The sequence below is a fragment of the Metabacillus schmidteae genome, assembly GCF_903166545.1.
Classification (GTDB): domain Bacteria; phylum Bacillota; class Bacilli; order Bacillales; family Bacillaceae; genus Metabacillus; species Metabacillus schmidteae.
The window spans coordinates 3,770,120-3,885,462 of the sequence record NZ_CAESCH010000001.1 but is presented as its reverse complement, the minus strand read 5'-3'; the positions used below and the strand labels follow the sequence as shown (position 1 = coordinate 3,885,462).

Genomic DNA, 115,343 nt, shown 5'->3' with positions numbered 1-115,343 from the left:
GCACTTTCAACATTAGTTGAGAACTCGGGATTTGATCGTGTCCTTGCATTTCACACGCAGGGGGAGGAAATTTACTGGGGATATTTACGTAAGGAACCTGATGAAGCTGAACATATAGTCAAAGAGTTTGAAAAGCTAAGTGGATATAAAGCTGTAAGAGATATTGATAGTCATGCTGGATTTAGAGACTGGTATGTGAATAAATGGAGAAAGCCTGGTTTTACTATTGAACTAGGGAATGGAGTGAACCCTCTTCCATTTGAACAGTTTGATGAAATTTACAAAAAAAGTAAAGGGATTTTTTATTCTGCTCTATATATGTAAATAATTAACTTGGTGGGTGACCTGAAGAATAGTTGAGGCACTCACTTTTTTCTAATAGATTATAGGTATAGGTTATTAAAAATTAATTATAAATTAAGATTAAAATTACGATAATTGTCATAGCTTTATAATTAAGAAGTATGTTACTTTATGTATGCATCAACTATTATTAAAGAAAAAATGGAGAAATTTGAAACATATTTTATGCTAATACGTATATTTTATTACAGAGACAAACTATAAAGGTCTCATTATGATTTTTAGGAGAGCAAGGTGAAAAGGACGTTGATGAGATTAACAAAATTTTTAACCATCATGTTGTTAATCGCGCTTCTTTTGTCAGGATGTTTTCCATCTCATCAACAAGAGAATAGTCAAGAGCTCCAAACAGGCCGAGAGAGAGTGACTCAAGAAGAAAAAGATGTGGAAGACCAACAAACTGAAAAGAAGATGAAGCTGCAATTAGACATAAAAGAAGAATTATTTCATTCGGTTGCGGATTGGTTAGATGATGAAACAGTCTTTTATATTGTAAATAATTCTACAGGCTCTGAAGTTCATACATACAACTTATATACTGGGGAATCTGCATTATTTTACAAATCTGAAGCTCCAATTGTTCAGATGAAGGCTAATGAAGACAATAGTTTGTTCTATGTCCAGACTAGTCCATCAAGTTATGAGGCTAAATTACTTGTTCTAAATGAAAAGGGTGACATTCAGTTTCAAACCAAGCTCCAATCATATGAACTGTCATTAACATGGAATCAAGTCAATCCTGAGCAACTTTTTGTGACAAGCTTTAATGATGATTGGTCGTATTCTACACAATTGATTGATATTCAAAAGAAAAAGATAATTGAAAATCCTGTAGACATACCTTTTATCCAATGGATAGATAATCAACAAATCTCTTACATTAAATGGAATCAGGATGAACCTTCATTGACAGCACCATTATATATGTATAATCTGGCTGATCACACCGAGACCTTAATTTCTGAACAGGTTGTTGCTAATACAAATTATAGAAATCTTTTAACTACAATTGAATTGGTTGATGAAAATGGAACAGCCTTTGTTCGGTTTTATGATCGTGAAAATCAGGAACAACTGGCTGAAATGCCTACAAGATTGGTTGCCCTTTATTCTGATTGGTCAATTCCGTATCATGATTTGGACAAGATAGAAAATTTGTATTATATATTTGAGGTAAATGAAGAAAAGAATGATTTTTCCCTTGTGTCTTTTTCACCAAAAACGAATGTGAAGAAGGTCATTTTTGAAGCAATAGAAAATTTCCCACTGAAAATTTCACCTAGTGGAGAATTTGCCCTTTATGGCCCACGATTTGAAAAAATAATAGATCTAAGAAATCATTCATTAGAAGAACTTATTTCTTTGAACTGAGACTGAAAGGATGAAACTTGATGGCAATAGTAGACGTAACTGTAATTCCAATAGGAACAACAACTCCAAGTGTTAGTGAATATGTTGCTGATATTCAACACATATTAAAGAAGTTTGAAGATGAAGGGAAAATTAATTATAAATTAACCCCAATGAATACAATTATTGAAGGCGAACTTCCTACTCTTTTTGAAGTGATAACTGCCATTCATGAGTCCCCATTTCAAAAAGGTATACAAAGAGTTGCGACAAATATTCGAATTGATGATAGAAGAGATAAAAAAACAACGATGGAAGGCAAACTCAATAGTGTCCAAAAACATTTGTAAAAGTAAAGTAAAGACCCCTTAGCCACAGCTAAGGGGTTTACTTTTCATATTAATGTGCTGTCGGAAAGCCGTGATGGATAAATGTCATGACAGCAAACCATCCGAATACAGCTAATGTACCAAATGCAAAAAATGCACCAAGAAGGTTCTTGTCCTTTAGTGAACGAATAAATCCGAAGATCGCAAGAATGGTTACAAGTGCGAAAATAATAACTAAGCCCATTAAAAAGCCCCCTTACTTATGTAGATCATTTTCGTAAAATTGTTTGTTCTATTATACAAAATAACAAGTCCTTCTAATATTTTAATCGGTTTCATAGCGTTTGTCGAGTTTATTTTCCATATCTGTAAGATTGAATCCATTGTATGATATTAGGATAACCAGTCTTAGCTAATCTTAAGCACTTGTGAGATTAGCAACATTTGATAGAATAGTGTAAGGTGAAATACTTGAGAAAATAGGAGGAATAAATGATGAAATGGAGACAACTTCCGTTAGGGCCTTTACAAACGAATTGTTATCTTTACTCAAATGAACAAAAGGAATGTTTGGTCATTGATCCAGGAGGAGATGGAAATAAACTAAAAAGTATTATTCAACAACAGCAATTAAAACCAATTGCAATCCTTCTTACACATGCTCATTTTGATCATATAGGTGCCGTAGATGATCTTCGTAAGCAATGGGGTATTCCAGTATACGTACATAAAAATGAAAAAGACTGGCTTTCTGATCCTTCAAAAAACGGATCACAATTATTTATGGCTGGAGCTGTGTCAGTGTCAGATCCTGATGAACTAATAAAAGGTGAAGGAAGGTTAGAAATAGGAAGTTTTGTCCTTGAAGTATATGAAACACCAGGGCATTCACCAGGAAGTGTTTCTTATTATGACAAAGAAACCAACATTGTGTTTTCAGGAGATGCTTTATTTGCAGGAAGTATCGGGCGAACTGATTTACCAGGTGGAAATCATGAACAATTAATAAATAGTATTCATAAAAAACTACTTACTTTACCCGAAGTGACAATTGTATTATCAGGACACGGACCTGATACAACTATTGAACAGGAAATGGAGACAAATCCGTTTTTAAATGGATTCTAACATCAAAAAACAGGCAGCTACATAAAATCGCTGCCTGTTTTTTGATGAAATTAATGTCCCATATTTTGTCCTGGAATCATCATAAATGTTGTCCAGTACGTAAATCCGACAAAGAAGATCGTGAGGTAAGCACCAAAAATGTAAATGTACATACGCTCGGATAATTTTAAGTAAGATAAAAAGACAAAAAATCCGGTTTGTCCGAAAAAGAGTAAGGAAGTAGTCTTCATGTCACCAAGATAAAACATAACAGCGAAGATTCCTGTCCAGAAACCTAATACCCGGAACATACGATCCATATGTATCCCTCCTTTGTTGACTTTGCCAAGGCTAGAAAATGAGTCATAACAAAAATCTGATCCTAAAAGTGCATAAAAAATCATCTTCATAATGTTAGCTTTTGACAAATAATAGTATGACCTACAAGTCCACCACTCTAATTATTATAATGTACCCTTCATACAATTGTAAATAGCGTTTACAAGCTAGTATTCACAAACTAAAAAGAAATTATATATGTGTAAAAAAGTACAAATTATGAAGAAATAGATAACTATACAAATATTATACGAATATTATACAATTAGGGTATGTGATTATTTGCACTTAATGATACATTTATACCCGAGGAGGAAGCAGAGTGAAACATCTAACATTTTTCAGCTATCCGAGTTGTACATCATGCAGAAAAACTAAAAATTGGCTCAAAGCCCGAAATGTTGATTTTAAAGAAAGACATCTTTTCCGTGATACCCCTACGATTGATGAACTCAAGTTGATACTAAAACTAACAACAGAGGGAATCGATGAAATTCTGGCAACAAGAAGCCGAACATATAAGGATCTTAATAAGGATATTAATGACTTCTCCCTATCAGAACTTCTTACCCTTATACATAAAGAACCAAAGTTACTTCGCCGTCCAATCATTACTGACGGGAATCAATTAGTCGTTGGATATAACCCCCAGGAACTCAGTAAGCTTGCTAGAAAGCAGGGGGCATAACAACTTTAGTGACATAAGAAAAAGACGTTTGCTTGGTGAAGTGAACGTCTTTTTCACAAGCTGGGCTAGCTGGATTCGAACCAACGCATGACGGAGTCAAAGTCCGTTGCCTTACCGCTTGGCTATAGCCCAATGATTTTCTTAGAAATAAATTCTATCTCTCCAAAGAGTATTATATGTAAATTTCCATTTTCTATGCGAAAAGAGAAGAGAAAAATGGAATTTTGTTATGGAAAATACAAAGTTTCAATTCTTTGTACTAGTAAATCGGCATTTTCCATATGTGCACGACACTCTATTGTTTTGTACAATGGTTTTATCATAAGGAAAGGAGAAAATAAGTTGCCATCCATTGAACAAATTAGTGAGCGAATAATAGAGGAAGCCTGTGCGTTACGTGCATCAGATATACACATAATACCAAGGGAACACGAAACACTTATTCAGTTTCGCGTTGACGATGATTTAATTGAAAAGCATTCTATGAAAAAGGAAATTTGCGGGCGCATGATATCACATTTAAAATTCCTTGCGTCGATGGATATTGGGGAAAGAAGAAGGCCGCAAAATGGGTCTTTATCTCTTGCAACAACCAATATTAATGTTCACTTAAGACTCTCAACATTACCAACTATACACGAAGAAAGCCTTGTTATCCGAATTTTACCTCAAGAAAAAATACCACCGATTACTCACTTATCACTGTTTCCTGCTACAACTAAAAAACTGTTGTCCATATTAAATCATTCCCATGGATTGATGATTTTCACAGGTCCAACTGGATCAGGTAAAACGACAACATTATATTCACTCATCCACTACGCCAAGCGCCATTTTAATCGAAATATTATCACACTCGAAGATCCCGTTGAAACCAAAAGTGAGGAAGTGTTGCAAGTCCAAGTTAACGAAAAAGCCGGAATCACTTATGCTGCAGGATTAAAAGCAATATTAAGGCATGACCCCGATATCATTATGGTTGGAGAAATAAGAGACAGAGAAACAGCTCAGATTGCAATAAGGGCGAGCTTAACGGGACATTTGGTACTCTCGACCATGCACACGAGAGATGCAAAAGGAGCCATATACCGGTTATTAGAATTTGATGTTAGTCTATCTGAGATAGAACAAACATTAATAGCGGTCTCAGCTCAAAGACTTGTTCAATTAACATGTCCATTTTGTGAAGGAAATTGTTCACCATTTTGTAAAAAGCTTAGACAAAAAAGACGATTAAGTATTTATGAGTTACTTTATGGAAGAAATCTTTCAGCTGTTATAAAGGAGGCACAGGGAGAAGTAAGCCAATACCAGTATCAAACACTTAAAGATGTGATTAAGAAGGGAATTGCACTAGGGTACTTATATCCAAATTCGTATGATCGCTGGGTATTTCATCATGAAGATTAAAAAATGGACATTATATGATCAAACGATGATATTAAAAAGATTAAGTAGTCTATTAGACAAAGGTTATACATTAAATGAAGCGCTGAACTTTATCTATTTAAATGAACATGGATCTAAAAGAATGGATCTACTTCAATGTCTAAACCAACTTTCATCTGGTAATTCTCTTCGAAAGGCCCTTAGTCAGCTCCACTTTCACCGCGATGTGATCAGCTATCTTTATTTTGCCGAGCAACATGGTGATTTAGAATTTTCTTTACGGGAATGTAGCGAGATATTACAAAAAAAAATCACCCAGTTCGATAAGCTGACAAAGCTATTACGCTATCCACTTTTCCTCTTGATTTCTGTCGGTATTATCTTGACGATCGTTCACTTTATCATAAGCCCTCAGTTTGAACAGCTTTATCAATCAATGAATATTGAAACAAGCTTCTTCTCCGTCTTTCTTATTGTTGTTTTTTCTGCCCTTAAATGGTTAAGCCTTTTGGCAGTAGCATTTTCGATAGGTTTGGTCAGCTATTACTTTTTCGTTTTTCGGAAAAAGTCGGTAGAAGAGCGCATGATGTTACTGGTGAAGATCCCTCTCATTAGAAGGCTCTTTATGATTCTTCATAGTTATTTTTTTTCTTTACAGCTAAGTAATTTATTAAAAGGGGGTATGTCAACTTTAGAAAGCTTAAAAGTATTTCAGAATCAGGATTTGTTACCTTTTTTTAAAGTAGAGGGAAATCACTTAATAAGCAGATTAAGTGAGGGAGAACAATTGCACACAATTATTGAGGAACGTGGTTTTTATGAAAAAGAACTTTCATTAGTTATTTTACACGGACAAGCAAATGGACAACTTTCAAGAGAGCTCTATACATATAGCCAACTCATTATAGAAAAGCTGGAGCAATCGATCATTAAAATAATGACCATGATACAACCAGTTATTTATGCTTTTGTTGGTATTATTGTCTTGTTCGTCTATTTATCGATGCTGATGCCAATGTATAAAATGATGGAAAATTTCTAGGAGGATCTTATGAATAAGGAAAAAGGATTTACGTTAATTGAAATGCTAATCGTTTTGCTTGTTATCTCAGTACTACTGCTAATTACAATTCCAAATGTTACACAACATAATCAAGGCATCCAAAAGAAGGGATGTGAAGGTTTAGTCAATATGGTTCAAGCACAAGCAACCTCATATCATATAGACAATAAGGAAATACCAACAATGCAAAATTTAAAAGACGGCGGGTATATCCGTGAGCTTCCTGTTTGTCCTAATGGAAACAATGTAATCATTTCAACCGATGGTGAGGTTTCTGAGGTTGAATCTGGAGACTGAAAAAAATGGTTTTACATTAATTGAATCGATTTTAGTTCTATTCATTGTGAGTATTATGAGTTTAGTCTTAATCATTAACCTTGTACCGATATATCATCAAAAGGTGATTGATACGTTTCTACATCAATTTGAAAAAGATATAATGTTTGCCCAACAATATGCGCTAGTTAATAAGGAGGCAACCTCTATTATCTTTGTTCCAACAGAGTATAAATACACGATCGGTGAGAATAAGATTTCTTTGCCACTGATTCAAAGAGATTATAATGATGAAATAAATATACAGGCTAATAACTTACAACTTATCACCTTTAATAGTAACGGATCGATCCGAAAAAGCGGGACAATTCATTTATATTATAAAAATCAAACATATAAGGTGGTTTTTTATCTTGGTAAGGGGCGATTCAATATTCAAAAATTGTAAAGGCTTCTCTCTAGCAGAAACCATGGCAGCTTTTAGTATTTGGCTAGTTATCGTCACTGTTTTAGTTCCACAACTCGTTTTACTTACACAAGAAAGGGCTAACACGAAGCAATCTTTAACGGCAATAAAATTATTACATGAAAAAGTACAAAACGTATATTTTCATCATGTTGAAAAAGTAAATGAATCGATAATGAAGGACGGTGTAGTTTATAAACTCACTTGGAAGGAGGAGCTGTCGGATAAAAAAGCCTGCCTGGAATGGACAAATTATTATCAAAAAACAAAATCAGTTTGTCTTCTTACATCATAATGAACGGGGGTATACAATACTGAATTTGCTAGTAACCTTACTCATTTACATCTTTATTATTTCCACTGTTACAATCATCTTTCATTTTTTAGTTACCAATTCTCAACATCCCAAAGATTTGAAACCATTTGAATGGGAGTTATTCGTTATTCAACTCCACCGAGAAATCAAAGAATCAAGTAATGTTACTGTGAATGAAGAGAGCATTAGCTATCATAATAAACACGGACAAAATATTAGCGTAAATAAATACAATAATGTCATTAGAAGACAGGTAGAAGGATTAGGACATGAAATTATGTTATTAAAAGTTAAGGATGTAACGATTCAACAGAAAGAAACGGGTTTTGAACTTTCGGTTGTTAGTGAAGCTGGAAAACATTATTCGCATATCTTCCATTCCTATAAGGAATTTGTAGAAATATGAGAAACCAAAAAGGTTTTATCCTTCCTAGTATAATGGTAATCGCTTTATTATGTATATTAATCGTTGCACATATTTCATCACTTTTAATTACAGAAAAAACATTTTATAGCGAAACTGAGCAATATTACTTGCTGGAGAATTTAATGAGTATTGCAGTAAAAAAATCATTACAAGAATTAAAAAATGGGGAAATCGTTGAAAATCAAAACAATATCTTTTATACAAGTAATGGCTATTTCACTTATACTGTGTCAACAAACGATTATATGATATATGAGGTCCAATTAGCATGTAACACTAATGAGAACAAAAAATATACAGCATCTTACCAATATGATACAGCAAAAAATGAAATGATATTCTGGTCTGAATATTAAGAAATATGGTATTGTAGAAAGAAAACATGGAGGACCAAGTTTTGAAAGCAATTTATTTAACGGGGTTTATGGGAGCGGGGAAGACAACAGTAGGCGAGCAGTTAGCAGCTGAAATGAATCTTCCAGTCCTGGATACAGACCAAGAAATAATCAAGAAATTAAATAAAACAATAAAAGAAATGTTTGAACAACAAGGTGAGAGCTTTTTTCGACTTGAAGAAACCAAAATATTAAAAGAACTGCCAACTGAAAATATTATTATAACAACTGGTGGAGGCATCGTTATAAAAGAAGAAAACAGAGCCTGGATGAAAGAACATGGTCATATCGTCATGCTGCACGCTGAAATTGATACAATTTATGAAAGAGTCCACTCTGATCAAACTCGTCCGCTAGCAAGCAAAAAATCAAAAGACGAGCTAAATGAACTGTATCAATCACGTGAAAACTATTACAAAGACTGTACACTATTAATCGAGACAGATCAAAAAAATATTGAAGATATTGTAAAGGAAATCATAACACGACTAAAAGAAATCGAAATTGGAAATAGATAGAGGTAGAAACCAATAATTAATTGAGGTGTTTTGCCTTGTCTACAAATGATTATGTAAGATATGTAACACAACAGCTCGTTAAATACATGGATACTCCAAAGGAAACACGAAGACAACAAAAAGAAGACCGCAAAAATCAAGATTTAACAACTTCATACTACAGCAACCGCTGGTTCGGAGTATTACCATTCGCCCTAAAGCTTATGATGAAAAAAAGAAAACATCACTAAGGTAAGAGGTTATCAAAAAAAGCTGACAACATTTTGTCAGCTTTTTTACGCCTCAGGGATAACTTGAATTTTCTTAATTTCACCAGTCTCTGAATCAAACGTAATGGTCGTGTATACAGCAAAGTCCTGCATTCCCTCGCGCAATGTAAATCTGTATTGTTTAACCGTAATATCTTCTTTCTTTTTGTCCCAAATTTTCTGAGAAAACAAACCCTGTGACATCGGATACCTTTTTTTTGTCTCTTTTGCCGCCACATCTTCCCACGTTTTTTGAGACACAGCATGAACCTCCGGAGAAAATGAAACCTGACCCGCTGTTAATCCGAATAAAACAGTAAGCAAAAACATCCATTTCTTCACCTATGAACACCATCCTTATGAGATATTTTTACCAATGGAAAAAAATTCATACATTGATGGAAATATAGAGTAGACACCATACTAGCTGAGTTAAACATCTATACAAGGAATTGATGACAATCTTAATTATGTTTATCATGGTAATAGGGGGGATTTATTAATGACAGGATTAATTTTATTGATCATCTTTATTACATGCTTAGTTATTGTTGGTGCATCGGTTATAAGTAGAAAAGCAAAAGATCATACAAAGGAGCGGAAGGAAAACTCTACTTTCATTCCACCGCAGGCTATTGGAGATTCTCATGGTAAAAGGGATCATGATGATTCTTCAGATGGGGTTGGAGATTTTGGCGGAGGAGATGGTGGAGGAGGAGAGTGAAGAACTTAATGATTAAGTTCGCTTTCGTTAATAGCCAATTCGATTCTGTTCTTGGAACTAAGTAAAGGTCGTCATAAATACGACCTTTTTAACATTTATTCATAAAGGATAAAAGAACTTTAGATAAGTTGATTTACCTAATAAAGAGAAAAAAGGTTATTGACATGTTCTTTATATAGAATTATTATATTTAATATAAAGAACAAAAAGGGTTATTAGATGGAACATACAAAATAAATAAATAGCATTTAAAATGAGGAGGTAATTTGATTTTGAGCAAGATTAAGAAAGCAATTATACCTGCTGCAGGTTTAGGAACTAGATTTCTTCCTGCTACAAAAGCAATGCCTAAGGAAATGCTTCCAATTGTTGATAAACCAACAATTCAATACATTGTTGAGGAAGCTATTGAATCGGGAATAGAAGATATTATTATTGTAACTGGAAAAGGAAAGAGAGCAATTGAAGATCATTTTGATCATGCTTTTGAATTAGAACAGAATTTAGTGGAGAAGGGTAAATTTGATTTATTAGAAAAAGTACAATATTCTTCAAGCCTAGCGAATATCCATTATATTAGGCAAAAAGAGCCAAGGGGCTTGGGGCATGCAGTCTGGTGTGCTAGAAAGTTTATTGGAGATGAACCATTTGCAGTTTTACTTGGAGATGACATTGTAGTAGCGGAGAAACCTAGTTTGAAACAGTTAATGGAGCAATATGAAAAGACAAATTGCTCAGTTATCGGTGTGCAAACTGTACCAATAGAAGAAACAACCCGTTATGGTATTATTGAACCAGTTCAGCAAAACGGCAGATGCTATAAGGTAAATACGTTTGTAGAAAAGCCGAAAGAAAACCCGCCTTCCGATTTAGCTATTATGGGAAGATATATATTGACACCAGAAATTTTTGAATTCCTTGATTTCCATCAAATAGGAGCTGGAGGAGAAATTCAATTAACTGATGCGATTCAAAACCTAAATCAAGTTCAAGATGTTTACGCATATAACTTTGAAGGTATTCGTTATGATGTAGGAGAAAAGCTGGGATATATTTTAACAACAATAGATTTTGCATTAAAAAACGAAGAATTGAGAGAGGATGTTCTATGTGCAATAGAAAAACATCTTCATACTATTATAAAATAATTGGTCTAATAAAAAAGTTTACAAATGTCGAAGTATTGAATATTATTATAATGTGTTGTTCTCTAATAAGAACAATTTGTTCTTATTAGAGAGTGGAATTGAGCGAATTTCAATCAAATAGTATGCCGGGAGGGGAGACATATGGAAGACGAGTTGAACTATGTAGAAAGAAGAAAGGCATTACCTCGACAAAATTTGTTAGAATATAGTAGTTTGCTTGCAGAAAATATTGTTAGTTCTACAGGTGTTAAACACACATATATGAGACCGAGAATTGTTGCATTCATTCCTGCGCATAACGAAGAAAAATCAATAAGGGATTGTTTAGGTGGTTTGGGGGATCAAGTACTACCAAGGGATGTAGAATTAGATGTTTTTGTAATTGCGGATAATTGTTCTGATAGAACAGAAGAAAGAGCATTGGATGCTGCAAAGGAATTTAATCTAAATTTAACAGTAATTACAACAAAAAATAACAAGCAAAGAAAAGTAGGTGCGCTAAATTCTGCATGGAAAAGCATCTATGGTGATAATTTAGATTTATACAACAAAAAACTTACTCAATATCAGGAATTTTATCGGGATTCCATTAAGGGTATATTAGGGATGGATGCAGATAGTCGCCTTGCTCCCAATGCTATTCTTCATATGTGGGAGGGATTAATGAGTTCCAGAAACATTGGTGGAGTTATGGCAAAGTATACTATGAGAATGCCAAAGAAAAAGAGCTTAATTTCTAAGTCAGACCCATATTATGAAGAAAAAATTGCTAGTGGTGAATATGGAGGACCAATAGCTAGATGGTGGACACATCAGCAAAAACAAGATATGGCCAGTTGGTTATTGGATTTACAATATCATGGAGGAAGTACTTATGTTCTTGGTGGTCAGGCTACATTATTTAGACCGGAGGCCCTTCAAAATATTGTTGATGATAACAAATTAGATGGTCCATGGCAGGATGAAAGTGATGTTGAGGATATGCTATTAACCTGGCAACTACAGAAATCTAATTGGAAAACACTTATTAGTCCAAGTGCACGCTGCTATGTTGATGCTATGCGATCGTACCATACTTTTCGTCAACAACGTGTAAAATGGCAATCAGGAACAGTAGGCCTATTAACAAGCGGAGAAATTGGAGTTAAAACTAGGCATAAGGGAAAACTATGGCGTTCTCAAGCTAAAACTCTCATGGATCTAACTGTAAGAATACTTTTTATATTACTTTTAGTGGTTAGTTTAGCGACAGATCAATTTTATTGGTCATGGATATGGTTAACTCCTATCGCCATCGCTTCAATTTTAAACATAATTTTAGCTATAAAAACACCTATGAACCGTCCAATAGATATTATAATGGCAGGACTTCTTATAAGTCCAGAACTTTATCTATGGGCTAACTTGATTACATTTGTACAAGTGTGGATTGAAAGGTTATCAGCAAGTAAAAAGGATGGTTGGGCTAATCAATATAATGCAGAAAATGGAAAGACCAGTAGTAAATTAGTTCAATCTATTTTATTAGGTATTATAGTTATTATGATTGCAGCATATATCTGTGTTCACTATAGAGAGTTTTTAACAAGTAATATGGTTCAAGATGCAATTCAGCCTTATTTAATGGCAGGCTGGGTTACATTAACTTACTTAACAATCTTTGCTTCTTTAGCGATGATTTATCAGATTTGGACATTAAGAGGTAAAGTATCTGCTTAAAATCTTATGCTAATCTGGAGAGATAGACCTTTGCTTAGAATTAGAAAGAAAAATTATCTTCAACTTTCAGAGAAAATAAATTGGCTAGTATTCATTTATAATATGAATACTAGCCTTATTTAATTATTACAAAGAAAATGATAGGTTGTTAAATAAATGAGATCTATATTTGTTACAATTAAATATTGGTTATAGAATTCTTTAACGTATTTTACCTTACTAGTTTATATATCGGTACAATTCATATTAAGATTCCATGTAAATACAAAATGGGAAAGGTTATAAATTCCCTTTCCCCATTTTGTCAAATGCCAAATATTACTTTCTAATTTCTTTTTGATGCTTTCTCATTGTGAAGGAATTTTTTTATTGCATCATAGGATAGACCGAGTTTTCTTGCTTCACTTATTAATTCAACCCATTCCTTTTCCATATCTTTTAAACCTATTTGTTCCTTCACTTTAGTCATCTGAAAAATCCTCCTGTGTAGTAGTGGGGTTTCTTTGCTTAGAATTTATCCATTTCTTAAACCTTAAGTAGTCCCGAAACTCTTTAAAATCATTTTTACTCATACCCTCCTTTATTGCTTTATTCAACAAGATATTCCATTCTTTATCAATGAAGTTTGTGTTTAAAGGGTCGTAGGAGGTTGTTGCTCCTAATAAATCTTCGACTTCTGTATCAAGTGGAATTGCAATCTTTTTTAAAAATTGAATGGAAGGGTTCTTTTGCACATCTCTTTCAATATAACTTAAATAAGATTTAGATACCCCAGCTAATTCAGCTAATTCACTAATTGTATATCCCTTTTCCTGCCTCAGCTCCCTTACTCTTTCTCCAACCATATTTTGGGTCTCCTTATCAATAATAGTTTAAATAGGTACACTATTCATTATACAGCACAATTTGTTCTTTATAAAGTATAAAGATTACTAGGAAAGGGATGAGATTGGATGGAAAACATAGCTTTTGTTCTTTATTAAGAAAATATATATAGTTTTAGTGGGACGATAGTATTGACTTGTTCTTTATAGTGGATTAATCTATTCTTATCAACAATAACAGAAAATGACTGGAACTAGAAACTTTTGTTCTCTATAAAGAATGAGAATTATATGAGGTGATAAAATGAGATTCTTATGTTATTACATAGCACTATTAAACATAGTAGATGCCTTAGCAACATACATAGGGGTTTCAGGTAGACATATTCAGGAAGCTAATCCATTAATGAACGTACTATTAGATCTAGGGCCAATGCCTTTTTTATTCACAAAAATATTACTATCATTCATTTTATTTTCTCTTCTATATTTCGATAAAATTCCCAACTGGAACATCTTAAAAAGGATATTAGGGGTTGGTTCAATATTGTATACCATTATTATTGGTTTTCACGGTTTTTGGATAGTAGAGGTCTTTTATAGTTAAAGTAAAGGATGGGAGTGTATGTATAGAAAAACGTGTACTAGGTGTAATAATACATCCTATAGCAGTTCAAAAATAAAAAAATGGATATGTCCTTATTGTGCAAATGAAATTATCGATGGAAAAATATGTAGTGTCAACCACCAAACTAACCTTCAGCATTCTTGCCGCATTTATGAACAATATAGAGGCAGAAAAATTTATAATAATTGATAAGCTTATAAATAAAAGAGCATCCGAAAGCCTTAGCTCCCTGGGATGCTCTTACTTATTGTCATTGCTTATTTTCCACTTAGTAAATTCCAAAAACTCCTTAAACTGCTCCTTTGAAACACCAGACTTCATTGCATCCTGTACGAGTTTTGTCCATTCTATGTCAAGCTCTTCTGGGTCGGATTCGTTATGTTCATTAAGAAGAGTATTAACTGATACACCAAGAACTGATGAGACTTTTTCTAAAAATTGAACAGAAGGGTTTGACTGGAGATTACGCTCAATCGAACTTAGGTAGGATTTTGCTACTCCCGCTCGTTCTGCTAGTTCGGACAGTGATAGATTTTTTTGTGTGCGATATTTTTTGATTCTTGGACCAATCACGTCAAGTCACCTTCCTTATTGAAGCCATTATAACATATAAAGAAGGGTTTGTTTTATATGCAGAACACAAATCAAAAAAAATTTACATTGAGTTAATACTATTTATGACGATTTTAAAACGGCATTTGACTTTTTGGATAAGAAATCTTTTATTTCCTCTACACTGATTCCTAGTTCTAAAGCTTCTAGTATGAGCTCGACCCACTCTTGATCGAGCTGTTCATCATGTGTGATTTTTTCAACTATCTCCATTTTTCTTTTCCTCCTAAAATACCAATCTGTATTTCAGGCAGCCCAGCCGTCTTAGTTGTTAACCTGAAGACCCGTGACTTTGCGTCCCTATTTTTCAATAGGTTTGCCTTTGTACTGATTATTTTGTCATCAAGTGTTAATAATTATATTTCTATAGTCCTTTATTTATGTATAACTTTTTAACTATTAACAAGTTCTATTATAAAAGAGAATTATTATCAATGTATGCTGAACTTTGTCGATGAAATAAATTTTTTTCATTTATCTGTAATTTTTACAATGAATTTACAAAAGTAGGTGAGAAGAAAGGTTTTTTAGATGTTATTCTGGCTTTATTTTTACAATAAATTAATAAGAAACGGAGATTTTAAAATTAATTTTTGTCGAACGAAAATTAATTTTTATCAATTTGTACTTCTCCTAAGTAATTAGTATCATTACTTAGGAGTTGAAAATACCTTCCGGGGTCAAATAAAAAATCCCGCCGCTTTGAATTGAAATGTGAATCTGAGGTTCATAAAGCTCTTTCAATGCTTGTTTTTCGACTTCATAGCATTCAGGTTTTTCCTCTAGGTCTTCGTAAAAATGGTTTAAAAGTTCTAGGTCTTCGTTCCATCTATCTCTTGCCTTGTCTGCCCATGTATGATCTTGGGCTTGTATATCTTGCAAAATGAATTGTTCAATTCGTTTTAAACCACTTTCCGGCCTAATAAGGGGAGACATCGTAAAGCAAAGATCTGGAATTTTTGGTGTTAAGTCTAAATTTTCAAGTTTGTCTTGAAAGTTTTCGACTATAGTACCGCTTATTAAATGTAGGCCGATCGAGTATAGGTGGTCCTTTTTCATATCGCATTGGTAGGAAACGATGATATTGACTCCGACCCAAGGATGGAGAGGTTTATTTCCTCCGTCTGTTTTGACATGTTCAAAAAGTCTGATATAGCTTCCCAGTGTTTTGGTTGATTGAAAAATTTGGTGAAGACGGGGAGCACCGAAATGCATGACCTCTCCTTTCAGGTCTTTTGGCGCACGATTTTGATCAGTGATTAGGGTAAGTTTCATTGGGTTTGGTACCCCGTTTGTTTTTTCAAGGTAGTGCCAGTAAAATGGTCTATTCATTAAAAGCTTATCCATTTCAATAGTAAGTTGTACTGTTATATATCCTTCTTTGTTTTCAAGAATGTCACAGGAATTGGATTTGAAAAAGCTTTCTAAAAAGTGATGAATTTGTTCTTGCTGCATACTGTCGCCACCTTTCTACTTATCTCCGCTTGCTGCTTTTCGTTGTTCTTGTGAAGCTTGAGCATAATCGAGAATTGATGTTAAATTCTCCATTTTTATTTTCATTTCTCTGTCGCTTTTTGAGTGGTACATGATGTCTTGTATATGTTCCTCGAAGTTTTTAATTTCTAATCGAGTGAGAATCTCATCAAGGTCACCAATGACTTTTTCAAATAAATTAATTTTGTCATACAGAAGAGTTAAAATATGTTCTTCAACTGTGTTTTTGGTTGCCATATTGTATATGTTAACGTCTTGTTCCTGACCTAAACGGTGTATACGACCAATACGCTGTTCTAAACGCATTGGATTCCATGGTAAATCATAATTGATAATATTATGACAAAATTGAAGGTTGATTCCTTCACCGCCAGCTTCTGTCGCTATGAGTACTTGTACGCGATTTTTAAAGAGTTCTTTCATCCAATCTTTTTTTCCTCTTTTAAAGCCACCACGAAATGGAACGGACGTAATGCCATGCTGCTGAAGAAACCATTGTAAATAAAATTGAGTTGCTCGATATTCAGTGAAAATAATGACTTTATCATCAAGTTCTTTGATTAACTCTACTACTTTTAATGCTTTTGAGTTTTGCGTAACACCGTCAATGGCCATCATAATTTCTTTGATGACATCATTTGGCAAAACAGCTTCCTCTTCTTCAGGCAAGTCAAGCATCTTTTTAAGAGTCATATAGACAGCTTCACGACTACTGCAAGCTTCCCGTTGTAAGGTCATAATAGAGAAGGTGTTTGCAGCATATTGTGATGATGACTTAAGAGCAGAAATGGTGTCATAAAGATGTTGTTCTGTTTCTGAAAATTCGATTGGCACTGTTTCAACAATACGCTTTGGCCATTCAATACCTGTGTCACCGCGCCGATTTCTAATCATAACTTTATTAATGAGCTCACGTAATTGCTCATGGTCCTCAATTGAACGTTCCTTCGCTGAAAACACATCTGAAAAATAGGCTTCGTTTCCAAGATGGCCTGGTTTTAATAATGATACTAAGTTGAAAATTTCTTCTACTCTGTTTTGAACTGGTGTTGCTGTTAATAGTAAACAATATTTCTTTTTTAAATTTTGAACAAATTCATAGTTTTTTGTTTTATTATTTTTAAGCTTGTGAGCTTCATCAATTATGACGAGATCATAGTTCTGGTTATAGACAATGTCACGATGTGGGCTTCTTTTCGCTGTATCAATAGAGGACACAACAACATCACATGCTTCCCATACATAACTTTTCTTTTGTTCTACAGCAGGAATAAAGAATTTTTCAATTAATTCACGGGCCCATTGTGATACAAGTGATGCCGGGACGAGAATAAGTACTTTTTTGACCAGTCCCCGAATCATATATTCTTTTAAAATGAGACCAGCCTCAATTGTTTTTCCCAAACCAACCTCATCAGCAAGGATCGCTTTACCGTTCATTTTTTCGACGACTCTTTGCGCTACTTCTAGTTGATGAGGTAGAGGTGTAAAGTGTGGCAAGTGTTTTGGGGCTTGTAAGCCTTCAAAAGAAGGAACTTGTGTATTCTTTTGAACTTCATATGCAAGCTTGTAAAGCTCCCAATTTGACCACGGTCCATCATTGTTTAGTTTTTCTAGAAATCCCTCCTGCCAGGAGAAAAAGAAGTTCGTCTTGATGTTCATTGTAAAGACATTCCTTTCATGAAAATGACTTTTATGATTGTTCATGATTTTTCGTAGAATAAGTGAAAATAACATATAAAAAAGACTGATAACGACAAAAACCGAACATTCAATATAGAAATATTTTTTAATGTTAAGATAAAAAAGGATTGTCGAAAACATACACACATGGTAGGATGTTAATAAGAAAGTTCATCATTTTCATATCTTTCAGTCAGCTTAACGCTTTCATTCGTTTGAAAATGCAAATGTTTAAAATGTCAAATGTCATAATTCAGGTTTTAGTAGTATAGCCAACAAGAAAACAAAATATGTGCGGATGAGAATAAGGGGAGAGACTATAGGTTAGTATAGCGCCGAAGGAGCAAACAATTGTGAATCTCTCAGGCAAAAAGACTCTTATTTGACGCGACTCTGGAGAGTGTTTGCGTGTGTTCACGTAAACTACCAAAGGGGAAAGCTTTATGAGGTGATAGTATGTCTTATTACAAGGCCACTAGTATCACGCACTCATAAGGTAAACTTTCAGGTTAAAAGGACAGAGACTTCCACAAGTAGATGGGAGTGTTATGTCCTTTTTTTGATGCATTTTTTAATATCGGAAGGAGTAGTCCACATGACAGAACTACATCGAACACCTTTATACGATCTTTATAAAGAGTATGGTGCCAAGACAATTGATTTTGGAGGTTGGGATTTACCTGTTCAATTTACTTCTATTAAGGAAGAACATGAAGCCGTTCGAACAAAAGCGGGGTTATTTGATGTATCACATATGGGTGAGGTCGAGGTTCGAGGTGAAGATAGTTTAGCTTTTTTACAAAAGGTTGTAACGAATGATGTGTCTCTTCTTAAGTCAGGTGGCGCCCAGTATACGGCTATGTGCTATGAAAATGGCGGAACAGTGGACGATTTACTCATTTATAAAAAAGAGGAAAATGATTATTTGCTGGTTATTAACGCTTCGAACATCGAAAAAGATCTTGAGTGGCTAAAAGCAAATAAAAGTGGAAATGTGACAATTGAAAATAAATCAGATGAATATGCTCTTCTTGCTCTTCAAGGGCCAATTGCAGAAGAAGTTCTTCAAACACTAACGGACACAAACCTATCTGAAATCAAGCTTTTTAAGTTTAAAAACGATGAAATAGTTGCTGGTGTTCATGTGTTAGTGTCTAGAACTGGCTATACAGGTGAGGATGGGTTTGAGCTATATTGCCATTCGAATGATGCTGCAACTTTATGGAGAAACATTCTTGAAGCAGGTAAAAGTAAAGGTGTTATTCCATGTGGACTAGGTGCGCGAGATACATTACGTTTTGAAGCAACATTGCCTTTATATGGTCAAGAGCTCTCGAAAGATATTACCCCAATTGAAGCGGGCATTGGGTTTGCAGTGAAAACAAACAAAGAAGCTGAGTTCAATGGAAAAGCGGTTTTATTGCAGCAAAAGGAAAAAGGAACTGCTCGTAAGTTAGTGGGAATTGAGTTATTGGAAAAAGGTATTCCGCGTCATGGTTATGAGGTTTTTTCTGGTGAAGAAGTCATAGGTGTTGTGACAACTGGAACACAGTCACCAACCTTAAAGAAAAATATTGGTTTAGCTCTACTAAAATCTGAATTTACACAGCCGGGTACAGAGGTTGAAGTTCAAATTAGAAAAAAACGTTTAAAGGCTTCCGTGGTTGCTACACCATTTTATAAAAAATCAAAATAATCGTTTAACTAAATGTGTAACTGAGAGGAGATTTCACGACATGAATCATCGTTATTTACCAATGACAGACCAAGACAAGCAGGAAATGCTTCAAGCAATTGGTGTTCAATCAATAGATGAATTGTTTCAGGATATTCCTGAGAACGTTCGTTTTAAGGGAGATTACAAGATTAAGCGGGCAAAATCAGAAACAGAGCTCTTAAAAGAATTATCGCAGCTTGCAGCCAAAAATAAAGATTTACGCAAGAACGCGTCATTCCTTGGTGCAGGGGTTTATGATCATTACATGCCAATTATTGTTGATCATGTCATTTCTCGATCAGAATTCTACACAGCATATACTCCATATCAACCTGAGATTTCACAAGGTGAACTACAAGCGATTTTTGAATTTCAAACGATGATTTGTGAGCTAACCGGAATGGATGTGGCAAACTCATCGATGTATGATGGTGGAACAGCATTAGCGGAAGCCGCAATGCTTGCAGCTGGACAAACAAAAAAGAAAAAAATTCTCGTTTCAAAGGCCGTAAATCCTGAAACACGAGATGTAGTAAAAACATATGCAGCGGGTCAATATATCGAAGTGATTGAGATTCCTGTACAAAATGGTGTAACAGATTTAGAGGCATTAAAGCAGGAAATGAATGAAGATGTGGCAGCAGTTTTAGTTCAGTATCCAAACTTCTTTGGTTCTATTGAGCCATTAAAAGAGATTGAGCCGATTGCGCATACTGGAAAAAGTATGTTTATCGTTTCATCCAACCCTCTTGCTTTAGGTGCATTAACGCCTCCGGGAGCATTTGGTGCCGATATTGTTGCAGGAGATGCACAGCCATTTGGAATTCCTACAGCTTTTGGTGGACCACATTGCGGCTATTTTGCTGTAACAAACAAATTACTCCGTAAAGTTCCAGGTCGACTTGTTGGGCAAACAACAGATGAAAATGAAAAACGCGGATTTGTTTTAACTCTTCAAGCACGTGAACAGCATATACGACGTGATAAAGCAACATCTAATATTTGCTCAAATCAAGCATTAAACGCCCTTGCAGCTTCAGTTGCTATGACAGCTTTAGGCAAGCAGGGTGTTAAGGAAATGGCCATTCAAAATATCCAAAAAGCTAACTATGCAAAAAGAGCTTGTTTGAATGCAGGAATAGAAGTTCCATTTGACCAGCCTATATTCAATGAATTTGTGATTAAGCTTTCAAAACCTGTTTCCGAGGTCAATAAGCGCCTTTTAGAGAAAGGGATTATCGGTGGATTTGATTTAGGGAAAGTTGATGCTGAATTTAAACATCATATGTTGATTGCCGTGACAGAGCTACGTACAAAAGAAGAAATCGACACACTTGTGATGGAATTGGGGGATGACAATGAGTAATCAAGATCAAGCATTAATTTTTGAATTAAGCAGAGAAGGACGTATTGGGTATAGCTTACCAGAGCTTGAAGTCGATGAGTTGTCATTAGATGAACTAATTCCTACTGATTATATTCGTACAGAGGATGCTCTGCTTCCTGAGGTTTCAGAGCTCGATATAATGAGACACTACACAGCTTTATCCAAGCGTAACCATGGAGTTGATTCTGGGTTTTATCCATTAGGTTCTTGTACGATGAAGTATAACCCGAAAATTAATGAAAATGTAGCGCGTATTGCAGGTCTTGCCCATATTCACCCGTTGCAGGAAGAATCAACAGTCCAAGGGGCTATGGAGCTTTTATTTGACCTTCAAGAACATTTAAAAGAAATTACAGGAATGGATGAAGTGACACTTCAACCAGCCGCAGGAGCTCATGGTGAGTGGACAGGATTAATGATGATTCGTGCCTATCATGAAGCAAACAATGACACGAAAAGAACTAAGGTCATTGTTCCTGACTCAGCACATGGAACAAACCCGGCTTCTGCAACTGTAGCTGGTTTTGAAACAATTACAGTTAAATCAGATGAAAATGGTTTAGTTGATTTAGAAGATTTGCGCCGTGTTGTGGATGAACATACAGCGGCATTAATGTTAACGAATCCAAATACGCTTGGACTTTTTGAGGCGCATATTTTAGAGATGGCGCAAATTGTCCATGACGCAGGTGGCAAGCTGTATTATGATGGAGCTAATTTAAATGCTGTTTTAAGTAAAGCTAGACCGGGCGATATGGGGTTTGATGTTGTTCACCTTAATCTTCATAAAACATTTACCGGCCCTCATGGTGGAGGTGGTCCCGGTTCAGGTCCTGTAGGTGTTAAAGCAGATTTAATCCCTTATCTACCAAAGCCTGTGTTAGTAAAGAATGAAGATGGCTATCATTTTGATTACAACCGTCCACACTCAATCGGTCGAGTGAAGCCATTCTATGGAAATTTCGGGATCAATGTAAGAGCTTATACGTATATTCGTACGATGGGTCCTGACGGATTAAAAGCTGTTACAGAATACGCAGTGTTAAATGCAAACTATATGATGCGCCGTTTAGCACCATATTATGACCTTCCATTTAATCAACATTGTAAACATGAATTTGTTTTATCAGGTAAGCGACAGAAGAAATTAGGAGTTCGGACACTTGATATTGCGAAGCGATTACTCGATTTTGGGTATCATCCACCAACGATTTATTTCCCATTAAACGTTGAGGAATGCATCATGATCGAACCTACAGAAACAGAATCCAAGGAAACACTTGATTCATTTATCGATGCCATGATTCAGATCGCAAAAGAAGCAGAAGAAACACCTGAACTTGTTCAGGAAGCCCCTCACACAACTGTTGTAAAAAGATTAGATGAGACAACTGCAGCACGAAAACCAATACTAAAGTTTCAGCGCTAAATGTGAAAATGACCTACACGCCTGTAGGTCATTTTTTGTGCTTTATATCTTTTGCCAACTGGACACTACTATTATTTATGAGCATATTCATTTTGATAGTAACTATCCTCTTAATCAAAATGTACATGTATCTATGTTTCATATATTCCAACCTGCAACTAAGTCGCTCATTGTCCTAAAAATACATTTCATGCCGAAAAAGTAATGATTCTCATACAATATGACTACTTTTTAGAACCTTTGTCGAGAGGGAGGAAATAGGTACTTAGTTCGTAGAACTAGTAGTATTAAGAAAAATAGACAAAGGTTGGTGTTTAGATTGGCAGCTAAATATGTAACGATTTCAAAAGCAGCGTCATTGATAGGAGAAAAAGCATTTGTATTGAAACAGTGGGAGGAAGATTTTTGTGATCTTATTACGCTAAAAAGAGATGAAAGAAATGTACGGTTATTTACCGGAGAAAACATTGAATTATTTCAAAAGATTAAAGCTTATAAAGAAAGAAATTTAGATAACGAGACAATTAAACAACTTCTTCAGCAGCAACCTGTAGGTTCATCCCCTCAAACAGGCTTAATTGATGCAGATATTGCTGAGTTGAAAGAAACTCTTTCAAAAATAACGTCATTTATTGAATCGAGACAAGTCCAATCTATGATACAAATGGATGAACGACTTGATCTGCTTGAAAGAAGTGTCATATCATCCGTGTCAGAGAAAATCAGTGAGACAGCAAAATTGCAAACAGAGGTGGCTCGTATTGAGTTTTCAGATCTTCAAGACATGATTACAAGCCTGGAAGTGACTGCTGAGGCGGAAAGGGAAACGTTTAAAGAAGAAGTTCAACAAGAAAGAGAAATTGCACAACGAAAAACAGATGAGCGTGAAGAGCGATTTTTAGCATTTGTAAGAGAGCATCAATATAAACAAGAGAGAATAAAACAAGATAAATCAGGATTTTTAAAACAAATATTAAGTTTCGCAAGATAAATGTAAAAGGTCGCGTTTAAGAGCGACCTTTTTTCTATGTACTTTCAGTATGTTCAACACTTTTATCAATTCTAATTTTCTTTAGCTTATTATCTTCTACATTAAAAATGCTGAAATGAAGGTTTTGGTAGTCGTATGTTTCGCCTTCCTCAGGGAATCGACCTAATTCTTTCAGAAGAAATCCTGTCAAAATATCTTCTTGTTCAGGTATATTCGTTTTGAACACTTCATTTAGTCTTCTTAACGCAAGCTTTCCATTACATATTATAAAGTCTTCTGATATTTCTTCAATTAATATTTCTTCATCCTGATCTGTTTCATCTTTTATTTCTTGGCCAATCATTGCTTCAATGATGTCTTCATGGCTTATGATCCCTTTTGTACCACCATATTCATCGAGAACAATCGCTAAATGTCTTTGTTTTTTTAACATTAACTTAAATACCGTTTCAATCGAATGAAATTCAAAAACAAAGAGTGGGTCATCATCTATAAAATCTTCCAGATTTTTATGAGGCTCTAAAGACCAGGATAACAATGATTTTGAATGTAGAACACCGATGATTTGATCCATGCTTTCCTCGTAAACAGGGTAACGTGTATGACGGCCTCCTAAAACAATGTCTCTAGTTTCTTCATAAGTAGATCCTGAAGCAATCCCCTGAATTTCAGTTCTTGGTACTTTTAATGCATCGCGAACATCTAGATCATAAAAGTCGATAGCCCCTTTTATACGCTTGGTTTCATCTGTTTGCAGGATCCCTTCAGAGGTAGCGATGTTAACCATTGTAATAAGTTCTTCTCTTGAGATAGAAGCGGTTTTTTCTTCTCCTTTTGACAGTATATTAATAACCAATCTGGTAAACCTTGATAGGAGAAAAATCAATGGTTTTAAGATGAAAATAAGGATGCGTATAACTGGGAAAACCATATAGGCGACCTTATCTGCAAAAGTAGCGGCGATGGACTTCGGTAACACTTCTGCAAAAATAATTAGTACAACAGTTAATACCCCTGTAGCAACACCAACGCTAATTCCATATTCAATAGCAATGACCGTCACAAGTGTAGGTAACATAATGTTAGCGATATTGTTTCCAATTAAGATACCGGTAATGATTTCATCAGGCTTTGAAACAAAGTTTAGTAATTTTTGTGATTTTTTATCATTGTTTTCTGCTCTTGATTTTAATTTCATTTTGTTTACAGCAGTAAGAGCTGTCTCGCTGCCTGATAAGAAAAATGACATGAATAGAAAAAACACTATAGCGATAAACAAGACTCGATTCCTCCAACAAATATACATTTATAGTTCTAGTTATTATCTTACCTTATTTTTTGATTTGAAGTCGAAAAAAGTGATAGATGGATGAAAGAAGCGAATGATTTACTATAAGAAAAAGCAACTTCCAATTTCATCTACATGAAAGATGATGACTGATAGTTGCTTCTTGTAGGGATTATTTATTATTTTTTCTTTACTTTCCCTGTCCAGCCTTTAAAGCCGCCCTTTAAGCAATGCAGGTTATTATAGCCTTTTCGCTTTAACATTTGTGCTGCGCGGCCACTTCGCATTGTATTTTGACAATAGAAGTAAACTGGTTGATCAGGACGAATTTCTTTGTAGCGTTGGCGCATTTGAGAGAGCGGAATATTTCTAGCTCCAAGAATATGGCCACCCTCATACTCGTTCGGTTCACGAACATCTATTAATTGTGCTTTACGATAACCTGAACGAAATTCTTCTTCTGTAAGTTGCTTCATAATTTTACGTTGATAGAAAAAATTAAACGCAGTGTAAGCAATCAGGGCAGCTGCTACGATGATGAGTATAATAGTTGATGTTGTCAATATCCTCGACCCCTTTATTATTGGTTATCTCATTGTAAGCTCATAAGAACTCATATACAGACTTCTATTATTATATAAAAGCTTGTGCAAAATGTCATCAGGTTGTATGCAATATTATTTTCTTCCAAATAAACTTCTGATAGACTTAGGATGTAAAAATATTATACAAAGAGGGTTACAACATGGCAAAAGAAGTATGGAGATATATTGATTCTGGAAATTGTTCCCCAGCGTTTAATATGGCGATGGACGAGGCACTTTTAGAATGGCATAGTGAAGGGAAAATTCCTCCTACGATTAGATTTTATGGTTGGAATCCAGCTACACTTTCAATTGGTTACTTTCAAAAGGTTGAAAAAGAAATAGATCTGGAAGCAGTAAAAAAATATGGCTTAGGTTTCGTCAGAAGACCCACAGGTGGACGAGGTGTTCTTCATGACCAAGAGCTTACATATAGTGTAATCGTATCTGAAGAACACCCGGATATGCCTAAAACGGTGACAGAGGCGTATCGTGTGATTTCTGAAGGAATTTTAGAAGGTTTTAAAAATCTAGGCCTTGATGCATACTTTGCGATTCCGAGAACAGAGGAAGAAAAAGCTGGACTAAAATCACCAAGATCAGCTGTTTGCTTTGATGCTCCTTCTTGGTATGAGCTTGTTGTAGAGGGGCGGAAGGTAGCGGGTAGTGCGCAAACTCGACAAAAAGGTGTGATATTACAACACGGCTCCATTTTACTAGATCTGGATGAGGATATGCTTTTTGATCTATTTAAATACTCAAACGATCGAGTGAAAGAAAGAATGCAAAGAGCATTTAAAAACAAGGCCGTTGCAACGAATAGTCTTCGTGAAAAGCCAGTAACAATTAAGGAGGCGAAAAAAGCCTTTAAAGAGGGGTTTGAGAAAGGTCTGGATATAGATCTTGTGCCTTACGAGCTAACAAGCGAAGAATTGCAGTATGTGAATCAGCTTGCTAGAGATAAATATGAAAGTGATGCTTGGAATTTTAAAAGGTAACGATAGTGACGTGATCTTTATGATTACGTCTTTTCTATTAATTATTTGTTGGATGTCAGACCTGTAGAAATTTGACGAAAAGATTTTTTATGATATTAAATATGAAATCTTGATATAATAGGCTTTTCCCAAAAGAAAATAGATGCAAGTGACAAAATTCTTCAAAAATCCCCTTTTACAAGTCGAAATCATATCAAATCTCTTTAAAGCTTACGTTTTTAATAAGTTTTCCATTTGACAAATTGAGAAATAGTTGACCTTAAAACTATATGTAGTATTATTCGTCAAAAAGTAAACACTATATATTGAATTGTGAAAATGGATATGTTAAATTTAATCAGGAGATTTACTAGAAAGATAGATAGAGGAGTTGTTACAATGACAGTTAGTACTGAGCAAAAGATGAGCTTAGATGTGGAGAAGCTTAATAAAGATATCACTGCATTCCCGCAGGTTCATCCAATTACTGACGATATGAAATTAACACATAAGGGTGTTTCTAGACTTGTTATGCTTGATCGCTATACATTTAAAGATACGGAGAAAATTACGTTATCTGAGGGAGACTTTGTTGTATTAACAATTAAAGAGGATCCAAAATTCCCGGCAAGAGGTCTTGGCTTTATTAAAAGCATTGACTGGGAAGCAAAGACAGCAAGTGTACTGGTTGATGAAGAATATAGACACTCATTAGATAAACCTGAGGAAGTGGAGACAGGGATCGTAAACCGCTCGCTAGATGTCATTGAAAAGCCACTTGAAATCTTTTACGAACAAATTGCTAAACGTAATGCAACAGGACTAGCATCGGTTGAGAAAACAGAAGAAAAACGACAAGAATGGTTCGAAAAGTTCTACCAGGAGCTTGTTAATTTGAACTTCATTCCCGCAGGTCGTGTTTTATACGGTGCCGGAGCCGGAACAGAAGTAACGTATTTTAACTGCTATGTTATGCCATTTGTTAAGGATTCGCGTGAAGGGATCTCAGAACATCGTAAACAAGTAATGGAGATCATGAGTCGCGGTGGCGGCGTAGGAACAAACGGTTCTACACTAAGACCTCGTAACACATTAGCAAAAGGTGTAAACGGTAAATCATCCGGATCTGTATCATGGTTGGATGATATCGCAAAGCTAACCCATCTGGTTGAGCAAGGTGGCTCAAGACGAGGAGCGCAGATGATCATGCTGGCTGACTGGCATCCGGATATTATCGAATTCATTATTTCAAAAATGCAAAACCCAAGAATTCTACGTTACCTTATTGAAAATACAAATGATGGAGCAATTAAAAAATATGCTCAAGATAAATTAAAGTTCACACCATTATCACAGCAGGAAATTGATATGTACCAAGGAATTGTGAATTACAAACAAATTCCTGGAACAGGTGGATTCAGCGAAAAGATCATTAAAGATGCTGAGGTAAAGCTGCGTACTGGCGGTACTTACAGTGTTCATAATTCCGAGTTCTTAACGGGAGCTAATATTTCTGTAACGTTAACAAAAGACTTTATGGATGCAGTAGAAAACGATGCTGAATATGAACTTCGTTTCCCTGATGTAGAAAGCTACAATAAAAAAGAAATGAATGAATACAATGAAAACTGGCACAAGGTTGGAGATGTACGTGAATGGAAGAAGCAGGGCTATAAAGTACGTACGTACCGTAAAATTAAAGCAAAAGAGCTTTGGAACCTAATCAATATCTGTGCAACATATTCAGCAGAGCCAGGAATTTTCTTTATTGATAATGCAAACGATATGACAAATGCAAAAGCATATGGTCAACAGGTCGTTGCGACTAATCCGTGTGGTAAAGTGGCTTAGTTTGCCTCACGTAAAAAACTGCGGAATGAAGCGGGAAGGCTGAGATGCTAATCCGAACCGAAGGCTTGTGGTAACAAACTAGCCAGGGGCAGAGCATAGGTAGTGAAACTGTGATATCAGAATATAATCTACCCACGAGGCCGCAGCAGTAAGATATTACTGAAAATATATGCCGACCTTACATGAAAGTGAAATGTAAGAACTATTGGATAAAAAGCCAATAGGATAACAAACTACTGGAACAACCACTCGCACCATATTCTGTCTGTAACTTAGCAGCAGTAAACCTTGCCGAAATGGCAAATAAAGAAACAAAAACGGTTGATTTTGATAAGCTTCGTAAAACAGTTGAAGTTGGTGTAAGAATGCAGGATAACGTAATTGATGCAACTCCATACTTCTTACCTGAAAATAAACACCAGGCACTTGGCGAGCGCCGTGTTGGACTTGGTGTAATGGGCTTACATGATCTTCTTATTTACTGTGAAACAGAATATGGTTCTGAAGAAGGAAATGTATTAGTTGATAAAGTGTTTGAAACAATTGCAACAACAGCTTATCGTGCTTCAATCGATTTAGCTAAGGAAAAGGGAAGCTTCCCGTTCTTACTTGGAGAAGAAGATGCTGAAACAAATCGTCTTCGTGATGCTTTCACACAAACAGGGTTTATGCAAAAAATGCCTGAAGATATTTTAGAAGGTGTAAAAGAGTACGGAATTCGTAACTCACATCTATTAACTGTTGCTCCTACGGGATCCACAGGAACAATGGTTGGTGTTGCAACAGGACTTGAACCTTACTTCTCATTCTCATACTTCCGCAGTGGACGACTAGGGAAGTTCATTGAAGTAAAAGCAGATATTGTCCAAGAATATTTAGATCAACATCCAGAAGCAGATGCAAACAACTTACCATCATGGTTTGTATCAGCAATGGAATTAGCTCCTGAAGCACATGCAGATGTACAGTGTATCATCCAACGTTGGATTGATAGTTCTATTAGTAAGACTGTAAATGCGCCAAAGGGCTATACAGTTGACCAGGTCGAAAAAGTGTATGAGCGCCTATACAAAGGTGGAGCAAAAGGTGGAACTGTCTATGTTGACGGCAGCCGTGATACACAAGTATTAACACTTAAAGCAGAAGAAAATACGTTTGATGAGAATGAAGAAGTGGAAACAAAGGAAAAAGGGAAAGTAGTTCTTGTTGATACCATTAACGATCTACGCTCAACAGATGTAACAATAGGTAATGAGGTTGGAAACACCTGCCCGGTTTGTCGTGAAGGTACAGTTGAAGATTTAGGTGGCTGTAATACATGTACGAGCTGTGGGGCACAATTAAAGTGCGGATTATAATCTAAATTATTAAGTATAAAGGATCTGACAACGTCAGGTCCTTTTCTTACCTGCAAAACCTTGTCATCATTCACAAACTCATGTAAAATTGTAATGATTTCGTTAAAAAGATCGGCTATTATGGAGGGAACAAAATGCCAACACCAAGTATGGAAGATTATATAGAACAGATTTATTTACTTATTGAAGATAAAGGGTATGCTCGAGTTTCCGATATAGCCGAAGCATTGTCTGTACATCCCTCCTCTGTTACAAAAATGGTTCAAAAATTAGATAAAGATGAATATCTTATTTATGAAAAATATCGGGGACTTGTTTTAACAAATAAAGGGAAGAAAATTGGAAAGCGCTTAGTGTATCGTCATGAACTTTTAGAGCAATTTTTACATATTATCGGTGTGGATGAGGATAAAATTTATGATGATGTAGAAGGAATTGAACACCACTTAAGTTGGAATGCGATTGATCGTATAGGTGATTTAGTTCAATATTTTGAGGGAAATGAAGAAAGAGTAGAGACTCTTCGTCAAATACAAAAAAATAATGAAGCTTAAAAAACTGACGGAAAGCATTCGATTTCCGTCAGTTTTTTTATGGAATGTTGTGATTATCTCGGCCTATATAAATCATGGTCTATTTTCTCTAACCCTCTCTTACACTATAAAGGAGGATGGTGAGGAGAAATGCAAATAGACGGAGTATTTTCAGGTGGTGGAATAAAGGGATTTGCTCTAATAGGGGCGTATGAAGCGATTGAAAAAAAAGGATTTAAGTTTAAACGCCTGGCAGGAACAAGTGCAGGATCTATTATTTGTGCATTTGTCATGGCTGGTTATAAAAGTGATGAAATTTTAGAGATGATGGATGAATTAGATTTGAAATTGTTATTAGATGCAAGAAAGTCGTTTCTTCCGCATCCTATTACAAAATGGATTTCACTTTATTGGAATTTGGGTTTGTATCGAGGGGTCAAACTGGAAGAGTGGATCTGTCAGAAGCTAAGAAATAAAGGGATTAGCACATTTGCTGATTTGCCAATAGGAAGTTTAAGAGTGGTTGCTTCAGATCTAACAAATGGTCGTTTGATCGTGTTGCCTGATGATTTACTTCAATATGGAATTGATCCTTTATCTTTTTCCGTTGCAAAAGCAGTAAGAATGAGCTGCAGTCTTCCTTACTTTTTTGAACCTGTTAAACTAACAACAGCAAAAGGAGTGAATATTTTTGTTGACGGAGGTGTGCTAAGTAATTTTCCAATCTGGCTTTTTCAGCAAAAAAGTCAACATTCTAAGAAAAGGCCGGTTCTGGGGATAAAGTTAAGTTATAGTGAAAAGGAACGGCCGCCCAAAGAAATTCATAATGCGATCGATATGTTTAACGCCCTTTTTGAAACGATGAAAGATGCGCATGATAGTAGACATATATCAAAAAGACATGAAAAGAACATTGTATTTATTCCTGTTGAAAACATCGTGACAACAGAATTTGAAATAAATGAACAAAAAAAACTAGCTCTAATAGAGCTAGGTCGAAATCGAACGAACGAATTTCTAAAAAGGTGGACTTATTAGAAAAAGGCCCGGTTTTTCTTTTTGCCTTTTTTTCCTTCAATGACTGTTAGATGTGAAGGTTGTTGTTTTTTCTTTTTAATTGCAGAGGCTTTTTTTGTTTTCTTTACCTGAGATATGTTTCTAACATTTGAACCCTTCTTGCTTCGGTCGTCTAAACGTCTTTTGGATTGTTTCGCAGCCTTTAAATAGGAAGAATGTTCTTTCCCCATTCTTTTTTTAGAAACTAATCGATAGATAAGATAAATTCCCCCGGCGATTGCTGCATAGATTGCAATTTGTTTTAAAAGCCATAGAGGCTCTGACACGAGGGTTGTGACAAAACCAAGTACTCCTAATAAAATAATAACCATGACGATCCAATTCGTACGACGATTCATTCTGACCACCTCCAAGGAAAGATACCAATCAAAATACGTTCAAATTACACGATTTGCTCTGCGGACGTCTGAGTCTCTTTTTCCATCCGAAGAAGTTCGTTGAAACTGGCGATTGCTACTTCAACTTGGTCATTTGTAGGTTCTTTTGTCGTTAAGAGCTGTAACCAGAGACCCGGGTACCCTAAAAATCGTAAAATCGGAATGTGCCGAACCTTATTTGTGAGTTGTAATACCTCAAAGGATATTCCAAGAACGACAGGAATTAATGCCAACCGATTCACGATTCTTAACCATAAAGGATCTGTTGGAACAAGAGTGTAAACAAAAACCCCAACAATGACAGTAAAGAGAATAAAGCTGCTGCCACATCTGTAATGCAAACGTGATTGACTTTGAACATTTTCAACTGTTAACTCTAAATTGTTTTCATATGTGTTAATTACTTTATGCTCTGCCCCATGGTATTGAAACACGCGCCTTATTAAAGGGGTAAACGATATAGCATATATATATGCTAAAAGTAACGCGAGTTTGAAAGCGCCTTCTATAAGAATTTGCCCGAAATCGGAAGGGATAAGGGGACGAAAAAATTCTGCTAAGAAAACAGGCAATAGCGTAAAGATAACCTTACCGAAGAAAAAGGAGAGAACCCCTACTGCTGCAATGCCGAGCCACATAGTTAATTTGGAATCATTTTTTGTCTTTTGTTCCTCAATCATTTGCTCGTCATCCGATGGGTCAACTTCAAAGCGTTCAGTAGCAAAGTTTAAATGCTTAGAACCATTTGCGCTTGCCTCAATGATAGCGATAATCCCTCGTAAAAATGGTATTTTTTTTAGAGAGGATAATGTTTTTTGATTTTTTCTAGGTAAATGGAAATAATCAATTGAGTTATCCGTGCGACGAATGGCGGTTACATAATGGTGTTTTCCACCAAACATAACACCTTCGATAACAGCTTGCCCACCATATGCAGGTTTTTTTTCATTTGCCATGTGACACCAACCTATCTAATTCTTATTATGAAAGTAAACAATGTTTAATCAAAGTTTAGCTAATATCTCTATAATACAGAATTTAGAGCGAAACCTCTATAGTGATGTTTAGAAATGAACATAATAAAGCCCGAAAAATCACAATGATTAAACTGTTCTTTGGTGTGGTAAAAATGGACAAATGATCATAATTCTTCCTTTTTCTATCGTTTAGTTTAAACTAATGTATGGAAATTATTCCTATAATAACATTATACCCAGCCATTTTTTTACTAGACATTATTTAGGTGAAAAATGTGTAATTTATATGATTTCATTCTTTAAGGAATCATGCATACGTAAAAATTGGACATAGTAAGAATGGAGGTGTTGAAGATGGCAGACAAAGAAGAAAATATTAAGAAAAAGGATCAACCAAATCTAGAACAGAATAAAAAAGAAGAACCGATGTCAGTGATGGGGAAGTCGATCGTGACGGGATTTGCTGGTGGAGTTTTTTGGAGTGCAATCGCCTATCTTGCATACATTTTAAATTTTACCGAGATAAGCCCCAACCTTATCTTACAACCTTTTACACTCGGTGATTGGAAGGATGGAGTTCTTGGAAATATAATAAGTATTATTATTATTGGGTTAATCTCAGTAGGGGCAGCATTAGTTTATTATGCAATTTTAAAACGTTTCGATGGCATGTGGCTCGGAATTCTTTATGGAGGAGCGTTATGGGGCTTAGTATTTTTTATTCTGAATCCTATTTTTCCAAATGTAGAAACTGTCTTCGAATTATCACGAGCGACTATCGTTACCACATTATGTCTTTATATATTGTACGGAGTTTTTATAGGATACTCAATTTCATTTGATTATAAAGAATTTAATACCAAATTAGAAAGCTAAGGTAAACAAGATCTTGATATGGTAGAATGTTCATGTAATGAACATTCTTTTTTGTACTATCAGAAGTATAAGGTTTATCGATGATAGGATAAGAAAAACTGATCCTTGTTTATGAAAAGAGGTGTTAAAAACATTTATGAAAGTGTTAGTAATAAATGGACCAAATTTAAATCTATTAGGAAAACGAGAGCCGGGGGTTTATGGTTCAAATACATTAATTGATCTTGAAAAAAGTCTCCTAACATTTGGTGAAAAGCTAAACTGTGAAGTGACATGCTTTCAATCCAATCATGAAGGTGATTTGATCGATGCCATTCACGAAGCAGACGAACAATATAATGGAATCATAATAAATCCTGGTGCTTTTACACATTATAGTTACGCAATTCGAGATGCAATTGCAGGTATCTCTATTCCAGTCATTGAAGTACATATTTCAAATGTTCACGCAAGAGAGGAATTTCGCCATACATCTGTTACAGCTCCTGTCACAGCTGGCCAAATTATCGGGTTAGGATTTAAAGGGTATGAATTAGCCATTCTTGCATTAAAAGACCGAACAGGGGGTATGAATTAATGAAATTAGAAAACATTCGCAAACGATTTAATGAGTTATCTGTTGATGGACTTTTAATAACAAGTGAATACAATCGAAGATATATGACAGGTTTTACCGGGACAGCCGGAGTAGCTGTAATTTCAAAGGAAAAAGCGGTGTTTATCACAGATTTTCGTTATACAGAGCAAGCTGCAAAAGAGATAGAGGGCTTTGACATTGTTCAACATACAGTTCCTATTACGGACGAAGTGGCAACTCAAGTTGAAAAACTGGGTATTCAAAGATTAGGATTTGAACAAGATCATGTTACATACCAAGCTTTTACATCATATAAAAATGTTTTAAAACATACTGAGTTTATTCCTGTATCAGGGGCAGTAGAAAAGTTACGCTTGATAAAGTCACCTTCAGAGATTAAGATATTAAAGGAAGCGGCTGAGATTGCTGATGCTGCATATAAACACATTCTTAATTATATCAAGCCGGGTTTAAAGGAAATCGAGGTAGCAAATGAGCTCGAATTTTTTATGAGAAAAAACGGAGCTGTTTCTTCCTCTTTTGATATTATCGTTGCATCAGGGTATCGATCTGCACTACCACATGGTGTCGCAAGCGAAAAAGAAATCGAAAAAGGTGATTTTGTTACACTTGATTTTGGTGCATACTACAAAGGGTATTGCTCAGACATTACAAGAACGTTTGCTGTTGGAGAACCGAGTGATGAATTAAAAACAATATACTCTGTTGTACTTGAAGCACAATTGCGCGGTATGAATGGAATTAAGCCTGGCATGACAGGTAAGCAGGCAGATGCTTTGACTCGTGATTACATAAAAGAAAAAGGCTATGGAGAGTATTTTGGTCATTCAACAGGGCACGGTCTTGGAATGGAAGTGCATGAAGGACCAGCTTTATCTTTTAGATCTGACACAATTCTAGAACCGGGAATGGTTGTTACAGTTGAACCGGGTATTTATGTAGCGGGTCTTGGCGGTGTCAGAATTGAGGATGATACAGTAATTACAGATAATGGTAATGAGTCATTAACTCATTCGCCAAAAGGTCTTATTATTCTATAATAGGGAAGACATGTTCTTTACATATAAGAATGAGGTTATGAGCAAAAAAGCTCACGTTTCCTTATTTATTTATCTACTAGGAGGACTATTTTATGATTTCAGTAAATGACTTTCGTACAGGATTAACGATTGAGGTGGACAACGGCATTTGGCGTGTAATGGATTTCCAACACGTAAAACCTGGTAAAGGCGCAGCTTTTGTTCGTTCAAAGTTACGTAATTTACGTACTGGAGCAGTTCAAGAGAAAACATTCCGTGCGGGTGAAAAAGTAGCGAAAGCTCAAATTGAAACTCGTAGAATGCAATATCTATATGCTAATGGTGATCAACATGCATTTATGGATACAGAAACATATGATCAAATTGAATTACCATCAACTCAAATTGAGTATGAATTAAAATTCCTTAAAGAAAATATGGAAGTGCAAATTATGATGTTTGGAACAGAAACACTTGGTGTTGAGCTTCCAAACACTGTAGAGCTGGAAGTAACAGAGACTGAGCCAGGTATTAAAGGTGATACAGCTTCAGGTGGTTCTAAACCAGCTACTCTTGAAACAGGGCTAACTGTTCAAGTACCATTCTTTATTAACCAAGGTGATCGTTTAATTATTAATACAACAGAAGGTTCTTACGTATCACGTGCGTAAAATTATTTCTAAAAAGAGATGCTGAATAAACTGGCATCTCTTTTTTGTGCGGCGAAATTTAGTAATCGAGCCTGATTCTAAACTGTCCCCTTGTCGATTGCTTTCACGATACTTCTAGCTGTTTTACGAACACCAGTCCGGTTATCTTCAATAAATTCCTCTGCAATTCCTCTTATTTCCAAGATACAAGTTGGAGCCTGCTTACACACATTTAGTAACCCCGATAATACACGGTTACGATGTTTCCCATTCCATAACGGAAGTGAGTCCTTCAAAATTGGGTAAACAGTAAGAGCTTCCTCTTCTCCAATAGTGGCGAAATTGACAAGAGTTTGAATAGAATAATCCCTGACAATTGTGCTTTTATCATGATGAATTAAATCTATCAACGTTGGCAGAAGTAAAAAGATTTGCTCAGGAATAAATGGTGTCAGAAGTGAAATAGCATGAATTGCTTCCCAACGAATTCTTTTTGCCTTAGCATGCAACAGTTCAATCAACAAATCAGTAAAAGAAACAACTAATTCCGGGTGAACTTCCGCTACTTTTGTAATCACCTCAACACAATCTCCTATCAACAATGGGTCTTTTTCTTTAAGACCGCCTTTTATTTCATTTAAGAGTAAAGGGTTTTCCATACAGAGCGTAGCAACGAAGCGATTTCCTTCCTCTGTCCTCTCACCAACTTGAGACGAGAGCTTAGAAAGAATAGTCATAAAAGGGCACTTCCTTCTACAAGTTTATTTCTTCATATTATATATCTTTGTTGTCTAAATCCTATGTCTTTAGCATAAGGTGTACAAACTTATGCTTTTAGGAGGACAACATGAAACGTATATTTTCACACATTGATTCAACTGTACTTGCAATGGCGGGTCTTAGATTTTTATCAGCAGGGATCGAATTAACAGCGGCTATTTTAATGTTAGTTTTGAATGATGTAAAAAAAGCGGTGACAATTAATTCATTATTGGCGATCGTTGGACCGGTTATTTTCATTGTGACGATGACAATAGGGATTTTTCAAATTGCAGATCAATTATCTTATGCGAAGCTACTATTTATTGGATTAGGTGTTTTCTTTATCCTTTTTGGAATTTACAAATAAAGTGTTACCTATCTGTTGGACAATAAAAACTCCGGGCTTTTATGTCATGAATGTGGTCAAGCATGCATAGATTAGAGTAACGAATCGGTAAATAGGAGGAAGCGGTATGAAAGAATTGCTAGAAATGCTTCCGGAATCCATAAGAAAAGAAATCTTGAAGCTTCATCCAGCAAGTTTGTCTCGAATAGAAGAAATTCGTATTCGTGTGATGAAAAAGGTTGAGGTCATCATAGCAGGGAAACCAATATTCCTTGCATCGATGACAACATATGAAGACTCAATCAATCTATTAAACGAACTAAGCCATTATTCAATTTATACATTAGAAGACGAATTGAAAAAGGGCTATATTACAGTTCGTGGTGGTCACCGTGTGGGGTTGTCGGGACGTGTGATTACAGAAAATGGACGAGTTAAGGCGATACGTGATGTTACATCTTTTAATATTCGAATTGCTAGAGAGAAGCTGGGAATTGCGGAACCTTTTGTTTCATATGTATTTCATCAGAAGTGGTTAAATACGCTTATTATCGGTCCACCACAAACTGGAAAAACAACCTTGTTGAGGGACTTTGCTCGATTAATCAGCAGTGGACATCAACATATTCACTCCAGCAAAGTCGGTATTGTGGATGAGCGCTCTGAAATAGCAGGATGTGTAAAAGGAGTACCTCAGCACAAACTAGGGAGTAGAGTGGATGTTCTTGATGCGTGCCCTAAAGCAGAGGGAATGATGATGATGATCAGATCGATGAGCCCGGATGTACTTGTCGTTGATGAAATTGGTACTCTTGAGGATGCGGAAGCTGTTTTAGAAGCAGTACATGCAGGTGTTCAGTTGTTTGTCTCTGTTCATGGGTATAAAGCAAGCGATCTAATGAATAGACCAAGCCTTAGAGCATTGGTTGAGGCGAATGTGTTTGACCGATATCTAGAGTTATCGAGAAGAGACGGACCTGGTACGGTTCAACAAATTCTTAACCGTCATGGTAAGCACTTACTAAAAGAAGGAAGTGTGTCGTAAATGATCAAATGGATGGGTGCGTTTCTCATTATTATTGCGACAACTTGGGCTGGTTTTGAAGCTGCGAAACATTTAAATCAACGAACAAGACAACTTCGTCAGCTTAAAGTAGCCCTTCAATCTCTGGAGGCAGAGATTATGTTTGGCCATACCTCGCTTATTGTGGCAGCTCAAAACATTTCTAAGCAGCTCCCGAAGCCATTATCACAGTTTTTTGAAAAATTTGCCCAAAAGTTATTAAAAGGACACACAAGTGTAAAAGGTGCATGGGAGGAAAGTTTGAAGGAAATATGGAACTTTACGGCTTTTAAACAAGGAGAATATGAAGTGCTAAAGCAATTCGGTGAAACTCTTGGTCAGCATGACCGTGTTTCACAGCAAAAGCATATTAAACTAGCTCTTTCCCACTTAGAAAGAGAAGAAGCAGATGCGATTGACAGACAAAACCGATATGAACGAATGGTCAAAAGCTTGGGAGTTTTAACCGGGTTATTATTAGTCATTTTATTGATGTAGGTGAAAGGGAGTTGTCGCAATGGGCGTAGATATAAACACCATATTTCAAATAGCGGGGATAGGAATCGTCGTTGCATTCCTTCACACAATCTTAGATCAAATGGGTAAGAAGGAGTATGCACAATGGGTCACATTAATTGGCTTTATCTATATCTTGTTTATGGTGGCATCAATTGTAGATGATTTATTCAAAAAGATTAAATCAGTCTTTCTTTTTCAAGGGTAAGGGGGCGTTTCTCATCGAGATCATCCAAATTGTCGGACTAGGATTAATTGCAACCTTTCTTGCCCTTATAGTGAAGGAGCAAAAACCTACCTTTGCCTTTATGCTTGTAGTATTTGTCGGGTGTGTGATTTTTCTTTTTTTAATCGATCAGGTGTATGAGATTGTTCGTATGGTGGAACGAATTGCTCTTAATGCAAATGTAAATTTAATTTATGTTGAAACAATATTAAAAATAATTGGCATCGCTTATATTGCAGAATTTGGTGCGCAAATTACAAAAGATGCTGGACAAGGTGCCATAGCTTCCAAGATTGAATTAGGAGGAAAAATTCTAATTCTAACGATGGCAATTCCAATCTTAACAGTCATTATTGAAACAGTTCTAGGGATGATACCAGGAACGTAGTTTATCCTTAAATGGTAAATTCAGCAAATGTAATATGGAAAGAAGCTGAATAAGCTGGAGGTGTGTTAAATGCGGCAAATACTTACTTTCTTATTCTTTGTTTCTATCATTCTAGCAGTCCCCATACATGTACAAGCCTCCACGACTACACAGCAAACAGAAGAAGAAAATCCGGGAGTAGAAATAACGGCTGATGCCTTTGTAAATGATCAGGTTGAAAAACTTGATATAACAGATATTAAAGCCTATTGGGATGACGTTATGACAAAATATGGAGGGTTTTTACCTGAGAGTCAAAAAGGTAGTCTTCTTCAATTCCTAAACGGCGAAAAGGAACTTTCCTTTCAAGAATGGATTAAAGCATTTTTAAAATTTATGTTTCATGAATTAATAGCGAATGGGAAATTACTAGGAACTCTTATATTATTAACAATCTTTAGTATGCTATTGCAGTTATTACAAAATGCCTTTAACCAAAGCGCTGTAAGTAAAGTGGCGTATGCTTTAGTTTATATGGTGTTAATTATCATTGCACTAAATAGTTTTCATGTTGCCATTGAGTATACAAATCAAGCTATACATGCGATGACGAATTTTATTTTAGCTCTAATTCCACTTCTATTAGCATTAATGGCTTCTTCAGGTGGACTAGCCTCGGCGGCATTTTTTCATCCGGTCATCATTTTTCTTATGAATACGAGTGGATTGTTAATCCAGAATATTGTTTTACCGCTATTGTTTTTATCTGCTTTATTAAATATTGTAAGCACACTTACAGATCAATACAAAGTGACACAGCTTGCAAATTTGTTAAGGAATATAAGCATCGGTTTACTAGCCTCTTTCCTAACAATTTTTCTTGGTGTCATCTCCGTCCAAGGAGCATCAGCGGCTGTAACAGATGGAATAACAATTCGGACCGCAAAATTTATTACAGGAAATTTTATTCCTGTTTTAGGAAGAATGTTCACAGATGCCACGGACACGGTAATAAGTGCATCCGTCTTATTGAAAAACACTGTTGGAGTACTCGGGGTAGCGGTTCTGCTATTTATCGTTGCTTTTCCTGCTATTAAAGTTTTATCCCTTGCTTTAATCTATAAGTTTGCTGCAGCAATCCTGCAACCACTTGGTGGAGGCCCGGTTATAAGCTGTTTGGATATTATTAGTAAAAGTGTTATTTATATTTTTGCTGCTTTAGCTATTGTGTCATTAATGTTTTTTCTAAGTTTAACAGTTATTATCGCTGCCAGTAATTTAACAATCATGATGCGTTAAGGGGGGATAAAATGTCGTTTCTTACAGAATGGATAACAAATATCATTGTGTTTATTTTACTAGCTGTTGTTATCGACCTTTTATTACCTAACTCCTCCATGCAAAAATACGCAAAAATGGTCATTAGTTTACTTTTAATTATTGTCATCATCAATCCAATTTTTAAAATTTTTTCAACTGATATGAATGAAATTCTTTCTGAATTCAACCTACACGCCGCTTCTGAAGATGAAAACGGAAAAAATTTAATAGAATTTCAGAAAAAAGAAATACAAGCCTCACAACGTGCATATATTTTAGAACAAATGGCTGTCCAAATGAAAACGATGGCAGAGGAGGAGCTGGTGCAAAAATATGATGTGATGATTGAAACAATCCTTCTTTCCGAAACAGAAAACGTAAAAGACATTGCCTCTCAAAAGGATCTGCAGCATATCCAGGTCATCATAAAACAAAATAAGGCAACGGAAGTATCAGGGGACGAAACAGTGGAAGTTGTTGAGCCGGTCACAATTGATACATCAAAAGAAGTGGAAAAAAACGAAGAACTTAATGAAATTCAAACGGATCAAATTGTAGCATCGTTAGCAAAAATTTGGGAAGTCGAAGAAGAAAAAATCACATTGGATTTGGAAAGGGGGGAGGAGTCACTAAAATGAGCAATAAAGAAAGCTTTATAGATAAGCTGAAATCAATTCTTGGTCAGTCAAACTCGAAGAAACCATCAAAATATCATTATTTTATTCTAGTGTTCGTTCTAGGAATTGCTTTTATGCTAGTAAGCAATCTTTTTACAAACAATCATGAACAATCTCAGAATGCCGTACAAACATCTGCAAGTACCTCAACGAAGGAAGAAACAGAGGTATTTAAACAAACGAATGGTGAAAAGACTGACTCCATCTCTGATTATGAAGCAGAATATGAAAATCAATTGAAAGAAGTGTTGGAAACCATTTCCGGCGTTGGTAAGGTACATGTGGTTGTGAATGTGGATTCCACTTCACAAAAGATCTTTGAAAAAAATACCGTTACCCAAAGTCAAACAACAACAGAGACAGATCGTGAAGGTGGTAAACGGGAGGTTGAAGATCTTTCGAAAGATGAACAAGTTGTCATTATCCAAGACGGTGAAAAAGAGACACCCATCTTGATTCAAACAAAAAAACCTGAAATACGCGGTGTCTTAGTCGTTGCTGGTGGTGCTGACAACATTAACATAAAAAAAACAATTGTAGATTCAGTTACGAGAGTACTGGGAGTACCTAGTCACCGAGTAGCTGTAGCTTCGAAAAAAATGAAGGAGGATGAATAGATGATGTTGAAAAAACAAACCGTTTGGTTATTAACTATGCTAAGTTTAGTGGTGGTATTATCAGTGTATTATGTTACTTCTCCGGAGGGCGGAACTAGTAATGTGGTTATGACAGGTGAGGAGCAAAAGGCAAGTGAAAGTGATAGTGCAACAACAGAAGAAGGGCAGGAACAGGTAGCTAAGGAAGAAAGCACTGAAGGTGAAAGTGCAGAAGCAGCTGAACCAAATGAGAAAACAGAAGCAACTGAACCAAATGAAACATCAGAAAAAACTGAGGATGCTGAAGCAGGTAAAGAAGGTGAGGTCCAAACTGAAGAGTTAGAAGATGGTACTGTGATCTCCAGCTCAAGTGTTTCTAGTGATGAGTTATTTACGGAATTGCGCATGCAATTAGACGATCAACGAAATGAGTTGAAAGAGCAATTACAAACAATCGTAGCAAGCAATGATGCTTCTGCAACTGAGAAAAGTGATGCTTATGATGAAATGGAAGCATTAAATGATGCAGCTAGAAAGGAAATGCTGCTTGAAACATTAATTAAATCAAAAGGATTTGATGATGCACTTGTTAGAGCAGATGGAAATAATGTAAAGATTACTGTAAAAGCAAAAGAGCATAATGCCTCTTCAGCTAACCAAATCATGACACTTGTTAGAGATGAAATGGAAAATATGGATGAAGTGATTGTAACATTCGAGCCTGCAAATAAATAAATTACGGAAAGGGTCATTCCAAAAGGATGACCCTTTTCCTTTTTTAACCATTTTCTTCAAAATTTTATGTGAATCTTACCTTTGAATTGAAAAAAAATATCTTTCCTTCTGTAGAATTGCTCATAAATGGGTAGAATTATTGTTGAATTTCTTCTTAGATTTATCGTAAGATGGTATTATGGGACTAAGTTTTAGTACTAGATTATAAACTAAAAGATCATGAGTTTTACCATGATCACAAGAATTAAGGGGTGCATAAGCATGCTAAAGATACAAGAAATCAGAGAAATCATTAAATTAATTGATCATTCCTCTATTCACGAATTTACAATTGAACAAGAAGGTTCAATAATAAAAATGAAGAAACAAGCAAATGAGGTTGAAACAGTTGTCCGCAACGTAGTGGCTGCTCCTCCAGCTGAAGTTGTACAAGCCGGGCCGCAAGTAACACAAGCAGTATCTGCACAGCCAGCAGCAGCTGAGACCGCTGCACCAAAAGAAGAAACTAAAGCAGATACAGCAAATCTACATAAAATCACATCCCCAATGGTTGGGACATTCTATTCAGCTTCATCACCTGAGGCAGGAGATTATGTTGAGGTTGGCTCTAAAGTAACAACAGATTCTGTTGTTTGTATTGTAGAAGCGATGAAACTTTTCAATGAAATTGAGGCAGAAGTAAAAGGTGAGATTGTTGAAATACTTGCAGAAAATGGACAACTTGTAGAGTATGGTCAACCTCTATTCCTAGTAAAGCCTGAGTAAGGAGCTAATATGATGATTAAGAAATTATTGATTGCCAATCGAGGAGAAATTGCGGTTCGAATTATCAGAGCATGTAAGGAGCTTGATATTGAAACAGTTGCTGTCTTTTCAGAAGCAGACAGAGAGGCATTGCATGTACAGTTAGCTGATGAAGCTTATTGTATCGGGCCAACAGCTTCGAAAGACAGTTACTTAAACTTTACGAATATAATTAGTGTTGCAAAGCTGACGGAAAGTGATGCGATTCATCCAGGGTATGGCTTTTTAGCAGAAAATGCTGACTTTGCTGAGTTATGTAAAGAATGCAATATTACGTTCGTTGGCCCAAGCTCTGATGCCATCTCTAAAATGGGAACAAAAGATGTTGCGAGGGAAACAATGCGCCAAGCTGGTGTTCCAATTGTACCAGGCTCAAAAGGAATAATTGAGAGCATTGAAGATGCGAAAAAATTAGCCAATGATATGGGATATCCTGTTATAATTAAAGCAACTGCTGGCGGTGGAGGTAAAGGGATCCGTGTTGCTCAAGATGAGCAGGCACTTATAAAAGGAATCGAAATTACCCAACAAGAGGCAGCGACTGCTTTTGGAAATCCGGGAGTTTATATTGAAAAATATATTGAAGATTTCCGTCATGTGGAAATTCAGGTGTTAGCTGATACCCATGGAAATACTATACATTTAGGTGAACGAGATTGTTCAATTCAACGGAGACTCCAAAAATTAGTTGAAGAAACTCCATCACCGGCTCTTAACGAAGATATTCGTTCACAAATGGGTGAAGCAGCAGTCAAAGCAGCTGAGGCTGTTCAGTATACGGGTGCAGGAACGGTTGAATTCATTTTTGATCATGTGAATAAGCAGTTTTATTTCATGGAAATGAATACACGTATTCAAGTTGAACATCCAGTTACAGAAATGGTAACAGGCATTGACTTAATAAAAGAACAAATTAAAGTGGCTTCCGGTGAAAAATTGTCTGTAACACAAAATGACGTAACATTTAATGGTTGGTCGATTGAGTGTCGTATTAATGCAGAAAATCCTGAGAAGAACTTTATGCCGTCACCAGGTAAGATTGAGATGTATTTGCCTCCAGGAGGTTTGGGTGTTAGAGTAGATTCAGCCGTATATCCAGGATATTCTATTCCACCGTATTATGATTCAATGATTGCAAAGCTCATAACGTATGGTGCAACGAGAGAAGAAGCGATTGCTCGAATGAAACGTGCTTTAAGTGAATTTGTCATTGAAGGTGTTTCAACAACGATTCCATTCCATTTGAGACTTCTTGATCACGAAGCATTTGTTAGTGGAGAGTTTAATACCAAATTTTTAGAATTGCATAAAGTGATGGAATCATAAAAATACACGGAGGTGCTGATTCTTGAAAGATACAAATAATGTGTTAGAAATGAATCCTGAAAATAATGGTTTAGGAAAAGTTGAAATTGCCCCTGAAGTAATTGAAGTTATAGCAGGTATTGCTGCTTCTGAAATCGAAGGTGTTGCTTCAATGCGCGGTAACTTCGCGGCAGGAGTTGTAGAACGCCTGGGTAAGAAAAACCATGGTAAGGGTGTCAAAGTTGATTTAAACGAAGAAGGAATCATTATCGATGTCTATTGTGTGATGATCTTTGGTGTATCTATTCCAACTGTCGCTCAAAAAATTCAAGATAATATTCGCCAAGCATTATTGAATATGACAGCATTAGAAGTAAACGAAGTGAATATTCATGTTGTTGGTGTTCAATTTGAAACTAAAACACAAGATGTTGAAGTAGATCAAGAAATATAGAAACAACAAGAAAACGAATTCTTTGAAAAAAAGCCAAGGGTTTTTCCTTTGGTTTCTTTTTTGTTACATAGGAATTAATGAAATTGGTTTATAGTATAATGATCACTGGTTATATTGTTAATAAAATATAGTTACCAAACAACGAATGTTTCATTAGATAAAAGCCTTTTCATTCGGAAAACAACAAAAAACATATGAATTTACGAATGAATCTGCCAGTTAGATATGGTATGATCACTTTATGACATTCGACATTTTTAAACATTAAAGGAGCAAGTATAGAATGAAACGTAGAACAGCAAGGGAAAAGGCATTACAGGCATTGTTTCAAGTAAATGTTAGCCAAACTGACCCAAACGAAGCAATTGAGCATGCATTGGAAGAGGAACGTTCCAACCCATTTTTAAATCAACTCGTTTTTGGAACTATTGAACATGAGAAGGAGCTTGATGATCTTATTGCTCCACACCTTGTTAACTGGACAATTGACCGTTTGGCAAATATCGATAAAACGATTTTGCGGATGGCTGCATATGAGCTGAAGTTTGCTGAAGATGTTCCTGCCAATGTAGCAATTGATGAAGCTGTTGAATTAGCTAAAGCATTTGGTGATGACCATTCAAGTAAGTTTGTTAATGGTGTACTTTCTAAAATCAAACAAAATCTAGAGAGCTAGAACGATTACCTTAGGAGGAATTACGAATGGCAGCAACAATCATTGATGGTAAAGAATTATCAAAGTCAAAAAGAAGTGAACTTGCGGTAGAGGTTGAACAAATTAAAGCTAAGGGCTTACTGCCAAAGCTCGTTGTTATTTTAGTAGGAGATAACCCTGCATCCCTTTCTTATATCAGAGGAAAGCAAAAAGCTGCTGAAGAAATTGGTGTTGGATTTAAGTTGGAGCATTTTCCAGAGTCTTTAAGTGAAAATGAACTTCTAGATATTATTGAGAGCTATAATAACAATAATGAATATCATGGGATTTTGGTTCAACTTCCATTACCGGCACATATTAATGAAACAGCTGTTGTTGAAAAAATCTCACCTCTAAAAGATGTAGACGGCTTCCATCCGATTAATATCGGTCGAATGATGACTGGACAAGATACATTTTTACCATGTACTCCAGCTGGAATTGTTGAAATGATTAAATCAGTTGGCGTCGAAATTGCTGGTAAAAATGTTGTGGTTGTTGGAAGAAGTAACATTGTTGGAAAGCCTGTGGGTCAATTATTACTAAATGAACATGCGACAGTTACTTATTGCCATTCAAAAACAAAAGATTTAACATCATATACAAAAGAAGCGGATATTTTAGTTGCAGCTGTTGGACGGGCTAATTTTATTAAAGGAAACCAAATTAAGCCTGGTGCAGTCGTTATTGATGTAGGTGTAAACCGATTAGATACAGGGAAATTGGTTGGAGATGTTGTGTTTGATGAAGCGAAAGATGTGGCGAGTTACTTAACACCTGTTCCAGGTGGAGTAGGACCAATGACGATTACAATGCTTGCGCATAATACTGTACAGTCTGCAAAGAATTTCTTAGAAAGTAAATAAGCCTCTATCGATTAAGAAAGTTTTAGGGACGGAATGAGGTTTAGCATTCTGTCCTTAATTTTTTAATCAACTAATATGAGTGGCAAGGAGGTGTTTAAATGAGTGAACCTAGGTATGTGACGGTTACAGCGCTTACAAAATATATAAAACGTAAATTTGATGTTGATCCTCATTTAGCTGATATATGGATTAAAGGTGAAATCTCCAATTTTAATCTACATAGTCGGGGACATATGTACTTTACCCTAAAAGACGAAAAGGCAAGAATTCAAGCAGTGATGTTTGCAGGCGCAAATAAAACATTAAAATTCAAACCTGAAAATGGGATGAAGGTTCTTTTACGTGGGGAAATCACCGTTTATGAGCAAAGTGGTGGGTATCAAGTTTATGTCAAGGAAATGCAACCGGATGGAATTGGCAGTCTCTATTTGGCATACGAGGAATTAAAGAAAAAACTTCAGCATGAAGGCCTTTTTGACGAGAAATATAAGAAACCAATACCTAGATATCCAAATGAAGTCGGGGTTATCACTTCCCCAACTGGAGCGGCAATTCGAGATATTTTAACAACAATTAATAGAAGATATCCGATGGCTAAGGTCATCTTAATTCCTGCGCTAGTTCAAGGTGTTCAGGCAGGTCCTTCCGTTGCCAAGGCAATTAAAAGCGCAAACGAGCTTGGAACACTTGATGTGCTTATTGTTGGTCGTGGTGGTGGTTCGATTGAGGAATTATGGGCATTTAATGAAGAAATTGTAGCTCGTGAGATATTCTCTTCACAAGTGCCGATCATTTCAGCAGTTGGACATGAAACAGATTTTACGATTGCAGACTTTGTAGCTGATTTACGGGCACCTACTCCTACAGGTGCTGCTGAGATGGCTGTTCCTCATTCAACAGATTTAATTGAGCGAATAGCAGATCGGAAAAACCGATTAACAAGAACAATGGCAGAAAAATTAAGTTCACAAAAGGAAAAGCTGAATCATTTTAAAACATCCTATGCATTTCGTTATCCAAAACAGCTGTATTTGCAAAAGGAACAACAGCTGGACAATGTAATTGATCGATTGCAAAAAGAAGGAGAACGCGTGATTCTCCGTAAAAAGGAAACTTATACATATATAAAAAATCGTCTGGAAAAAGTTCATCCAAAGGATCAAGTTAAACGTTCAAATGAAGCACACGAAGCAATACTTAGAAAACTCAACCGTGAAATGGCATCTATTATAGCAAACAAGCAATCGCAATTTCAGGCAACAATTGATAAACTGAATGCATTAAGTCCATTAAAAATTATGGATCGTGGTTATAGTCTTGTCTATCAAGAGGATAAGCTTATTAAAAGCGTTAATCAAATTACAAAAGGTCAAGTTCTGAAAGTGCAATTAAAAGATGGACAACTTGAATGTGAAGTTCAGGGTATAGAGGAGCGTACAATTCATGAGTAATGAAAAACAAACCAAAGATGAAGAACTGTCTTTCGAACATGCTATGCAACAACTTGAAGAAATTGTGGGAAAACTTGAGGAAGGTGATGTGCCATTAGAAAAGGCGATCGAATATTTTCAAAAAGGCATGGAGCTATCAAAGCTTTGTCATGATAAGTTGCAGCATGTTGAAAAGCAAATGGATTATATATTACGTGAAGATGGTGAATTAAAGCCGTTTGAGCTTCAGGAGGAAGAAAAATCGTGAATATACAAGTGAACGATTTTTTAAACTCGCGTAAAAAGAAAATAGAAGAGGCAATGCCACTCTTTATTAAAGATTTATCTACTCCTCACTCCTTAAAAGAATCAATGCTCTATTCACTGGAAGCGGGTGGAAAGCGCTTAAGACCAGTGCTTGTTTTGGCTCTTCTACATACATATAACAAACCTGAGGAGACTGGGATCGCAACAGCATGTGCAATAGAAATGATTCACACATATTCATTGGTCCATGATGACCTGCCTTGTATGGATGATGATGATTTGAGAAGAGGGAAGCCGACGAATCATAAAGTATTTGGAGAAGCTGTAGCTGTATTAGCAGGCGATGGCTTGTTAACTCAAAGCTTTTCTCTCATCGTACAAGATCCTGTCGTCACTGCTGAGAAAAAGTTAAGATTAGTTGCTGAACTTGTTAAAGCAGCAGGTGTTGAAGGAATGGTTGGTGGACAAGTTGCAGATATGGAAGGTGAAGCGAAAAGTCTTAGTCTTGAAGAACTTGAGTTTATCCATGAAAATAAAACAGCTAAATTATTAGGCTTTAGTATCCTTGCAGGAGCAATTTTGGCAGATGCGCCTGAAGAAGATATTGATAAACTAAGGGAGTTTTCTTATCATCTAGGGATCGCTTTTCAAATTAGAGATGATATTTTGGATATTGAAGGAAATCAAGAGAAGCTTGGAAAACCTGTAGGATCAGATACGTTAAATGAAAAAACTACCTATCCGTCAATTCTTTCCATGCAGGGGGCTAAGGATAAGCTTCATGACCATATTTCTCAAGCGAAAAACCTGCTTCAACATCTATCAACAAAAGCGGAATTATTGGAGCAGATTTGTGATTTAATTGCTAAAAGAGATCATTAATAATGATTCATCAAACAAACCGTTTTCCGGCTGGAGACGGTTTTCTTGTTAGTTGTTTCTTTTGTTTCCTTTAAGGGTACAGCATACTAACAGGTGTGTATAACACTGTTATGCCGTGGCAATCTTAGGTATGTTTTACATAAAACATTGTAATTATGGCTTATTTATGGTAAGTTTTTTTTGCTTACTATATGTTCGTCATAAGCAATTGTTCTTTAAAAATATTTCAACATAAAGATTTTTACGTTAAAATAGATAGATAAGAATATAATAGAACTAATGTATATAAAAGAGAAACAAACTGAATTGAAAGTGAGTGATCCATTTGGATCTTCTATCCATTAAAGACCCTAGCTTTTTAAAGAAATTATCAAACAATGAACTCGAAAAATTAAGTGCGGAAATTCGAACATTTCTTATAGAGAAATTATCTGAAACAGGTGGCCATATAGGACCAAACTTAGGTGTTGTTGAATTAACCATTGCACTTCATAAGGTGTTTAATAGTCCAAAAGACAAATTCATTTGGGATGTGGGACATCAATCGTATGTACATAAAATCCTAACTGGACGAGCTGGTGATTTTAATACATTACGTCAATATAAAGGGTTATCAGGTTTTCCGAAGCGTGATGAAAGCCCTCATGATGTTTGGGAAACTGGTCACAGTTCTACCTCATTATCCGCAGCAATGGGAATGGTTATTGCAAGAGACATAAAACAAACAAAAGAACATATTATCCCGATTATCGGTGATGGCGCTTTAACAGGTGGAATGGCGCTTGAAGCTCTAAATCACATTGGGCATGAACAAAAGGATGTTATTGTTGTACTTAATGATAATGAAATGTCCATTGCGCCAAATGTAGGTGCTCTTCATAATGTGCTTGGGAGACTTAGAACAGCAGGAAAGTATCATTGGGTAAAAGATGAGCTGGAATATTTATTGAAAAAAATTCCTGCAGTAGGCGGAAAACTAGCGTCTACAGCTGAACGTGTAAAAGATAGTTTGAAATATATGCTTGTATCCGGAGTCTTCTTTGAAGAACTTGGGTTTACTTATCTTGGTCCGGTAGATGGTCATAATTATGATGATTTATTTGAAAATCTTCAATACGCTAAAAAAACATCTGGGCCTGTATTGCTTCATGTTATAACAAAGAAGGGGAAAGGTTATCAGCCGGCTGAGTTAGATACGATCGGAACATGGCACGGAACTGGTCCCTACAAAATTGAGACAGGTGATTTTGTAAAACCAAAAGTAATCGGTCCTGCTTGGAGTAAATTAGTGAGTGATACGGTTTTAAAAGTGGCTCGGGAAGATAAACGTGTCGTTGCTATAACACCTGCAATGCCGGTTGGATCTAAACTTGAAGCCTTTGCAGAAGAATTCCCGGATCGAATGTTTGATGTTGGAATCGCTGAGCAACATGCTACAACGATGGCAGCAGGTTTAGCAACACAAAATATGAAGCCGTTTTTAGCTATTTACTCAACTTTCCTTCAAAGGGCTTACGACCAGGTGCTCCACGATATTTGCCGCCAAAATTTAAATGTTTTTATAGGTATTGATCGTTCAGGACTAGTAGGTGCTGATGGAGAAACGCACCAGGGTGTATTTGATATTGCCTTTTTGAGACATTTGCCAAATATGGTCATTATGATGGCAAAGGATGAAAATGAGGGACAACATTTAGTTCATACAGCATTAAAATACGAGGATGGACCAATTGCGTTGAGATATGCAAGAGGAAACGGGATAGGAGTACCGATGGATGAAGATCTTAAGGTCATTCCGATTGGTACATGGGAAGTGTTAAAAGAAGGTCATGATGCCGTTATCCTTACATTTGGAACAACGATTGAAATGGCAATGGAGGCAGCAGAAAAATTGGCTGAACAAGGGAAGTCTATCCGTGTAGTGAATGCTCGTTTTATTAAACCTTTAGATGAAAAAATGCTTCATGAAATATTTGCTGAAAAGATTCCCGTCTTAACGATTGAAGAAGCAGTTTTACAAGGTGGATTTGGGAGTTCAATTCTCGAATTTGCTCAAGAACACGAATATACACAAACAGTTATTTCTCGTATTGGTATACCTGACAAATTTATTGAACATGGAAGTGTGTCCAAATTACTTGAAGAAATAGGAATGACTACAGAACAGGTTGTCAATAAATTGGCTTCAATGATACCCGAACAAAAGAAAAGAGTTTTACGATCATGAGTAAAAAGGAAAGACTAGATATACTTTTGGTTGAAAGTGGGCTATTCGAAACAAGAGAAAAAGCAAAGCGTGCTATTATGGCAGGGATCGTTTACGGCAATGAAGAGCGGCTTGATAAGCCGGGAGAGAAAATTTCACGGGATTTAGTATTGACAGTTAAGGGACAAACACTTCCATATGTTAGTCGTGGAGGATTAAAACTAGAAAAAGCAATAAATGAATTTAATGTTGATGTTAAAGATAAAATTATGATTGATATCGGCTCTTCAACAGGCGGATTTACAGATTGTGCCCTTCAAAATGGAGCTAAGCTGTCTTATGCACTTGATGTTGGTTATAATCAGTTAGCATGGAAATTACGTCAAGATGAGCGGGTAGTTGTGATGGAGAGAACAAACTTTCGTTACGTAACACCCTCTGACTTTCAAAGGGGAATGCCTGAATTTGCATCGATTGATGTTTCTTTTATTTCATTGCGATTAATTTTCCCTGTTCTAAAGACAATTCTTTGTCCTAAAAGTGATGTAGTTGCTTTAATAAAACCACAATTTGAGGCAGGGAAAGAGTTCGTAGGGAAAAAAGGAATTGTACGGGATCCATCTGTTCACGAATTCGTTTTAAAAGAAATGTTGGCCTTTGTACTGAAAGAAGGATATGATGTGCATAATCTTTCCTACTCACCTATAACAGGCGGGGACGGAAATATAGAGTTTCTTCTTCATTTAAGATGGGAAGGCAGTCAAGCAGAAGGAACTAAATATATTGAACTAACAGAAAGACAAATTGTTGATGAGGCACATGCTATATTAAAAGAAAAGAAACAAACTGAAAAACAGGAGTAGTAGCAGCTTGCTATTTCCTGTTTTTTTAATGAAAGAATTATCTGTATATTCATGCAAAACCATTGTCTCTATCGTTTTTCTTTTATCTTTTAATTGTTTTGTTTTATGCATCTTTTCATCTTGGTTTTGAATAAATCTGTACAATTAAAGGGTTTTAATATAAGATAAAAGGTATAAACATACAGAATTTTATTTGCATCAATGAAAAAAGGGGTGCCTAAAGATGAATAAAGGACAGAGACATATAAAAATACGAGAAATCATCACGAATAATGATATAGAAACACAAGACGAATTAGTTGATTTATTAAAAGGAATGGGCTTTAATGTTACACAAGCCACTGTTTCCCGGGATATTAAAGAGCTTCACTTAGTAAAGGTTCCTATGTTAGATGGACGTTATAAGTATAGTTTGCCAGCAGATCAGCGGTTTAATCCATTACAAAAGCTTAAGAGAGCTTTAATGGATGCATTTGTCAAGATAGATTCAGCAGGCCATATGCTTGTTATGAAAACTTTACCGGGTAATGCCAATGCTATCGGAGCTTTAATCGATAATCTTGACTGGGATGAAGTATTGGGGACAATTTGTGGTGATGATACCATACTAATCATATGTAGAACACCACTGGATACTGAAAACATTACACAACGATTTTTAGATATGCTTTAATGTTATTGAATAATAAAGAGGTGGATTCTGTTTGTTAGCGGAATTATCAATAAAAAACTTTGCAATCATTGAGTCATTGACCGTATCCTTTGAAAAAGGATTAACTGTTTTAACAGGAGAAACGGGTGCAGGTAAATCAATTATTATTGATGCCATTCATTTATTAGCGGGAGCTCGAGGCTCTTCTGAATTTGTAAGGTATGGTGAAAAGCGAGCAGAGTTAGAAGCCCTTTTTCTTTTGGATGAGGAACAGCATCCTGTTTACGAACGATGTGTGGAATTCGGGATAGATGTTAGTGACGGTATGATTATTCTACGTAGAGATATGAGTTCATCAGGAAAAAGTATCTGTCGTATAAACGGTAAGCTCGTGACCATTGCCGTATTAAGAGAAATTGGGCAATTATTAGTTGATATTCATGGACAACATGATAATCAAGAGTTGATGAATGAAGAAAATCACCTATCACTTTTAGATCAATATGGCGGCAAAGAAGTAAAGACAGCCCTTGTTGCTTATTTGGAGCTTTATCAGCGCTATGATGGATTAAATAGAAAAATCAAACAGCTTTCTGAAAATGAACAAGAGATGGCCCATCGCCTTGATTTGCTTCAATTTCAATTGGAGGAAATAGAAAAAGCTGATTTACAGCCTAATGAAGATGAACTCCTTATGGAAGAGAAGCATCAAATCTCAAATTACGAAAAAGTTTATGACTCATTAAACAATAGTTACAACTCGTTACATGGGGAACAAAGAGGATTAGATTGGGTTGGTCTAGCAATGAGTCATCTTGAAAATATAGGTAGCATAAATACAAAATTAAAAGAATTGTCTGAAACAATTTCTAATGCATATTATATGTTGGAAGATTTATCTTATGAAGTTCGAAACGAACTAGATTCACTGGAATTTGATCCGGAAAGATTAAATTTTGTAGAGAGTCGTTTAAATGAAATTAATCATCTAAAACGCAAATATGGACAATCAGTTGAAGAAATCTTAACTTATTCAGCTAAAATTGAAGAAGAAATTGATACAATACAAAATAAAGATAGTCATTTATCTAAATTACAAAAAGAGCTTGAATCAATTTTAGCGGATTTATCTGTTGAGGCTAAAAATATTTCAACAATTCGTAAGAAATACGCTAAGGTTCTTATTGATGAAATCCACCAGGAATTAAAAGAACTTTACATGGAAAAAACAAGTTTTGATGTAAATATAAATGAAAAGCGGTCACCGTCCCATGAGGTAAAGTACACTTCAAACGGAGTTGATGAAATTGAATTTTATATTTCAACTAATCCTGGAGAGCCGCTTAAACCTCTAAATAAAACAGCATCAGGTGGAGAGCTTTCAAGAATTATGCTTGCGATGAAAAGTATTTTCTCACAGCATCAAGGAATTACATCGATTATATTTGATGAAGTGGATACGGGTGTTAGTGGTCGTGTGGCTCAAGCAATAGCTGAAAAAATTTATCGGGTTTCAAATGGCTCTCAAGTATTATGTATAACCCACTTGCCACAAGTTGCAGCAATGGCAGATACACACTTATATATTGCGAAAGAAACAAAAGCCGGTAGAACAAAAACAAGTGTAAAACCTTTAAATGATGAAGAAAAGATTAAAGAAATTGGCCGAATGATTGCAGGCGTTGAAGTGACTGAATTGTCCAAAGAGCACGCAAAAGAACTTCTTGCACTAGCAAGCACGGCGAAGCAATAAAAGACTAAGCTGCCATTTTTATACGGCAGCTTTTTAATTTCTATAATAAAAAACTACCACGTTTAACTTAACCTGCCTGATAAAAACTATACAAATAAAACCAAATCTTATCCTTGAAAAACCACTCATGATGAATATACGTAAAATCCTGCTAAAACTTGCAACAAATCCTTCTTTTTTCTAGTGATTACAGTTATAAATAAGCTTCTAAAAGGCTACATTAAAACTGTAGCCATAAAGATTTATGGTGTGGGTTAGGAGCGAGGAGAGTGAAGGTTTTTGCAGACAGATAAAATGAGAAAATTAGTTGGTGTACTTCTCCTTGTGTTATTAATGAGTTTAGGATTTGTAAAAGAAGTTCAAGAATATGTAAACATGCCAAAGACGGTAACAGTATTTGAATCACAAAAAGTGAGTGTAGATAATTCCTTACCTGTAAATGCTCATCAACCATCTGAGCTGGCATTTACTGTACAAAAGAATAATGATGGCAAAACACTTGATATACATGGACAAGAAGCAGGTGAAGGAGAAGTTGTTTTTGATCTTGCGGGTTTTCCTGTTAAAAAAGCTGGGGTAACGGTCTTACCTGATTTCAAGGTTATACCTGGAGGACAGTCAATTGGTGTAAAATTAAATACTCTTGGCGTTTTGGTGGTAGGACACCATCAAATTAGTACTACTGACGGAAAAAAATCTCCCGGTGAGCTAGCAGGTGTTGAAATAGGAGATATTATTACTCATATTAACGGAAAAAAGATTGAGCAGATGAGTGATGTAACACCGTTTATTCAGAAAGCAGGGAAAACTGGAGAACCTCTTGACTTAATTCTTAACAGGGAACAAGTAGAGGTGAAAACCAAACTATATCCTCTTAAGGATGAGCATGACCATTCCTATCGTATTGGATTATATATTAGGGATTCAGCAGCTGGAATTGGAACTATGACGTTTTATGATCCTAAATCAAAAAAATACGGAGCATTAGGACATGTTATCTCTGATATGGATACGAAAAAACCGATTGTAGTAGATAATGGACAAATTGTCCGTTCAACTGTCACATCAATTGAAAAGGGAAGTAACGGTAATCCAGGTGAAAAATTAGCGAGATTTTCAAGTGATCGCCAAGTAATTGGAAATATTACAAGAAACAGCCCTTTTGGAATTTTCGGTGAATTAAATCAAAGCATTGATAATGGTGTGATGGATAAAGCGATGCCGATTGCCTTATCATCTGAAGTGAAAGAGGGACCCGCAAAAATTTTAACTGTCGTAGACCAAGACAAAGTTGAGGAATTTGAAGTGGAAGTGGTTAGTTCTGTTCCTCAAAAATTCCCTGCAACAAAAGGAATGGTTATTAAGATTACCGATAAACGACTACTTGATAAAACGGGCGGTATTGTTCAGGGAATGAGCGGTAGTCCAATTATTCAAAATGGTAAAGTTATTGGTGCTGTGACACATGTATTCGTTAACGATCCAACTTCAGGTTATGGAGTTCATATAGAATGGATGCTAAGTGAAGCAGGTATAGACATATATGGAAACCAAGAACAAAAAGCAAGCTAAACAAAACTGTCAAGAAATTAAATTTCTTGACAGTTTTTTTCTTTTTAAACGCTCCCTAATTTAAGCTTTTCATTTATGGCAAATTTATGTACAATAAAGAAGAAAGATTTTTCGACAAAACCAAGATGGGGGTTAATTGTCAAATGGTGTAATAAGTCGAAAAACGAAGTAAAATGAAGAAAATCATAGTTATACTCCATTTTTTAAAGTTTTTTTGAAAAAATAGAGGGTTTTTTATGGAATTGTCGAAACTATTTATGTAATCATATGGAAAGATATCAGACATATTGGGGAAATCAAGACTGAGGAGGAAGTTTTTGTGAGTAAAATTAAAGTTTGTATAGTCGATGATAACCGAGAGCTTGTAGGCTTATTAGAGGAGTATCTCTCAAGTCAGGATGATATAGAAGTTCTTGGTGTAGCATATAATGGTCAAGAATGTCTAACAATGTTAAAGGACAAAGATCCTGATGTTTTAGTATTAGATATTATTATGCCTCACTTAGACGGTTTAGGTGTATTGGAAAAGCTTAGACAAATGGATCGTCCGCAACCGAATGTCATTATGTTAACAGCATTTGGTCAAGAGGATGTGACCAAAAAAGCTGTTGATTTAGGAGCAGCATACTTTATTTTAAAACCATTCGATATGGAGGGACTGGCAAGTCATATTCGTCAAGTCAGCGGCAATGCAGCTCCAATACTAAAACGATCTAGTTCCTCAATTAGAACGAGTGAACCTCAGTCTAAAGGGAAAAACTTGGATGCTAGTATCACGAGTATTATCCATGAAATTGGTGTTCCTGCTCATATTAAAGGATACTTGTACTTACGCGAAGCTATTTCAATGGTATATAACGATATTGAACTATTAGGATCTATTACAAAAGTGTTATATCCCGATATTGCGAAAAAATACAACACAACTGCATCTAGAGTGGAGCGTGCCATTCGTCACGCAATCGAAGTAGCATGGAGTCGCGGAAACATTGAATCAATCTCATCATTATTTGGCTACACGGTAAGCATGACAAAAGCGAAACCGACAAATTCAGAGTTTATTGCAATGGTAGCGGATAAGCTTCGTTTAGAGCATAAGGCTAGTTAATTAGAGTATTGAGAAGTTAAGATATATTGCGAAATTCGAAACTCTTATAGGCTTTTAAATAATAGGTCTTTCAATTTATTGGATTAAAACCAGTAAATGGGAGGCCTATTATTTTGTTTACACTTAATAAAATGATTGGAGAGTTTATTCAAAAACATTGTTTGTAAAAAATAAAAAAGAGTGAAATAATCACTCTCCGGAAACCTTCCAAACATAAAGGTCTTCTATATTGCAATTTAGTGCTTTAGAGATTGTCATTGCATTGTTCAAGTTCATAACTTTTTTGTCTAAGTAGCCATGTAATTGTTCCATTGGAATATTTGTATCGGCCGCCAGAACATCAAGCTCAGTGTTACTTTTGGTTAAAAGTTCTTTTAGGTTACTTTTCTTTGCTTTATATGCTGCCAAATTTGACACCTCGCTTCTAAGTCAAGCATAGCACAATACGTAAAAAAATGATACTTTAGATAAAAGCACTTTCCATTTTATGTAACCTGTTTAACTATCCCCATTTAATAATCTGACCGGAATGAGATAGCCCTCCACCAAAGCCATATAATAATAATGTATCCCCGGCTTTGATTTTTCCTTCTTTAATTCCAAGATCTAACGCTAATGGAATTGAAGCTGCTGAAGTATTCCCGTAATTGACCATACTGTAAATGGTCTTCTCAATACTGAATCCGCTTTTTTCACAAATGGATTCAATCATTCTTAGATTCGCACTGTGTGGAATAAACCAATCAATATCATTTAATGTAAGGTTAGTTGATGAAAGTAGGGAATTCATATATTTAGGCACAGTCGTAACTGCCCATTTATAAACTTCTCTTCCGTTTTGAACAAGTTGTCTTTTATGTTCGAGTTCTTGATGAAACATTGTATTTGATAAGTTTGTACAATATAGATTAAATGCCTTTTCTCCTTCAGAATGGACAGTTGATCCAAGGATATGTCCCTCCTGGTCTTCTTCAACAAGTACAGCACTTGCACCATCTCCAAATAAGATGCATGTGGTTCGATCTGTAAAGTCAGTGATTTTTGATATTGTTTCTGCGCCAATAACAAGAATTTTTTTATGAGCTCCGCTAGTAATTAATGCGTTTGCCATATGGAGCCCATAAGTAAACCCTGCACATGCAGCATTTAAGTCAATCGCTCCGGCGTTTCGTATTCCTAATTTTCCTTGTATATATGAAGCCACACTCGGTGTTTGGTAATCAGGTGACATGGTGCTAACAATAATAAAATCAACATCACTAATTTCTTTATTATAACGTATAATCAAATCTTCTATCGCTTTGATAGACAGATCACTTGTGAATTCATTTTCAGCTGCAAATCGTCTTTCTTTTATACCGGTTCTTTTTGTTACCCATTCATCATTCGTGTCGATCATTTTTTCGAAATCATTGTTTGTTATCACTCGTTCAGGTACATAAGATCCAATAGCTGTAATTCGAGCTTTTGAAAACATTTGTTTCACCTCGCCGATTTTAATAACCTAATCATAACATCTATTATTATTACTTGATACTAATTTAAAAAAATAATTGTGTTAAAAAAGGAAACAGTCACTGAAGAGAGAATGTTATAAGGTGAAATACAAGGAGGGTGGTAAATATCGCAAAACCCTTATTTATATAGAATATAAGGGTCTGCAATTGAATTAGTTCTTTTTTTCTTCACTTTTGTTTAGTTCAGCCAGCTTAGATATGAGGATATGCTGTGGCATATGCATAACTTGCTCGAGGGGAACATTAAGTGATTTAGCCAGCTTTTGAGCTGTTTCAGCAGAAATTTGCAATGGTCTCATGGAATCAACCTCCTACGTCTATTTTACATGAAATGAAGGTGTGTTCAAGATGACATTAATTTTTGGCCATCGGGGCTCAGCAGGTACTTCTCCTGAAAATACGATGCTATCGTTTTTAGCAGCGAATCAAGCTGGAGCTGATGGAATTGAGTTAGATGTTCAAATGACAAAAGATGGTGAACTTGTTGTTATTCACGATGAAACAGTAGATCGAACAACAGATGGTTCTGGATTTGTAAAGGATTTATTTTTGGCTGACATTTTAAAGTTAGATGCGAGTTATAAATTTCCGGACTTTTTAGGAAAAGCCCAAATCCCTACTCTTGAGGAAGTATTAAAATGGGTTGCTGCTCTTCCGTCATTTTTGGTCAATATCGAATTAAAGAATGGGATTGTTGACTATCCAATGATAGAGGAAAAAACGATTGAATTAGTTCAAAAATATAGTCTTGAAAAGCGAACTATTTTATCGTCATTTAATCATTATAGCTTGGTGAAATGTTCTGAGCTTTCCAGGGAGATTGAAACAGCTATATTGTATGTGGAAGGCTTGTACAAGCCATGGGAATATGCAAAACAAGTTGGTGCAGCTGGATTACATCCACACTATTTAGCCGTAAACCATACCATTATAGAAAGCTCTAAATCATATCAAGTTGCGGTAAGGCCATTTACAGTTAATGAGGAGAAATGGATGCAGGATTTATTTGAGAATGAGTGTACTGCATTTTTTACTGATTTCCCGGAAAAGGCTGTAGAAGAAAGAATAAAATATACTGAAAAAGAGTGAGCCATATTAATAATTGGCTCACTCTTTTTTACTGTTTGAAATTCTAACCCTTGTTTCTGCTGAATTTTTTTTGGACTTTATTTCTTTTACGATCTCTATAAAAAATAAATCCTGCAACAAATGAAAGCCCACCTAGAAAAAATAATAGACCTAACATGAACTGAACCCATAAATAAGGGATAGGAGGCTGAAGAATTCCAAATGTCATATCACGCATAAGTTTAATACCGTAAGCTGCTATTAATCCTGGGATAACCATAATAATTAGGGCAATGATTCTTGACATAATTGGGCGTCCTTTCTTTTACTAAACAAAAGCGCAAGTGCCTTGGTCAGCCCCGACAAGCATAAGACGCAAATGAATAGAAGACGTTCTTTGTCTTCAATTCATTTGCGGCTTATGACCTCGAGGGGCTAGGCGCTGAGCTGGATGTCAAGCGCTTATCCAAAGTTCAAAGAATACTATAGTTTTGGAAGCAACAAAATAATTGTCTGTTTCTTCTCCCTGTTTGTCAAGTGGTATTCTTTTACGATATGATAGGGGTGTGCAAAAAATTGCAAACATTTGAATTAGATGGTTTGGTCATTCCGATGTGTACAAAGGGGATAGATTTTTATGCAGCGAGTTATGATAGTTGGGGCAGGCAAAACGGGTACGGCACTAGTGAAAAAAATAGTAGAAACATCAATAATGAAAGTTGTAGCTGTTGTAGACCAAAATGAGCAAGCGCCAGGGTTCAAATATGCTAGAAAACATGGCATACAAACAAGTACAAAGTGGGAACCGTTTATGAAATCTAACCTTGATATCATCATTGAGGCAACCGGTTCTAATGAAGTCATGCAAAAATTACAAAAAGAAAAACACTCAGATATGATGATTTTACCGGGGGATGTAGCTCTTATCATCTCCGATCTTGTTGAAGAGAAAGAAGTACTAATTGCAAGACTTAAAGAAGAAACATATAAACAGAAAGCCATCATAAATGCAACAAATGATGGCATGATTGTCATTGATATAAACGAAACCATTATTATGTTCAATAAAACGGCTGAAAAAATTACAGGTTTTCCTCGTGAGAAAGCAATAGGTTTAAATATAAAGAAAGTCATCTCATCAAGTAAGCTCGGAAGAACATTGAAAACCCGCGAAGTTGAAACAAATCAAGAGCAGGTTCTAGAAAATGGTTTAAAAATAATTACGAATAGAATTCCATTAATTGATGAATCTGGAAATCTATTGGGTGCATTGTCGTTGTTCAAAGATATCACAGATGTGGTGAATTTAGCGGAGGAAGTCACGAATTTAAAAGATATCCAAATGATGCTTGAAGCGATTATACAATCCTCTGAAGAAGCTATATCTGTCGTGGATGAGGAAGGAAGAGGCATTCTTATTAATCGAGCCTATACAAGATTGACCGGGTTAACTGAAGAACAAGTAATAGGTAAACCCGCAACAGCTGATATTTCAGAGGGCGAGAGTATGCATATGAAGGTTTTGCAAACAAGGCGTGCTGTTCGTGGTGCAAGAATGAAGGTAGGGCCGGCTAAGAAAGATGTAATTGTTAATGTTGCGCCGGTTATCGTTAGCGGCAAGCTAAAAGGAAGTGTAGGAGTTATTCATGATATGTCAGAGATTCAAACGTTAACAACAGAACTGAATCGGGCAAGGCAGATCATTCGGACATTGGAAGCGAAATATTCATTTGCAGATATTATTGGAGTAAGTGACGAAATGAAAATGGCAATTGAACAAGCAAAATTAGGAGCTAAAACACCTGCAACTGTCCTTTTGAGAGGGGAATCAGGAACGGGAAAAGAGCTATTTGCCCATGCAATCCATAATGCAAGCAACAGAAAATACAATAAGTTTATTCGAGTTAATTGTGCCGCGATTGCTGAGAACCTTCTTGAAAGTGAGCTATTTGGTTATGAAGAGGGAGCTTTCTCCGGAGCTAAACGAGGCGGAAAAAAAGGTTTTTTCGAAGAAGCGAATAATGGAAGTATCTTTCTAGATGAGATAGGTGAGCTTTCAGCTAATATGCAGGCAAAGCTGCTACGTGTATTGCAAGAGAATGAGATTGTCCGTGTTGGAGGAACTAAGCCGCTTCCGGTAAATGTACGTGTGATTGCTGCTACAAATGTAAATATTGAAAGGGCTATGGCTGAAGGAAGCTTTAGAGAGGATTTATACTATCGATTAAATCGATATCCAATCTCCATCCCACCATTAAGAGATCGTAAAGAAGATATTCCTGCTCTTTGTGAACGACTGCTCCAGAAGTTAAATCAAGACTACGGAAGAAATATTGAAAGCTTAACTTCACAGGCAATCAATCAACTCATTCAATATCATTGGCCAGGAAATGTTAGAGAGCTTGAAAATGTCCTGGGAAGAGCAATTATTTTTATGGAACATCACGAAACCACGATTAGCGGTAAACATATTCCAGTGCTGCAAATTTCTCAACATGAAAGAAAAGTACAAGAAAATACAGCATTTGTTCATAATAATGAAGAGACATTGGCAGAGGCTGTTGAACGGGTTGAGGCTAATGTTATTAAACGATCTCTAGAGTTTCATGAATATAATCGAACGCAAACAGCTAAAGCATTAGGGATTTCATTAAGGAGCCTTTATTACAAAATGGAAAAGTATAAACTTGCAAACAATAGCATGCAATAGAATTCATGGTTTGCAAAAAGGTGCATGATCGTTATATGATAAAGAGGGTTATTGCTCTTAATTTCTCTTTAATTTAACTTTAAGAATCAAAATTTAATGAATGTTTTTTAAGAAAATAAAGGGCTTTTCGCCAGAAAAACATAGCGGCAAGCCCCAATTTTACTAATGTTTTTCATACATAAATGTAAAAGAGTTTATTCTGAAATTACCTTACGCTCTCTTAATTAAAAAATAGGACAAGATTTGTTTTTTGGTATGCTTCTTGCTGATAGTTAATTAAGAAACAATCGGTTGTTTGAACTGATGTTCTGGAAGGAAATGAATGTAAATGAAGTTAGAAAACTTGCTCAAAGAAGCAGCAAAAATAAAAGGTCAAAGTGTAGCAGTTGCATCTGCTGAGGATGAAGAGGTAATTGAGGCAGTTGCTGAGGCGATTCATCGTGATTTAGCTCAATTTATGTTATTTGGTCAAAAAGATGCAATTGAACTGTTGCTGGATAAAAAAGGAATAGGAAAAGAAAGAGTTCAAATCATTCATGCTTGGTCTCAACAACAAGCTGCAGAGCTTGCTGTAAGATCGGTTCACCAAAATGAGGCGTCCGTCCTTATGAAAGGACATATACCTACATCAAGTCTTTTAAAAGCTGTATTAAATAAAGAGTATGGTTTAAGAACTGGAAGAGTTTTATCCCATGTTGCTGCGTTTGATATTCCAGGGTTTTCTAAAGCACTTATTGTTACTGATGCAGCCATGAACATTGAGCCTGATATCCAACAAAAGGAACAAATTATCGTCAACGCTGTAAATGTTGCTCGATCAATTGGCGTGTCTTTTCCGAAGGTCGCAGCGATAGCAGCCGTAGAGGTTATAAATCCATCGATGAAAGCAACACTTGACGCGGCTGCTCTCACAATGATGAACAAAAGAGGACAGATTCAAAACTGTATAGTTGATGGTCCTTTAGCACTTGACAATGCAGTCTCAATTCTTGCAGCACAGCATAAAGGAATTACAAGTGAAGTAGCAGGGCAAGCTGACATTCTATTTGTCCCAACTATAGAAGTAGGAAATGTTCTTTATAAATCATTGATTTATTTTGCAAATGCAAAAGTTGGAGCTGTAATTGCTGGCGCAAAGGCACCAATCGTTCTGACAAGTAGATCTGACAGTTCCGAAAGTAAGTTATATTCGTTAGCCTTGGCATTATGTTCTTCAGATAAGTAAAACTCTAGGAGGAAATACATCATGGAAATTTTTAAATATATGGAGCAGTATGACTATGAGCAATTGGTATTTTGCCAAGATAAACAATCTGGGTTAAAAGCAATTATCGCTATACATGATACTACATTGGGTCCTGCTCTAGGTGGAACACGTATGTGGACGTACGCAACAGAGGAAGAAGCAATAGAAGATGCACTTCGTCTTGCGCGTGGAATGACATATAAAAATGCTGCTGCAGGCTTAAACCTTGGAGGCGGAAAAACAGTAATCATTGGTGATCCTAGAAAAGATAAAAATGAAGAAATGTTCCGTGCATTTGGCCGTTATATACAAGGTTTAAATGGTCGGTATATTACGGCTGAGGATGTTGGAACTACGGTAGCTGATATGGATTTAATTCATGAAGAAACAGATTATGTTACAGGAATTTCTCCTGCATTTGGTTCCTCGGGTAATCCTTCACCGGTAACAGCATTTGGAGTGTACAGGGGAATGAAGGCTGCTGCAAAAGAGGCTTTTGGTTCAGACTCACTTGAAGGAAAAGTTGTGGCTGTTCAGGGTGTTGGAAATGTTGCATATAACCTTTGCAAGCATCTTCATGAGGAAGGAGCAAAATTAATTGTAACAGACATCAATCAAGAAGCTGTTAAGAGAGCTGTTGATGATTTTAATGCTAAGGCAGTTGAGCCAAATGACATTTATGGTGTTGATTGTGATATTTACGCACCTTGTGCATTGGGAGCTACAATAAATGATGTAACGATCCCTCAATTGAAAGCCAGTGTTATTGCAGGGGCAGCGAATAATCAGTTAAAAGATACAAAACACGGTGATATTATTCATGAAATGGGTATCGTATATGCCCCTGATTATGTCATTAATGCTGGTGGTGTCATCAATGTTGCAGATGAATTATACGGATACAACAGTGAAAGAGCGCTCAAAAAAGTTGAAACAATCTACAATAATATCTCCAGGGTAATTGAAATAGCAAAACGAGATGGAATCCCGACGTATAAGGCTGCTGATCGCCTAGCAGAAGAAAGAATTAGTAGGATGAGAAATTCTCGTAGTCAATTCTTGCAAAACGGTCATCATATTTTAAGTCGTAGATCTTAATATGTTTTTAAACTCTAGAATTAACCTCCATAAATGTCGCCCTATTTATATATGGCTAATCGGGGTTAATTCTATTTTAGAACTTACTATAAATGACCATATTGCAAGTCGAAGCAACGAACAAATTGATGGAATGATTACGGAGGTTATGGACATTGCTAATCAACGAATTTCGAATACTAGTTATAAATCCGGGTTCAACCTCAACCAAAATTGGTGTGTTTGACAACGAACGATCCATTTTTGAGAAAACATTAAGACATGATAATGAAAAACTTAGTATTTTCCCTACGATTATTGATCAATACGAGTTTAGAAAACAGACAATTCTAGAAACACTAGATGAAGAAGGAATCAACATCTCCAAATTGAGTGCAGTTTGTGGCCGTGGTGGGCTGCTTCGTCCAATTGAAGGTGGTACATACACAGTTAATGATGAGATGATCAAGGATTTAAGAAAAGGTTTCGCTGGACAGCATGCTTCAAATTTAGGAGGTATTATAGCATTTGAAATTGCAAATGCCTTAAATATTCCTGCCTTTATCGTTGATCCTGTTGTTGTAGATGAAATGGAGGAAATTGCAAAAATCTCCGGTATTGCTTCTATTCAAAGAAGGAGCATTTTCCATGCGTTAAATCAAAAAGCAGTTGCTCGTAGAGTAGCTGCAGATTTCAATAAAAAATATGAAGATCTTAATTTAATCATCACTCATATGGGTGGTGGAATAACAGTTGGTGCTCATAAAAACGGCCGAGTGATTGATGTAAATAACGGTCTACACGGTGATGGACCATTTAGCCCTGAGAGGGCAGGTACTGTACCGGCAGGAGACCTTGTAGCGATGTGCTATTCAGGTGATTATTTCCGTGAAGAAATGATGAAAACTCTAGTTGGGCAAGGTGGTTTAGTCGGTTACTTAGGTACAAATGATGCAACAAAAGTAGAAAAAATGATCAAAGAAGGAGATCAAAAAGCAGCATTAATATATAATGCAATGGCTTATCAAATTGCGAAAGAAATCGGTTCGGCAAGTGCTGTTTTAAAAGGAAAGGTTGATGCGATCGTGTTAACCGGAGGATTAGCATATGGAAAAACCTTTGTGAAGGAAATTTCTTCGTATATTGATTGGATTGCAGATATCTATGTGTTCCCTGGGGAAAATGAGCTTCAGGCGTTAGCCGAAGGTGCACTTCGTGTATTGAGAAAAGAAGAGCAAGCCAAGCATTATCCGAATGAGAAAATGGTATCAAAGGTTTTTCAATCGTAATGTAACTCTGGGCACCTAAGCTAAATATCTATGTAGGAATGATAGAAATGATTGAAATGATGTAAGAACAATAAGTGTTCTTTTTATAGAATGATTTGTTGATTCCTACAGTTGAAGGAGTGAATGAAAGTGGCTACTGAATACGATTTAGTTATTCTTGGAGGAGGTACCGGAGGCTATGTTGCTGCCATAAGGGCTTCACAGCTTGGACTTAAAACAGCGATTGTTGAGAAGGGGGAGCTTGGAGGAACCTGCCTTCATAAAGGTTGTATTCCGAGTAAAGCTTTATTAAGGAGTGCTGAGGTTTTCGCAACAACTAAAAAAAGTGATCAATTCGGTATAGAAACAACTGATGTGAAACTTAATTTTATAAAGGTGCAAGAGCGGAAACAAGCAATTGTAAACCAATTGCATCAAGGTGTTCAGCAATTAATGAAAAAAGGAAAAATCCATATATATGAAGGGTTTGGCCGAATTCTTGGTCCATCCATTTTTTCACCAATGCCCGGAACGATTTCGGTCGAGATGAACAATGGTACAGAAAATGAGATGCTCATTCCAAAGAATGTCATTATTGCTACAGGGTCAAGACCCAGAAGTCTTGAAGGGCTGGACATAGATGGAAAAACCGTTTTAAGTTCTGATGAGGCACTAGAATTAACAAGCCTGCCAAAATCAGTCATCATCGTTGGTGGTGGTGTGATAGGAATCGAATGGGCTTCAATGCTTTCAGATTTTGATGTTGAAGTAACCTTATTAGAATACGCTGAGCGTATCTTACCGACAGAAGATGAAGAAATATCCAAAGAAATGCAAAGATTAATAACAAAAAAAGGTGTAAACATCTACACAAGTGCGAAGGTATTACCAGAGACGATAAACAAGGAAAATGGTGTTACCATTCATGCTGAGTTTAAAGGTGAAAGTATGGAATTTTCAGGAGAGCTAATGTTGGTGTCTGTAGGTCGAAACCCGAATGTTGAGGGAATTGGTCTTGAAAATACAGATATTCAACTTGAGAAAGGGTTTATAAATACTAACCAGTTTTATCAAACGAAGGAATCCCACATCTATGCAATTGGTGATGTGATTGGAGGATTACAGTTAGCACATGTAGCTTCACATGAAGGGATAGTTGCTGTGGAACATATAGCAGGAAAAAGTCCTATTCCAATTGATCATACATTGATATCTAAATGTATTTATAGCTCGCCTGAGGTAGCTAGTGTCGGGTTTACAGAAAGTGAAGCAAAAGAAAAAGGATATAAAGTGAAGATTGGTAAATTTCCATTTAAGGCAATTGGTAAAGCACTTGTTTTTGGCGAGGTCGATGGATTTGTCAAGCTTGTCGTTGATGAGGCAACAGATGATCTATTAGGAGTTCATATGATTGGACCGCATGTAACTGACATGATTTCAGAAGCGGGTCTTGCAAAGGTTCTTGATGCCACTCCATGGGAGATCTCTCATACGATTCATCCACATCCAAGCCTTTCTGAAGCGATTGGTGAGGCAGCACTTGCAGTTGGTGGCAAAGCTATTCACTATTAATTGTTAAGACTTTTGAACGTGCGGATACGCATTTCAATATAGGAGGTATACGAATGACAGAAAATCGTCATCAAATGTTAAACCTTACTGATGAAGATGTATTAAAAATGTATGAAACAATGTTATTAGCGAGAAAAATTGATGAACGGATGTGGCTTTTAAACCGTGCCGGCAAAATCCCATTTGTTATTTCTTGTCAGGGACAAGAAGCAGCTCAAGTGGGAGCTGCTTTTGCGCTAGACCGTAATGAGGATTATGTGCTTCCCTACTATAGAGATATGGGAGTTGTTTTAACATTCGGAATGACCGCTAAAGATCTAATGCTTTCAGGTTTTGCAAAAGCTGAAGATCCCAACTCCGGCGGAAGACAAATGCCTGGTCATTTTGGTCAGAAAAAAAATAGGATTGTTACGGGGTCTTCACCTGTTACCACTCAGGTTCCTCATGCGGTCGGTATTGCACTTGCGGGAAGAATGCAAAAAAAGAACCTTGTTACATTTGTGACCTTTGGTGAAGGATCATCAAATCAGGGTGATTTCCATGAGGGGGCGAATTTTGCTGCTGTTCATAAATTACCGGTTATTTTTATGTGTGAAAATAACAAGTATGCCATTTCTGTTCCTTATGATAAGCAAGTGGCATGCGAAAAGATTTCAGATCGGGCAATTGGATATGGAATGCCGGGAGAAACTGTGGATGGGAATGATCCTCTTGAAGTGTATCGGGCAGTCAAAGATGCAGCTGACCGAGGACGTCGTGGAGAGGGTCCTACACTAATCGAAACAATTTCTTATCGATTAACACCACATTCAAGCGATGATGATGATCGAAGTTATCGAGAACAAAACGAAGTAGCTGAAGCAAAGAAAAATGATCCAATTTTAACGTTTGCCCAGTATTTAACATCACTTGGAATTTTAACAGATCAAAAAGAAAAAGAAATCATCGATAACATTATGACGGTTGTGAATGAGGCAACAGATTATGCAGAAGCGGCTCCATATGCGGATCCAAAGCACGCTTTGAAATATGTGTACGCAGAGTAGGGGGAGAAATTATGGCTGTTATATCGTATATTGAAGCCATTACGATGGCGATGCGTGAAGAAATGGAGCGCGACGAAAATGTTTTTGTATTAGGTGAAGATGTTGGCCGTAAAGGTGGCGTTTTTAAAGCAACTGCAGGCTTGTATGATCAATTCGGTGAAGAACGTGTAATAGATACACCACTAGCCGAATCAGCCATCGCAGGTGTTGGCATTGGGGCGGCTATGTATGGGATGAGACCAATTGCAGAAATGCAGTTTGCTGATTTTATAATGCCTGCAGTAAATCAAATTGTTTCAGAAGCTGCAAAAATTAGATATCGTTCAAACAATGATTGGAGCTGTCCGATAACAATTCGGGCACCTTTTGGTGGTGGAGTGCATGGAGCATTATATCATTCTCAATCAGTTGAAGCGATGTTTGCCAATCAACCAGGGCTGAAGATTGTCATACCGTCAACACCATATGATGCTAAAGGACTTTTAAAAGCAGCAATCCGTGATGATGATCCGGTTCTTTTCTTTGAACATAAACGTGCTTATCGATTAATAAAAGGTGAAGTATCAACAGATGATTATGTGTTGCCAATTGGAAAAGCAGATGTGAAGCGAGAAGGAGATGACGTAACAGTTATCACCTACGGGTTATGTGTTCATTTTGCACTTCAAGCTGCTGAACGTTTGGCGAATGATGGCATTTCTGTTCATGTATTAGATTTACGTACAGTATACCCATTAGATAAAGAATCAATCATTGAAGCAGCTTCAAAAACAGGTAAAGTATTACTGATTACAGAAGATAATAAAGAAGGTAGTATTATTGGTGAGGTATCAGCGATTATTGCAGAAAACTGCTTATTTGATTTAGATGCTCCGATAATGAGATTAGCAGGTCCAGATGTTCCGGCAATGCCTTATGCTCCGACGATGGAAAAATTCTTTATGGTCAATCCGGACAAAGTGGAAGATGCAATTCGTAAATTAGCAGAGTTTTAATAATTTATAGAAAAGCCTTTTACCTGAGGAGGTTTTTAAGTGGCTATAGAGGAAATTAAAATGCCCCAGTTAGGGGAAAGTGTTACAGAAGGAACCATAAGTAAGTGGCTTGTTTCTGTTGGTGAAAAGGTGGAAAAGTACGCCCCGCTAGCAGAGGTTATGACAGATAAAGTGAATGCAGAGGTTCCATCTTCTTTTAGCGGAGTAATTAGTAAACTTATTGCAGATGAAGGTGACACTCTGGCTGTAGGAGAGGTTATTTGTCAAATTGAAGTTGAGGGTCAGTCATTAGAACCTAATGAAGCATCTTTAAATAAAAATAAACAAAATAATGAAAAAAGCGAATCACCGCTAAATGACCAGAACAAAAAAAGGTATTCTCCTGCGGTGTTAAAAATTGCACAAGAATATGATATCAATCTTGAACATGTTGATGGAACAGGCGCTGGTGGACGTATTACTCGAAAGGATTTATTAAAAATAATTGAGTCAGGAACGATTCCTGCCCCAGTGATGAAAGAAAATGTAAGAGAAGAGATGTCGTCACAGGTTAACTCTTCAAAAGCCGCTTCTTCAGTTAAGGCGCAAACAGGTGATATTGAAATGCCAGTATCAGGTGTTAGGAAAGCAATTGCTTCAAACATGGTGAAAAGTAAACAAGAAATTCCTCATGCATGGATGATGATGGAAGTGGATGTCACAGAACTTGTTAAGTATAGAAACTCTGTAAAGGATGAGTTTAAGAAAAAAGAAGGGTTTAACCTAACCTTCTTTGCCTTTTTTGTAAAAGCTATTGCACAAGCATTAAAAGAGTTTCCGCAAATCAACTCAATGTGGGCCGGAGATAAAATTATACAGAAAAAGGATATTAATATTTCAATTGCAGTCGCAACTGAAGATTCTTTATTTGTCCCGGTTATCAAACATGCTGATGAAAAAACAATCAAAGGAATTGCAAGAGACATCACTGATCTAGCCCACAAGGTACGAAGCGGCAAGTTAACCTCTGAGGATATGCAGGGAGGTACTTTTACAGTAAATAACACCGGTTCGTTTGGATCGGTTCAATCGATGGGAATCATTAATTATCCTCAAGCAGCCATTCTACAGGTTGAATCAATTGTGAAACGTCCAGTTATTATTGATGGGATGATCGCAGTTAGAGATATGGTGAATCTATGTTTGTCCCTAGATCACCGCGTCCTTGATGGGTTAATATGTGGTCGTTTCCTATCAAGAGTCAAAGAGATTCTTGAACATACAACAAAAGAAACAACATCAATTTATTGACATAGCTTTTTTTAAAAAAAGTAATCGATTTTCGATTGCTTTTTTTGTTTAATTTAGAAATGAAGGGATGTTCATTGCCGTAATGAAAAAATTATAATAGAATAAGATTAGATTAAATGTAAGCGCATACTTTTTTGAGGGGGATAAGTACTACTGTAAGTGCTTAACTATAGGGAAGCTCGCATAAAATAATTAAAGGCATCTTAACAAAGGGGGTGGGCCTCTTTTTTGGGGGGGCGCATGTATGATGGGAGAGGAACAAATTTCAACGGAAATTAGGGAGAAGCAAAATGCATGGAAAAAAGAAGTTGAAAAAATATTAAAAGGGAAAAAGGTAGAATCTTTAATCAAAATGTCTGACGAGGGCTTTGCTATTAAACCTCTATATGATGAATCAGATGCAGGTTATCATGACACTAGTAGAGTAAGTCTTTATCGTAATTATCATCAGTCGAGGATCAGTCAATTAATAACGGCAAAGGATTCGAAAGATTTAAAGGAAAAGATAAATTACGCAAAACAAAGAGGTCAACATTCCTTCTACCTTACAAACATTGATTTCATCTCAAATGAAAAAGATGTAAACGATGCTTTTTCTTCAATAAATTGGAATGAGGATTGTATTTATATTGATGTTGGAGAAAACATCGGATTTTTACCTTTTTTCTTTCACCATCAAAAAATGCATCAACATTATAAACATACAGCTGGAACTATCGGTTTAGATCCTTATGAGGAGCTTTTATTGAAAGGAGAAAATAAGGTTTCACTAGATACGAAATTTGATTTTTTGGCTGATACAATGAAATGGTCTTCAACAAATGAGGGATCTGTTCGTTGTCTTTTAATTAAAGGAAATATCTACAGTAATGCGGGTGCAAATGCCCTTCAAGAGTTGGTATTTACATTTTCTCATGCTCTTGACCTTATAAATGAACTTATGAACAGGGGACTGGGGATAGACGAAATTGCTAACTCATTAACAGTTTCCATTGGCGTAGGATCAAATTTCTTTATGGAACTTGCTAAGTTACGAGCAGCACGAGATATATGGGCTTCACTTGTTCATGCATTTGGTGGAAATCCTCAAGAGCTTCCCGTAAATATACATGCAATTACGACAACCTTTAACAAAACCGTGTTTGATGTTCACGTGAATTTACTGCGCACAACAACAGAAAGCTTCTCTGCTGTTGTTGCGGGAGTAGATGAGCTAACCATTTTGCCTTTTGATTATTTTTTAAACCCATCTAGTAATCTAGCAGACAGAATAGCTAGAAACACTCATTTTATCCTAAAAGAAGAAGGGTTACTATCAAAGGTCATAGATCCATCTGCAGGCTCTTATTATGTGGAAGAATTAACAAGTCAACTCGGAATGGAAGCTTGGGAGAGAATAAGGCAAATTGACCAAGAAGGTGGCTTTTTACATCAATTAAGACAGGGCAAGATTCAAGTAGAGCTTGAAAACATGAGGGAAAAACGAAAGTCTGATGTAAATAATAGAAACCACATCATAATTGGAACAAATGCATATGCGGTTTCAAATGAAAAAGTAACATTAAAACATGAAAAAAAAGGTAGAAACCCTGAGAAATTGACAACATCCATACATTCATTTCAGGAAGCTATAACCTTTATTGAAAGAAATAAGAAAGTTCCATCCATTGGAAGGGAGAAGCAAAACAAACAAATACGCATTACTCCAATTCAAAGTCAAAGATTGGTTGAACATTTTGAGAAACTCCGTTTTCAAGCTGAAAATGCGAAAGAAAAAGGTCAGATCTTAAAAGTGGGGATTATTACATTTGGAAAGATAAAGGATTTTAAGCAAAGCCTTGATTATATTAGTGGAGTTTTAGCAGCGGGAGGAATTGAGACAGAACAGTTTTCATGGAATGACTTAAAATATTTATCACATTTACAATCAGTCATTCTTTGTGGAAAAAAAGAAGATATTCAAGTTGTAGACTTTGCTTATATTCATCAGTTAAAGGTAAGAAATCCATCGCTCCATATATATGTCATGGGTAATGAAAAAGAAATGGTTGAAAAGCTGGAATTAGCTGGCATGATTTCTATGAACGGTGATCTCTATCAGTTTCTGCTCAATATGCATACTCTTTTGGGGGTTGAAAAATGATGAAAAGACATGCAATTTCTCATTCACCATTTGTTCGATCACAACAAAATACGGCATCAAAAAATTTCGTATCAAATGAGCAAATTAATATAAAGAGTCAGTATCATAAGCATGATTTAGCTTCACTTCAACATCTTGGGTCTTATCCAGGTATTGAGCCTTTTGTAAGAGGGCCATATTCAACGATGTATGTGAATCGTCCCTGGACGATAAGACAGTATGCAGGATTTTCAACTGCTGAAGAAAGTAATAGATTTTACCGAAGAAATTTAGAAATGGGACAAAAGGGGCTATCTGTGGCATTTGACTTGGCAACACATAGGGGCTATGATTCAGACCATTCTCGTGTCGTAGGAGATGTTGGTAAGGCGGGAGTTGCGATCGATTCAATTATAGATATGAAGGAACTATTTGATGGTATACCTTTAGATGAAATGTCTGTATCTATGACAATGAATGGTGCAGTGTTACCTATAATGGCTTTTTATATCGTAACAGCTGAGGAACAAGGCGTCCCATTAGAAAAACTTACAGGAACAATCCAAAATGATATTTTAAAGGAATATATGGTTCGCAACACCTATATATACCCACCGGACATGTCGATGAAGATTATTGGTGATATTTTTACCTATACAGCGAAATACATGCCAAAATTCAATAGTATTAGTATATCCGGTTATCATTTGCAAGAAGCAGGAGCACCTGCAGATCTTGAACTTGCCTACACGCTTGCTGATGGGCTTGAATATATTCGTACTGGGCTGAATGCTGGTCTGGATATTGATCAATTTGCTCCACGGTTATCTTTTTTCTGGGCTATAGGAATGAATTATTTTATGGAAGTTGCAAAAATGAGGGCTGCACGTTACTTATGGACTTCTATTGTAAAAGAATTTAATCCGAAAAATCCAAAGTCAACAGCCTTACGAACACACTCTCAAACATCAGGTTGGAGTTTAACAGAACAGGATCCCTTTAACAATGTTGTGCGAACTTGTATTGAAGCACACGCAGCTGCAATGGGACATACCCAATCGCTTCATACAAACGCATTAGATGAAGCAATTGCCTTACCAACAGATTTCTCAGCAAGGATTGCCCGAAATACCCAGCTTTATCTTCAGCATGAAACAGGGATTTGTGATGTTATTGATCCTTGGGGAGGTTCGTATTATGTGGAATCACTCACACATTCTTTAATTGAGCGAGCAAAGCTTCATATGGAGGAAATTGAGGAGCTTGGCGGGATGACGAAGGCGATTGAAATCGGTTATCCAAAAATGAAGATTGAAGAAGCAGCAGCCCGTAGACAAGCAAAAATTGATTCTGGTCAGGAAGCGATCATCGGTGTAAATAAGTTTAAGTTAGAAAAAGAAGAACCAATTGATATTTTATCGATCGATAATCAAGAAGTAAGGAATAAGCAAATTGCAAAAATAAACCATCTAAAAGCAAATCGAGATGATACAAAAGTTAGTCAGGCATTACATGCATTAACAAAATCTGCTGCTGATGGGACAGGGAATTTGTTGGAATTAGCCGTTGAAGCAGCAAGACATAGAGCCACTTTAGGTGAAATCTCATTTGCGATAGAGAAAGTTTCAAAACGTCATCAAGCTATGATTCGATCCATTAGCGGAGTGTATAGTTCAGAATATTCAAATGAAGATGAAATAAAGAAAGTAAGAGAATTGACAGATCAATTTTATGATGTTGAAGGAAGAAGACCAAGAATTTTAATAGCCAAGATGGGGCAGGACGGTCATGATAGAGGAGCGAAGGTAATCGCAACGGCGTTTGCTGATCTTGGCTTTGACGTCGATATTGGTCCCCTTTTTCAAACACCTGAAGAAACAGCAGCACAAGCGGTAGAAAATGATGTTCATGTAGTAGGTATGAGTTCATTAGCTGCCGGTCATAAAACGTTATTACCACAACTTATTTATGAGTTAAGAAAATTAGGAAGGGAAGACATTGTCGTTATTGTTGGTGGAGTTATCCCATTCCAAGATTATGAAGAATTAAAGGAAAAAGGTGCTGCCGAAATTTTTGGACCGGGAACAGTGATTCCTGTTGCTGCAATAAAGGTGGTAAACAAAATTTTTGAAAGACTTGGTTATGAGGAAGTTGGCGAATGAAAAAGTTCGTAAAGAAGAGCAATGATATTTCTATTGATCAGTATATAAAAGGAATTGAAAAGAGAGACCGAGTTTTACTCGCACAGGCCATTACACTCGTAGAAAGCAATGCGAAGCAACATTTTGAGAAAGCACAAAAAATAATTGAAGCTTTGCTTCAAAATAAGAACTCTTCAATTCGGATAGGAATAACAGGTGTACCAGGTGCAGGTAAAAGTACATTTATTGACTCGTTTGGAACTTACCTCTGTGAACAAGGGTACTATGTCGCTGTTCTTGCCATCGATCCAAGTAGTCAAGTTTCTAAAGGAAGCATAATGGGTGATAAAACAAGAATGGAAAGACTGTCAAGACATCCAAATGCTTATATCAGGCCCTCTCCCTCTGGGGGAAATCTAGGTGGAGTTAGTAGGAAAACTAGAGAAACGATCATTTTATGTGAAGCAGCAGGATATAATATAATTCTCGTTGAAACGATGGGGGTAGGGCAAGGAGAATTTGTCGTACGGGAAATGGTTGATTTTTTCCTTTTACTCGTTTTAACAGGAGCTGGTGATGAATTACAAACAATGAAAAAAGGAATCATGGAGCTGCCTGATCTGGTTGTAGTGAACAAAGCAGACGGTGAAAATATGATGAAAGCCAACAAAGCAAAAAGTGAATATAACTCGATTCTTCACTTTTTATCTTCATATACAAAAGACTGGGAAACAAGGGCTGTTACTGCATCTTCAATAGAGGAAACAGGGATCGCAGATATTTGGGAGATCATCAAAACCTTCGAGAAGCAAACAAAAAAAAGCAATCTTTTTTATAAAAGACGCACTGAACAGCAATTAAACTGGCTTCATGACCTGGTTAAACAGGAAGTATATCGTCATTTTTACGAACACCCACTAATAAAAGATAAACTTAATTTAGCTGAACAAACAGTTAAAACCGGGTCAAAGCATGTAAGCCGGACGGCATTGGAGCTTGTCAATTTATTTATAGAACATAAACATTAAGCGATCTATTTGCTCATTTTATAAAAAGCTTGGTAAAATAGAGTTATTGATGATAAAGGAGAGATTTATTTTGAACATGGATTTTAATTTATTTATGAATGATATTGTGCAACAAGCACGTAAAGAAATCGTTGCAGCGGGTTATACCGAGCTTACTACTCCGGAAGATGTTGATGATGTACTAAATAAAAAAGGAACAACACTTGTTATGGTTAACAGTGTTTGTGGTTGTGCTGGCGGTATAGCAAGACCAGCAGCAGCACATGCTGTTCATTATGACAAACGCCCTGATCAACTAGTTACAGTATTTGCTGGCCAGGATAAAGAAGCAACTGCAAAAGCCCGTGAAATGTTCACTGGCTACCCACCTTCATCTCCATCATTTGCTTTATTGAAGGATGGAAAACTGCTTACAATGGTTGAACGTCATGAGATTGAAGGACACGATCCAATGTCAGTTGTAGCAAAATTACAATCTGCTTTTGACGAGTATTGTGAAGAAGTGTAAAGTGAAACTTCATTCAGTGGGAGGGTTTTCCTCCTCCACTGAATAATAGCGAAACTTATCGGATCTTAACGAGCAGTTATCTCCATTTATCTTCTTAGCTTCTCTAGAATTTAGAAGAGTGGGGTTTACTGATCGTCTAGATGGGTATATTTAAAAAGAAAGAGACATGGAGTTAAACTCCATGTCTCTTTCTTTTTAGGATAATATATGAATGCTGCATACATTTTTTCAGAAGAATTTTAATCGTCCAAATATTTTTATAAATACATTTTTATAAATAGTCATTGCATAAATATAAACCTGTGATAAAATACAAATTATCGACTAAAAATTAGATAGATTATCATACATAAGTAGATAATACTAAAAAAGATAATAAATTATAGGAGGAAACTAAAGTGAAGAAAATTTCGTTATTCATTATAAGCGTATTAGTTGTTGGATTACTAGCAGCATGCGGAACCGCAGAGCAAGAAGGAAATGATACTACATCAGGAGCAAAAGGAGAGGACAAAAAAGTACTTAAGATGGCAACATCAGCTGACTATCCTCCTTTTGAATATATTGATACGGCAAAAGGTAGTGACATCATCGGTTTTGATATTGATTTAGTGAATGCTTTAGCAGAAAAAACAGGATATGAAGTTGAAATTCAAGATATGGATTTTAATAGTTTGATTCCTGCATTACAAGCAAAACAAATTGATATTGTTCTTTCCGGTATGACACCAACACCTGAGCGTGCAGAAAACGTAGATTTCTCAGATGTTTACTATAGTGCAAATCATATGATTGTTTCTCTTAAAGACAATGAGGTTAAAACAATTGAGGATTTAGAAGGTAAAACAATTGGTGTGCAATTAGGATCCATTCAAGAAGAAAAGGCAACTGAAATTTCAGAAGAAGTAAATCTTAAAATTGAAAATCGTAATAAAATCTCTGAATTAGTTCAAGAAATGAAGTCAGGACGTATTGATGCTGCAATTATTGAGGATAAAGTGGCGGAAGGTTATTTTGCAAAAGATGATCAATTAACAGGATTTACTCTTGAATCATCTGAAGAAGCAGGATCAGCAATTGCGTTCCAAAAAGGCAGTGAATATACTCAAGAATTTAATGAAGCATTAAATGAAATGAAAGAAAACGGCGAGCTTGATGAGTTAATTGTAAAATGGTTCGGCGGGCAACAATAAGCTAAATTGAATGAATAGAAAGAGGCTAACTCAGAAGGGAATCCTTTCGCTTGAGTCAGCCCTTTTTTGTGGATGATATACTAAAGTGTAAATTATTATTAGAAAGGAGTTTGGAGAGGAAATGGATTTTTTAAACTTTTCTTCAATTGCCCCATCACTTCCTTTTATTTTAGAGGGAATCTGGGTAACCTTAAAGATTGTTGTTCTGTCTTTGTTACTTGGATTTGTGTGGGGAATAATCCTTGCTTTATTTAAGATAAGTCGAATTAAACCGCTAATGTGGATTGCGGATGCATATACATCAATTTTTAGAGGAACTCCTCTAGTTTTACAATTATTAATTATATATTTTGGTTTACCACAAATACTTGGTTTTCCAATTGAACCTTATCCTGCAGCAGTTGCCGCATTTACATTAAATTCAGGGGCATATATTTCAGAGATTATACGTGCTGGAATTAACGCAATTGATAAGGGCCAGCAAGAGGCAGCTATGGCATTAGGTGTTCCATATTCAAAAATGATGAAAGATATTATTTTGCCACAGGCATTTAAAAACATCTTACCTGCGCTAATGAATGAATTTATTACGTTAACAAAAGAATCTGCTATTGTAACGGTAATCGGTGTTCAAGATATTATGAGAAGAGCGTATCAAGTAGGAGCAGATTCTTATAACTATTTTGCACCATTGATTTTTGCAGGGTTAATTTATTATCTATTAGTCATGTTCTTAACGCTTCTTGGTAAAGGAATAGAAGGGAGAATGAGACGAAGTGATTAAAGTAAACAATTTGCATAAAAGCTATGGAAAATTAGAAGTATTAAAAGGTATTTCAACAACAATTGCTTCAGGTGAGGTCATTGCTATAGTAGGTCCTTCCGGTTCAGGGAAATCAACCTTTCTGCGATGCTTGAATCTATTGGAAAAACCAACAAAAGGTAACATTCTTATCAATGATGTCGATATTACAAACCCTAAAACTGATATAGCTAAAGTACGACAAAATGTAGGAATGGTGTTTCAGCATTTTCACCTTTTCCCTCACAAGTCTGTATTGGGGAATATTACGTATGCGCCAATTACTGTTAAAGGTCTTTCCAAACAAGAAGCTGAGGAAAATGGGATGGATTTATTGAACAAAGTCGGGCTTCTAGAGAAAGCATCTGAATATCCTAACCGATTATCCGGGGGACAAAAGCAAAGAGTAGCTATTGCGAGAGCTCTTGCGATGAATCCTGATGTTATGTTATTTGATGAGCCTACATCAGCACTTGATCCAGAGATGGTAAAAGAAGTTCTTGAAGTTATGAAGGATTTAGCCCAAACCGGGATGACGATGGCGATTGTCACTCATGAAATGGGCTTTGCGAAAGAAGTGGCTGATCGTGTTCTGTTCTTAGACGGAGGATTATTAGTAGAGGATGCACCTCCTGGCGAATTTTTTACAGCGCCAAAAACAAAACGTGCACAAGAGTTCTTAGAAAAGATGCTTTAAGCAGAAGTGTCATAGAGAAAAAGATGGTCATGTTGATCATCTTTTTTCGTTTTTTCTTGTTAAATAGTGTAAACTATTCAACAGAATCATTTATTAAGGAGTTATTTATGTTCAAAATAGGTTATCGTACGCTAAAAACAGCTCTGGGTACTACGATTGCGGTTATACTGGCACAGTTCATTGGCTTGGAGTATTTTACCTCAGCAGGGATTATCACAATTCTTTGCATACAAGTTACAAAAAAGAAATCACTTAGGAGTTCATGGGCAAGGTTCCTGGCCTGTTCAATTGCCATGATCTTTTCTTTTATTTTCTTTGAGGGAATTGCCTATCATCCGTTAGTTATTGGTTTTTTATTACTAATCTTTATTCCTACTACCGTCAAAGTGAAAGCTACAGAAGGAATTGTAACCAGTACGGTTGTTATTTTTCATCTATATAGTACAAATGACATTACGTTCCATGTTATTGGTAATGAATTGTTACTAGTGACAATAGGTATTGGTGTTGCACTAGTCATGAATTTGTATATGCCGAGTGTTGAGAAAAAATTAAAAAACTATCAAATTCAGATTGAAGAAAATCTAGCAATTATTTTTCGTGAAATCGAACTATATCTAATAGAAAAAGATAGAAAATGGGATGGAAAAGAGATCACCATAACAGCAATTCAGATTGATGAGGCTAAAACACTAGCATTTCGTGATGTCGAAAATCATTTTTTGCGCCATGAAAATTCATATTATCACTACTTTAAAATGAGAGAAAAGCAATTTGAAATTATTGAGCGTGTTATTCCGAGTATTACATCTATACATATTGCAGTTGAACAAAGTAAGATGATTGCTGACTTTCTTCATGAACTAAGTTTAAATATCCATCCTGGAAATACGGCACATAAATTTTTAGTCCAGCTTTTTAATATGAAGAAGTCATTTGAAGAAATGGAATTACCGAAAACTAGAGAGGAATTTGAAGCAAGAGCAGCTTTATATCATTTTATAAGAGAGATGGAGCAATATCTCATTATTAAAAGTCAGTTTAAAGGAATGGAATCCTAACTTATAGATCATATTAAGGGAAAAAGGATGCTGATTGAATGAGATATTTGCTTCTTTTTCTTTTCATTATTCAATCCCCAATTTGGCCACTCGGTGAAAATCCTCTTCCAGGTGATCCGTATTTAATTATTAATAAGCAAACAAATGAACTGGCGTTTGTCAATGATAATGAAGTAAAAGAGATTTATCAAGTCGCAACAGGTATAACTGAAGAGCATACTCCTGAAGGTGAATTTACTGTTATCGTTAAAGCGGTTGATCCGTATTATCGTAAAAAGAACATACCTGGTGGTGATAAAAGGAATCCGCTTGGCACCAGGTGGATAGGCTTTGATGCTGAAGGAACTGATGGACGGACATATGGTATACACGGGACAAACAATGATCAATCAATAGGCTCCTATGTTACTCAAGGATGTGTAAGATTACAAAACAAAGTAGTGGAAGCTATTTATGAAAATATTCCTTTAGGAACAAAAGTTTTCATTACAAATTCTGATTTATCTTTTGAGCAGTTAGCAGTTGAAAATGGAGCTATTAAAAAAGAGTCTGAACCACAATAATAAATTGTGGTCAGGCTCTTTTTTATATAATCGGATAGTCTAAAATTTTATGGAAGATAGTATAAGTAAAACAAAGGCATTAAGAATTAGCGACATGCCAAGTATTTTACAATATCTTTTTTTTATTCTTAAAACCAAGCAGAAACACCTGCAAGTAAAGTCGTAATCAGCATAACGCCAATCATTAAATAAACAAAAACTTTTTGTGTTTTTCGGGACATATTTCTTCACTCCTTGTTACTCTTATTCTAACGTGAAAGGATCAATCGGACAACCATTAAAATGTGAAAGAAATTCGTCAAAAAAAGAGGGATTTCTTTATTAGGAAGAGAAGATTATTATATTGTGATAACGCTTTCATGAAAAGGTGGGGTTACAAATGGTAAAGAAAATTGATCATATTGGAATTGCTGTTTATTCAATTGAAGAAGCATTGCCTTTTTATAAGGATGTTTTGCGGTTGAAATATATAGGAACGGAAGAGGTTCACTCACAGCAAGTTAAAGTTGCATTTTTATCAGCTGAGGAAACAAAGATTGAATTACTGGAACCAATGTCATCCGAAAGTCCAATAGCAAATTTTTTGCAAAAAAAAGGAGAAGGTATCCATCATATAGCATTTGGAGTGAATGATCTTTCCTCTCGACTAGTAGAATTAAAAACAAACGGTATTCCCCTTATTGATGAAGTACCTCGAATGGGAGCGGCTAATTTTCAAATTGCATTTCTACATCCCAAAGCAGCTAAAAACGTATTGGTTGAATTATGTGAAAAAAATGATGGGGGTGAGCGGAATGAATCATGATATTTATGACAAGATAAATGAATTATACGATAGAAGACGTGAAGTGGAACTTGGCGGTGGGGATAAAAAAGTAGAAAAACAACACGAAAAGGGAAAACTAACGGCTAGAGAGAGAATTGATCTATTACTTGATGAAGGATCATTCGTTGAAATCAATCCATTTATTGAGCATAGGTGCAATGACTTTGGACTTTCCTCTAAAAAAGGTCCTGGTGATGGAGTTGTTACAGGATTCGGTAAAGTACATGGAAGGCCAGTATATTTATTTTCTCAGGATTTTACCGTTTTTGGAGGAGCATTGGGTGAAATGCATGCAAAGAAGATTGCTGCTGTCATGGATCTAGCTGCAAAAAACGGCACACCTTTTATTGGACTCAACGACTCAGGCGGTGCGAGAATACAGGAAGGTGTGGTATCATTAGATGGTTACGGACAAATTTTTTACAGAAACACGATCTACTCAGGTGTGATTCCTCAAATTTCTGTCATTCTTGGGCCATGTGCTGGCGGAGCGGTCTACTCACCCGCAATTACAGATTTTGTGTTTATGGTGGAAAAGACAAGTCAGATGTTTATTACAGGACCAAAAGTGATTGAAACTGTAACAGGTGAAAAGATAAGCTCCGAGGATTTAGGAGGAGCTACTGTACATAATACAATAAGTGGTAATGCTCATTTTTCTGGAGAAACTGAAAAGGAAGTACTAAACCAAGTACGGAATTTATTATGTTATTTACCACAAAATAATGAACAAAAACCACCAGTCTCTCAATATAATGGGGAATCAGATTATCGCCCTGATTTAACAGAGGTTATTCCTTTTGACACTGTTCGTCCTTACGATGTTCGACTCGTAGTTGAACAGGTTGTTGATAAAGACTCTTTTTTTGAAATACATAAAAACTTTGCCAAAAACATCGTAATTGGATTAGCGAGAATAAAGGGAGAGGTAGTGGGACTTGTTTGTAATCAGCCAAAATATATGGCAGGTGGACTAGATATTGACTCATCTGATAAAGCAGCCAGGTTTATTCGCTTCTGTGATTCGTTTCAAATTCCACTCATAACATTTGAAGATGTCACTGGTTTCTTTCCGGGTGTCAAACAGGAACATGGCGGTATTATCCGACATGGTGCAAAGATTTTATATGCATACTCTGAAGCGACAGTTCCCAAGTTAACGATTATCTTACGTAAAGCTTATGGGGGTGCATACGTTGCATTGAATAGTAAATCAATAGGAGCAGATCTTGTTTTTGCTTGGCCAAATGCAGAGATAGCGGTAATGGGACCACAAGGAGCAGCTAATATTATATTTGCAAAGGAAATTGAAGAAAGTGCTAATCCTGAACAAACGAGAGCGCAAAAAATTGAGGAATATCGTCAAAAGTTTGCAAATCCATATGTTGCGGCAAGTCAAGGAATGGTCGATGATGTTATTGATCCGCGAGAAACCCGAATTAAGATTATTCAGGCACTTGACATGTTAAAAACCAAAAAAGAAAGTAGACCAACAAAGAAGCATGGGAATATTCCCCTTTAATTTAATTGGAGGTAATAAATGATGATTAATAAAGAACGCTTACTTGATGAGTTTTTAGAACTCGTTCAAATTGATTCAGAAACAAAATTTGAAACAGAAATTGCAAAAGTACTAAAGCAAAAATTTACAGATCTAGGTTTAAACGTAATTGAAGATGACTCCATGAAAACAACTGGTCATGGAGCTGGAAACTTGATCTGTACTCTCGAAGCAACAGCAGAAAATGTTGATACCATTTATTTTACTTCTCACATGGACACGGTTGTTCCGGGTAAAGGAATTAAACCAAGTATTAAAGATGGGTATGTAGTGACAGATGGAACGACGATTCTTGGTGCAGATGATAAGGCTGGTTTAGCGGCAATGCTTGAGGCGATTAAAACCCTGAAGGAGCAAAGTGTTGCTCATGGAAAAATTGAATTTGTAATTACTGCTGGTGAAGAGTCAGGTCTAGTAGGTGCAAAGGCGTTAGATCCTAGTTTAATGACTGCTAAATACGGATATGCTCTGGATAGTGATGGTAAAGTTGGTACAATCATTGTGGCTGCTCCAACTCAAGCAAAAGTGAAAGCGACCATTTATGGAAAAACAGCGCATGCTGGTGTAGCACCGGAAAAAGGTGTATCTGCCATTACTATTGCGGCAAAGGCGATTGCAAAAATGCCTCTAGGTAGAATTGATCATGAAACAACAGCAAACATTGGTCGTTTCGAGGGTGGAACGCAGACTAACATTGTTTGTGATCTTGTTCATATTTTGGCTGAAGCTAGATCTCTTATCCCGGAAAAAATGGAAGCACAAGTGAAAAAAATGAAAGATGCATTTGAAAGTGTTGCTTCTGAAATGGGAGGAAAAGCTGAAGTAGAAGTAGACGTCATGTACCCTGGTTTCAAATTTGGTGATGGCGACCATGTAGTTGAAGTGGCGAAGAGAGCTGCGGCCAAAATTGGACGTCAAAGCGAGCTTCAAACAAGCGGTGGCGGTAGTGATGCAAATGTCATTGCAGGAAATGGAGTACCTACTGTCAATTTAGCGGTTGGGTATGAAGAAATTCATACAACAAATGAGAAGATGCCGATTGAAGAGCTGGAAAAAACAGCTGAGTTGGTTTTAGCAATTATTCAAGAAGTTGCACAACAGTAATTAAGAAAAAGGTTGCCTTTTATATAAGGCAGCCTTTTTGGTGTTTCTTACCCAAATTGTATGTAATCCTCCATTTCACAAGTTTATTACCATCAATAGTTTTTTCAAAAATAAAGAAAATATAAAGGTAGGTGATTTTAATAAAGGAGGGGTTTGGATTGATAAAAAAGAAGCTTGGATTAGTTGCAACTAGTGTGATGATTGTTGGATTAGTCGCATGTAACAACAATGAAGGTGCATTAGATGGTGAATATAGAGACAATAATGTCGATGTTGCAGAAAATGTAAATTATAATGGCCGTAGTTATGGTCCATTAGCAAGAGACATCGATACCCGCCACCCTGAAAACAATAGGGTAAATGATGATTTCGGTTATATGAGAGATCGGATGCCAACAAGAGATCCTAATAACATGACTATTTCAAGCTCAAAAACAGATTTAACAAGTAAAGAATATCCGCATACAAGAGCTATTGCTGTACAAGATGCTAAATTTAAATTTATAAGAGCTAATTCTAAAGAAGAAGCTGAACAGCAGGCACGTCAATTTATTGATCAACAAAAAGAGAGAGCTCTTCAATATGGTAATCAGTTTGCTCTGCAAGGTCAATCACAACAACAACAGGCTGCAGACAGACAGCAGGCACCTACTGATCAACAAGCTCAAACTAATCAACAACAAAATCAAGCACCTGCTCAGCAACAAGAGCAAGCGCCTGCCCAACCAAAAGAGCAAGCACCTACTCAGCAACAAGAGCAAGCGCCTGCCCAACCAAAAGAGCAAGCTCCTGAACAGCAGCAAAAACAAGCACCAGCTGAAGCTCCAAAGGAAAATAAGTCTCAGGGTCAAGGGGTTAGTCAAGTTGCACAACAGGTAATTGATTTAACAAATGCTGAAAGAAAGAAAAATGGATTACCAGCACTTAAAGCAGACACGCAATTAAGTGGCGTAGCTCAGAAAAAATCTGAAGATATGCGTCAAAATAACTATTTCTCACATACAAGTCCTACCTATGGTTCTCCGTTTGATATGATGAGAGATTTTGGTGTGACGTATAAAACGGCTGGAGAGAACATTGCCCAAGGTCAACGCTCAGCACAAGAAGTTGTTCAGGCATGGATGAATAGTGAAGGGCACAGAAAGAATATTTTAAGTAAAGATTTTACCCATATTGGGATTGGTTATGACTCTAATGGTCATCACTGGACGCAAATGTTTATTGGAAAATAACCAGACTGAGGCTATCTGTATTAGATAGCCTCTTTATTTTGAAAAATTTGACAGTAGATGGTTAACGATGCTGAAAATGCTTGTAATAAAATATGACGTAATTATTGAATTATTACATAAAACGAAGGATAGAACCACTCTATATGTTAGCGATTACATTAAAAGTTTTTGAAAAATTACAAAAAAATATTGTTTAGTTAGGGAAATTCTGTATAATGTGAATATATAAATGTTAACTTTTCTTACATATTAGGTTAGGGTTTATGTCTTTTGTTGTTAGTTATATTACAGAAAAAGGGAGTGTTGATGTGTTGAAAGTAAAAAAAGGGATTTTAGCTATGATTATGTCTGTATTTATGCTAGGTGCTTGTGCAGCCCAGACGAGTAATCCGACCTCGGAAAATGAATCAAGTAATTCATCCGCAACAACTAGTACTGACAGTGATACAGTTCAAGTCGGTATTTTACATTCTTTAAGTGGAACGATGGCGATAAGTGAGGTTTCCTTACGTGATGCAGAGTTAATGGCAATTGAGGAAATTAATGCTGCAGGTGGAGTATTAGGAAAGCAGATCGAGCCAATCGTTGAAGATGGAGCTTCGGACTGGCCAACTTTCGCAGAAAAGGCAAGAAAACTTCTTCAACAAGATAAAGTAGCAACCATTTTTGGTGGATGGACTTCTGCAAGCCGTAAAGCAATGCTTCCAGTTGTAGAACAAAATAATGGTTTATTATGGTATCCAGTTCAGTACGAGGGGATGGAACAATCTCCAAATATTTTTTATACAGGTGCTACAACCAATCAACAAATTGTCCCTGCTATCGATTGGATGTTGGAAAATCAAGGTAAAAATATTTTCTTAGTAGGATCTGATTATGTATTTCCTCGTACAGCAAATAAAATTGTGAATGCACAACTTAAAGCAAAAGGAGGAACAGTAGTTGCAGAAGAATACACACCTCTCGGACACACAGATTACAACACCATTATTAGTAAGATAAAAGCAGAAAAACCAGATGCTATATTCAATACGTTAAATGGAGACAGTAATGTTGCTTTCTTCAAACAACTTAAAGATGCAGGAATAACTCCTGAAGACATTCCTGTTATGTCAGTAAGTGTAGCTGAAGAAGAAATTCGTGGAATTGGAACAGATGTATTAGAAGGACATTATGCAGCATGGAATTATTATCAAACAACAGATACTCCAGAGAATAAGACTTTTGTTGAGAATTATAAAGCTAAATATGGTGAAGACAGAGTAACTGGTGATCCGATTGAAGCAGCTTATATTGCTGTTTATTTATGGAAAGAAGCAGTTGAAAAAGCCGGCTCCTTTGAAGTAGATAAAGTAAAGGAAGCGTCAGATGGCATCGAATTCAAAGCACCGGGTGGTGTTGTGAAAATTGACGGTGAAACACAGCATATTTATAAGACTGTTCGTATCGGAGAAGTTCAGGCAGATGGGCAATTCAAGGAAGTTTGGAATTCTGGTGAGCAGGTAAAGCCTGATCCATACTTAAAGTCTTATGACTGGGCTGAAGGTTTAAGTCCGGAATAAGTAAAGTAATAGATACCTAGTCTGATTGCTGGCTAGGTATCTAAATGGTAAGAAGGTAACGAGCAAATCAGGGTTAGATATAACAATGTACCTTTTGAAAATGATTTGCTAGCGTGATTATCTGATCCCGCTTAACTATTATCTTCACAGAAAAGGAGGAAAAGTCCTTGTCGATTATTATTTCACAATTATTCAATGGGCTTAGTCTTGGATCAATTTTATTATTGATTGCGCTTGGTCTCGCTATTACATTCGGTCTTATGAATATTATTAATATGGCTCATGGAGAATTTATCATGATTGGAGCATATACCACCTATGTACTCCAGCAAGTGTTTGTTCAATATCTCCCAAAATCATTATTTGACTACTATTTTATTCTTTCAATTCCTTTATCCTTTTTAATTGCTGCACTTATTGGTCTTATTATGGAGAAAACAATTGTAAGATTTCTCTATGAACGACCACTTGATAGCCTGCTGGCAACATGGGGAGTAAGTCTTATATTGCAGCAAACTGCCCGGTCGATTTTTGGTGCGCCAAATGTTGCGGTTGTAGCACCTGAATGGTTAAATGGTGGGCTTACTGTAGCAGGACTTACTTTCCCGTATAAACGTTTATTTATTATCGCCCTTGTTCTCGTAAGCATTTTAATGTTGTTTATATATCTATATAAAACCTCTTCAGGAAGAAGAATGAAAGCAGTAACGTTAAATCGTAATATGGCGTCTTGCCTAGGTGTCTCAACTAGAAGTGTCGATAGTACGGCTTTTGCACTGGGGAGTGGATTTGCCGGGGTTGCAGGTTGTTCCTTAACGTTAATCGGTTCTATTGGTCCAACACTTGGCACTTCTTATATTGTAGATGCTTTTATGATTGTTATTTTAGGTGGAGTTGGAAAACTAAAAGGCACGATCTTAGCGGCGTTAATCTTGGGTGTTTTAAGTACATTTGTTGAGCTATCTACTAGTGCAACAATTGCGAAAGTAATTGTTTTTGCCTTTATTATTCTTTTCCTTCAGTGGAAGCCAACGGGTCTCGTCAATGTAAAGGTTCGAGCATTAGACTAACGGAGGTGTAATATGATTAAAAAATATAGTCAAGGGGCTTATTATGGAGTTTTTTTTCTTATGTTACTTGTAGCTCCATTGCTACTTTCCGAGTTTAGAATAGGTTTATTGGCAAAGTTTTTGTGCTTTGCAATAATCGCAGTTGGAATAAGCTTAATTTGGGGATTTACCGGTATCTTAAGCTTAGGGCATGGTGTGTTTTTTGGGCTGGGTGCTTATTGTATGGCAATGTATTTAAAGCTTGAAGCATCGCCGTCAGGAATTCCCGATTTTATGGAATGGAACGGGATTACGGAAATACCTTTTGTATGGACATTATTTAAAAATCCGCTCTTTGCCATTTCAGCAGCTATATTGCTCCCGTTTATCATTGCAGCGGTGATTGGGTATTTTACATTTAAAAATCGAATTAAAGGGGTGTTTTTTTCACTGATATCTCAGGCGGTTGTTGTTGTGACGGTTACTTTGTTTATTGGTGGACAACACATTACTGGCGGTACAAGTGGATTGACCAACTTTTTTACAATCTTTCAAGTCCCATTAGCAGATCCTGGAACAAAGAGAATCTTATATTTTGTAACAGTTGGGTTATTAGCGGTCATTATGGGAGTGGCGTTAGTGTTAACAAAGTCTCGATTTGGAAGGTTGCTTATTGCGATTCGAGATGGAGAAAACCGCCTTCGTTTCCTCGGTTATAATCCTACATTTTATAAAGTGTTTATATATGCTTTATCTGCAGCATTTGCAGGAGTGGCTGGAGCTCTTTTCGTATTACAGGTTGGTATTATTACACCGGAGATGATGGGAATCATTCCTTCAATTGAAATGGTCCTATGGGTAGCAATTGGAGGTCGTCATTCCATTTTAGGTGCTGTTATTGGAGCTATTTTAACAAATACAGCCAAAAGCTTTTTGAGTGAAACATATCCGGACTTTTGGACGATCTTCCTAGGTGCGCTATTCCTTATTGTTGTTCTTTATTTACCAAATGGTTTAGCTGGCTTAGTTGAAAAGATTAAGATGAGATTTTTTAAAAAAGACAAGGTAAAGGAGGCGAATCAAAGTGAAGTCGATACTCTCGTGTCATGATGTCGTTGTAGATTTTTCTGGTTTTAAGGCATTGCAAGGAGTTAATTTGGATGTTGAAAGCAAAGGGGTTTTGTTTTTAATAGGTCCAAATGGAGCAGGGAAGACGACATTATTGGATGTGATTTGTGGGAAAACCCGTGCAACAGGAGGAAATATCACCTTTAAAGATGATATTTCATTAGAAAAACTGCCAGAACAAAAAATTGTAGAAACAGGAATAGCCCGAAAGTTTCAAGCTCCAAGTATTTTTTTACACTTAACATCTTTTGAAAATTTAGAGATTGCGATGAAGCAAAAGAAAAATTTATTTTCTATTCTTATCGCGAGATTATCTGATACACAAAAGGACAAAATTGATGTGATGTTAAAGAAAATAGGATTGTTTGAAGTTCGGCATGAAAAAGCCGGTGCTTTATCACATGGACAAAAGCAGTGGCTGGAAATCGGAATGCAATTAATTCAGGAACCCACATTATTATTATTAGATGAACCAATCGCAGGGATGTCTGGTGAAGAAAGAACAAAAACAGGTGAATTAATTTTAGAAATTTCCAAAGAATGTTCTGTTTTAATTGTAGAGCATGATATGGATTTTGTACGAAAATATTCTACTAAAGTCGTGGTCATGCACGAAGGGAAGGTGCTTTGTCAGGGTGAAATGAAGGATATTCAGGAAAATGAAGAAGTGAAGAATGTATATCTAGGAAGGAGCGGGTAATATGCTTCATGTTTCAAACCTGCAAGCGGGATATGATGAGACTATTATTTTACGGAATGTAGATTTTGAGATACCGGAGGGAAAAATTGTTGGTCTTCTTGGACGAAATGGTGTAGGGAAAACAACATTAATGAAAGTATTAATGGGTCTATTGCCTATGACAAGCGGGACTATTCAGTATGAAGGAAAGAATTTTAAAAGGGAAAGACCAGAACATCGTGCAAGAGCTGGGATTGCTTATGTTCCACAAGGTAGAGAAATCTTTTCTGATCTATCAATTAGAGAAAATCTGCTATTAGGAATGGAGGCATTACCAAAAGCTCAACGCTCTTCAACAATTCCGGAGGAAATTTTCAAATGGTTTCCAGTATTAAAAGAAATGATAGATCGCAAAGGCGGAGATTTAAGTGGCGGCCAGCAGCAACAATTGGCAATAGCAAGAGCCTTAGTATCAAATCCGAAGCTATTACTATTAGATGAGCCTATGGAAGGTATCCAGCCTTCTATTGTTCAATTGATCCAGGATGTGCTTGTTCAAATCGCCCAGGAAAAAAAGATAGGGATTATATTGGTAGAACATAATCTAGATGCGGTATTATCGTGTGCAGATCAGTTCTATATTCTTGATAGAGGCAGAATGGTTATGAGTGGAAGTTGTGACAACATAAATGAAGAGGACCTTCAAAGTCACTTAGCTGTATAAGGGGGAATACGAAATGAAGCTTACTTCTCGTGAGCAAGAAAAACTGATGATCGTTGTGGCAGCAGATTTAGCGAGGCGGCGACAACAAAGAGGCTTAAAGCTTAACTATCCGGAGGCTATCGCTATTTTAACCTATGAGGTACTAGAAGGAGCACGTGATGGAAGAACGGTATCAGAATTAATGCAGTATGGGCGTCAAATTCTATCGAGAGACGACGTGATGGAAGGTATTCCTGAAATGATTAATGATATTCAGGTTGAAGCAACGTTTCCGGACGGTACGAAGTTAGTGACAGTTCATGAACCTATTCAATAACCTTCTAAAAGGAGTGAGAAAATGATACCAGGAGAGCTCAAGTTAAAACAAGAACCAATTTTCTGTAACCAACATAAACAAACGATACGACTGGAAGTAGTAAACAATGGTGATCGTCCTGTGCAAATAGGTTCCCATTTTCATTTTTATGAAGTGAATCGTTCACTGGAATTTGAACGGAAGAAATCTTATGGAAAAAGATTAAATATACCAGCCGGTACAGCTGTTCGATTTGAACCAGGAGATAAAAAAATAATCGAGCTCATTTCTTTTTCAGGTGAAAGAAAAATATTTGGGTTAAATAATTTAACAAATGATGCACTAGATAAGGGAGTGTAGCTATGAGCTTTCGTATGTCAAGACATCAATATGCGGACATGTTTGGTCCAACGGTTGGTGACCAGGTAAGACTTGGAGACACGGAATTATTCATTGAAGTTGAGAAGGATTTTACCACTTACGGTGATGAAGTGAAATTTGGTGGTGGGAAAGTAATACGTGATGGAATGGGACAGCATCCATTAGCAACAAGAGAAGAAGTAGTTGATCTTGTTGTAACGAATGCTCTAATCCTTGATTATACAGGAATTTACAAGGCGGATATTGGTATTAAAGAGGGGATAATCATATCGATTGGGAAGGCCGGAAACCCTCTTATTATGGATTCAGTTGATATTGTCATAGGTGCTTCAACAGAGGTGATTGCTGCAGAGGGAATGATTGTAACGGCAGGAGGAATTGATGCTCATATCCATTTTATTTGCCCTCAACAAATCCAAACGGCAATTGAATCAGGTATGACTACGATGATTGGAGGGGGAACCGGTCCGGCAACCGGAACTAATGCGACAACTTGTACACCTGGTGCGTGGAATATTCACCAAATGCTAAAAGCTGCTGAGGAGTTTCCTGTTAACTTGGGTTTTCTCGGAAAAGGTAACGCTTCCAACGAAGAGGCACTTATTGAACAAATTCAAGCAGGTGCTATTGGCCTTAAGCTTCATGAAGATTGGGGAACCACAACTTCCAATATAGATAAAGCATTATCAGTAGCTGATAAATATGATATTCAAATCGCGATTCATACTGACACTCTTAATGAAGGTGGCTTTGTAGAGGATACATTAAAAGCTATTGATGGGCGTGTGATACATACCTATCATACAGAAGGTGCTGGTGGAGGTCATGCCCCTGACATCATAAAGGCAGCATCTTACCCGAATATACTTCCATCTTCAACAAATCCGACACGTCCCTATACAGTGAATACCATTGCAGAACATTTAGATATGTTGATGGTTTGTCATCATTTAGACCCTTCCGTTCCGGAGGATTTGGCTTTTGCAGACTCTCGTATTCGGAAAGAAACGATTGCTGCAGAGGACATTCTTCATGATTTAGGTGTTTTTAGCATGATTAGCTCCGATTCCCAGGCGATGGGAAGAGTAGGTGAAGTAATCTCAAGAACATGGCAAACAGCTGATAAGATGAAGCGGCAACGGGGAGAACTTGTTGAAGGTGAAGAAAATGATAACGTTAGAGCAAAAAGATATATAGCAAAATATACCATCAATCCAGCTATCACACATGGAATTTCTGAGTATGTAGGTTCGATAGAAGTCGGGAAAATGGCTGATTTTGTCTTGTGGAATCCGGCATTTTTTGGGGCTAAACCGGAATTGGTTGTTAAAGGAGGGATGATTGTATGGAGTGTAATGGGAGATCCAAATGCATCTATTCCAACCCCGCAGCCCGCATTATATCGTCCTATGTTTGCGAGTTTTGGCAAGGCAAAGCATTCAACCTCGATGACATTTCTGTCCAAAGCTGCTTTTGACAAGAATATTCATGGGTTACTTGGACTTGAAAAAAAGATTGGTGTGGTAAAAAATATTCGCCAACTTAAAAAGAAGGATATGAAATTAAACGGAGAAACACCATCCATTGAAGTGGACCCTCAGACCTATGAGGTTATGGTTGATGGAGAGTTAATTACCTGTGAACCTGATGAGAAGGTTTCATTAGCACAACGATACTTTTTATTTTGAGGTGAAATGATGATTATTGAACAGATTATAGGAAACGTAAGAGAATTAGAGCAAGCACCACATCATGTAGAACGTGTGTATTTAAAAAGTGATGATTTAGTAAAGAAGATACAGCGCGTAAAAACAGATCATGGAAATGAACTGGGCATTCGACTTAAACAAGGAAAAGAACTGGTTGACGGGGACATTCTGTACCACGATGAAAAAAACTCTATCATTATAAGTGTGCTTGCTGATGATGTTATTGTCATTCAACCAATAAGTATTTTACAAATGGGAGAAATTGCTCATCAACTTGGTAACCGCCATTTACCGGCACAATTTGAAGAAAACGAAATGATTGTTCAGTATGACTATCTTGTTGAAAGGTTATTAGAAGAGCTGGGAGTACCTTACACAAGAGAAGAACGTAAAATGAGCAAAGCCTTTAAACATATCGGGCATTCCCATGACTAAACAACTGTTTCATCTGCTTCAAATCTGTGATTCCAATTTTCCTTCCGGAGCATTTTCACATTCCTTTGGAATAGAAACGTATATTCAAGAAAATAAAATTACGAATAAAGATACCTTTCTGGCAGCACTTATACAATACTTACAAACACAATTTGTTTACACAGATGGTCTTGCCTGCAGGTTAGTCTATGAATCTATTAAAGCAAATAAGATTGAATCGGTCTGGACAATAGACAAAGAGTTAAATGCTCTTGCTATAGCGAGAGAAACCCGTGAAGGAAATCGAAGAGTTGGTCGACAAATGGTAAAGGTAATGAACCAGCTCTTCCCGAATGAACATTTGAATTTGTATCAAGGGAAAATCAAACATAAACAAGCTTACGGTCACAGCTCAGTTGTGTATGCGATGGTTTGTCTGGAGTTGGATATTGATATAGAAACAACACTTTCTACTTATCTTTTTGCTACCACTTCATCACTTGTACAAAACGCTATAAGAGGAATTCCTATCGGTCAGACAGATGGGCAAAGAATCTTAGTTACATTACAACCATATCTAATAGAAAAAGTGAAGGAAATTTTGTTTTTAGACGAAGAAGATTTTGGAGCAGGTGCACCTGGTCTTGAAATTGCCCAAATGCATCATGAACAGCTTTCTGTTCGTCTATTTATGTCATGAAAAATGAAAGGATGAAATAATATGAGTGAACCAATTCGTATAGGAATCGGAGGACCTGTTGGTGCAGGGAAAACATTGCTGGTAGATAAGTTAACAAGAGAGCTAATGAAGGAGTTTGAGGTCGCGGTTATCACAAATGATATATATACGAAAGAGGATGCTCAATTTTTAATTAAGAATGGTGCCTTACCGGAAGATCGCATCATCGGTGTTGAAACGGGAGGATGTCCGCATACTGCAATTCGAGAAGATGCATCAATGAATTTTGATGCAATTGATGAATTAAATGACCGCCATCCAAGTCTAGATTTGATTTTTGTGGAAAGTGGTGGTGATAATTTAGCTGCTACCTTTAGTCCTGAATTGGTCGACTTTTCAATTTATATTATTGATGTTGCCCAAGGGGAGAAAATCCCTCGCAAAGGTGGGCAGGGAATGATTAAATCTGACCTGTTTATAATTAATAAAATTGATTTAGCACCATATGTAGGAGCAGATCTTGAAGTAATGCGAAAAGATACATTAGTATCCCGCGGTGATCGCCCATATATTTTTACAAATCTCAAAGATGGTACCGGGGTAAAGGAAGTGGTCGACTGGATTCGCAAAGAAGCCTTTTTAGTTGGTCTTGAGGCATGACATATACCGGCTACCTGGAGCTAACGGTAGAAAAAAAGCATCACCGTTCTTTCGTTAGCAATAGCTTTTTTGATGGAGTTTTAAAAATTACTAGACCAACATACTTGCCAGAAGGTCTTCCTCTTTTAACTTTAATCCATGTCGGTGGCGGTTATGTAGATGGAGATTCTTATAAAACTGAGGTAGTAGTTGGGAAGGATGCGAAGCTGGCATTAACCACTCAGGCTTCTACTAAAATTTACAAGTCGCTTCGATTAGGTGTTCGTCAAGAAATGGATTACTTTTTACATGACGGAAGCGAATTACTTGTTAAACAAGACCCGTTAATTGCATACAAAGATGCACGGTTTTCTCAAGTTACAAATGTATATATGGAGTCTACATCGACATTTTATTATACAGATATTATTACTCCAGGTTGGTCTGAGGATAGGGGATTGTTTCAGTATAAAAGGATTTCTTCTAAACTGAAAATATTTATTGATGGTGAATTGCAGGTATATGATCATCAGCTATTGATTCCCGGAGAAAATATTCAACAATTAATGCAGTTGGAAGGCTACACTCATATCGGTACATTGTTTATGATTCATCCTCAAGTTGACGAACAGTTGATTGAAAGATTAAGATCAGAATTGAGTTCTGTGAATCACTCGCGATTTGGTATTAGTGCTCTTAATGCAAAAGGACTATCAATAAGGGTATTGGCATTAAGTACTCCGGATGTTGAAGGGATTTTTTCCTTATGTGAAGGGGTTATTCGTCAGCAATTAGATAATAAAGAGATGATTGAATGGCGCAAGTGGTAGACATTTTTCCTCATGTCAAACTAGTTTAAATACAATAGCATCTTTAAATACTAAGACATTCATAGTATGATAGTCTTAGTATTTCACCTCAAGTATTGATGGAGGAGATGATGATATGGATGTTTCAAAAATAGTCGTGTTCCGAACAAGTGATGAAGAGTATGGAATACCTATTGAACATGTCATTTCAATTGAAAAATTAGAGGATATAAATGTCATTCCTAATATGCCTGTCTATATGAAAGGTGTAGTAAAGGTAAGGGGAGAGCTGATACCGGTTCTTGATACGAATCAAATCTTTTATCATCAAAATATAACAATTGATAACAACGTTAAATTGATTGTCATTCAGTCTGATGATATTTCTGCGGCACTGATTGTAAATGAAGCAAAAGAAATTATCGATATCGAAGAGAACCAACTAAAAACAATTCCGATCGGTGCATTTCAATCAACTAAATATTTTTCCGGAGTAGCAAGCATAGAGTGGCGTTTGATTACACTGATTAATCCAACCTACTTAATAGAAAGTCTTGAGAATTTTGCTATCGTGAAGGAAGAGATGATGAGCCGCCCATAAGTAGGCGGCTTTATTTTGTTTTCTTATAGACTAAGAAGCATTTCACTTAAGAAAAATGGTAAACTAAAGAAGAATGATGAAATTTGTGAGTGTGGTGTTGTTTGTGGAGCAGATTGTAAATCGAAGAGTTATCCTTCACGTTGATATGAATAGCTTTTATGCGTCTGTGGAAATGGCGTATGATCCTTCTTTAAAAGACAAGCCTTTAGCGATTGCTGGGAATGTAGAAGAAAGAAAGGGAATTATCGTGACATGCAGCTATGAAGCGCGTGCCAAAGGTGTTAAGGCAACAATGCCGCTTTGGGAAGCACGTAGACTTTGTCCGGATCTTATCATTCGAAAGCCGAACTTTGAACGATACCGTAAAGCCTCACAAGCGATGTTTGAATTACTAAGAGAATACACTCATTTAGTAGAACCTGTTTCTATTGATGAGGGATATATCGATTTAAGTGAATTTGAAGGCTCAAGGCCTTTGGAAATTGCGAAATTGATCCAGGACCGATTAATCGAGGAATTGTTATTACCATGTAGTATCGGTATTGCTCCAAATAAATTTTTAGCTAAGATGGCTTCAAATATGAAAAAGCCTCTTGGAATTACAATCCTAAGGAAAAGGGATATGCCGGACGTTTTATGGCCTCTCCCCGTCCATGAAATGCATGGAGTTGGAGAGAAGACTGCTGAAAAGCTTCACACAATAGGTGTACATACAATTTATGATTTGGCCCATGCTAATGAGGAACAAATAAAAAAACTATTAGGCGTTAATGGGGAAAGGCTAATTCAAAAAGCAAACGGTGTTGATAATAGAGTAGTAAATCCTAATTCAATATACGATTTCAAAAGCATTGGAAATTCTACCACCTTAGCTAAAAATACAACAAATGAGAATGAAATAAGAGAGGTCTTAAGAAAATTATCTCTTTCAGTGTCGAATCGAATGAAGCGAAAAGAAGTTCTTGCAACGAAAGTGTTCGTAACAATTCGCTATGGAAATTTAAAGACCATTACGAGAAGTAAAAAGCTAAAAAATCCCATTGGGGAAGAAAAAGAGATATTCCAAGAAGCAGTCGACCTCTTTTTTGCTCATTGGAATGAAGAGCCAATTCGATTATTGGGTATTACGGGACAGGATTTAGTTGAAAAAGATGATGCTGTTAAGCAGTTAGACTTGTTTTCATATGAACAGGACGCAAAGGATGAGCCCATACTTTCAGTTATTGATCAAATAAATCAAAAATATGGAGATCAGCTAGTCAAAAGAGGTGTCAAAGGAGAGAAAAAAGAAGCGCCAACTCCAGGAACGAGCTTTAGTAAAGATTTTTTCACTTAGAAAACGATTACATAAGGTAAGTCACTTGAAATGTTACAGAAAAATGTGTATTTTTAAAGTTGTAGTCAAATGAAATAATTCGAATTATGTGTCAATTTAGCATTTATTGGCTGAAAACTAAACTTTTTATCGCTATCATAAGTAGAAGTTTTTTGAATTGTTTAGTTTTACATACTATAAGGATGAGAAGGGACGTAAGGGAATGTCGAAACAACAAATTGGTGTAATTGGCTTGGCTGTAATGGGTAAGAATCTTGCATTAAATATTGAAAGTCGTGGATTTTCAGTATCAGTTTTTAACCGTTCAGCAGAAAAAACAGAAGAATTTTTAACTGAAGCAAAAGGAAAAAATGTGGTTGGAACTTACAGCATTGAAGAATTTGTACAATCATTGGAAACTCCACGTAAAATCCTATTAATGGTTAAAGCTGGTGTACCAACTGATGCTACAATTGAACAGCTTTTACCACATCTTGATAAAGGGGATATTTTAATTGACGGTGGAAACACATTATATACAGATACACAACGCCGTAATAAAGATCTTGCAGAGAGTGGAATTCATTTCATTGGAACAGGTGTATCAGGTGGGGAAGAAGGAGCATTAAAAGGACCTTCTATTATGCCTGGTGGACAAAAAGAAGCATTTGACTTAGTTCAGCCGATCCTGGAGGCTATTTCTGCAAAAGTAAACGGTGATCCTTGCTGTACTTACATCGGTCCAGATGGTGCAGGTCACTACGTAAAAATGGTTCATAACGGTATTGAATATGGAGATATGCAATTAATTTCTGAAGCATACTTCCTGCTTAAAAATGTATTAGGTCTATCAGCGGATGAGCTTCATGAAGTGTTTGCTGAATGGAACAAAGGTGAGCTTGATAGCTACTTAATTGAAATTACAGCAGATATCTTTACGAAGAAAGATGAAGAAACTGGTAAACCTATGGTCGATGTTATTCTTGACACTGCTGGTCAAAAAGGAACTGGAAAATGGACAAGTAAGAGTGCTCTTGATTTAGGAGTACCACTTCCGATTATTACAGAGTCTGTTTTTGCACGATTTATTTCTGCGATGAAAGAAGAGCGTCAAAAAGCTAGTAAGATTCTTTCAGGTCCTTCTGTAAAATCTTACGAAGGAAACAAAGAAGAGCTTATTGAGGCAGTTCGTAAAGCATTATATATGAGTAAGATCTGTTCTTATGCTCAAGGATTCGCTCAAATGAGAGCAGCTTCTGAAGAGTATAATTGGGATCTAAAATACGGTGATATTGCTATGATTTTCCGTGGTGGTTGTATTATCCGTTCTGCTTTCCTACAAAACATTAAAGATGCATATGATAAAGAACCACAATTAGCAAACCTTTTACTAGATGATTACTTTAAAGAGATCGTTGAAGGCTACCAAGGTGCTCTTCGCCAAATCTTAACTGTTGCGATTGAAAATGGAGTTCCAGTACCATGCTTCTCATCTGCACTTGCATACTATGATAGCTACCGTACTGAAACGTTACCAGCTAATCTTCTTCAAGCTCAACGTGACTATTTCGGTGCTCACACATACCAACGTGTTGACAAAGAAGGCGTCTTCCACACTGAGTGGATGGAAAAATAAATTTAATACAGAAAAGACAAAGCTTGTTATTCTGAGCTTTGTCTTTTTTTTGAGAAAATATAACGAATCATATACTAGCAGCGGCTCAAAGCCTTATCATCCCATAGCAAGGTTAATTAGGGTTGAGAATGATTAAAAGAAGCTATCACACAGTGATAGCTTAAAAGTTAAGGAGATATAAGGGTTTGCTTTTACACTAACTAGTCTATTCGGTGAAGGGTTACTTTGTATGAGGCAAATAGACGAGCTCATTCGCACATTTTTTAGAAAAAAACCAAAAAGCCAATTGAGCGCAAATGACTCAATTGGCAAAATGTACTTCTCTATTTGGTTTTACTTGATATCGATTCCAGGACTATTGATTAATTAACAGGCCACCATTGATTCCCGTCTTTTTCAAGTAGTTCGTCAGCCTCTTTAGGTCCCATGGTGCCAGAAGGATATGCTGCAAGTGCTGCTTTACCATTTTTCCATGCGTCAGAAATTGGATCAACAAAGCTCCAAGATAGAGCAACCTCATCCCAATGTGTGAAGTTTGTTGCATCGCCGCGCATGCAATCGAATAATAGCTTTTCATACGCTTCAGGTGTATTGATTCCATCATAGAAGTTATTAGATAAATCCAATTTAACAGGTTTTGAATAACCACCTTCAGATTCATCTTTTTTCGCATTTAATTGAAGGGTAATACCTTCTTCTGGCTGAATGTTAATAACAAGTAAGTTAGGAGGTACTGTTTCACCTTTGTTGTAGTAAAGATTCATTGGAATATCCTTGAATTGAACAACAATTTTCGTTGATTTTGCAGCCATGCGTTTTCCTGTACGAATATAGAAAGGAACGCCAGCCCATCTGAAATTATCAATCAGTAACTTACCTGCTACATATGTTTCTGTTTCAGATTGTTCATCAACATTGCCTTCTTCACGATATCCAATTAACTCTTTATCATTAAATTTCCCTGCTGCATATTGACCTCTAACAAAATATTCTGCAACTTGTTCGTCATTAACTGGTCTAAGCGCTCTTAGTACCTTAACCTTTTCACTTCTTATTTCATCTGTTGTTAATTTAATTGGGGGTTCCATCGCAAGTAAAGCAACCATTTGAACCATATGGTTTTGAACCATGTCGCGGAGAGCTCCGGATTTTTCATAGTAGCCGCCACGGTCTTCAACACCTAATATTTCGCTGGAAGTAATTTGAATATTAGATATGTAACGATTATTCCATAATGGTTCAAACAGCGCATTGGCAAACCGGATAACCTCAATGTTTTGTACCATTTCTTTTCCTAGATAATGGTCAATACGATAGATTTGATCTTCGTTAAATGCTTCACGAATTTCCTGATTTAATTTTTGTGCTGAAGGTAAATCATGTCCAAACGGCTTTTCAATGACTAGCCTGCTCCAACCCTGTGTAGCTGTTAGGCCTTCTTTCTTTAAATTTTTGGCAATTGTACCGAAGAATTCTGGTGCCATTGCTAAATAGAAGACACGGTTTCCACTTGTTTGATAGGTACCATCAAGCTCATTTAACAATCCGTTTAACTCTAAGTAAGAGGAAGGGTTTGTAACATCAAATGGATGGTAATAGAAATGAGAAGTGAATTCCTCTAAATCTTTTGATTCCTTCATCGATGTTTGAATAGAATCCGAAACATTGCTACGAAATTCTTCAGTTGTCCAAGGTCTTCTTGCAACCCCTACAACAGCAAAGTTTTTACCGATTTTTTCGTTTTGAACAAGGCGGTAAATGGATGGAAACAATTTTCGTTTCGCCAAATCACCCGTTGCTCCAAAGATGACAATAACTGATTTAGGATGTTCTTGTGTATTCACGTTCGTACCTCACTTTGTCATAATACATTTATTTAATTCATCAGCATGTTGAAAGTGAATTCGACATAAAAAATAGCTAATTTAATCGAACCTTTTTATACTGATTGGAAATTATCCCTATACAAATACTTAATTTTAAAGGTAAATGCCCCTTAAATCAAACATTATAGACTATAATGTCTTTTCACATAGTTTATTATATACGATAATGAAAAAATTATCGTCTATAATGCACCTGTTTTTTAGAAATTTTCTATAATTCAGTCTATTTTAGTCGTAATAATGAATTTGGTCAAGGTAATATGATGTTTTTACTAAAGAAAACTTGAAAAAATAAACCAATGTTATTTCACATGCTTTATCATTCGTGTATGCTTATAGAAAATGACAGAGGAGGAAAATACATAGTGAATGTAATATTTCTTGGTACAGGTGCAGGGATACCTGCTAAAACCCGGAATGTAACAAGTATTGCTCTCCAATTATTAGAAGAGAGAAATGAAATATGGTTATTTGATTGTGGGGAGGCAACTCAACATCAGATTTTACATACTTCAATTAAACCAAGGAAAATTGAGAAAATTTTTATTACCCATTTGCATGGTGATCATATATATGGTTTGCCCGGCTTAATTAGTAGTCGTTCCTTTCAAGGAGGGGAAACAGCTTTAACGATTTACGGACCAAAAGGTATTGAACAGTTTGTAAGAACAGCTCTATCTGTTAGTCACACACACCTGACTTACAAAATCGAATTTATTGATGTAAAGGAAGGGGTCATTTATGAAGATTCTTCTTTTCAGGTTCAAGCAAAGAAAATTGAACATGGCATTGATTCCTATGGATATCGGGTGATAGAAAAGGACTTACCAGGAACATTACTTGTTGATGAATTGAAAAATATGGGGATTCAACCAGGGCCAATTTATCAAAAAATTAAAAATGCAGAAACAGTTCAATTAGAAGATGGTTCAATCATTCGCGGAAGTGATTTTATTGGTCCCTCAATAAAAGGAAGAATTATCTCTATTCTTGGTGATACCCGGTTCACCGAAAAAAGTCTTGATCTTGCGGAAGATGCTGATTTATTAATTCATGAAGCAACTTTCGGAAGAGATGATCATCATCTTGCTTATGACTATTACCATTCGACAACAGAAGATGCAGCAAAAATCGCTAACGCATCTAATGTGAAAAAACTGGTTTTAACCCATATAAGTTCAAGATATCAATCACCTGAACAACTTAATCTGTTAGTTGAAGAAGCGCAGGAAGTTTTTCCACCAACTATTATTGCATCGGATTTTATGGAAATTGACATTCCGAGAAAACGTTCCATTTAATAAGTAAAAGAGAGTTGAATACGATCAACTCTCTTTGGTATAAATCTTATTATTTTATTATTCTTACCAACCACGGTCATATTGGTTTGGAGCTTCAATTGTTTCTCTTAACTCTTTAGCAGCAGTTCTTGGGAAATACGGATCTCTAAGAAGTTCTCTTGCTATAAAGATAAGGTCTGCTCGATTATTTTGTAGAATTTCCTCCGCTTGAATTCCACTTGTAATTAGCCCAACAGCACCTGCTGCAATATCAGCTTGTTCTTTTACGGTTTCAGCAAAGCGTACTTGATAGCCGGGAAATACGTTGATCTTTGCAGGGACAACAGCTCCCGAACTAACATCGATTAAATCAACACCCTGCTCCTTCATTTTTCGTGCATAACCGACATAGTCGTTAATATCTAATCCCTCCGGGTGGTAATCTGAGGCCGAGATACGGACAAATAGTGGTCCATCCCATACTTCTTTTACAGCATCAATCACTTCTTTTAAAAAGCGGTATCGATTATTTGCAGAGCCACCGTACTCATCTTCTCGTTTATTCGAAAGAGGTGATAAAAATTCATTGATTAGATAACCGTGAGCCGCATGGATTTCAATAATGTCGAAGCCTGCCTTCTTCGCTCTTTTGGCTCCATCTTGAAATGATTGTACAGTTTCTGTTATTTCTTCTTTTGTCATGCTTTTAGGGGTTTTGTATGTTTCATCAAATGAAAGCGAAGATGGGGCAATAATTTCACCATCAACTGTTGACTTTCTTCCTGCATGTGCAAGCTGTATAGCTGTTGCTGAACCGTAATCTTTTATTCTTGATACTAATTTTTGTAGTTGTGGAACATGGTCATCATTCCAGATTCCAAGATCTTGTGCAGATATACGACCTTGAGCTGTAACAGCAGTTGCTTCAACCATAATTAAGCCAACTTGCCCAACTGCCCGGCTTATATAGTGAGTAAAATGAAAATCTTCTACAAATCCTTGTTGGCCTGTTGATGAATACATGCACATCGGTGACATAACAATTCGGTTTTTTAAGGTAACATTTTTTATTTGATAAGGCTGAAAAAGTTTTGTCTTCATCTTTTATCCTCCAATTGTAAATACTTGGTCTGAAAGAATTATAACAGCTGGAACATCTTTTCAGCATGTATTCTGCTTGAATGAGGATTTTTTTGAGAGAGGACTATAGATAGGTGACATTTTACCAATGAATGAGTTTGGATTGTTAGAAAAAATAAACAAGGATAGTAAGTAGAAAATGTACTTACCATCCTGATTTCAATTAATGTGTTATAGAGAATTCGTAATGAATATTTTGCTTAGATAAATTCCGGCACACTTACCATACTTCTTATTCTTGTGAGTAAATGTCGGTAATTTGAAGCTGTCTTATGCCATACAAAAAACAGTGTAGTTAATAAGCTAAGTAAAATATTCAAACTTGATCCCTCCACATTAAGAGTCGTGTTAATTTAACACTACTTTTAGCTTGTTCAAAAGAGTTCGATTTATGCTTTTAAGATATGGAAAGGTATATTCCTGTGGTAAAATATACTAATGACACTTTAAAGAAAGGCTTAGAAAATGAATAAATGCCCAATATGTAATGGTGATAATAACTGCGGTGTTTTGGATGAAAAACAGTCTTGTTGGTGTATGAAGATTACAATACCAGACAAGGTTCTTGCCCTTTCAGGAGGTAAAAAGGATTGTTGCATATGTTTAACATGTGTTATGAAAGATTGGGATGAAGCTGTAAAAAGTAAGAGTTGAACATGGAATAGGAGTGTTTTTTATGATTTTAGAGGCAGTCATGCTTCAGGTTAAGCAAGGAATGGAAGAGGAATATGAAAAAGCATTTCGTCAAGCGTCCCATATCATTTCTAAGATGGATGGGTATATCTCTCATGAATTGCAACGTTGTTTGGAAGAAGAAGGGAAATATTTACTTTTAGTAAAGTGGGAAAAGCTAGAGGATCATACGGAAGGATTTAGGCAATCGTCAGAATATCAAGAATGGAAGCGGCTTTTACATCACTATTACGATCCTTTTCCAACAGTCGAGCATTTCGTTAAGGTTAACCTTTAGAATAATTGGGGAAAACTAACAACTTTTTGATGGAGGATGTGAGATGAGTGGAAGAGGTAGTGATTAATAGAATAAATCATGTAGATAAATGGCTCAACAGTCTTTCCGAATTAATCATAAAGGTTGTTGAGGATGGTGCATCTATCGGGTTTTTACCACCTTTGTTAACTTCTGAGGCGGAAAACTATTGGAAAGGTGTAGAAAGCGATGATGTCATTTTATTTGTAGCAACGATAAGTGATACTGTTGTTGGAGCTGTTCAACTGCAGCTATCATCAAAGCCAAATGGTCTCCATCGAGCTGAGATTGCAAAATTAATGACACACCCTGATTTTCGTAGGAAAGGGATAGGACGTGCTCTTATGCAGGTAGCTGAGGAAAAGGCCATACAAGAAAAAAGATCGTTACTTGTACTGGATACTAGAGAAGGTGATCCTTCTAATTTTCTTTATTCTTCATTAGGCTATATTCAAGCCGGCCGTATCCCGAACTATGCTATTTCTTCGAATGGAAAGCTTGATGCAACTATTTTTTATTATAAATCTTTAGATAAATGAAGGAGTGCATGGGTATGCACTCCTTCATTTTTTAAATGAGACAAGCTCCTCTGAAAACATGGCTTTTAATTCCTCTGACCTTTCGGTAGCCCGCTTTATGCATGAAATAAAGGCATCTTCAACCTGTCTTTCTTTGAGAATGGAGATTCCTGCTTCTGTTGTTCCATTAGGACTTGTTACTTCTTTTCTTAGCTGTGAAGGGTGTTTGTCAGATACAGCAATCATTTCAGATGCCCCTAACAATGTTTGAACAATTAAATCACGGGCAACAAATGGATCCAGGCCTACCTCAACTGCTGCTTTTTCCATTGCTTCTACAAGGTAGTAAATATAAGCAGGGCCACTGCCTGACAAACCTGTTACAGCATCAAGCTGATTTTCCTCAACGATTTTACATATACCGATAGCTTCAAAAAGTTTTTTGCATGTATTCATTTGGTGAAGTGTAACATTCGAACTACCAGCGATGGCAGTAGCTGACTTAAGAATTGCAGCAGAGGTATTTGGCATCGCTCGAACGATAGCTGCTTCTTTTCCGAGAATATTTGTAATTGTATGGATAGAGATGCCAGCTAATACAGATACGATAACCTGTTTATGAATAAAGTGTTGAACACCATCGAGACCTGCCTTCACATCTTTAGGTTTCATGGCTAATACAATAATCGATGCATCTTTTACTAATTGCTGCTTATCATGGGTTGTTTCAATGCCGTATTTTGCTGAAAGTTCATTTAATCTTTCTGAATTCGATCGATTTGCTACTATAATTTGCTCGGCTTTAAATACTTTTCCTTTAATTAGTCCAGCAACTATAGCCTCAGCCATGGAACCTGCTCCGATAAACCCTATTTTTTCCATTTGTATAACTCCTTATTGTTAAATTAAAAAGCCATTCCGCCCTTACAACATAAGGACGGAATGGCTCCGCGGTACCACCTTGATTGGAGTGGATCCACACTCCCAGCTTAGTATCTTTATCGCAGACATACGGTTAGGTTTACCTAACAGCTCCTGGGGTAGGTTCGATAAAATGCTTGGCAATGGAGTCTTTCAGCCCTGGAACTCCAATCTCTTTTGCGTCATTTACTCTACTAGTCCCTATCAACGCTAATTTTTATTTTCAATACGCTACACTAAATTTTTATTCATTATGCAGTGACGGACAGGTCCTTGTCAAGCTTTTTAACAATATTAGGAATAGTGGCAGCTTGACTATTTACAAGAAATCAGTCAAATTAAAATCGATGTCACAAAAGATCTACATTTATATTATGCAAATACAGCGGTAAGGGGTGATCACGTTTGAATCCACGTATACAAGGCTGCTATGTTGCGATTACAGGTGCTTCTAGCGGAATTGGAGAAATGATTGCAATTGAATGTGCAAGACAAGGAGCCCATTTAGTTTTGCTAGCGAGAAGAGAAGAGCTTTTAGCAAAACTTTCTGAACGAATTAATAGTGACTATGGTGTATCTTGTCACTATTATTCATTAAATGTTCAGGATGTTGATTCTATTCAACGGGTTTTTTCAACCATTGAATTAGAAGTTGGACAAATTGATATTCTCGTCAATAATGCTGGATTTGGTATTTTTAATGAAGTTCTTCACTCTTCGTTTGATGAAATGAAAAACATGTTTGAAGTTAATGTGTTCGGTTTAATTGCCAGTACGAAGATTGTGTTGCCTGCGATGGTGAAAAGAAGAAAAGGCCATATCATTAATATTGCCTCACAAGCAGCTAAAATTGCTACACCTAAGTCAAGTCTTTATTCTGCAAGTAAGCATGCAGTATTAGGGTTTACAAACAGTCTTCGCATGGAAGTTAGACAGCACAATGTGTTTGTCACCTCCGTTAACCCCGGGCCCATTAAAACAAATTTTTTCACTATTGCCGATAAGGAAGGGAATTATGTGAAAAATGTGGAACGATGGATGCTGGATCCTGATAAGGTTGCACGGATCATTGTTGCTTCAATGCTAACCCCGAAGCGCGAAATAAATTTGCCGGGATGGATGAATGCGGGCAGTACAATCTATCAAATCATGCCAAGGCTGTTTGAAAAACTGGCAGGAAATGCGTTTTTTAAGAAATAGGCAACTTAAAGCATTATGCCTATTTTTGTCTTTTCTAACAGTTATAACAAGGGAGAGTTTTATATGATTGAATTACACTATTTTGACCGCAGTCATATACCGCAGTTAATGAGCTGGATTGATACACCAGAGTTTCTTCTCCAATGGGCAGGACCGACATTTCACTACCCGTTGACAGAACAACAAATTGAAAAGTATATGGAGAGCGCCAATATGGATGGGTCCAATTCATTTATTTACAGCGTTTTACTAAAAGAAACAGGGGAAGTAATTGGACATATCGCTTTAACGAATATGGATCGAGTGCATAAGTCTGCTCGGGTGGGAAAAGTACTAATTGGAGATCCGCGTGTCCGTGGCAAAGGAATAGGCAGCTTGATGATGAAAGAAGTGTTGAAAATTGCCTTTGAACAATTTCATTTGCATCGAGTAAGTCTTGGCGTTTTTGATTTTAATCAATCTGCTATTGCCTGCTATGAAAAAGCAGGATTTACAAAGGAAGGTTTACTTCGTGAGTGCCGAAAAATAGGAAATCAATATTGGAGTCTGTGGGAAATGAGTATATTAGCTCACGAATGGAAGAAGACTTTTTTGGAAAACAGTGTTCTTAACGAAAGTATAAGAAAAGGTTAGTAAAGGTGGAAAATGCTTGGTTGATCAGAAACAGAAGTATATCTACATATTTACATGTCATGAGGATGAGATTTCTTTATGTCAATTAGAAATGCGGTCATTATTTGGTTTTCATACAGAAGCTAACGTAATAGAAAGCTCTGTATCAATTAACCCGAGCAGAAGTCCATTCATAAAAGAAAGAATTGATGTTATTTATAAGGCAGATTGCTTAGATGACCTTATTCAGCGTGTGAATGGTTTTAAGGCTGAAAAGCCGTTTAAAGTAATCGTGATTGAACATCCTCACACTACTAATCTTCAAAAAATAGGCTTTGAGGAAAGACGTAAAATTGAACGGGTAATTGGATTGCAAATAATAGGACAAGTGAATTTACAAAATCCTAATCAGCTGTTTGCAGTTATGAGGGTTAAAGATCACTGGGTTTTCGGACATTATACAAAAAGTGAATCCATTTGGTTATTTCATCAACAAAAGCCTAATAATTATTCGACTGCTCTGAGTACACGGGTGGCAAGAGCTGTCGTAAACATTGCTGTTCCGACGATTTCAGGTAAAAAAGTCATTGATCCTTGTTGTGGAGCCGGAACGGTTATGATAGAAGCATTGTCAATGGATATAGATATCGTAGGAAGTGACTTGAATCCTCTTGTTACCCGGCCTGCTCGTGAAAACATTGCTCATTTTGGCTATAAAGGAAAGGTTTTATTAAGAGATATACGGGATGTGACCGGAAGTTATGATGTTGCAATTATAGACATGCCTTATAATCTTTGTTCTGTTTTAGATCCAGAAACACAGCTTGAAATGCTTAAAAGTGCACGGGAATTTGCTGAAAAAGTCATTGTCATCACAACTGAAACAATTGACCCTTTAATTGAAAGGGCAGGGTTTATTATTGCAGATCGATGTGTTGCGAAAAAAGGAAGCTTTATAAGACAAATTCTTGTTTGTCATTAATCTTCAAGGAGCCTATATTTCTAGGCTCTTTTTTCTATTCCTGATTAGTTAAGTAGTTATACACAACATCCTCTACAACCTCATACCATTCACTTTCATCGGTTTTGTCAATTGTGATTTTCTGTATTAAGTAACTGTTATCCTCTTCGGAAAGAGGGTCTGCATCCAGATTTCGACCATATTGGAGAAAGCTTTTTCTAAGCATCTTTGTTAATATTTTGTCTTCCATTTTTCACCTCACTATTGGTAGTATAACGTTTTTGTTTGATTATTTCGATCCTGCCTAACGTTGAAATTTGTCGTTTCCTTGGGGAAAACTACCATTGAAATCGAACGTATATTCCCTTAGTATATAGAATATAATAAATACGAACATATATTCTGTTTATAGGAGATTGGCTATGATTGAAAACTACGATCAATTGCCGAAACGAAAGATTCTTTGCATTGATATGAAGAGCTTTTATGCAAGCTGTGCCGCCGTTTTACGCGGATTAGATCCATTAACCTGTTATTTAGCTGTTGTAGGTGATGAGGAGCGACAGGGGAGCATTGTTTTAGCGGCTTCTCCACGACTAAAAAAGGAATTTGGAATTAAAACAGGCTCAAGACGTTTTGAAATACCAAATGATCCTCGTATCAAGATTGTGAACCCAAAAATGGGGATGTATATCAGGATTTCAACAGAATTAACAAAGTTGTTTCACCGCTATGTACCGAAGGATGCTATTCATACTTATAGTGTGGATGAAAGCTTTATTGAAGTGGACGGTGTGGAACATATCTGGGGAGATGCACAAACAATTGCCAAAAAAATCCGCGATGACATGGAGCGTGAGTTTGGACTTCCAAGTGCAATTGGTATTGGTCCTAACATGTTATTAGCGAAAGTTTGTCTGGATACTGAAGCGAAAAAGAAAGGTGTTGCAGAATGGACATACGATGATGTGAAAAAGAAGCTTTGGAAGCTCGAGCCATTAAGTGAAATGTGGGGAATTGGCTCAAGGGTACAAAAAACATTAAATAGAATGGGAATTTTTAATGTTGGACAGCTTGCAAACTATCCGCTTGAGCTGCTTGAAAAGAAATTTGGGGTAATGGGCAACCAGCTTTACTATCATTCGTGGGGAGTAGACTTATCCGAAATTGGAGCGCCGATTATGCAAGGGCAAATCAGCTTTGGAAAAAGCCAAATTTTACTTCGTGATTATCCGGATCCGGAAGAGGTCAAGCATGTCATATTAGAAATCAGTGAAGAGGTTGCCCGCAGAGCACGTCAGCATCGAAAGGCAGGCCGTACAATTAGCCTCGGAATCGGGTATAGCCGCGATGAGTTTGGAGGGGGATTTTACCGATCTAAAACAATTGATGAGCCAACAAATATCACAATGGATATTTATGAAACATGCCTGCAACTGTTTGAAAAGTTTTATACAAACAAAACGGTGAGAAAAATTTCAATTGCACTTTCAAACATTGAAAATGACTCTGAAATGCAGCTTGATTTATTCCGACCCAACCGTGCAAATCAGCGAACATTAGGGTATGTGGTGGATTCAATTCGCCATAAGTATGGCTCGGATGCTATCTTACGTGCTGTATCTTATACTCCGGCTGGAACAGCGAAGCATCGTGCGAAGCTTGTTGGAGGTCATAAAGCGTAGGTAGAAATCAGCAGATATGACTTTCGTCTATTTCACCAAAGGAAAAGCTGCGTTTGTCTCTCTTTCGAATATTGTATAAAAACGTATTCGTTTTTGAGGGAGGATATCATATGGAAATGACTCAGTCGTGTTTATCATATGTGGCTTTAGGCGATTCCTTAACAGTCGGAGTGGGGGCATCATTTTTGACACCCGGATTTGTCGGGCGCTATACGAGATTAACTGAAAAAACTCTAGATAGACGTGTGTGTACGAATATCTTTGCAAAATCGGGAATTGAGAGCAGTGGTGTACTGGATATTGTAAGCAGTGAACCACTACATGACAAAATAAATCGTGCCAATATCATCACCATCACTGCTGGTGGAAATGATCTTATCCAAGCGAGTAAAGACTTTATTGAATCACGTGATCAAACAGAGATTGCACAATCAGTCAAAGAGTGTCACAGCAATATGATGAAAATAATGGAGACGATTCATGAGCTAAAAAAAGATTGCGGTGTTCCATTTATCATTTATTTACTTAACTTATACAACCCATTACCGCAAATCTCATTGGCAGATAAGTGGGTTCAATCGTTTAATCGACAGTTAAACAGCTTTGATAACAAAAAAACAATTAGAGTTGTTGATATGTATACAGTATTCAAAGGGAGGCAAGAAAAGCTTTTATCAAGAGATCGTATTCATCCAAATAGTTTTGGGTATCAAGAGATGGCAAATGCATTGGTTAAATTAGGCTATCCAAAAGAATTTAATGAATAATGGCATAAAGGCAGGGGTAAACCATGATACGAGATAGAGGGAATATCAAATGGACATCGATGATGCTCCCCGAACATGTTAAATTGCTAAGAGATTGGTCTGAGGAAGATGCTTATCAAGAAAAGCCTGAACTTGATGAACAACAGTTAGAGCAGTTTAACGAAACAATTTGCATGGCAATGGAAGAGCATATGGAGCTCATTTTTACTTATTACAAGGATCATTTTTTTCATACATGCTCAGGATTTGTCCACTATATAGATTCAATTCGACATATGTTGCGAATTGTCGATGAACAAACCGGAAGTCAACTTGTATTACCTCTTCACGACATCATTGATGTCAAACTAAAATAAGAGGATGAATTCTTAGGGTCATCCTCTGACTCATTTTCTCGCCTAACATATTACTTCAAAGACGTTACCTCACTGTAAAAAAATAACTTCATAGTATAGAAAAAAAACCAGTACCAAATAATAACGTTGAAAGTGGGTGAGGAAGAAATTGGGGCCAATAAAATTTCCGTTATTAGTTTTTATGCTGATGCTGACAATAGGTCTATTTGCACATGTCCAAACCATCCCTGCTTTATTATCTGTCACCGGGAGAGATGCTTGGCTAACAATCATCATAACAATTGTTCCGATGGTCATCTGGTTATTCGGATTAAACAAGCTATTAAAATTAATGGAAAAAATAGGTGTGATGGATTGGAAAAGAACGCTATCACCGGTAAAATACTATCTCCTTGTTGGGCCTTTTATTGTATACCTTTTCTTATCAGCTTATATAACCACAAAAGATATTGTCATGTGGAGCCATATATCATACATTCCGGATATCAATTATGGGATAATCGTTGTTGCATTTTTGTTTCTATGCTTTATTGGGACAAGGTCAGGAGTTCAATCTTTGGCGATATTAAGCGGTATTTTATTGCCACTAGTCTCGGCATTGGGCTTCTTTGTGATGACAGTTAATGTAAAGAAAAAGGATTATGAACAATTATTACCGCTTATTGAGCATGGGTGGCACCCTGTATTTCAAGGTTTAATATATACCTTACTCCCTATAGTAGAATTGTTTATTCTTTTGATTATACCTTCTATACGTAAACATGAAATAGGGATCGGAAAATTATTAATAGTAGGAGGAATTATAATAGGATTAATGCTTGGGCCAACAATTGGAGCAATAGCGGAATTTGGTCCTTTGCAGGCGTCAGAATTTAGGTATCCCGCATTTGAACAGTGGCGAATTCTTACAATAGGTAATTACTTTTCTCATGTGGATTTTTTTGCTATTTATCAATGGTTGTCAGGCGGAGTACTTAGGACCAGTTTATACATTTTATTAGCTAATCAACTGCTCGTAAGGAAGGAAAAGGCGAAATATTCCGTCATCATCTGTTATCTTTGTCTTGTCATTTTTTGTTTATATCGAGTTGACCAGGATACATTTTATGAGCTTCTTTATATATATTTTATGCCGATAGCATTATTGATACTAGTCATTCAAATAACAATATTATTTGTCTATTTACATGTTAAACATCGAAAAAAGAAGCTTGAGGAGGTGGGGTAGTTGGAAAAGGTGCTTCAAAATTCGGACATTGAATATACAATGGCAGGAATGAAGCAGTTGTTTTCTTCATCCTCCGATGTCAACATAAAAACAATGAAAAAGGATGATAGTAAAGAAACATTTCTATTAGTATATTGTGGACCATTGATTGACTCTGTATTTCTTAATGAAGTCGTTTTGCCCAAGGTAAATCAGCATTTATTAGGCGAAACGTTAGAAAATATCAGCAGTATGATTCAAGTACAAAAAAAAGATAAAAAAGAGATAACAAGTGAAGGATTGAGCGATTTTATTTTTTCAGGAAAGCTTATGATGACAACAAATGAAAATAATTTGATTTATTTTTATGATATAAGTAAAGTACCATCAAGAACACCTGACGAATCAGTGACAGAGGTTTCAGTTAGAGGACCAAAAGATGGATTTGTTGAAGACCTCATGATAAATCTTGGGCTAGTAAGGAAACGGTTGAAAACTTCTTCTTTTATTGTTGAGGAATACATTGTAGGCGAGCGATCTCAAACGAAGGTAGCACTTCTTTATATAAGAGACATTATAAATGAACAATTATTAAAAAATATTAAAGAGAAGTTAAACGAGGTCAATACTGATGTCTTAACTGGCAGTTCACAAATGGAAGAATTAATTGTAGATAAACAAGTGTTCTCTCTGTTTCCTCTGGTAAATCACTCAGGAAGACCTGACTTTGTTGTAGATTCATTAAATCAAGGAAGATTTTCTCTTTTAATAGATGGAGCTCCAACAGCATTAATTGCTCCTGCTAATCTGGCCTTCTTAATAAAAACATCGGAAGATCAGCATACAAGCTTTATATATGCATCTGTTGAAAGACTGCTTCGCGTAGTAGGCTTATTTATTACCGTTTTTTTACCAGGATTATTTACAGCGTTAACAACACATAACGTTGGACAACTACCACTACCACTATTAGCGACGATATCAGTTTCAAGGATAGGATTGCCCTTTACTGCATTTGTTGAAATTATTCTTATGCTTGTCATGTTTGAGTTGTTCAAAGAAGCAGGTGCCCGTCTTCCTAAAGGAGTAGGTCAAACAGTCGCTGTTTTGGGAGGGTTAATTATAGGGGATGCGGCAATTCGAGGAGGTATTACATCACCGACGATGCTTGTTGTAATAGGAGTAACGGCGATCTCGGGTTTTACTCTTGTTAATCAATCGTTATCAGGAAATCTTTTTGTTATACGTTTATATATTGTCGTGCTGAGTTTTTTTGCTGGAATTTTCGGATTTATTATTGGTTTTATCTCAATTATCATGTATTTATCAACAATCAGATCATTTGGATACCCATATTTATCTTACTATCAAGACCTGACGTGGAAAGACTTATTTTCAATTTTTATGAAACTTCCAGAGGTAATAAAGGATAAACGGGCTCCGGAATTAAATACAAATGATTCGACTAGACAAGGTGACAGGCAATGAAAAGGATAAGAATCTTATCTTTGCTATGTTTGTTATTAATACTAACAAGCTGTGAAAATGTAAAAGAAATACATAATCAAGCTTATGCAGTAGGAATGGGAGTCGACTATATAGAAGATGAATATCATGTCATCATACAATTTTTAGATTTTAGTAATGTTGCAAAAACGGATCAACAAAAAAGTGCAGAACCAGTTCCGGTCTGGCTGGCAAAGGGGAAAGGAAAAACAATAGAAACAGCATTAAATGATATCTTTAATACCCTTCAAATGAGAGTCAATTTTGAACAATTGAATTTGGTGTTGTTTGGAGAGAAGATGATCACCTCAACTGAACAAATTGAAGATGCTTTTAATACATTTACTTCAAGCTTTACCGTGCGTTTAACAGCATGGAGTTATATAACAAAGGAAAATTTAGAGGATGTTTTTACTTCATCGGTTCTTTTTGATTTTCCCTTTTCATATTCAAGGCTAAACCAACCGGATGAAGGAAGTAAACAAAATGCAACCGTTCAAGCTATCTCATTAAGAGAATTTGTGTTGCAATTAAATGAAAAGACAAAAACGACGATTGTTCCTTCAATTAAATTGAATAAAGATCTAATGATGAAGGAAAAGACAAAAGAACCAGCAGCAGTTATTGATGGTGCATATCTTTTTAAGGATGAAACATACAAGGGATGGCTTTCCCTACAAGAATTAAAAGGATTTATTTGGACTCATAACAATTCGAAAAGATCCGTTACTGAAATAGAGCCGGACAAGGGGAGTATTTTAGCAGTGGAGCTGCTAGAACCACATATAGAGCTGAAACAAGATGATGTAA

At 36.3% G+C, this 115,343-nt stretch carries 125 protein-coding genes, 1 tRNA gene, 2 pseudogenes and 2 riboswitches (2 of these 130 running past the window's edge); of the genes and pseudogenes, 104 read left to right on the top strand and 24 right to left on the bottom strand.

The window, feature by feature from the left end; genetic code table 11:
* From HWV59_RS19055 to HWV59_RS19045, 3 genes are all read left to right on the top strand, one after another.
* Positions 1 to 324, top strand: partial view of a M14 family metallopeptidase gene (locus HWV59_RS19055; protein ID WP_102229400.1) — the final stretch only. 762 nt of this gene lie to the left of the window's left edge; only the last 324 of its 1,086 coding nucleotides appear in the window; its start codon lies off the left edge, out of view; it ends in the stop codon at positions 322 to 324.
* A 273-nt stretch (positions 325 to 597) separates the two neighbouring features.
* Positions 598 to 1,734 carry a YqgU-like beta propeller domain-containing protein gene (locus tag HWV59_RS19050; RefSeq protein ID WP_175639771.1) on the top strand — a complete coding sequence of 379 codons (1,137 nt, stop codon included), beginning with the start codon at positions 598 to 600 and terminating at the stop codon, positions 1,732 to 1,734.
* A 20-nt stretch (positions 1,735 to 1,754) separates the two neighbouring features.
* Positions 1,755 to 2,063, top strand: coding sequence for an MTH1187 family thiamine-binding protein (locus tag HWV59_RS19045; RefSeq protein WP_102229398.1), 309 nt, complete (start codon positions 1,755 to 1,757; stop codon positions 2,061 to 2,063).
* Between the two features lie 49 nt (positions 2,064 to 2,112).
* Here the strand turns inward: HWV59_RS19045 and HWV59_RS19040 are convergent, their stop codons facing one another.
* The gene (locus HWV59_RS19040) at positions 2,113 to 2,286 is read right to left on the bottom strand and encodes a DUF2759 domain-containing protein (protein ID WP_026558761.1); all 174 of its coding nucleotides are present in this window, start codon (positions 2,284 to 2,286) and stop codon (positions 2,113 to 2,115) included.
* A 251-nt stretch (positions 2,287 to 2,537) separates the two neighbouring features.
* Here HWV59_RS19040 and HWV59_RS19035 point away from each other — a divergent pair, with 251 nt between their 5' ends.
* Entirely contained in the window at positions 2,538 to 3,170 is a 633-nt protein-coding gene (locus HWV59_RS19035) for an MBL fold metallo-hydrolase (RefSeq protein WP_102229397.1), read from the top strand.
* Positions 3,171 to 3,220: 50 nt separating this feature from the next.
* Here HWV59_RS19035 and HWV59_RS19030 read toward each other — a convergent pair whose 3' ends face one another.
* Complete coding sequence (locus HWV59_RS19030) at positions 3,221 to 3,469, bottom strand: DUF2626 domain-containing protein (RefSeq protein ID WP_026558763.1); 249 nt, start codon at positions 3,467 to 3,469, stop codon at positions 3,221 to 3,223.
* 341 nt (positions 3,470 to 3,810) lie between these two features.
* Between HWV59_RS19030 and HWV59_RS19025 the strand changes: the two genes are divergently transcribed.
* Positions 3,811 to 4,176: a Spx/MgsR family RNA polymerase-binding regulatory protein gene (locus HWV59_RS19025; RefSeq protein ID WP_102229396.1), complete on the top strand. Its 366-nt coding sequence runs from the start codon at positions 3,811 to 3,813 to the stop codon at positions 4,174 to 4,176.
* A 60-nt stretch (positions 4,177 to 4,236) separates the two neighbouring features.
* Here HWV59_RS19025 and HWV59_RS19020 read toward each other — a convergent pair.
* A tRNA-Gln gene (locus HWV59_RS19020) sits at positions 4,237 to 4,308 on the bottom strand.
* A gap of 210 nt (positions 4,309 to 4,518) precedes the next feature.
* Here HWV59_RS19020 and comGA point away from each other — a divergent pair.
* The 9 genes from comGA to HWV59_RS18975 are packed head-to-tail and all read left to right on the top strand — an operon-like array spanning position 4,519 to position 9,256.
* Complete coding sequence (gene comGA / locus HWV59_RS19015) at positions 4,519 to 5,586, top strand: competence type IV pilus ATPase ComGA (protein ID WP_102229395.1); 1,068 nt, start codon at positions 4,519 to 4,521, stop codon at positions 5,584 to 5,586.
* Positions 5,576 to 6,607 (top strand): competence type IV pilus assembly protein ComGB, encoded by a 1,032-nt coding sequence (comGB, locus tag HWV59_RS19010; protein ID WP_175639770.1) that lies wholly within the window; start codon positions 5,576 to 5,578, stop codon positions 6,605 to 6,607. Before comGA ends, comGB begins: the two co-directional genes overlap by 11 nt.
* A 9-nt stretch (positions 6,608 to 6,616) precedes the next feature.
* The gene (gene comGC / locus HWV59_RS19005; protein WP_102229393.1) at positions 6,617 to 6,925 is read left to right on the top strand and encodes a competence type IV pilus major pilin ComGC; all 309 of its coding nucleotides are present in this window, start codon (positions 6,617 to 6,619) and stop codon (positions 6,923 to 6,925) included.
* Positions 6,909 to 7,352: a competence type IV pilus minor pilin ComGD gene (gene comGD / locus HWV59_RS19000; RefSeq protein WP_175639769.1), complete on the top strand. Its 444-nt coding sequence runs from the start codon at positions 6,909 to 6,911 to the stop codon at positions 7,350 to 7,352. Before comGC ends, comGD begins: the two co-directional genes overlap by 17 nt.
* A complete protein-coding gene (gene comGE / locus HWV59_RS18995) occupies positions 7,318 to 7,665 on the top strand; it encodes a competence type IV pilus minor pilin ComGE (RefSeq protein WP_102229391.1) in 348 nt (115 codons plus the stop codon). The genes comGD and comGE overlap by 35 nt, the downstream gene beginning before the upstream one ends.
* Positions 7,565 to 8,092 (top strand): competence type IV pilus minor pilin ComGF, encoded by a 528-nt coding sequence (gene comGF / locus HWV59_RS18990; RefSeq protein WP_102229390.1) that lies wholly within the window; start codon positions 7,565 to 7,567, stop codon positions 8,090 to 8,092. Before comGE ends, comGF begins: the two co-directional genes overlap by 101 nt.
* Entirely contained in the window at positions 8,089 to 8,469 is a 381-nt protein-coding gene (gene comGG, locus HWV59_RS18985; protein ID WP_102229389.1) for a competence type IV pilus minor pilin ComGG, read from the top strand. Before comGF ends, comGG begins: the two co-directional genes overlap by 4 nt.
* Positions 8,470 to 8,510: 41 nt before the next feature.
* Positions 8,511 to 9,026: a shikimate kinase gene (locus tag HWV59_RS18980; protein ID WP_102229388.1), complete on the top strand. Its 516-nt coding sequence runs from the start codon at positions 8,511 to 8,513 to the stop codon at positions 9,024 to 9,026.
* Between the two features lie 35 nt (positions 9,027 to 9,061).
* A complete protein-coding gene (locus HWV59_RS18975; RefSeq protein ID WP_102229387.1) occupies positions 9,062 to 9,256 on the top strand; it encodes a YqzE family protein in 195 nt (64 codons plus the stop codon).
* A 45-nt stretch (positions 9,257 to 9,301) separates the two neighbouring features.
* Here the strand turns inward: HWV59_RS18975 and HWV59_RS18970 are convergent, their stop codons facing one another.
* The gene (locus HWV59_RS18970) at positions 9,302 to 9,616 is read right to left on the bottom strand and encodes a DUF3889 domain-containing protein (protein WP_175639767.1); all 315 of its coding nucleotides are present in this window, start codon (positions 9,614 to 9,616) and stop codon (positions 9,302 to 9,304) included.
* 160 nt (positions 9,617 to 9,776) lie between these two features.
* Here HWV59_RS18970 and HWV59_RS18965 point away from each other — a divergent pair, with 160 nt between their 5' ends.
* The 3 genes from HWV59_RS18965 (at position 9,777) to HWV59_RS18955 (ending at position 12,865) form a co-directional block, all read left to right on the top strand.
* Complete coding sequence (locus tag HWV59_RS18965) at positions 9,777 to 9,998, top strand: hypothetical protein (protein WP_102229385.1); 222 nt, start codon at positions 9,777 to 9,779, stop codon at positions 9,996 to 9,998.
* Between the two features lie 272 nt (positions 9,999 to 10,270).
* A complete protein-coding gene (gene galU, locus HWV59_RS18960; RefSeq protein WP_102229384.1) occupies positions 10,271 to 11,146 on the top strand; it encodes a UTP--glucose-1-phosphate uridylyltransferase GalU in 876 nt (291 codons plus the stop codon).
* A 261-nt stretch (positions 11,147 to 11,407) separates the two neighbouring features.
* The gene (locus HWV59_RS18955; protein ID WP_235991848.1) at positions 11,408 to 12,865 is read left to right on the top strand and encodes a glycosyltransferase family 2 protein; all 1,458 of its coding nucleotides are present in this window, start codon (positions 11,408 to 11,410) and stop codon (positions 12,863 to 12,865) included.
* Positions 12,866 to 13,190: 325 nt separating this feature from the next.
* On the opposite strand, the gene sinI is transcribed toward HWV59_RS18955, so the two are convergent.
* Positions 13,191 to 13,334, bottom strand: coding sequence for a DNA-binding anti-repressor SinI (gene sinI / locus HWV59_RS18950; RefSeq protein WP_102229382.1), 144 nt, complete (start codon positions 13,332 to 13,334; stop codon positions 13,191 to 13,193).
* Positions 13,327 to 13,710: a helix-turn-helix domain-containing protein gene (locus HWV59_RS18945; RefSeq protein WP_102229381.1), complete on the bottom strand. Its 384-nt coding sequence runs from the start codon at positions 13,708 to 13,710 to the stop codon at positions 13,327 to 13,329. The genes sinI and HWV59_RS18945 overlap by 8 nt, the downstream gene beginning before the upstream one ends.
* A 283-nt stretch (positions 13,711 to 13,993) precedes the next feature.
* On the opposite strand from HWV59_RS18945, the gene HWV59_RS18940 reads away from it, so the two are divergent.
* Complete coding sequence (locus tag HWV59_RS18940) at positions 13,994 to 14,296, top strand: DUF5658 family protein (RefSeq protein WP_102229380.1); 303 nt, start codon at positions 13,994 to 13,996, stop codon at positions 14,294 to 14,296.
* Between the two features lie 261 nt (positions 14,297 to 14,557).
* Here the strand turns inward: HWV59_RS18940 and HWV59_RS18935 are convergent, their stop codons facing one another.
* The 4 genes from HWV59_RS18935 to HWV59_RS18920 all read right to left on the bottom strand — a co-directional run bounded on the left by HWV59_RS18935 (position 14,558) and on the right by HWV59_RS18920 (position 18,085).
* Positions 14,558 to 14,890, bottom strand: coding sequence for a helix-turn-helix domain-containing protein (locus tag HWV59_RS18935; protein WP_102229379.1), 333 nt, complete (start codon positions 14,888 to 14,890; stop codon positions 14,558 to 14,560).
* Between the two features lie 102 nt (positions 14,891 to 14,992).
* Complete coding sequence (locus tag HWV59_RS18930; protein ID WP_102229378.1) at positions 14,993 to 15,142, bottom strand: anti-repressor SinI family protein; 150 nt, start codon at positions 15,140 to 15,142, stop codon at positions 14,993 to 14,995.
* Positions 15,143 to 15,175: 33 nt separating this feature from the next.
* Positions 15,176 to 15,260: riboswitch (cyclic di-GMP riboswitch) on the bottom strand.
* A 323-nt stretch (positions 15,261 to 15,583) separates the two neighbouring features.
* Positions 15,584 to 16,384 carry a YqhG family protein gene (locus HWV59_RS18925; protein ID WP_102229377.1) on the bottom strand — a complete coding sequence of 267 codons (801 nt, stop codon included), beginning with the start codon at positions 16,382 to 16,384 and terminating at the stop codon, positions 15,584 to 15,586.
* A gap of 15 nt (positions 16,385 to 16,399) precedes the next feature.
* Positions 16,400 to 18,085: a DEAD/DEAH box helicase gene (locus HWV59_RS18920; RefSeq protein WP_175639766.1), complete on the bottom strand. Its 1,686-nt coding sequence runs from the start codon at positions 18,083 to 18,085 to the stop codon at positions 16,400 to 16,402.
* Between the two features lie 319 nt (positions 18,086 to 18,404).
* A riboswitch (glycine riboswitch) is annotated at positions 18,405 to 18,494 on the top strand.
* Between the two features lie 207 nt (positions 18,495 to 18,701).
* On the opposite strand from HWV59_RS18920, the gene gcvT reads away from it, so the two are divergent.
* From gcvT to HWV59_RS18900, 4 genes are all read left to right on the top strand, one after another.
* Positions 18,702 to 19,802: a glycine cleavage system aminomethyltransferase GcvT gene (gcvT, locus tag HWV59_RS18915; protein ID WP_102229375.1), complete on the top strand. Its 1,101-nt coding sequence runs from the start codon at positions 18,702 to 18,704 to the stop codon at positions 19,800 to 19,802.
* Between the two features lie 40 nt (positions 19,803 to 19,842).
* Entirely contained in the window at positions 19,843 to 21,189 is a 1,347-nt protein-coding gene (gene gcvPA / locus HWV59_RS18910; RefSeq protein ID WP_102229374.1) for an aminomethyl-transferring glycine dehydrogenase subunit GcvPA, read from the top strand.
* Positions 21,182 to 22,639: an aminomethyl-transferring glycine dehydrogenase subunit GcvPB gene (gene gcvPB, locus HWV59_RS18905; RefSeq protein ID WP_102229373.1), complete on the top strand. Its 1,458-nt coding sequence runs from the start codon at positions 21,182 to 21,184 to the stop codon at positions 22,637 to 22,639. The genes gcvPA and gcvPB overlap by 8 nt, the downstream gene beginning before the upstream one ends.
* 319 nt (positions 22,640 to 22,958) lie before the next feature.
* Positions 22,959 to 23,630, top strand: coding sequence for a MerR family transcriptional regulator (locus tag HWV59_RS18900; protein WP_175639765.1), 672 nt, complete (start codon positions 22,959 to 22,961; stop codon positions 23,628 to 23,630).
* A 34-nt stretch (positions 23,631 to 23,664) separates the two neighbouring features.
* On the opposite strand, the gene HWV59_RS18895 is transcribed toward HWV59_RS18900, so the two are convergent.
* Together HWV59_RS18895 and HWV59_RS18890 are read right to left on the bottom strand one after the other, a co-directional pair.
* Positions 23,665 to 24,909, bottom strand: coding sequence for a CNNM domain-containing protein (locus tag HWV59_RS18895; RefSeq protein ID WP_102229371.1), 1,245 nt, complete (start codon positions 24,907 to 24,909; stop codon positions 23,665 to 23,667).
* A gap of 188 nt (positions 24,910 to 25,097) precedes the next feature.
* Positions 25,098 to 25,466 (bottom strand): rhodanese-like domain-containing protein, encoded by a 369-nt coding sequence (locus HWV59_RS18890; RefSeq protein ID WP_407941643.1) that lies wholly within the window; start codon positions 25,464 to 25,466, stop codon positions 25,098 to 25,100.
* A 197-nt stretch (positions 25,467 to 25,663) separates the two neighbouring features.
* Between HWV59_RS18890 and HWV59_RS18885 the strand changes: the two genes are divergently transcribed.
* The 5 genes and pseudogenes from HWV59_RS18885 (at position 25,664) to HWV59_RS18865 (ending at position 31,259) form a co-directional block, all read left to right on the top strand.
* A complete protein-coding gene (locus HWV59_RS18885) occupies positions 25,664 to 26,500 on the top strand; it encodes a lipoate--protein ligase family protein (protein WP_102229370.1) in 837 nt (278 codons plus the stop codon).
* Between the two features lie 378 nt (positions 26,501 to 26,878).
* A pseudogene (locus HWV59_RS18880) lies at positions 26,879 to 28,315 on the top strand (vitamin B12-dependent ribonucleotide reductase); the annotation flags it as partial.
* Between the two features lie 254 nt (positions 28,316 to 28,569).
* Positions 28,570 to 29,688: pseudogene (locus HWV59_RS18875) on the top strand (hypothetical protein); the annotation flags it as partial.
* Positions 29,689 to 29,822: 134 nt separating this feature from the next.
* Positions 29,823 to 30,242: a transcriptional regulator MntR gene (gene mntR / locus HWV59_RS18870; RefSeq protein ID WP_175639764.1), complete on the top strand. Its 420-nt coding sequence runs from the start codon at positions 29,823 to 29,825 to the stop codon at positions 30,240 to 30,242.
* Positions 30,243 to 30,371: 129 nt separating this feature from the next.
* Complete coding sequence (locus HWV59_RS18865; RefSeq protein WP_175639763.1) at positions 30,372 to 31,259, top strand: patatin-like phospholipase family protein; 888 nt, start codon at positions 30,372 to 30,374, stop codon at positions 31,257 to 31,259.
* Here HWV59_RS18865 and HWV59_RS18860 read toward each other — a convergent pair.
* Both HWV59_RS18860 and HWV59_RS18855 read right to left on the bottom strand, forming a co-directional pair.
* Positions 31,256 to 31,636, bottom strand: coding sequence for an SA1362 family protein (locus HWV59_RS18860; RefSeq protein ID WP_175639762.1), 381 nt, complete (start codon positions 31,634 to 31,636; stop codon positions 31,256 to 31,258). The genes HWV59_RS18865 and HWV59_RS18860 overlap by 4 nt on opposite strands.
* Positions 31,637 to 31,680: 44 nt before the next feature.
* A complete protein-coding gene (locus HWV59_RS18855) occupies positions 31,681 to 32,631 on the bottom strand; it encodes a DUF1385 domain-containing protein (protein ID WP_175639761.1) in 951 nt (316 codons plus the stop codon).
* A 375-nt stretch (positions 32,632 to 33,006) separates the two neighbouring features.
* Here HWV59_RS18855 and HWV59_RS18850 point away from each other — a divergent pair, with 375 nt between their 5' ends.
* The 4 genes from HWV59_RS18850 to efp all read left to right on the top strand — a co-directional run bounded on the left by HWV59_RS18850 (position 33,007) and on the right by efp (position 35,816).
* Positions 33,007 to 33,528: a YqhR family membrane protein gene (locus HWV59_RS18850; RefSeq protein ID WP_102229363.1), complete on the top strand. Its 522-nt coding sequence runs from the start codon at positions 33,007 to 33,009 to the stop codon at positions 33,526 to 33,528.
* A 136-nt stretch (positions 33,529 to 33,664) separates the two neighbouring features.
* Positions 33,665 to 34,105: a type II 3-dehydroquinate dehydratase gene (gene aroQ, locus HWV59_RS18845; RefSeq protein ID WP_102229362.1), complete on the top strand. Its 441-nt coding sequence runs from the start codon at positions 33,665 to 33,667 to the stop codon at positions 34,103 to 34,105.
* On the top strand, positions 34,105 to 35,166 hold the full coding sequence (locus HWV59_RS18840) for a M24 family metallopeptidase (RefSeq protein ID WP_175639760.1): 1,062 nt from the start codon (positions 34,105 to 34,107) through the stop codon (positions 35,164 to 35,166). Before aroQ ends, HWV59_RS18840 begins: the two co-directional genes overlap by 1 nt.
* Positions 35,167 to 35,258: 92 nt before the next feature.
* Positions 35,259 to 35,816 carry an elongation factor P gene (efp, locus tag HWV59_RS18835; RefSeq protein WP_102229360.1) on the top strand — a complete coding sequence of 186 codons (558 nt, stop codon included), beginning with the start codon at positions 35,259 to 35,261 and terminating at the stop codon, positions 35,814 to 35,816.
* Between the two features lie 77 nt (positions 35,817 to 35,893).
* Here the strand turns inward: efp and HWV59_RS18830 are convergent, their stop codons facing one another.
* A complete protein-coding gene (locus HWV59_RS18830) occupies positions 35,894 to 36,532 on the bottom strand; it encodes a hypothetical protein (RefSeq protein ID WP_175639759.1) in 639 nt (212 codons plus the stop codon).
* A 110-nt stretch (positions 36,533 to 36,642) separates the two neighbouring features.
* Here HWV59_RS18830 and HWV59_RS18825 point away from each other — a divergent pair, with 110 nt between their 5' ends.
* From HWV59_RS18825 to spo0A, 23 genes are all read left to right on the top strand, one after another.
* The gene (locus tag HWV59_RS18825; protein WP_102229358.1) at positions 36,643 to 36,924 is read left to right on the top strand and encodes a YqhV family protein; all 282 of its coding nucleotides are present in this window, start codon (positions 36,643 to 36,645) and stop codon (positions 36,922 to 36,924) included.
* Between the two features lie 106 nt (positions 36,925 to 37,030).
* Positions 37,031 to 37,948, top strand: coding sequence for a stage III sporulation protein AA (spoIIIAA, locus tag HWV59_RS18820; RefSeq protein ID WP_175639758.1), 918 nt, complete (start codon positions 37,031 to 37,033; stop codon positions 37,946 to 37,948).
* Complete coding sequence (gene spoIIIAB / locus HWV59_RS18815) at positions 37,949 to 38,464, top strand: stage III sporulation protein SpoIIIAB (RefSeq protein WP_102229356.1); 516 nt, start codon at positions 37,949 to 37,951, stop codon at positions 38,462 to 38,464. It abuts the gene before it with no gap.
* Between the two features lie 19 nt (positions 38,465 to 38,483).
* Complete coding sequence (spoIIIAC, locus tag HWV59_RS18810) at positions 38,484 to 38,690, top strand: stage III sporulation protein AC (protein WP_026558844.1); 207 nt, start codon at positions 38,484 to 38,486, stop codon at positions 38,688 to 38,690.
* The gene (gene spoIIIAD / locus HWV59_RS18805) at positions 38,644 to 39,096 is read left to right on the top strand and encodes a stage III sporulation protein AD (protein WP_175639757.1); all 453 of its coding nucleotides are present in this window, start codon (positions 38,644 to 38,646) and stop codon (positions 39,094 to 39,096) included. The genes spoIIIAC and spoIIIAD overlap by 47 nt, the downstream gene beginning before the upstream one ends.
* Positions 39,097 to 39,165: 69 nt before the next feature.
* A complete protein-coding gene (gene spoIIIAE, locus HWV59_RS18800; protein ID WP_102229355.1) occupies positions 39,166 to 40,374 on the top strand; it encodes a stage III sporulation protein AE in 1,209 nt (402 codons plus the stop codon).
* An 11-nt stretch (positions 40,375 to 40,385) separates the two neighbouring features.
* Complete coding sequence (spoIIIAF, locus tag HWV59_RS18795) at positions 40,386 to 41,033, top strand: stage III sporulation protein AF (RefSeq protein WP_175639756.1); 648 nt, start codon at positions 40,386 to 40,388, stop codon at positions 41,031 to 41,033.
* Positions 41,030 to 41,689, top strand: coding sequence for a stage III sporulation protein AG (gene spoIIIAG / locus HWV59_RS18790; protein WP_102229353.1), 660 nt, complete (start codon positions 41,030 to 41,032; stop codon positions 41,687 to 41,689). Before spoIIIAF ends, spoIIIAG begins: the two co-directional genes overlap by 4 nt.
* Positions 41,690 to 42,403, top strand: a complete 714-nt coding sequence (locus tag HWV59_RS18785; RefSeq protein ID WP_175639755.1) for a SpoIIIAH-like family protein — start codon at positions 41,690 to 41,692, stop codon at positions 42,401 to 42,403.
* Between the two features lie 261 nt (positions 42,404 to 42,664).
* Entirely contained in the window at positions 42,665 to 43,168 is a 504-nt protein-coding gene (accB, locus tag HWV59_RS18780) for an acetyl-CoA carboxylase biotin carboxyl carrier protein (RefSeq protein ID WP_175639754.1), read from the top strand.
* Positions 43,169 to 43,180: 12 nt separating this feature from the next.
* Positions 43,181 to 44,533, top strand: coding sequence for an acetyl-CoA carboxylase biotin carboxylase subunit (accC, locus tag HWV59_RS18775; RefSeq protein ID WP_175639753.1), 1,353 nt, complete (start codon positions 43,181 to 43,183; stop codon positions 44,531 to 44,533).
* A gap of 49 nt (positions 44,534 to 44,582) precedes the next feature.
* Positions 44,583 to 44,966: an Asp23/Gls24 family envelope stress response protein gene (locus tag HWV59_RS18770; RefSeq protein WP_102229564.1), complete on the top strand. Its 384-nt coding sequence runs from the start codon at positions 44,583 to 44,585 to the stop codon at positions 44,964 to 44,966.
* Positions 44,967 to 45,249: 283 nt separating this feature from the next.
* On the top strand, positions 45,250 to 45,642 hold the full coding sequence (gene nusB / locus HWV59_RS18765) for a transcription antitermination factor NusB (protein WP_102229349.1): 393 nt from the start codon (positions 45,250 to 45,252) through the stop codon (positions 45,640 to 45,642).
* Between the two features lie 26 nt (positions 45,643 to 45,668).
* Complete coding sequence (gene folD / locus HWV59_RS18760; RefSeq protein ID WP_175639751.1) at positions 45,669 to 46,526, top strand: bifunctional methylenetetrahydrofolate dehydrogenase/methenyltetrahydrofolate cyclohydrolase FolD; 858 nt, start codon at positions 45,669 to 45,671, stop codon at positions 46,524 to 46,526.
* Between the two features lie 98 nt (positions 46,527 to 46,624).
* On the top strand, positions 46,625 to 47,977 hold the full coding sequence (xseA, locus tag HWV59_RS18755) for an exodeoxyribonuclease VII large subunit (protein ID WP_102229347.1): 1,353 nt from the start codon (positions 46,625 to 46,627) through the stop codon (positions 47,975 to 47,977).
* Complete coding sequence (locus tag HWV59_RS18750; protein WP_102229346.1) at positions 47,970 to 48,224, top strand: exodeoxyribonuclease VII small subunit; 255 nt, start codon at positions 47,970 to 47,972, stop codon at positions 48,222 to 48,224. The genes xseA and HWV59_RS18750 overlap by 8 nt, the downstream gene beginning before the upstream one ends.
* A complete protein-coding gene (locus HWV59_RS18745; protein WP_102229345.1) occupies positions 48,221 to 49,105 on the top strand; it encodes a polyprenyl synthetase family protein in 885 nt (294 codons plus the stop codon). Before HWV59_RS18750 ends, HWV59_RS18745 begins: the two co-directional genes overlap by 4 nt.
* A 325-nt stretch (positions 49,106 to 49,430) precedes the next feature.
* Positions 49,431 to 51,332 (top strand): 1-deoxy-D-xylulose-5-phosphate synthase, encoded by a 1,902-nt coding sequence (gene dxs, locus HWV59_RS18740; protein WP_175639750.1) that lies wholly within the window; start codon positions 49,431 to 49,433, stop codon positions 51,330 to 51,332.
* Positions 51,326 to 52,174: a TlyA family RNA methyltransferase gene (locus HWV59_RS18735; RefSeq protein WP_102229343.1), complete on the top strand. Its 849-nt coding sequence runs from the start codon at positions 51,326 to 51,328 to the stop codon at positions 52,172 to 52,174. The genes dxs and HWV59_RS18735 overlap by 7 nt, the downstream gene beginning before the upstream one ends.
* A gap of 223 nt (positions 52,175 to 52,397) precedes the next feature.
* A complete protein-coding gene (ahrC, locus tag HWV59_RS18730; protein WP_026558860.1) occupies positions 52,398 to 52,847 on the top strand; it encodes a transcriptional regulator AhrC/ArgR in 450 nt (149 codons plus the stop codon).
* Positions 52,848 to 52,878: 31 nt separating this feature from the next.
* Positions 52,879 to 54,579, top strand: a complete 1,701-nt coding sequence (gene recN, locus HWV59_RS18725; RefSeq protein WP_175639749.1) for a DNA repair protein RecN — start codon at positions 52,879 to 52,881, stop codon at positions 54,577 to 54,579.
* 294 nt (positions 54,580 to 54,873) lie between these two features.
* On the top strand, positions 54,874 to 56,151 hold the full coding sequence (spoIVB, locus tag HWV59_RS18720) for a SpoIVB peptidase (protein ID WP_175640117.1): 1,278 nt from the start codon (positions 54,874 to 54,876) through the stop codon (positions 56,149 to 56,151).
* 319 nt (positions 56,152 to 56,470) lie between these two features.
* On the top strand, positions 56,471 to 57,259 hold the full coding sequence (gene spo0A, locus HWV59_RS18715; RefSeq protein ID WP_102229341.1) for a sporulation transcription factor Spo0A: 789 nt from the start codon (positions 56,471 to 56,473) through the stop codon (positions 57,257 to 57,259).
* Positions 57,260 to 57,448: 189 nt separating this feature from the next.
* Here spo0A and HWV59_RS18710 read toward each other — a convergent pair whose 3' ends face one another.
* From HWV59_RS18710 to HWV59_RS18700, 3 genes are all read right to left on the bottom strand, one after another.
* Positions 57,449 to 57,667, bottom strand: a complete 219-nt coding sequence (locus HWV59_RS18710; RefSeq protein WP_175639748.1) for a helix-turn-helix domain-containing protein — start codon at positions 57,665 to 57,667, stop codon at positions 57,449 to 57,451.
* Between the two features lie 94 nt (positions 57,668 to 57,761).
* A complete protein-coding gene (locus HWV59_RS18705; protein WP_102229339.1) occupies positions 57,762 to 58,736 on the bottom strand; it encodes a ketoacyl-ACP synthase III in 975 nt (324 codons plus the stop codon).
* A gap of 192 nt (positions 58,737 to 58,928) precedes the next feature.
* Positions 58,929 to 59,075, bottom strand: coding sequence for a YycC family protein (locus HWV59_RS18700; protein WP_102229338.1), 147 nt, complete (start codon positions 59,073 to 59,075; stop codon positions 58,929 to 58,931).
* A gap of 49 nt (positions 59,076 to 59,124) precedes the next feature.
* On the opposite strand from HWV59_RS18700, the gene HWV59_RS18695 reads away from it, so the two are divergent.
* Positions 59,125 to 59,865, top strand: a complete 741-nt coding sequence (locus tag HWV59_RS18695) for a glycerophosphodiester phosphodiesterase (RefSeq protein ID WP_102229337.1) — start codon at positions 59,125 to 59,127, stop codon at positions 59,863 to 59,865.
* Positions 59,866 to 59,908: 43 nt separating this feature from the next.
* Here HWV59_RS18695 and HWV59_RS18690 read toward each other — a convergent pair whose 3' ends face one another.
* Positions 59,909 to 60,151 (bottom strand): DUF2627 domain-containing protein, encoded by a 243-nt coding sequence (locus HWV59_RS18690; protein WP_102229336.1) that lies wholly within the window; start codon positions 60,149 to 60,151, stop codon positions 59,909 to 59,911.
* Between the two features lie 330 nt (positions 60,152 to 60,481).
* On the opposite strand from HWV59_RS18690, the gene HWV59_RS18685 reads away from it, so the two are divergent.
* From HWV59_RS18685 to HWV59_RS18605, 17 genes are all read left to right on the top strand, one after another.
* Entirely contained in the window at positions 60,482 to 62,554 is a 2,073-nt protein-coding gene (locus tag HWV59_RS18685; protein WP_102229335.1) for a sigma-54 interaction domain-containing protein, read from the top strand.
* Positions 62,555 to 62,882: 328 nt separating this feature from the next.
* Positions 62,883 to 63,779, top strand: coding sequence for a phosphate butyryltransferase (yqiS, locus tag HWV59_RS18680; RefSeq protein ID WP_102229334.1), 897 nt, complete (start codon positions 62,883 to 62,885; stop codon positions 63,777 to 63,779).
* A 21-nt stretch (positions 63,780 to 63,800) separates the two neighbouring features.
* The gene (bcd, locus tag HWV59_RS18675; RefSeq protein ID WP_102229333.1) at positions 63,801 to 64,898 is read left to right on the top strand and encodes a branched-chain amino acid dehydrogenase; all 1,098 of its coding nucleotides are present in this window, start codon (positions 63,801 to 63,803) and stop codon (positions 64,896 to 64,898) included.
* Positions 64,899 to 65,053: 155 nt separating this feature from the next.
* Positions 65,054 to 66,166, top strand: a complete 1,113-nt coding sequence (gene buk / locus HWV59_RS18670) for a butyrate kinase (protein ID WP_102229332.1) — start codon at positions 65,054 to 65,056, stop codon at positions 66,164 to 66,166.
* Between the two features lie 129 nt (positions 66,167 to 66,295).
* Positions 66,296 to 67,717, top strand: a complete 1,422-nt coding sequence (gene lpdA, locus HWV59_RS18665) for a dihydrolipoyl dehydrogenase (RefSeq protein ID WP_102229331.1) — start codon at positions 66,296 to 66,298, stop codon at positions 67,715 to 67,717.
* A gap of 53 nt (positions 67,718 to 67,770) precedes the next feature.
* The gene (locus HWV59_RS18660; protein ID WP_102229330.1) at positions 67,771 to 68,763 is read left to right on the top strand and encodes a thiamine pyrophosphate-dependent dehydrogenase E1 component subunit alpha; all 993 of its coding nucleotides are present in this window, start codon (positions 67,771 to 67,773) and stop codon (positions 68,761 to 68,763) included.
* A gap of 11 nt (positions 68,764 to 68,774) precedes the next feature.
* Positions 68,775 to 69,758: an alpha-ketoacid dehydrogenase subunit beta gene (locus HWV59_RS18655; RefSeq protein WP_102229329.1), complete on the top strand. Its 984-nt coding sequence runs from the start codon at positions 68,775 to 68,777 to the stop codon at positions 69,756 to 69,758.
* A 39-nt stretch (positions 69,759 to 69,797) separates the two neighbouring features.
* Complete coding sequence (locus tag HWV59_RS18650; protein WP_175639747.1) at positions 69,798 to 71,048, top strand: dihydrolipoamide acetyltransferase family protein; 1,251 nt, start codon at positions 69,798 to 69,800, stop codon at positions 71,046 to 71,048.
* A 244-nt stretch (positions 71,049 to 71,292) separates the two neighbouring features.
* Positions 71,293 to 73,191: a methylmalonyl-CoA mutase family protein gene (locus tag HWV59_RS18645; RefSeq protein ID WP_175639746.1), complete on the top strand. Its 1,899-nt coding sequence runs from the start codon at positions 71,293 to 71,295 to the stop codon at positions 73,189 to 73,191.
* Positions 73,188 to 75,332, top strand: coding sequence for a methylmalonyl-CoA mutase (scpA, locus tag HWV59_RS18640; protein ID WP_175639745.1), 2,145 nt, complete (start codon positions 73,188 to 73,190; stop codon positions 75,330 to 75,332). The genes HWV59_RS18645 and scpA overlap by 4 nt, the downstream gene beginning before the upstream one ends.
* Complete coding sequence (gene meaB, locus HWV59_RS18635) at positions 75,329 to 76,339, top strand: methylmalonyl Co-A mutase-associated GTPase MeaB (protein ID WP_175639744.1); 1,011 nt, start codon at positions 75,329 to 75,331, stop codon at positions 76,337 to 76,339. The genes scpA and meaB overlap by 4 nt, the downstream gene beginning before the upstream one ends.
* 70 nt (positions 76,340 to 76,409) lie before the next feature.
* Positions 76,410 to 76,847, top strand: a complete 438-nt coding sequence (locus HWV59_RS18630) for a BrxA/BrxB family bacilliredoxin (RefSeq protein ID WP_102229324.1) — start codon at positions 76,410 to 76,412, stop codon at positions 76,845 to 76,847.
* Between the two features lie 398 nt (positions 76,848 to 77,245).
* Positions 77,246 to 78,040 carry a transporter substrate-binding domain-containing protein gene (locus HWV59_RS18625; protein ID WP_175639743.1) on the top strand — a complete coding sequence of 265 codons (795 nt, stop codon included), beginning with the start codon at positions 77,246 to 77,248 and terminating at the stop codon, positions 78,038 to 78,040.
* A 121-nt stretch (positions 78,041 to 78,161) separates the two neighbouring features.
* The gene (locus HWV59_RS18620; protein ID WP_175639742.1) at positions 78,162 to 78,824 is read left to right on the top strand and encodes an amino acid ABC transporter permease; all 663 of its coding nucleotides are present in this window, start codon (positions 78,162 to 78,164) and stop codon (positions 78,822 to 78,824) included.
* The gene (locus HWV59_RS18615) at positions 78,817 to 79,539 is read left to right on the top strand and encodes an amino acid ABC transporter ATP-binding protein (protein WP_102229322.1); all 723 of its coding nucleotides are present in this window, start codon (positions 78,817 to 78,819) and stop codon (positions 79,537 to 79,539) included. Before HWV59_RS18620 ends, HWV59_RS18615 begins: the two co-directional genes overlap by 8 nt.
* Before the next feature lie 107 nt (positions 79,540 to 79,646).
* Positions 79,647 to 80,600, top strand: a complete 954-nt coding sequence (locus HWV59_RS18610; protein ID WP_102229321.1) for an aromatic acid exporter family protein — start codon at positions 79,647 to 79,649, stop codon at positions 80,598 to 80,600.
* 38 nt (positions 80,601 to 80,638) lie between these two features.
* The gene (locus HWV59_RS18605; RefSeq protein WP_175639741.1) at positions 80,639 to 81,163 is read left to right on the top strand and encodes a L,D-transpeptidase; all 525 of its coding nucleotides are present in this window, start codon (positions 80,639 to 80,641) and stop codon (positions 81,161 to 81,163) included.
* Positions 81,164 to 81,291: 128 nt separating this feature from the next.
* On the opposite strand, the gene prli42 is transcribed toward HWV59_RS18605, so the two are convergent.
* Positions 81,292 to 81,384, bottom strand: a complete 93-nt coding sequence (gene prli42 / locus HWV59_RS18600; protein ID WP_175639740.1) for a stressosome-associated protein Prli42 — start codon at positions 81,382 to 81,384, stop codon at positions 81,292 to 81,294.
* A gap of 158 nt (positions 81,385 to 81,542) precedes the next feature.
* Here prli42 and mce point away from each other — a divergent pair, with 158 nt between their 5' ends.
* The 19 genes from mce to gndA all read left to right on the top strand — a co-directional run bounded on the left by mce (position 81,543) and on the right by gndA (position 99,506).
* Complete coding sequence (gene mce / locus HWV59_RS18595; protein ID WP_102229319.1) at positions 81,543 to 81,968, top strand: methylmalonyl-CoA epimerase; 426 nt, start codon at positions 81,543 to 81,545, stop codon at positions 81,966 to 81,968.
* Complete coding sequence (locus tag HWV59_RS18590; protein WP_175639739.1) at positions 81,958 to 83,511, top strand: acyl-CoA carboxylase subunit beta; 1,554 nt, start codon at positions 81,958 to 81,960, stop codon at positions 83,509 to 83,511. Before mce ends, HWV59_RS18590 begins: the two co-directional genes overlap by 11 nt.
* A 21-nt stretch (positions 83,512 to 83,532) precedes the next feature.
* The gene (locus HWV59_RS18585; RefSeq protein ID WP_175640116.1) at positions 83,533 to 84,654 is read left to right on the top strand and encodes a M20/M25/M40 family metallo-hydrolase; all 1,122 of its coding nucleotides are present in this window, start codon (positions 83,533 to 83,535) and stop codon (positions 84,652 to 84,654) included.
* A gap of 377 nt (positions 84,655 to 85,031) precedes the next feature.
* The gene (locus HWV59_RS18580; RefSeq protein ID WP_235991847.1) at positions 85,032 to 85,886 is read left to right on the top strand and encodes a CAP domain-containing protein; all 855 of its coding nucleotides are present in this window, start codon (positions 85,032 to 85,034) and stop codon (positions 85,884 to 85,886) included.
* A 338-nt stretch (positions 85,887 to 86,224) separates the two neighbouring features.
* Entirely contained in the window at positions 86,225 to 87,448 is a 1,224-nt protein-coding gene (urtA, locus tag HWV59_RS18575; RefSeq protein ID WP_175640114.1) for an urea ABC transporter substrate-binding protein, read from the top strand.
* Between the two features lie 167 nt (positions 87,449 to 87,615).
* The gene (gene urtB / locus HWV59_RS18570; RefSeq protein WP_102229317.1) at positions 87,616 to 88,518 is read left to right on the top strand and encodes an urea ABC transporter permease subunit UrtB; all 903 of its coding nucleotides are present in this window, start codon (positions 87,616 to 87,618) and stop codon (positions 88,516 to 88,518) included.
* 15 nt (positions 88,519 to 88,533) lie between these two features.
* Positions 88,534 to 89,607: an urea ABC transporter permease subunit UrtC gene (urtC, locus tag HWV59_RS18565; RefSeq protein ID WP_407941642.1), complete on the top strand. Its 1,074-nt coding sequence runs from the start codon at positions 88,534 to 88,536 to the stop codon at positions 89,605 to 89,607.
* The gene (urtD, locus tag HWV59_RS18560; RefSeq protein ID WP_175639738.1) at positions 89,582 to 90,325 is read left to right on the top strand and encodes an urea ABC transporter ATP-binding protein UrtD; all 744 of its coding nucleotides are present in this window, start codon (positions 89,582 to 89,584) and stop codon (positions 90,323 to 90,325) included. The genes urtC and urtD overlap by 26 nt, the downstream gene beginning before the upstream one ends.
* Position 90,326: 1 nt before the next feature.
* Positions 90,327 to 91,028: an urea ABC transporter ATP-binding subunit UrtE gene (gene urtE, locus HWV59_RS18555; RefSeq protein WP_102229314.1), complete on the top strand. Its 702-nt coding sequence runs from the start codon at positions 90,327 to 90,329 to the stop codon at positions 91,026 to 91,028.
* Between the two features lie 13 nt (positions 91,029 to 91,041).
* Entirely contained in the window at positions 91,042 to 91,344 is a 303-nt protein-coding gene (locus tag HWV59_RS18550) for an urease subunit gamma (RefSeq protein ID WP_175639737.1), read from the top strand.
* A gap of 21 nt (positions 91,345 to 91,365) precedes the next feature.
* Positions 91,366 to 91,683 (top strand): urease subunit beta, encoded by a 318-nt coding sequence (locus tag HWV59_RS18545; RefSeq protein WP_102229312.1) that lies wholly within the window; start codon positions 91,366 to 91,368, stop codon positions 91,681 to 91,683.
* A gap of 2 nt (positions 91,684 to 91,685) precedes the next feature.
* Positions 91,686 to 93,392, top strand: a complete 1,707-nt coding sequence (ureC, locus tag HWV59_RS18540) for an urease subunit alpha (RefSeq protein ID WP_102229311.1) — start codon at positions 91,686 to 91,688, stop codon at positions 93,390 to 93,392.
* Between the two features lie 9 nt (positions 93,393 to 93,401).
* Complete coding sequence (ureE, locus tag HWV59_RS18535) at positions 93,402 to 93,848, top strand: urease accessory protein UreE (RefSeq protein ID WP_102229310.1); 447 nt, start codon at positions 93,402 to 93,404, stop codon at positions 93,846 to 93,848.
* Positions 93,841 to 94,527, top strand: coding sequence for an urease accessory protein UreF (locus HWV59_RS18530; RefSeq protein ID WP_175639736.1), 687 nt, complete (start codon positions 93,841 to 93,843; stop codon positions 94,525 to 94,527). The genes ureE and HWV59_RS18530 overlap by 8 nt, the downstream gene beginning before the upstream one ends.
* A 21-nt stretch (positions 94,528 to 94,548) precedes the next feature.
* Complete coding sequence (gene ureG / locus HWV59_RS18525; RefSeq protein WP_102229308.1) at positions 94,549 to 95,166, top strand: urease accessory protein UreG; 618 nt, start codon at positions 94,549 to 94,551, stop codon at positions 95,164 to 95,166.
* Positions 95,163 to 95,975 (top strand): urease accessory protein UreD, encoded by an 813-nt coding sequence (locus HWV59_RS18520; protein ID WP_102229307.1) that lies wholly within the window; start codon positions 95,163 to 95,165, stop codon positions 95,973 to 95,975. The genes ureG and HWV59_RS18520 overlap by 4 nt, the downstream gene beginning before the upstream one ends.
* A gap of 115 nt (positions 95,976 to 96,090) precedes the next feature.
* Positions 96,091 to 96,555, top strand: coding sequence for a chemotaxis protein CheW (locus HWV59_RS18515; RefSeq protein ID WP_102229306.1), 465 nt, complete (start codon positions 96,091 to 96,093; stop codon positions 96,553 to 96,555).
* A gap of 112 nt (positions 96,556 to 96,667) precedes the next feature.
* Positions 96,668 to 97,891: a DNA polymerase IV gene (locus tag HWV59_RS18510; RefSeq protein ID WP_407941641.1), complete on the top strand. Its 1,224-nt coding sequence runs from the start codon at positions 96,668 to 96,670 to the stop codon at positions 97,889 to 97,891.
* 202 nt (positions 97,892 to 98,093) lie between these two features.
* Complete coding sequence (gene gndA / locus HWV59_RS18505; RefSeq protein WP_102229304.1) at positions 98,094 to 99,506, top strand: NADP-dependent phosphogluconate dehydrogenase; 1,413 nt, start codon at positions 98,094 to 98,096, stop codon at positions 99,504 to 99,506.
* Between the two features lie 362 nt (positions 99,507 to 99,868).
* On the opposite strand, the gene zwf is transcribed toward gndA, so the two are convergent.
* Positions 99,869 to 101,350 carry a glucose-6-phosphate dehydrogenase gene (gene zwf / locus HWV59_RS18500; protein WP_102229303.1) on the bottom strand — a complete coding sequence of 494 codons (1,482 nt, stop codon included), beginning with the start codon at positions 101,348 to 101,350 and terminating at the stop codon, positions 99,869 to 99,871.
* 407 nt (positions 101,351 to 101,757) lie between these two features.
* Between zwf and rnz the strand changes: the two genes are divergently transcribed.
* Complete coding sequence (gene rnz, locus HWV59_RS18495) at positions 101,758 to 102,693, top strand: ribonuclease Z (RefSeq protein WP_102229302.1); 936 nt, start codon at positions 101,758 to 101,760, stop codon at positions 102,691 to 102,693.
* 63 nt (positions 102,694 to 102,756) lie between these two features.
* Here rnz and namA read toward each other — a convergent pair whose 3' ends face one another.
* A complete protein-coding gene (gene namA, locus HWV59_RS18490; RefSeq protein WP_102229301.1) occupies positions 102,757 to 103,773 on the bottom strand; it encodes an NADPH dehydrogenase NamA in 1,017 nt (338 codons plus the stop codon).
* Positions 103,774 to 104,277: 504 nt separating this feature from the next.
* On the opposite strand from namA, the gene HWV59_RS27565 reads away from it, so the two are divergent.
* The 3 genes from HWV59_RS27565 to HWV59_RS18475 are packed head-to-tail and all read left to right on the top strand — an operon-like array spanning position 104,278 to position 105,339.
* Positions 104,278 to 104,466 (top strand): cysteine-rich CWC family protein, encoded by a 189-nt coding sequence (locus HWV59_RS27565; RefSeq protein ID WP_102229300.1) that lies wholly within the window; start codon positions 104,278 to 104,280, stop codon positions 104,464 to 104,466.
* Between the two features lie 22 nt (positions 104,467 to 104,488).
* Entirely contained in the window at positions 104,489 to 104,782 is a 294-nt protein-coding gene (locus tag HWV59_RS18480; RefSeq protein ID WP_102229299.1) for an antibiotic biosynthesis monooxygenase family protein, read from the top strand.
* 47 nt (positions 104,783 to 104,829) lie between these two features.
* Positions 104,830 to 105,339 (top strand): GNAT family N-acetyltransferase, encoded by a 510-nt coding sequence (locus HWV59_RS18475; protein ID WP_102229298.1) that lies wholly within the window; start codon positions 104,830 to 104,832, stop codon positions 105,337 to 105,339.
* Between the two features lie 24 nt (positions 105,340 to 105,363).
* On the opposite strand, the gene proC is transcribed toward HWV59_RS18475, so the two are convergent.
* A complete protein-coding gene (gene proC, locus HWV59_RS18470; protein ID WP_102229297.1) occupies positions 105,364 to 106,206 on the bottom strand; it encodes a pyrroline-5-carboxylate reductase in 843 nt (280 codons plus the stop codon).
* A gap of 438 nt (positions 106,207 to 106,644) precedes the next feature.
* Between proC and HWV59_RS18465 the strand changes: the two genes are divergently transcribed.
* The 3 genes from HWV59_RS18465 (at position 106,645) to HWV59_RS18455 (ending at position 109,033) form a co-directional block, all read left to right on the top strand.
* Positions 106,645 to 107,439 (top strand): SDR family NAD(P)-dependent oxidoreductase, encoded by a 795-nt coding sequence (locus HWV59_RS18465; RefSeq protein ID WP_102229296.1) that lies wholly within the window; start codon positions 106,645 to 106,647, stop codon positions 107,437 to 107,439.
* 63 nt (positions 107,440 to 107,502) lie between these two features.
* Positions 107,503 to 108,072 carry a GNAT family N-acetyltransferase gene (locus HWV59_RS18460; protein WP_102229295.1) on the top strand — a complete coding sequence of 190 codons (570 nt, stop codon included), beginning with the start codon at positions 107,503 to 107,505 and terminating at the stop codon, positions 108,070 to 108,072.
* A gap of 16 nt (positions 108,073 to 108,088) precedes the next feature.
* Entirely contained in the window at positions 108,089 to 109,033 is a 945-nt protein-coding gene (locus HWV59_RS18455; RefSeq protein ID WP_235991777.1) for a TRM11 family SAM-dependent methyltransferase, read from the top strand.
* A 34-nt stretch (positions 109,034 to 109,067) separates the two neighbouring features.
* Here HWV59_RS18455 and HWV59_RS18450 read toward each other — a convergent pair whose 3' ends face one another.
* Positions 109,068 to 109,262: a YqzH family protein gene (locus HWV59_RS18450; RefSeq protein ID WP_102229294.1), complete on the bottom strand. Its 195-nt coding sequence runs from the start codon at positions 109,260 to 109,262 to the stop codon at positions 109,068 to 109,070.
* Positions 109,263 to 109,434: 172 nt separating this feature from the next.
* Here HWV59_RS18450 and HWV59_RS18445 point away from each other — a divergent pair, with 172 nt between their 5' ends.
* The 6 genes from HWV59_RS18445 to HWV59_RS18420 form a co-directional block, all read left to right on the top strand.
* Positions 109,435 to 110,697, top strand: a complete 1,263-nt coding sequence (locus tag HWV59_RS18445) for a Y-family DNA polymerase (protein ID WP_175639735.1) — start codon at positions 109,435 to 109,437, stop codon at positions 110,695 to 110,697.
* A gap of 110 nt (positions 110,698 to 110,807) precedes the next feature.
* Positions 110,808 to 111,464, top strand: coding sequence for a GDSL-type esterase/lipase family protein (locus HWV59_RS18440; protein ID WP_102229293.1), 657 nt, complete (start codon positions 110,808 to 110,810; stop codon positions 111,462 to 111,464).
* 23 nt (positions 111,465 to 111,487) lie between these two features.
* Complete coding sequence (locus tag HWV59_RS18435) at positions 111,488 to 111,820, top strand: YolD-like family protein (RefSeq protein ID WP_102229292.1); 333 nt, start codon at positions 111,488 to 111,490, stop codon at positions 111,818 to 111,820.
* A 148-nt stretch (positions 111,821 to 111,968) separates the two neighbouring features.
* Positions 111,969 to 113,048, top strand: a complete 1,080-nt coding sequence (locus HWV59_RS18430) for a GerAB/ArcD/ProY family transporter (protein ID WP_102229291.1) — start codon at positions 111,969 to 111,971, stop codon at positions 113,046 to 113,048.
* A gap of 9 nt (positions 113,049 to 113,057) precedes the next feature.
* Positions 113,058 to 114,515: a spore germination protein gene (locus HWV59_RS18425; protein WP_235991844.1), complete on the top strand. Its 1,458-nt coding sequence runs from the start codon at positions 113,058 to 113,060 to the stop codon at positions 114,513 to 114,515.
* On the top strand, positions 114,512 to 115,343 hold the 5' portion of the coding sequence (locus HWV59_RS18420) for a Ger(x)C family spore germination protein (protein WP_175639734.1). It continues 335 nt past the right edge of the window; only the first 832 of its 1,167 coding nucleotides appear in the window; its start codon is at positions 114,512 to 114,514; its stop codon lies off the right edge, out of view. The genes HWV59_RS18425 and HWV59_RS18420 overlap by 4 nt, the downstream gene beginning before the upstream one ends.

What these genes read in the sequence shown, in the direction of transcription:
- HWV59_RS18750 (WP_102229346.1), top strand. Translation starts at nt 47,970, where the DNA reads ATGAGTAATGAAAAACAAACCAAAGATGAAGAACTGTCTTTCGAACAT.
- HWV59_RS18620 (WP_175639742.1), top strand. Translation starts at nt 78,162, where the DNA reads ATGGATTTTTTAAACTTTTCTTCAATTGCCCCATCACTTCCTTTTATT.
- HWV59_RS18590 (WP_175639739.1), top strand. Translation starts at nt 81,958, where the DNA reads ATGAATCATGATATTTATGACAAGATAAATGAATTATACGATAGAAGA.
- HWV59_RS19035 (WP_102229397.1), top strand. Translation starts at nt 2,538, where the DNA reads ATGAAATGGAGACAACTTCCGTTAGGGCCTTTACAAACGAATTGTTAT.
- HWV59_RS18520 (WP_102229307.1), top strand. Translation starts at nt 95,163, where the DNA reads ATGACATATACCGGCTACCTGGAGCTAACGGTAGAAAAAAAGCATCAC.
- HWV59_RS18605 (WP_175639741.1), top strand. Translation starts at nt 80,639, where the DNA reads ATGAGATATTTGCTTCTTTTTCTTTTCATTATTCAATCCCCAATTTGG.
- ureC (WP_102229311.1), top strand. Translation starts at nt 91,686, where the DNA reads ATGAGCTTTCGTATGTCAAGACATCAATATGCGGACATGTTTGGTCCA.
- HWV59_RS18655 (WP_102229329.1), top strand. Translation starts at nt 68,775, where the DNA reads ATGGCTGTTATATCGTATATTGAAGCCATTACGATGGCGATGCGTGAA.
- efp (WP_102229360.1), top strand. Translation starts at nt 35,259, where the DNA reads ATGATTTCAGTAAATGACTTTCGTACAGGATTAACGATTGAGGTGGAC.
- comGG (WP_102229389.1), top strand. Translation starts at nt 8,089, where the DNA reads ATGAGAAACCAAAAAGGTTTTATCCTTCCTAGTATAATGGTAATCGCT.
- spoIIIAC (WP_026558844.1), top strand. Translation starts at nt 38,484, where the DNA reads ATGGGCGTAGATATAAACACCATATTTCAAATAGCGGGGATAGGAATC.
- HWV59_RS18855 (WP_175639761.1), bottom strand. Translation starts at nt 32,631, where the DNA reads ATGGCAAATGAAAAAAAACCTGCATATGGTGGGCAAGCTGTTATCGAA.
- HWV59_RS18945 (WP_102229381.1), bottom strand. Translation starts at nt 13,710, where the DNA reads ATGGTTGGAGAAAGAGTAAGGGAGCTGAGGCAGGAAAAGGGATATACA.
- HWV59_RS18440 (WP_102229293.1), top strand. Translation starts at nt 110,808, where the DNA reads ATGGAAATGACTCAGTCGTGTTTATCATATGTGGCTTTAGGCGATTCC.
- HWV59_RS18685 (WP_102229335.1), top strand. Translation starts at nt 60,482, where the DNA reads ATGCAGCGAGTTATGATAGTTGGGGCAGGCAAAACGGGTACGGCACTA.
- HWV59_RS18480 (WP_102229299.1), top strand. Translation starts at nt 104,489, where the DNA reads ATGATTTTAGAGGCAGTCATGCTTCAGGTTAAGCAAGGAATGGAAGAG.
- namA (WP_102229301.1), bottom strand. Translation starts at nt 103,773, where the DNA reads ATGAAGACAAAACTTTTTCAGCCTTATCAAATAAAAAATGTTACCTTA.
- mce (WP_102229319.1), top strand. Translation starts at nt 81,543, where the DNA reads ATGGTAAAGAAAATTGATCATATTGGAATTGCTGTTTATTCAATTGAA.
- HWV59_RS18515 (WP_102229306.1), top strand. Translation starts at nt 96,091, where the DNA reads ATGGATGTTTCAAAAATAGTCGTGTTCCGAACAAGTGATGAAGAGTAT.
- HWV59_RS18460 (WP_102229295.1), top strand. Translation starts at nt 107,503, where the DNA reads ATGATTGAATTACACTATTTTGACCGCAGTCATATACCGCAGTTAATG.
- HWV59_RS19040 (WP_026558761.1), bottom strand. Translation starts at nt 2,286, where the DNA reads ATGGGCTTAGTTATTATTTTCGCACTTGTAACCATTCTTGCGATCTTC.
- xseA (WP_102229347.1), top strand. Translation starts at nt 46,625, where the DNA reads ATGAGTGAACCTAGGTATGTGACGGTTACAGCGCTTACAAAATATATA.
- HWV59_RS18645 (WP_175639746.1), top strand. Translation starts at nt 71,293, where the DNA reads ATGATGGGAGAGGAACAAATTTCAACGGAAATTAGGGAGAAGCAAAAT.
- aroQ (WP_102229362.1), top strand. Translation starts at nt 33,665, where the DNA reads ATGAAAGTGTTAGTAATAAATGGACCAAATTTAAATCTATTAGGAAAA.
- yqiS (WP_102229334.1), top strand. Translation starts at nt 62,883, where the DNA reads ATGAAGTTAGAAAACTTGCTCAAAGAAGCAGCAAAAATAAAAGGTCAA.
- spoIIIAE (WP_102229355.1), top strand. Translation starts at nt 39,166, where the DNA reads ATGCGGCAAATACTTACTTTCTTATTCTTTGTTTCTATCATTCTAGCA.
- HWV59_RS19045 (WP_102229398.1), top strand. Translation starts at nt 1,755, where the DNA reads ATGGCAATAGTAGACGTAACTGTAATTCCAATAGGAACAACAACTCCA.
- HWV59_RS27565 (WP_102229300.1), top strand. Translation starts at nt 104,278, where the DNA reads ATGAATAAATGCCCAATATGTAATGGTGATAATAACTGCGGTGTTTTG.
- HWV59_RS18825 (WP_102229358.1), top strand. Translation starts at nt 36,643, where the DNA reads ATGAAACGTATATTTTCACACATTGATTCAACTGTACTTGCAATGGCG.
- spoIVB (WP_175640117.1), top strand. Translation starts at nt 54,874, where the DNA reads ATGAGAAAATTAGTTGGTGTACTTCTCCTTGTGTTATTAATGAGTTTA.
- urtE (WP_102229314.1), top strand. Translation starts at nt 90,327, where the DNA reads ATGCTTCATGTTTCAAACCTGCAAGCGGGATATGATGAGACTATTATT.
- HWV59_RS18850 (WP_102229363.1), top strand. Translation starts at nt 33,007, where the DNA reads ATGGCAGACAAAGAAGAAAATATTAAGAAAAAGGATCAACCAAATCTA.
- HWV59_RS18965 (WP_102229385.1), top strand. Translation starts at nt 9,777, where the DNA reads ATGACAGGATTAATTTTATTGATCATCTTTATTACATGCTTAGTTATT.
- gndA (WP_102229304.1), top strand. Translation starts at nt 98,094, where the DNA reads ATGTCGAAACAACAAATTGGTGTAATTGGCTTGGCTGTAATGGGTAAG.
- HWV59_RS18610 (WP_102229321.1), top strand. Translation starts at nt 79,647, where the DNA reads ATGTTCAAAATAGGTTATCGTACGCTAAAAACAGCTCTGGGTACTACG.
- spoIIIAB (WP_102229356.1), top strand. Translation starts at nt 37,949, where the DNA reads ATGATCAAATGGATGGGTGCGTTTCTCATTATTATTGCGACAACTTGG.
- spoIIIAG (WP_102229353.1), top strand. Translation starts at nt 41,030, where the DNA reads ATGAGCAATAAAGAAAGCTTTATAGATAAGCTGAAATCAATTCTTGGT.
- HWV59_RS18705 (WP_102229339.1), bottom strand. Translation starts at nt 58,736, where the DNA reads ATGTTTTCAAAAGCTCGAATTACAGCTATTGGATCTTATGTACCTGAA.
- HWV59_RS18840 (WP_175639760.1), top strand. Translation starts at nt 34,105, where the DNA reads ATGAAATTAGAAAACATTCGCAAACGATTTAATGAGTTATCTGTTGAT.
- spoIIIAD (WP_175639757.1), top strand. Translation starts at nt 38,644, where the DNA reads ATGATTTATTCAAAAAGATTAAATCAGTCTTTCTTTTTCAAGGGTAAG.
- HWV59_RS18580 (WP_235991847.1), top strand. Translation starts at nt 85,032, where the DNA reads ATGAGAGATCGGATGCCAACAAGAGATCCTAATAACATGACTATTTCA.
- HWV59_RS18545 (WP_102229312.1), top strand. Translation starts at nt 91,366, where the DNA reads ATGATACCAGGAGAGCTCAAGTTAAAACAAGAACCAATTTTCTGTAAC.
- sinI (WP_102229382.1), bottom strand. Translation starts at nt 13,334, where the DNA reads ATGACTAAAGTGAAGGAACAAATAGGTTTAAAAGATATGGAAAAGGAA.
- HWV59_RS18445 (WP_175639735.1), top strand. Translation starts at nt 109,435, where the DNA reads ATGATTGAAAACTACGATCAATTGCCGAAACGAAAGATTCTTTGCATT.
- mntR (WP_175639764.1), top strand. Translation starts at nt 29,823, where the DNA reads ATGCCAACACCAAGTATGGAAGATTATATAGAACAGATTTATTTACTT.
- HWV59_RS18885 (WP_102229370.1), top strand. Translation starts at nt 25,664, where the DNA reads ATGGCAAAAGAAGTATGGAGATATATTGATTCTGGAAATTGTTCCCCA.
- HWV59_RS18785 (WP_175639755.1), top strand. Translation starts at nt 41,690, where the DNA reads ATGATGTTGAAAAAACAAACCGTTTGGTTATTAACTATGCTAAGTTTA.
- accC (WP_175639753.1), top strand. Translation starts at nt 43,181, where the DNA reads ATGATTAAGAAATTATTGATTGCCAATCGAGGAGAAATTGCGGTTCGA.
- HWV59_RS18770 (WP_102229564.1), top strand. Translation starts at nt 44,583, where the DNA reads ATGAATCCTGAAAATAATGGTTTAGGAAAAGTTGAAATTGCCCCTGAA.
- HWV59_RS18700 (WP_102229338.1), bottom strand. Translation starts at nt 59,075, where the DNA reads ATGAGACCATTGCAAATTTCTGCTGAAACAGCTCAAAAGCTGGCTAAA.
- comGC (WP_102229393.1), top strand. Translation starts at nt 6,617, where the DNA reads ATGAATAAGGAAAAAGGATTTACGTTAATTGAAATGCTAATCGTTTTG.
- spoIIIAA (WP_175639758.1), top strand. Translation starts at nt 37,031, where the DNA reads ATGAAAGAATTGCTAGAAATGCTTCCGGAATCCATAAGAAAAGAAATC.
- HWV59_RS18865 (WP_175639763.1), top strand. Translation starts at nt 30,372, where the DNA reads ATGCAAATAGACGGAGTATTTTCAGGTGGTGGAATAAAGGGATTTGCT.
- HWV59_RS18530 (WP_175639736.1), top strand. Translation starts at nt 93,841, where the DNA reads ATGACTAAACAACTGTTTCATCTGCTTCAAATCTGTGATTCCAATTTT.
- HWV59_RS18435 (WP_102229292.1), top strand. Translation starts at nt 111,488, where the DNA reads ATGATACGAGATAGAGGGAATATCAAATGGACATCGATGATGCTCCCC.
- ureG (WP_102229308.1), top strand. Translation starts at nt 94,549, where the DNA reads ATGAGTGAACCAATTCGTATAGGAATCGGAGGACCTGTTGGTGCAGGG.
- HWV59_RS18695 (WP_102229337.1), top strand. Translation starts at nt 59,125, where the DNA reads ATGACATTAATTTTTGGCCATCGGGGCTCAGCAGGTACTTCTCCTGAA.
- HWV59_RS18860 (WP_175639762.1), bottom strand. Translation starts at nt 31,636, where the DNA reads ATGAATCGTCGTACGAATTGGATCGTCATGGTTATTATTTTATTAGGA.
- HWV59_RS18550 (WP_175639737.1), top strand. Translation starts at nt 91,042, where the DNA reads ATGAAGCTTACTTCTCGTGAGCAAGAAAAACTGATGATCGTTGTGGCA.
- gcvPA (WP_102229374.1), top strand. Translation starts at nt 19,843, where the DNA reads ATGAATCATCGTTATTTACCAATGACAGACCAAGACAAGCAGGAAATG.
- HWV59_RS18930 (WP_102229378.1), bottom strand. Translation starts at nt 15,142, where the DNA reads ATGGAGATAGTTGAAAAAATCACACATGATGAACAGCTCGATCAAGAG.
- HWV59_RS18585 (WP_175640116.1), top strand. Translation starts at nt 83,533, where the DNA reads ATGATTAATAAAGAACGCTTACTTGATGAGTTTTTAGAACTCGTTCAA.
- HWV59_RS18690 (WP_102229336.1), bottom strand. Translation starts at nt 60,151, where the DNA reads ATGTCAAGAATCATTGCCCTAATTATTATGGTTATCCCAGGATTAATA.
- HWV59_RS19030 (WP_026558763.1), bottom strand. Translation starts at nt 3,469, where the DNA reads ATGGATCGTATGTTCCGGGTATTAGGTTTCTGGACAGGAATCTTCGCT.
- HWV59_RS18920 (WP_175639766.1), bottom strand. Translation starts at nt 18,085, where the DNA reads ATGAACATCAAGACGAACTTCTTTTTCTCCTGGCAGGAGGGATTTCTA.
- HWV59_RS18940 (WP_102229380.1), top strand. Translation starts at nt 13,994, where the DNA reads ATGAGATTCTTATGTTATTACATAGCACTATTAAACATAGTAGATGCC.
- ahrC (WP_026558860.1), top strand. Translation starts at nt 52,398, where the DNA reads ATGAATAAAGGACAGAGACATATAAAAATACGAGAAATCATCACGAAT.
- meaB (WP_175639744.1), top strand. Translation starts at nt 75,329, where the DNA reads ATGAAAAAGTTCGTAAAGAAGAGCAATGATATTTCTATTGATCAGTAT.
- HWV59_RS18830 (WP_175639759.1), bottom strand. Translation starts at nt 36,532, where the DNA reads ATGACTATTCTTTCTAAGCTCTCGTCTCAAGTTGGTGAGAGGACAGAG.
- HWV59_RS18925 (WP_102229377.1), bottom strand. Translation starts at nt 16,384, where the DNA reads ATGCAGCAAGAACAAATTCATCACTTTTTAGAAAGCTTTTTCAAATCC.
- ureE (WP_102229310.1), top strand. Translation starts at nt 93,402, where the DNA reads ATGATTATTGAACAGATTATAGGAAACGTAAGAGAATTAGAGCAAGCA.
- bcd (WP_102229333.1), top strand. Translation starts at nt 63,801, where the DNA reads ATGGAAATTTTTAAATATATGGAGCAGTATGACTATGAGCAATTGGTA.
- HWV59_RS18955 (WP_235991848.1), top strand. Translation starts at nt 11,408, where the DNA reads ATGAGACCGAGAATTGTTGCATTCATTCCTGCGCATAACGAAGAAAAA.
- HWV59_RS18450 (WP_102229294.1), bottom strand. Translation starts at nt 109,262, where the DNA reads ATGGAAGACAAAATATTAACAAAGATGCTTAGAAAAAGCTTTCTCCAA.
- urtA (WP_175640114.1), top strand. Translation starts at nt 86,225, where the DNA reads ATGATTATGTCTGTATTTATGCTAGGTGCTTGTGCAGCCCAGACGAGT.
- folD (WP_175639751.1), top strand. Translation starts at nt 45,669, where the DNA reads ATGGCAGCAACAATCATTGATGGTAAAGAATTATCAAAGTCAAAAAGA.
- nusB (WP_102229349.1), top strand. Translation starts at nt 45,250, where the DNA reads ATGAAACGTAGAACAGCAAGGGAAAAGGCATTACAGGCATTGTTTCAA.
- spoIIIAF (WP_175639756.1), top strand. Translation starts at nt 40,386, where the DNA reads ATGTCGTTTCTTACAGAATGGATAACAAATATCATTGTGTTTATTTTA.
- HWV59_RS18660 (WP_102229330.1), top strand. Translation starts at nt 67,771, where the DNA reads ATGACAGAAAATCGTCATCAAATGTTAAACCTTACTGATGAAGATGTA.
- prli42 (WP_175639740.1), bottom strand. Translation starts at nt 81,384, where the DNA reads ATGTCCCGAAAAACACAAAAAGTTTTTGTTTATTTAATGATTGGCGTT.
- comGB (WP_175639770.1), top strand. Translation starts at nt 5,576, where the DNA reads ATGAAGATTAAAAAATGGACATTATATGATCAAACGATGATATTAAAA.
- gcvPB (WP_102229373.1), top strand. Translation starts at nt 21,182, where the DNA reads ATGAGTAATCAAGATCAAGCATTAATTTTTGAATTAAGCAGAGAAGGA.
- accB (WP_175639754.1), top strand. Translation starts at nt 42,665, where the DNA reads ATGCTAAAGATACAAGAAATCAGAGAAATCATTAAATTAATTGATCAT.
- scpA (WP_175639745.1), top strand. Translation starts at nt 73,188, where the DNA reads ATGATGAAAAGACATGCAATTTCTCATTCACCATTTGTTCGATCACAA.
- gcvT (WP_102229375.1), top strand. Translation starts at nt 18,702, where the DNA reads ATGACAGAACTACATCGAACACCTTTATACGATCTTTATAAAGAGTAT.